The organism is Phenylobacterium terrae (assembly GCF_042681205.1).
Classification (GTDB): domain Bacteria; phylum Pseudomonadota; class Alphaproteobacteria; order Caulobacterales; family Caulobacteraceae; genus Phenylobacterium; species Phenylobacterium terrae.
The window spans coordinates 287501-394723 of sequence record NZ_JBHUEY010000001.1 but is presented as its reverse complement, the minus strand read 5'-3'; the positions used below and the strand labels follow the sequence as shown (position 1 = coordinate 394723).

Here is a 107223-nt window from a genome sequence, read left to right as displayed (position 1 = left end):
GGACTACGAGGCGCTGGCGCAGGCCGACGTCGAGCTGTTCGACTATGTGGACGCGCTCCGCACCGAGGCGGCTCTCGACGCGGGCAGCTTCGACGAGGTGCTGTCCGCCGACCTCACCACGGCCCAGGCGCTGGCCGCGCTGTCGAAGGCGCTCAGCAAGGACGGCCAGTCCCGCGCGGCCTCGGCCGCCGCCAAGATCTCCGCCGCAGCCTCGAAGCTGGGCGATGCGCGGCTTCGCACGCTCCTGGACCTCGGGCCGATCGGCGCGCAGGACAAGCTGGCCTCCGTCAAGGCCACGAGCCTGAACGTCTCGGCGCTCGACCTGGCCCAGGCCCTTCTCACCGCCGCGCAGGGCGGTCGGGCGGTGGAGCTGGACCTTGCCGGCCAGGCGCCTGGCCTGGTCGACCTCGACGTGCGGCTCGCCATCGGCGAGCGGCCGAACCAGTCGCCCTGGCTCGCCGTCGACGGCGAGGGCGGCGTGACCATCCGCACGAGCCAGGCCCGCATCTATCTGGAGGCCAAGGCTCTGGGCCTTCTGGGCGCGATCGGCCTCAAGCCGGTGCGGCTGCCGGTGCTGGTCGAGCTGGCCCCCGGCGAGGCGAAGCTCGGGGCCATCAGCTGTCCGGCCGAGGCGGCGCAGCGGCGCGTCGTCCTCGACGTGCGCCCGGGCGTGGGAGAGCTGGTGGTCGGCGACCTGGACGAATCCAAGCTCGCCGACTTCAAGCAGGAGCTCGAGGTCGGGCCCGCGAGGCTCCTCGACCTGGGCCTCATCCAGGCGCGCGGCTCGGCCCGCGCGAGCATCGGCGGCGAGGCCTGGAAGTCGGTGAGCTTCAACGCCTCGGACATCGCGGCCAGGAAGATCAAGTCGGTTCAGACGAGCGACATCGCCGAGGCCACGATCGGCTCCCTGGTCGCCAACACGCGGGTGACCGCCCAGGTCGGCGCGCTGCCGGCGCCGACGATCGCCGGCTCGGTGCTCTCCGTGCTGGCGCCGCTGGGCGAGCCGCTGGACGCGGTGCTTGGCCGACTCACCGGCCTGCTTGGGGTGCGGCTCGGGGAGGCGGACGTGCGGGTCCACGGCCTGCGCTGCCGCGATGCGGTCCTGGTCGCGTGAGAAACCTTCGGGTGGGCTGCGGCCAATCCGCCGTCGATCTCGACGTCGAGTGGGACGCCGACGCCGAATTCGTGACCTTCAGCCGCCCCGGGCCGCACGGGAGCGGGGGAGCGGCGCGTTTTCGGGCGTCCCCGGGGCGGGGCGCCGCGCGCGTGAACAGCCCCGGCGGCGGCCCCCCTCAGGCCAAGCTTGTCATTGCCCCGACACACGATGCGGCCACCTAAGGGGCCGTCCTTCGGGACGTTTCCTCCCTAAAGCCTTGGCCGCGCCCCTCCGGGCGCGGCCCTTTTTCGATCACGGTTCCGCGAGCGGGGGCCAGCTCTGCAGGAACATCTTGCGAACAGAGAACAAACAAGGTACGCATCGATCATTCGACGCGCGGCGGGACAAGCCATCTTAGCCCCGGTCGGGTTGGCGGAATCGTGGGATAAGGGAGGCTCATCAGGATGAGTCAGTCAGCGTTGAAGCTCGTGGCCAGAGAAGACGGAGATAAGCAGCGCGCCCTGGAGGCGGCCCTGGCGCAGATCGACCGGGCCTTCGGCAAGGGCTCGGTGATGAAGCTGGGCGACAAGGGCAAGGTGGTGGAGATCGAATCGGTCTCGACCGGCTCGCTCGGCCTCGACCTGGCGCTGGGCATCGGCGGCCTGCCCAAGGGCCGGATCGTCGAGGTCTACGGGCCCGAGAGCTCGGGCAAGACGACGCTCGCCCTGCATGTGGTCGCCGAGGTGCAGAAGGCCGGCGGCACCGCCGCCTTCGTCGACGCCGAGCACGCGCTCGACCCCTCCTACGCCCACAAGCTCGGCGTCAACCTGGACGACCTGCTGGTCTCCCAGCCCGACACCGGCGAGCAGGCGCTGGAGATCACCGACACCCTGGTGCGCTCGGGCGCGGTGGACGTGATCGTGATCGACTCGGTCGCGGCGCTGACGCCCAAGGCCGAGATCGAAGGCGAGATGGGCGACAGCCTGCCCGGCCTGCAGGCGCGGCTGATGAGCCAGGCGCTGCGCAAGCTCACCGCCTCCATCTCCAAGGCCGGCACCCTGGTCATCTTCATCAATCAGATCCGGATGAAGATCGGCGTCATGTACGGCAGTCCGGAGACGACGACCGGCGGCAACGCCCTGAAGTTCTACGCCTCGGTGCGCCTCGATATCCGCCGCACCGGCTCGGTGAAGGTGCGCGACGAGATCATCGGCAACAACGTCCGCGTGAAGGTGGTCAAGAACAAGGTCGCCCCGCCGTTCCGCGAGGTCGAGTTCGACATCATGTACGGCGAGGGGATCTCGAAGCTGGGCGAGATCATCGACCTGGGCGTCAAGGCCGGGGTGATCGACAAGTCCGGCTCGTGGTTCTCCTACAATTCCCAGCGGATCGGACAGGGCCGCGACAACGTCCGCGAGTTCCTGAAGAACAACCCGGACATCGCCGCCGATATCGAGCGGGCCGTGCGGGGCAACGCCACCAAGATCGAGGAAGAGCTCCTCGTCGGCGGCCCCGAGGGCGACGAGGACTAGGGGCGCCGGCGAGCGGCGCCGCCGCTCGCCCGCCCTTCCGGGACGAAATCTCCTCCCCGCGGAGATCCCGCCGCAGCTGCATTCCGAAGACCTGCCGGGCGCTACCGCCAACCCCGTCCGGCCGGCTCTCCAAGACCCCGCGCAGCCTGCGGCGGGAAAGGGCGTTCGCCTCCTGCAAGGGCGGACGCCCTTTCTTTTTGGCCGCCAGGCGGCGGTCGGCGGCGGACCGAGGCGGCCCGGCGCCAGATCCGATCCCCGGTTCGGCACGCCAAAGGCCCGGCCGACGGCTACAATCGCCTCGACAGATGCTGAAAGGGCCGCCATGCCCCCCACAAGCAGACGCCTTGTCGCCGGCTGCGCCTTCGCCGCGGCCATGTTGCTCGGCTGGCCTCTGGGCATCTGGCCTCGGTCCGAAGCGGCCCCGGCGGCGTCCAGGACGCAGATCGTGCTCCTCGGGACGGGAACGCCGAGCCCGGATCCGGCGCGGTCCGGTCCGGCGACCGCGATCGTCGTCGATGGAACGCCCTACCTCGTGGACTTCGGTCCCGGAGTCGTCCGACGGGCCGCCGCCGCGGCCGAGAAGGGGGTGAAGGGCCTGTCGGTCGTCAATCTTCGGGTCGTCTTCCTCACCCACCTCCACTCGGACCATACGGCGGGCTACCCGGACCTCATCCTCACGCCGTGGGCGGTGGGCCGGCGGCATCCGCTCGAGGTCTACGGCCCAAAGGGGCTCCAGGCGATGACGGAGCACATCCTCGAGGCTTACCGCGAGGACATCCGGATACGCCTCCGGGACAAGGCGGCGTTGGGGGCGCTGGACCAGCTGGACGGCTACAAGGTGAACGCCCACGAGATCGGGCCCGGCGTCGTCTACAAGGACGAGAAGGTCACGGTGAAGGCGTTCCTGGTCGAACACGGGGACGTGCCGCAGGCGTTCGGATTCCGCTTCGAGACCCCGGACCGCACCATCGTGATCTCTGGCGACGCAGCGCCCAGCCAGAGCGTCGTCGACAATTGCAACGGCTGCGATGTGCTCATCCACGAGGCCTACAGCCTCATGACCTACCGCAATGTCTCGCCTCCCTACCAGTCGTACCGGCGAAGACACCACACCTCCTCGACGGAGCTGGCGGAGATAGCCAAGAGGGCCAGGCCCGGCCTGTTGATCCTCTATCACCGGGCGAACCCGGGCGGCGTGGGTCGTCCCAATCCGGAAGAGGCGTTGTTGCAGGAGATCCGGCGAACCTACGACGGAGCCGTCGTGACGGGCCACGACCTGGACGTGTTCTGACGTCGCAGGCGCGGCCTCCGTCTTCAGGGGACGTCGGGCCGCGCGTGCGCCGCGTACGCGGGCCGGCCCAGGAGCCGCCGGTGGTAGGCTTCCACCGCCGGCAACGGCGGCCGCTCCATCGGCGTGGCGCGCCAGCGATGCACGGAGAGTCCGACCACGACGTCGGCGAGGGTGAAGCGCTCGCCCGCCACGAAGGCGCCGGTCCTGGCCAACCGCGCCTCGAGGATCCCCATCGCCGCGCGCCAGCGCCGCGCGCCGGCGGCGATCTCGTGCGGGTCCGTGTAGGCCGGATCGCGCCGGCCCAGCGCCATGAAGACGTATCGCCAGGCGCCGTTCAGCTCCGTGGCCTGCCAGTCCATCCACATCTCGACGCCCGCCTGGGCCGCCGGCTCGGCGGGCAGCAGGTCGGTGCGCCCGTGCTTGCGGGCGAGATAGCGGCAGATGGTGTTGGACTCCCACAGCACGCCCGCCTCGTCCTCGATCACCGGCACGAGGCCGTTGGGGTTGAGGCGCAGGAACTCCGGCGTGCTCGCCGGCGCCTCCGGGCTCGCCCACTGCGGCTCGTGCGTGAACTCCAGGCCGATCTCGGCGGCCGTCCACAGCACCTTGCGCACGTTGATCGAACTGGGGCGGCCGAGGATGCGGAGCATGGGGGTCCCTGTCATGTCGCGCCAACTAGCGCGTCATCCCGGACGGCCTGCAAGGGGCGGTCGCCGAACCGGCCGGTGAGAGGTTGCGCCCGACGGCCACGACCTGTCACCCGCCCCGGCGCTCCGAACGGTGACAGGCAGCGCCGGGCCGGCGCAACCCGTCACCGCATGCGATGGGCGACCCGCCGCCCCTTTTCCTTTGTCGCGCCGCAGCAAATTTCGTAGAGCAGCCGCGGTTCTTATTCCCTGACGCCGCGGGTGCGCGCCTGCGGCCGAAGGCTTACATAGACGCTTCCATGGCCAGCCTGAACGACATCCGCAGCACCTTCCTCGACTACTTCAAGTCGAAGGACCACCTGATCATCCCCTCGTCGCCCCTGGTGCCGAAGGACGACCCGACGCTGCTGTTCGTCAACGCCGGCATGGTGCCGTTCAAGAACTACTTCACCGGCGCCGAGGCCCCGCCGGCTCCGCGCGCAGCCTCGTCGCAGAAATCGGTGCGCGCCGGCGGCAAGCACAACGACCTGGACAACGTCGGCTACACCGCCCGCCACCACACCTTCTTCGAGATGCTGGGGAATTTCTCCTTCGGCGACTACTTCAAGGAAGGGGCGATCGAGCACGCCTGGGCGCTGCTGACCAAGGAGTTCAAGCTCGACCCGGACCGGCTGCTGGTCACCGTCTACCACACCGACGACGAGGCCCACGGCCTGTGGAAGAAGATCGCCGGCCTGCCGGACGAGCGGATCATCCGCATCGCCACGGCCGACAACTTCTGGTCCATGGGCGACACCGGCCCGTGCGGGCCCTGCTCGGAGATCTTCTACGATCACGGGGCGCACATCGCCGGCGGCCCCCCGGGCAGTCCGGACGAGGATGGCGACCGCTTCGTCGAGATCTGGAACCTCGTCTTCATGCAGTACGAGCAGTTCCTGGACGGCTCGCGCGTGGACCTGCCGCGCCCGTCGATCGACACCGGCATGGGGCTGGAGCGGATCGCCGCGGTCATGCAGGGCGTGCACGACAACTACGATGTCGACCTGTTCCGGGCGCTGATCCAGGCCAGCCGCGAGGCGGTGGGCGGCGCCGGCGGCGGGGCGAACGGGCCCTCGCACCGGGTCATCGCCGACCACCTGCGCTCCACCAGCTTCCTGATCGCCGACGGCGTCAGCCCCTCCAACGAAGGCCGCGGCTATGTGCTGCGCCGGATCATGCGCCGGGCCATGCGCCACGCCCACCTGCTGGGCGCGGAGGAGCCGCTGATGCACCGCCTGGTGCCGGCGCTCGTCGAGCAGATGGGCGCGGCCTATCCCGAGTTGAAGCGGGCCCAGCCCGTGATCGAGGAGACCCTGCGCCAGGAAGAGGAGCGGTTCCGCCGCACCCTCGGCCGTGGCATGGCCCTGCTCGACGAGGCGACGGCCAAGCTGGAGGCGGGCGGCGTCCTCTCCGGCGAGACCGCTTTCAAGCTCTACGACACCTATGGCTTCCCGCTGGACCTGACCCAGGACGCGGTGCGCGCCAAGGGCCTGACCGTCGACCTCGACGGCTTCGAGGCGGCCATGCGCGAACAGCGCGAGCGGGCGCGCGAGGCCTGGACCGGCTCCGGCGCCGTCGCCCAGGCGGCCGAGTGGTTCGCGATCCGCGACCGGCTGGGGCCGACGGTGTTCAGCGGCTACGACCAGATCGAGGACATGGGCGAGCTGCTGGCCCTGGTCGATCAGGGCCAGGAGGTCGACGAGGCGCAGGCCGGCCAGACCGTGCAGGCGATCTTCGACCGCACCCCCTTCTACGCCGAGAGCGGCGGCCAGGCGGGCGACCAGGGCGAGGCCGAATGGCCCGGCGGCCACGGCCGCATCCTCGACGTGCAGAAGCAGGCGGGCGACCTGCACGTCCACGTGCTTCAGGTGCTCGAAGGGGTGCTGAAGCCCGGCGCGCGAGTGCGGCTGGCGGTGGACGCCGAGCGGCGCGCCTCCACGCGCTCCAACCACTCGGCCACCCACCTGCTGCACGCGGCGCTGCGCAACGTCCTCGGCCACCACGTCTCCCAGAAGGGGCAGATGGTCGACGGCGAGCGCATCCGCTTCGACTTCAGCCACGGCCAGCCGCTGACCGCCGAGGAGATCGACCGGATCGAGGCCGAGGTGAACGCGGTGATCCGCCAGAACCTGCCGGCCAAGACCGAGGTGATGGCGCCGGAGGCGGCGATCGAGGCCGGCGCCATGGCCCTGTTCGGCGAGAAGTACGGCGACACCGTCCGCGTGCTGACCCTGGGCCAGGCCCTGGGCGGCGAGGGCGCCTATTCGGTGGAGCTGTGCGGCGGCACGCACGTCTCGCGCACCGGCGACATCGCCCTGTTCAAGATCGTCTCCGAAGGCGGCGTGGCCGCGGGCGTGCGCCGCATCGAGGCGCTGACCGGCGAAGAGGCGCGCCGCTTCCTGCTCGAGCAGGCGGCGGTGGCGCGGGGCCTGGCCGAGCAGTTCAAGGTCCCGGTCTCCGAAGTGGCGGCCCGCGTCGAGGCCCTGGAGGCCCAGCGCCGGCGGCTGGAGAAGGAGCTCGGCGAGGCCAAGCGCCAGCTGGCCATGGGCGGCGGCTCGGGCGGCGGCGGCGGGGCGGTCGAGGAGGTCGGCGGCGTTCAGCTGCTCGCCCGCGTCATGGACGGCGTCGGCGGCAAGGACCTGCGGCCCATCGCCGAGGAGTTCAAGAAGCAGGTCGCCGACGGCGTCATCGCCCTGGTGGGCGTCGCCGACGGCAAGGCGGCGGTGACCGTCGCCCTGACCGGCTCGGCCAAGGACCGGCTCAGCGCCGTCGACCTCGCCAAGGCGGCGGTCCAGGCGATGGGCGGCCAGGGCGCGGGCGGCCGCCCCGACTTCGCCCAGGGCGGCGCCCCCGACGGCTCCAAGGCCGCCGAAGGCGTCGCCGCGGTCAAGGCGGCGCTGGCCGGCTGATCGAGCACGCCTCCTCTCCCGGTTCGCGGGAAAGGAAGGCGCGGCTCAGGAGGCCCGGGCCATCTCGTGCAGGTCCCGGAGCAGGCCCCCGGGGCCGGTCGGCGAACCGGGATCGGCGCCAAGAGCTGTGAGCCAGTTCCACATCGTCACCCTGTGGAACAGGGTGTAGAGCCACAGCGCGCGGTCCGGGTCGCTGTGGTCGATTGGGCCATAGCCTTCCATCAGCGGGACAGAGCTGCGCGGGTCTTCGTGCTTGGAGCAGAACAGCGCTTTGGCCAGATCCATGAGGGCGTCGCCGGCGCGGGCGTTGCCGAAGTCGATCAGGCCGCTCAGGCGCAGCCGGCCCGCCTCCTCGCGCACGAAGAGGAGGTTGCCGGGATGGAAGTCGTCGTGACAGAGGACGGGTCCAGCGCTCTCGGCCATGAGGTCCATTCCACCCTGCAGGATCTGCTCGAGTTCGCGAGCCAGTCCGACGTCGCCGCCGAGGCTGCGGAACTTCCGCAGGGCGCCTTCGATCGCCCCGGCCATGTAGATGGCGTTGGTCGGTTTGGGATCGCTGACGCCCTCGTCGAGGATGTAGCCATAGGCCGGCATCGGGACCCGGTGCACCCGCCTCAGCAGCGCGCCCATCTGGCGATAGGCGTCCTCAAGGTCCGGGGCTGAAAAGTAGCTCCTGAGGTCGGACCCCGCCGTCCAGGTGAAGACCGCATAGACCAGCGGCAGCAGGGTTCGGCTCTCGTCGAAGCGGACGAGCCGCGGCGTAGGCACATCGAGAGCGCCATCCATCCAGCCGGCGACCAGCACCTCCTTCCTGGGCCCCCATTTCGGCGCGTCCGGGTAGACCTTGAGGACCACGGGCGAGGCGTCCTGCAACTCCAGCCGAAAGAGCTCGCTGCCGCCGCCGGTCAGAGGCGTCACGCCGGCGAGCGTAGGGCTGCCTGGAAGGCCGCGAACGATCGCGTCCGCGGCGGCGGCGTCCAGGTCGAAGGAAATACGGTGGCCCATCCCGGTGCGCCCTCAGCCGCCAGTCGGACCCGAGCGAATACCACAGGTCCGTGACCTTCCAGCGGCGATCGGCGGCGACGGCGAACTGGCCGGCGGAGTGAGGCGGCGTGGTCTCGTCCCCCTCCGTCATCGCCGGGCTTGTCCCGGCGACCCAGCCCGGCTCCGGCTCACCAGGATGGCTGGCGGGCATGAAGCCGGCCATGACGGAGGAAGGGGCGCTCAGGCCGGCAGGTCGAACACCAGCAGGCCGGGCTCGCCGAGCGGCAGCTGGGCGGCGACGGCCCCGGCGGGATCGAGGACGGCGGTGGGGCCCCAGGCGATGCGGCCGTCGCGCTCGCCGGTGACGTCGGCGGAGAGGAGCCACAGGCCGGTCTCGCGGCAGCGCGCGCCGCGGGCGCGGTTGTGTTCGTGCTTCCAGATCTCGGCGGCCGCACGCGGCATCATGTTGTTGGCCGGGCAGACGATCAGCGCGGCGCCGGAGTCGGCGACCTTGCGGGCCGCTTCGGGGAAGTTGGTGTCGTAGCAGATGTTGACGCCGAACCTGACGCCGGCGGCCTCGAAGGCGGGACAGTCGTCCCCCGGGGTGAAGGTGCGCTCGCCGCCGAGCAGATGGCTCTTCCGGTAACGGCCGAGGAGCGTCCCGCCGCGAACCACGGCGGCGGTGTTGAAGAGGCGGCCGGCCTCGAGCTCAATCAGGCCGAGGATGACGGTCGGGCCGTCCCTCGGCAGGCGATCGAGCACGGCCTCAAACGCGGATGAGGACAAGTCGAAGGCGCAGCGGCGGGCTGCGCGCTCCTCCGTGAGGTAGCCCTGCAGATAGCCTTCCGGGAAACAGAGCAGCGCGGCGCCGCGCGCCTGCGCCTGCGCGATGGCCGCGGCGGCGTAGGCGAGGGCGCCCTCGACGTCTTCGATGAACTCCGGCGTCTGGGCGGCGGCGATGCGGACCACGGGTCAGCCCGCGGCCGGGGCGAGGCTCGCCTCGTGCTGGGCGCAGATGCGCGGCCACAGGTCCGCGGCCTCCGGCAGATCCAGGCCGAACAGATCCTGGAGCAGGGCCACGTACTGCGCGGCGCTCTCCACCGGCTGCTCCTCGGCCCGGTCCGGCCAGATCCGGCGCAGGGTGCGGTTGCGCAGGAGGACGATGCCGTCGGGCGTGTGCCGCTGGACGATGGCGTGCTGCACGAAGACCGAGGTCGGCGAGGTCTGCAGCTGGGCGCACTTGCCGGCCAGCTCGGCCTCGTCGGCGGGCTCCAGCCGCACGTCGAAGCTGCGCGGGGCGAAGCGGTGGTTGCGCATCCGCCACCAGCCGTCCTCGGTCCGCTCGCGGCCGAACGCGAAGCCGCGCTGATGGTACGGCCCCTCGCCCGGCTGGAAGGGTTCGATCGGCCCGTCGCCGTAGCCCACGTCTGCGAGCCAGGTCTCGTCGAGGTCGACCTTCAGCACCAGATGGCTGGCGTGGTTGGCCGCGCCCAGCGCCTCGCGCATCACCGCGCCGGCCAGCCGCGCCACGGGAAAGCCGATGGCTTCCAGCACGAGGCCGAAGGCGCCGTTCATCTCGTAGCACCAGCCGCCGCGCCGGCGCCGGACGATCTTGTCGAACGCTGCGGCCGGGTCGGTGGTCAGCGGCCGCCCGAGCTGGACATCCAGGTTCTCGTAAGGGACCGCCAGCAGGTGCGCCCGATGCAGGGCCCTGAGGGTGGGAAGGTCCGGCGCGAGCTCGCCCGCGTAGCCGATGCGGGCGAGATAGGCGTCAAGGTCGATGCCGCTCATCGGCCGAGCCTCGCCGTCGACGGCCCATGAGGTCAAGCCGCATCGGCCTTGGCGAAGACGCAGATCTTGTTGCCGGTCGGATCGCGGAAGTAGGCGCCGTAGAAGCTCTTCGAATCCTCCGGCCGCGGGCCGGGCGCGCCTTCGTCCGTCCCCCCGGCCGCCAGGGCCGCGGCGTGGGCGGCGTCCACGGCGGCGATGTCCCGTGCGCGCAGGGCGAGCATGATCCCGTTCCCGGCCCGCGCCGGCTGGCCGTCGAACGGCGGGCAGATGTAGAGGTTCTGGCTCTCGCCCTTCGGGCCGTAGCCGGCCCAGCCGCCTTCGAAGAAGCCGCGCTCGTAGCCGATGGCGCCCAGCACCTTGTCGAAGAAGGGGAGGGCGGCCTCGACGTCGTGGGCGCCCAGGGTCACGTAACCGATCATCGCGTCATCTCCTGTCCGAGGACGAACCTAGCGGCCGGGAGAGAACAAATCAAGAACGCCTTCACGCCAGCAGGTGCGCCGCCAGCGTCAAAGTGAAGGCCGAGATCACCGTGCCGATCGCCACCGCCTGGGCGGCGGGCCGGGCGAAGACGTCGGCCGCACGGGTCTGGATGAAGACGTTCACCGCCGTCGGACAGGCGGCGAGCAGCACCGCGACGGCCAGCAGCTCCGGCGTGGTCCCGGCGGCGGCGAGCGCCAGCCAGACCAGGAGCGGCGCCAGGGCGAGCTTGAGGACCAGCGCGGCGCCCAGCGGCCCGAGTTCGGGCCGTCCCGGCAGCGCGCGCTCGCGGCCGATCAGCCCGCCGAGGGCGACCAGCGCCACCGGACTGGCGGTCGCCGCGACCAGCGCGAGCCCGCCGGCCGCCGTCTCGGGAAGGCGCAGACGCAGCGTCGAGAGCATGAGGCCGATCCCCGCCCCGACGACGGTGGGGTTGAGCAGCACCCGCCGCAGCCCGCGCCAGGCCGGCTCATCGCGGCCGCCCTGCAGCACGGCGACGCCGATCCCCAGCAGCAGGATGAAGTCCACCGCCACGATCGCCGCCGCCGGCGCCCGGGCCTCGGCGCCCAGCACCGAGACCGCCAGTGGCGCGCCGAGGAAGGCGGTGTTGCCCACTGCGGCCACCAGCGGAACGCCCGCCCGAGCTTCCGCCGGCCAGGGGCGCGCCCGTCCCGCCAGGAGCGCCAGCCCCAGCACCGCGCCCATCGCCGCGGCGTAGACGGCCAGCGCCCGCGCCAGGCCGGCGTCCGGCGGCGGGGCCGTTCCCAGCCAGCTGACCAGCAGGGCCGGAAAGCCGATCCAGTAGGTGTAGGCGGACAGCCATCGGCCCACCCGCTCGTCGAGGATTCTCAGCCGCGCCAGCACCGCGCCGGCCGCGATCAGGGCGAAGAAGGGGGCGATGCGGACGGCGAGCTCCATTGACGAACCCATAAGCGTCGGAGCTTGGCCGTGCTAGCGTGGCCGCGGGGGCGGAGACGAGACGATGGACGAGCGTGTCGAGGCCGTGCTGGCCGAGTATCACGAGCGGGCCGCCCGCGAGGCGCAGGACCCCGAGCTGTCCCGCGACGAGCGGCTGCTGCCCGTGGGGCCGGAGGTCGGCCGGTTCCTCAACGGGCTGATCAAGGGCGCGAAGGCGGCGCGCATCCTGGAGATCGGAACCTCGTATGGCTACTCCGGCGTCTGGTTGGCCGAGGCGGCCGCGGCGATCGGCGGCCAGGTGATCTCGCTCGACCTGGCCGACTACAAGCAGGCCTACGCCCGCGAGCGGCTGGAGCGGGCGGGCCTGGCCCAGGTGGTCGAGCACCGCAGCGGCGATGCGCTGGAGCTCATCCCGGCCCTCGAGGGCCACTTCGACTTCGTCCTGCTCGACTGCTGGAAGGACATCTACGTCCCCTGCCTCGACCGCTTCTTCCCCAAGCTCGCCAAGGGCGCGATCGTCGCCGCCGACAACATGCTGCAGCCGGTCTCAGCGCGCGAGGACGCGCTCGCCTACCGCCGGGCGGTCCGGGCCAGGCCCGGCGTCTCCTCGGTGTTGCTGCCCCTCGGCTCCGGGATCGAGCTCAGCCGGCTGGACGACCTCTAGCGACCGCGGCGGTGGACTCCTCCGGCAGGTCCACGTGGGTCAGCTTCCAGGTGAAGAGGCCGCGGCGCTGGAAGGTGAAGGTCACCTCCCGCGCGGGCGCGCCCTTCGGGTGGACCGCGAACCGCACCCGGCGGAAGCCCCAGTAGTCGAGCGCAGGGAAGGGCGGCCGGGCGCCCGGCGCGGGGGGCGCCCCCGGGTCCGCCATGGTCAGGGCGTGCAGGCCCTCGGGCGTCAGGTGGCGGTCCACGGCCGGCGGCGCGGGGCGGATCGGGTCGATGGCCCGCTTCAGCGCCCCGATGGGATCGCGCCAGGGATCGGGCGGCGGGCCGGGCGCGACGGCCTCGGAAAGCTGCGGCTTCAGGCTGGCCCGCACGGCCGGATAGTCCACCAGCTCGGCCAGCGCCTGGGCGTCCTGCGCTGCGGCGGCTTCCCTGAGCGCCCGGAATGCGAACCAGGGCGCGGCCAGGAAGGCCAGGGCGAGGAACGCTGCAACCAGCGCCAGCAGGGTGGAGACGCGCGGCATGGAGTGGAAACGCCGCCCGCGCGACGGCGATGCTTTCCTCCCCCTACCTCCCCCGCGAAGCGGCGGGAGGGGGACCAGTCGCCGAAGAGCGACTGGTGTAGGGGGCGGGCCGCAGGCGCTGTCTTTGGGGCCACCCAGCAACGCAGGAAGCACGGGTCGCAGCGGAGAGGCCGAGCGCGGGGCTCGCCCCCTCCACCCCCCGCTCTTCACCCGGCTTGCGCCGGGTTCGGCGGGCGGTCCCCCTCCCGCCGCTTTCGCGGGGGAGGTAGGAAAAAAGCGGCCTACGCCGGCTGCTTCTGGGACAGCGCCTTGTCGAGGTTGGCCGCGACCTTGTCGAGGAAGCCCTCGGTGGTCAGCCAGCCCTGGGTGTCGCCGACCAGCAGGGCCAGGTCCTTGGTCATCGAGCCGCTTTCGACGGTCGAGACGCAGACCTTCTCCAGGGTCTTGGCGAAGTGGGCGAGCTCCTCGTTGCCGTCCAGCTTGGCCCGGTGCTCCAGGCCCTGGGTCCAGGCGAAGATGGAGGCGATGGAGTTGGTCGAGGTCGACTCGCCGCGCTGGTGCTGGCGGAAGTGGCGGGTGACGGTGCCGTGGGCGGCCTCGGCCTCCATGGTCTTGCCGTCGGGCGTGATCAGCACCGAGGTCATCAGGCCGAGCGAGCCGAAGCCCTGGGCCACCGAGTCCGACTGCACGTCGCCGTCGTAGTTCTTGCAGGCCCAGATGAAGCCGCCCGACCACTTCAGCGAGGCGGCGACCATGTCGTCGATCAGCCGGTGCTCGTAGGTGATGCCCTTTTCCTTAAACTGGGCGGCGTAGTCGCTCTCGTAGATCTCGGCGAAGATGTCCTTGAAGCGCCCGTCGTAGGCCTTGAGGATGGTGTTCTTCGAGGACAGGTAGAGCGGATAGTCCCGCTGCAGGGCGTAGCGGAAGCAGGCGTGGGCGAAGTCCCGGATCGAGTCGTCCAGGTTGTACATCGCCATGGCGACGCCGCCGCCCTTGTAGTCGTAGACCTCGTGCTCGATCGTCTCGCCGTTCTCGCCTTCCCAGGAAATCTTCAGCTTGCCGGGGCCGGGGACGCGGAAGTCGGTGGCGCGGTACTGGTCGCCGAAGGCGTGGCGGCCGATGATGATCGGCTGGGTCCAGCCCGGCACCAGGCGCGGCACGTTCTTGCAGATGATCGGCTCGCGGAAGACGACGCCGCCCAGGATGTTGCGGATCGTCCCGTTGGGGGACTTCCACATCTTCTTCAGGCCGAACTCCTCCACCCGGGCCTCGTCCGGGGTGATGGTGGCGCACTTGACGCCGACGCCGTGCCGCTTGATCGCCTCGGCCGCGTCGATGGTGACCTGATCGTCCGTCGCGTCGCGGTGCTCGATGCCCAGGTCGTAGTAGTCAAGCTGGATATCCAGATAGGGGAAGATCAGCTTGTCCTTGATCCACTTCCAGATGATGCGGGTCATCTCGTCGCCGTCGATGTCTACGACGGGACCTGCGACTTTGATCTTGGCCATAGGCGAGGGGCGCTCCTGGCTTTCGTTTGAGGGGAAATGTCGCCCGCGCGTATAGCGGGCCAAGGCGGGAGGGGGAAGGGCGCCGGCGCAGCTCTCAGCCCGCCTCGTCGATCAGCGCCCGCGTGACCTGCGCCAGCACCGCCTCGCAGTCCGCCAGTTGGGCGCGGCAGCCGCTCATCAGGACGGCGATCGCATAACGCCGTCCATTGGGAAGGGTGGCGATTCCCACGTCGTTCACCACCGGACTCATGCCGAGGTCCGGCCTCGCGGTGCCGGTCTTATGGGCCAGGCTGGCCCCCTCCGGCAGGCCGGCGGCGATCCGGCGGGGCCCGGTGCGGCTCTCGCCCAGGATCTGCATCAGCAGCTGGCTGGAGGGCTTCGACAGCAGCTCGCCCGCCGCCAGCCGGCTCAGGAAGTCGATCATGCCATGGGCGGTGGCCGTGTCGCGCGGGTCGGCCAGGAAGGCCTCGAGCGCCGCCCGCCGTTGCGGCTCCGGCACGGCGGCGATGGGCGCGGCGTCCTTCCATGCCGGCCGGAAGGAGGCCAGGCCCGCGATCTCCATCTGGATCTCGCGTTCGTAGCGGTCGATGCGGATCCCGCGGATCCGCTGGGCGTCCAGCCAGGCCGTGACGGCGCCGGGCCCGCCGATCCGCTTCATCAGCACGTCGGCGGCGGTGTTGTCGGAATCGCGCACCGCCCGGACCAGCAGCTCGCGTACGGTGTAGCTGCGGACCGCGGGCCAGGCCCGGGAGATGGCGCTGAGCTGGGGCGAGAGGTCCTCCTCGCCGATCGTGACCACCTCCTCGAGCGACAGCCGCCCGGCGTCGACCTCGGACAGCACGGCCGCGGCCAGCGGCGCCTTGAAGACGCTCTGCATCGGCATGGGCGTGTCGCCGTAGTGGCTCCAGACCTCGGCGTTCCCCAGGTCCATGAAGGCGACGGTCACCCGCGCCGGCGCGGCCTCTTCGACAATCGCCGTGACCTTGCGGTTCATCGCCTGCATGTCGAAGCGCGGGTCGAGCTCGGTGGTGCGCTGGGGGCCGCATCCGACCAGCGAAACGGCCGCAACGAGACAGGCCAGCAGCAGCGGTCGAAGGGTCAACGGCCTCGCACTCCCTTGCGCGGCCAAGGACCGCAGAGGAAAAGGCCCGCCATGTCCCGCGCGCCCGCCGTGATCCTAGACGCCCCGCAGATGGGGGAGAACATCGGCGCCGTCGCGCGCGTGATGGCCAACTTCGGCCTGGAGGACCTGCGCCTGGTCAATCCGCGCGACGGCTGGCCCCAGGAGCGGGCCTGGGCCGCCGCTTCGGGCGCCCACTGGCCGCTCAACGCCGCTCCGGTGCACGCCTCCGTCGCCGAGGCGATCGGCGACCTGCAGCTGGTGTTCGCCGCCACCGCCCGGCCGCGCGAGCTGGCGCTTCCCGTGCTGACGCCCCGGCAGGCGGCCGCCGAACTCGCCAAGGCGGCGGCGTCGGGAATCGCCACGGGCCTGCTGTTCGGCGGCGAGCGCGCGGGCCTGGAGACGGCAGACATCGCGCTCTGCCAGGCGGTGGTGACCATTCCCATCGACCCCAAGTTCCGCTCCCTCAACCTCGCCCAGGCGGTGGCGATCAACGCCTATGAGTGGCGGCTGACCCAGGACGAGCAGGCGCCGCCGGCCTTCCGGCCCGGTGCGCCGCCGGCCAGCCACGAGGCGCTGATGGGCCTCTACGAGCACCTGGAACGCGAGCTGGAGGCGGGCGGGTTCTTCCATCCGCCGGAAAAGACCGCTTCGATGGTCCAGAACTTGCGGGCGGCCCTGGGCCGCGCGGCCTTCACCGACCAGGAGGTCCGCACCCTGCGCGGCGTCGTGACCGCCCTGGCGCGCGGCCGCGGCAAGGTTCTGGAAAAGCTCGCCCGGCGCGAGAAAGGAGACGAGGCATGAGCCTGAAGGACATGCTGGACAGCCTGCCGATCGCCATCGTGCAGGCCCCGATGGCCGGCTCCTCGCCGCCGCAGATGGCCCAGGCCGTGCGCGAGGCCGGCGGTCTCGGCTTCCTGGCGCTGGCCATGACCCCGCCGGACGAGATCGAGGGCCAGGTGGAGGCCTTCCGCGGCCGTTCGGCCGCCCCCTTCGGCGTCAACCTGCAGATGGCCCCGGAGGTCAGCCCGGACCCGGCCGAGGTGGAGACCGCCATCGCGCGGCTGAAGCCCTGGTACGAGGCGGTGGGCGCCGAGCCGCCGTCGCCGCCCAACCGCTACAGCCTCGACTTCAAGGCCCAGCTCGCCGCGCTCACCCGCGCCGCCCCGCCGGTGGCCTCCTTCACCTTCGGCGTGCTCTCCAGGGCCGAGGTCGCGGCCCTGAAGGAGGCGGGGACCTACGTCGTCGGGACCGCCACCACGGTCGCCGAGGCCCGAGCCTGGGCCGAGGCGGGCGCCGACGGGATCTGGGCCCAGGGCCTGGAGGCCGGCGGCCATCGCGGGACCTTCCTGAAGCCGGTCGAGGAAAGTCTGGTCGGCACGCTGGCGCTGGTCGCCACCATCCGGGCCGCCGTCGACCTGCCGGTGATCGCCGCCGGCGGAATCATGGACGGGCGCGGCGTCGCCGCCGTGCTGGCGCTCGGCGCCTCGGCGGCCGGCATGGGCTCGGCCTTCCTGCTGGCCGAGGAGTCCCTGATGGGGCCGGTCTGGCGCAAGGCGGTGTCCGAGGCCGGCGACGATCCCACCGCCCTGACCCGCGCCTTCACCGGCCGCCACGCCCGCGGGGTCGAGAACCGCTTCATGCGCGAGATGAAGGCGGTGGAGGACGAGGTCCCCGCCTATCCCGTGCAGTACCGCCTCTCCCAGCCGCTGCGCGCCGCCGCCGAGAAGGCGGGCGATCCCGGCGCCATGCCGCTGTGGGCCGGGCAGGGGATCGGCCTCGCCCGCACCGGCGGGGCCGGCGCGCTGGTGAAGCAGTGGTGGAACGAGGCCCGCCAGGCCGCCGCCGAGGTCTCCGCCCGCACCCGCGGCGGGCCGGGCGGGGTTGCGGCCATCGAGACCGATCCCGAGGCCGGCTGTTGACTCCAAGGGCTCCGGCGCCCATAACCCGCCCCTTCACGCCGCCGGGACCCCTCGGCGGCGTCGAAACGCATACGGGTGACGCGAGCGCCGCCGTTGAGATCGCCTTCCCGCTGATGGGGAGGCCGGCCCGCGTCGAGTAGAAGAGACGATCTATGACCAAGCGCCATAGCGCCAAGTACAAGCTCGACCGCCGGATGGGCGAAAACATCTGGGGTCGTCCGAAGTCCCCGATCAACTCCCGCGCCTACGGCCCCGGCCAGCACGGCCAGCGCCGCAAGTCCAAGGTGTCGGACTTCGGCCTGCAGCTGCGCGCCAAGCAGAAGCTGAAGGGCTACTACGGGAACCTGACCGAGAAGCAGTTCAGCCGCATCTACCAGGAGGCCGCCCGCCGCAAGGGCAACACCTCCGAGAACCTGATCGCGCTGCTGGAAAGCCGGCTGGACGCCATCGTCTACCGCGCCAAGTTCGTGCCGACCCCCTTCGCCGCCCGCCAGTTCGTCAACCACGGCCACGTGCTGGTGAACGGCAAGCGGGTGAACATCCCCTCCTACCGGGTTAAGCCGGGCGACGTGGTCACCGTGCGCGAGCGTTCGCGCAACATGGCCCTGGTGCTGGAAGCGCTGCAGTCGTCGGAACGCGAGATCCCCGACTACATCGAGGTGGGCGACAAGGGCATGAGCGCCCGCTTCGTCCGCGCGCCGGAACTGGCCGAAGTGCCGTACCCGGTGAAGATGGAGCCGAACCTGGTCGTCGAGTTCTACGCCTCCTAAGGCGGCGGACCCGATCCGAATTGCCGAAGGCCCGGGAGCGATCCCGGGCCTTTTGCTTTGCGCCTCAGGCGGCGGCGCGGCTCAGCGTCCGCCGCAGCCACAGCGAGGCGGGATCGGCGATGTGGGCGGCGGGATAGAGCAGCCACTGCCGGTCGGGGTCCTGCGGGATGGCCAAGCCCTGGGAACCCAGCCCGAGGGCGCCGACCATGCGGCTGGGCAGGATCGCCACCAGCTTTCGGCGCTGAAGCAGCTGCGCGGCCATCAGGTAGTGCGGCACGGTCACGGCGATGTTCCGCGATAGGCCATGCTCGGCCAGCCACCTGTCCACCGGATCGACAGCGAGGCCCGCCGGCACGACGGCGACATGGTCGAGCTCCAGCACGTCCGGGCCCGCCGGCGCACCCCCGGCGAAGGCCAGCACGTCCACGTCCTCGTTCAGCGGCTCCATCCGCATGCGCGGGTAGAAGCCGGGCTCGGTGGTGATCACGAAGTCCACCTCCGCGTCGGCCGGCCCGCCAGAGAGCCAGGGCCGCAGGTGGAGGCGGCAGCCGGGCGCCTCGGCGGCGAAGATCTCCAGCAGCCTCGGCAGCAGATAGGCCGCGACGACGTCGGGCAGCACGCCGCGGAAAGTGCGCTGCGCGCTCGCCGGGTCGAACGCCTGCGGCGCCAGCAGTTCGGCCGCGGCCGCCAGCAGCTCGGCGAGCGGCGCCTTCAGCGCCTGCGCCCTGGGCGTCAGCTCCATGCGCAGCCCCACCCGGACCAGCAGCGGGTCGCCGAACACCTCCCGAAGGCGGCCCAGGATGCGGCTCATCGCCGGTTGGGACAGGGCCAGCCGTTCGGCCGCCGCGCCGACGCTCCTGGTCTCCAGCAGCGCGTTCAGCGGCGCGAGCAGATCGAGCCGGCCGCGAAGTCGATCAATATCCTGCATGTGATGCTTCCGGAACATGCATTCGGATCATGTTCCCGTGCATGTCACGTTCGGCGCGAAGGAGAAAGCCATGACCGCCGAAGCCAACAAGGAGACGGTGCGCGCCATCTACGCCGCCATGGAGCGCGGGGACCTCAGCGCCTTCCGGGACAGCGTCCATCCGGATTACGTGTGGCGAAAGCCCGCTCTCAGCAGCTGGGCCTGTGAGCTGAAGGGCCAAGAGGCGATCCAGCGGGAGCTGATCCGGCCCCTCTTCGCGCTCTTCGCGTCGCCATACACGGCCCGGGCGATCAACCTGGTCGCCGAGGGCGACCAGGTGGTGGCGGAGGTGCGCGGCGACGTCGCGACCAAGCAGGGGCCGCGATACACCAACCACTACTGCTTCATCTTCCGCTTCCGCGACGGGAGGATCGCCGAGGTGGTCGAGTACAGCGACACCGATCACGAGGAGCGGGTGCTCGGAAGCTATCCCGACGCGGTGGCCGCGTACCGGGCGAAGACGCCGGCTTGACTCATCTCAAAAGTGAGAGAAATTCTCTCTCATGGTCGAGGTGGATGCTATCGAGGATCGGCTGGCGCAGCGTCTGGCCGAGCTGCGCAAGGGCCGGGGCTGGTCGCTGGACGAACTGGCGGGGGTGAGCGGCGTCAGCCGGCCGACGCTCTCGCGGCTCGAGCGGGGGGAGGTGAGCCCGACCGCCCAGGTGCTGGGGCGCCTGGCCGCCGCCTTCGGCATCACCATGTCGCGCCTGCTGGCGGAGGTGGAGGGCCAGGGCGCGGCCCTGGTGCGCGCCGCCGACCAGCCGGTCTGGACCGACCCGGAGACTGGTTTCCGACGCCGGGGCGTTTCGCCGCCCGCGCCGGGCCTGGCCGCCGAGATGATCGAAGGCGAACTGCCGGCGGGCGCGCAGATCCGCTACCCGGCCAGCCCGCGGCCGGGGCTGGAGCACCACCTGTACCTGCTGGCGGGCGGTCTGGAGCTGGAGGTCGAGGGCCAGGCGCACCGGCTGGCGGCGGGGGACGCCTTGCGCTGGCGGCTCTACGGGCCGAGCCGGTTCCTGAGCCTGGGGCCGGGACCGGCCCGCTACGTCCTGGCGCTGGTCTAGACCCCATGCAGATCGAACAACTGACCCCCGAGGCCATGGCCGCCGAGATCGAGGCGCTGGCCGACGTCCTCCATGCCTGCGTCCTGGACGGGGCGAGCATCGGATTCGTGCTGCCGTTCGCGCCCGCAGAGGCCGCCGGCTTCTGGCGAAAGGTGCAGGCGGAGGTCGCAGACGGCGGCACGCGCATCTGCGTCGCGCGCCTGGAGGGCCGCCTCGTCGGCTGCGTCCTCCTCCAGCTCGCCGCCAAGCCCAACCAACGCCACCGGGCCGACATCGCCAAGCTGCTCGTCCACCCGGCCGCGCGCCGCCGCGGCCTGGGCCGGGCGCTGATGCAGGCCGCCGAGGCCTGCGCCCGCCTGGAGGGGCGGACCCTGCTGAACCTCGACACCCGCACCGGAGACCCCTCCGAGGCGCTCTACCGGTCCCTGGGCTTCGAGCTGATGGGGATCGCCCCGGCCTATGCGCGGCATCCTGTCGCCGACGTGCTGGAAGACTGCAGCTTCATGTTCAAGCGCCTCGCCTGAGGGCTTCCAGGGCCGGCGGGCCTGTGGCCAAGTCGACGGATGAACCGCCGATTCCTGCTCGTCGCCGGCCTGCTGCTGCTCGGCGGGTGCGCGACCACGCCGCCGCCGATCGTGGCGCCCGCCGGCGCGCCGTTCCAGGAGCTGGAGCCGCTGCTGGCCGCCCGCGCGGGCGGCGAGGCGCTGACCATCACCGTCGTCTCGAACGGCTGCACCAAGAAGGAGGACTTCGCCTTCTTCCTGGAGCGCCACGGCGAGGCCGTCCGGCTCGCCTTCGGGCGCAAGCGGATCGACGTGTGCAAGGCCGCGCCCAGCCCGGTCGACATCACCTTCACCTTCGCCGAACTCGGCGTCGGCCCCCGCTCGCCGGTGTTCCTGCTCAACCCGCTCGAGGCGCTCTGACCTCTCCCCGCGATGGGGGGGAGAGGTCTTTTTCAGGTGAACAGCTCGACCATCCACGCCGGCACGCGGCGCGGGCGGCGGCTTTCCACGTCCACCAGGCACCAGACGGTGCGGGCCTGGGCGCACATGACGCCGTCCGGTCCGTCGATGCGCACGAAGCGGTCGAAGCGTGGGCCTTCCGCGGCTTCGGCGACCCATGTGCGGGCGGTGGCGGTCTCGCCCAGCAGCAGCTGGCGGCGGTAGTCGACCTCGTGGCGCAGCACGACCCAGGCCCAGGCGCCCTTGGCGTCCTCGGGCGCGCGGGCCTCCCAATGGGCGATCGCCATCTCCTGCGCCCAGCGCAGGTAGACGACGTTGTTCACGTGCCCGTTCTCGTCGATGTCCGACGGCTCGGGCGTGTAGCTGCGGGAAAAGACCTGGCGACCGGATGGCGGCTCGATCGCCCGGCTCACTCGGCGAGGACGCCCTGGTCCTTGAGGGAGCTCTTCAGCTCGCCGGACTGGAACATCTCGCGGACGATGTCGGCGCCGCCGACGAACTCGCCCTTCACGTAGAGCTGCGGGATGGTCGGCCAGTCGGTGAATTCCTTGATCCCCTGGCGCAGTTCCTCGTCCTGCAGCACGTCGACGCCGACGAAGTCGACGCCCAGGTGGTCGAGGATCTGGACGACCACGGCGGAGAAGCCGCAGCGGGGCTGTTCGGGCACGCCCTTCATGAACAGGACCACCGGGTTCTCCTGGACGGTCTTGGCGATGAAGTCCTTGGCGCTGGTGGCGGCGACGGTCTCGGTCATGGCGGATGCGCGCCCTTTCGGCGGTGAGATCTTGCAGGCCCTGAGCTAGGGAGCCGCGGGGCCCGGGTCAAGGCGAGGCGGCGTCGCGGGCTCAGGCGCGCTGGGCCTGGGCGGCCTCGCGCGCGCCGAACCGGGCCATCTCGATCTGGGCGACGACGCCGGTGGGCAGGTCCCGCTCGGCGACGGCGGCCAGGCGCTCGACGGCGGCGGGCGTCAGGGTGTCGATCTGCACCGTGGCGAAGGCCGGCTCGGTCAGGGCGTAGCCGAGGCAGAGCTCCTCGGGCAGCCAGCCGCGGGTGTCGTGCAGGAAGTTGTAGGTCCCGACGCCGGCCAGGGGCTCGGCCGCGCGGCGCAGCAGCCCGGCCGCCTTCTGCTGTTGCTGCACCGGGCGGCACAGCTCGGCGGGGATGGCGTCGTAGGCGATCACCGCCATGTCGGCCTCGGCGGCGTCCTTCACCCGCCGGCGCGTGCGGCCGTCGGAGATGAGGCTGAAGGGGGAGGCGAGGGCGTCGAAGCCGCCCCTGCGCACCGCCTCGTCGGTCGCCGGCCCGTCGCCTCGGATTCCGCTGTGGACCACGAGGCCGGCGCTCTTCAGGTCGCCGAGCAGGGCTTCGGCGTCAGGCGTCAGCGACTGGAGCGCGGCCTCGTCGAACATGACGAGGTCGAAGTATCGGGCCGAAGTGAGGGCCAGGGCCTGGCGGACGGTCTGGCCGAGGGCGCCGGCGTCGAGGGCCCCGCCGCCGGCCTCGCCCCGGATCCGCCAGGTCAGGAACAGCAGGCCGCGGTCGACCGCCTGCAGGGCTTCGCTGACGCCCCGGGCCAGGGTCTCCGAGCCGGAGACCAGCTCGAAACAGTTGATGCCGCACTCCATGGCCCCGAACAGCACGCCCCGCCAGGCCTGCGGCGTCGGCGCGGCCGTGGTCTCGGTGAGGACCAGGCTGACGGCCGAGACGGCCTTTCCCGAGGCGCCGAAGGGGCGGTAGCGCATGTCAGGTCGGAGCCGCGGTCTCGAGGGCGAGCGCATGCAGCTCCCCGCCCATGCGCCCCTTCAGGGCTGCGTAGACCATCTGGTGCTGCTTCACCTTGGGAATCCCGGCGAAGGCCGGCGAGACGATGCGCGCGCGATAGTGGTCGCCGTCGCCGGCCAGGTCGGTGACCTGGATGTCGGCGTCGGGGAAGGCCTCGCGCAGGCAGCTCTGAAGTTCACTCATGGGCATCGGCATCGGCGACGCGCTCCATACGAAGGCCAGTGTTGCGGCCGGAGAGTTAACAATCGCCTCACCATGTGGCCAGGAGTCAGACCTCTCCCCGAGAAGCGGGGAGAGGGTGGGGTGAGGGGGCCCGGAGCGCAGCGCAGGGCCTCCAGCCTTCGCGCGGCTCCGAGGTCGGGACCTCCCTCACCCAACCCTCTCCCTCCGAGAGCGGAGGGAGAGGTCCAGGATCAGTCCACGATCGATGCGTAGATGATGCTCTTCAGCTGGCCGCGGAAGTTGAAGGCGCCCGAGGGCATCAGCTGGGTCATGAAGACCACGGAGAGCTCTTCCTTCGGGTCGACCCAGAAGATGGTCGAGGCCGCGCCGCCCCAGTAGTAGTCGCCGGCCGCGATCGAGCCGGCCTGCACCGGGTCCAGGGTGGAGGCGAAGCCGAGGCCGAAGCCGACGCCCTCGTTGGCCGTCTCTGAGAAGGAGCCGATGGCCATCTCCGTCAGGTCCTTGCCGTCCTTCAGGTGGTTGCGGTGCATCAGCTCGACGGTGCGGGGGCCGAGGATCCGCGCCCCGTCCAGCTCGCCGCCCCGGCGCAGCATCTCGCAGAAGCGCATGTAGTCGGCGCTGGTGCCGGTCAGGCCGCCGCCGCCGGAGAAGAACACCGGCTCCTTCAGGTAGTCGGACTTCGTCGGATCGTCGATCAACTGCAGGCTCTTGTCGGGCGCGCGGCGGTAGCAGGCGGCGAAGCGGTCGGCCTTCTCGGGCGTGACGTGGAAGGCGGTGTCCACCATGCCCAGCGGGCCGAAGATGTTCTCCTGCAGGTATTTGTCGAACCGCTGGCCGGAGATGATCTCCACCAGGGCGCCGCAGACGTCGGTGGAGAGCGAGTACATCCACCGCTCGCCCGGCTGGTAGCGCAGGGGCACGTCACCGAGCTTCTTCACGAAATCCCGCAGCGTCTCGTCACGCCCGCGGCGCACGCCCTTCTCGGCGTAGACCTTGTCCACCGGGTGGCCGGCGTCCGGCGCGCCCAGCGCCACCAGGGCCGAGCCGTAGGTGATGCCGCCGGTGTGGCAGAGCATGTCGCGCATCGAGACCGGCCGCTTCGGCGGCTCGGTGACCATGTCGGCGCCCTGGCCGCTGACCCAGACCTGGTGGTTCTTCCACTCGGGGATGAAGCGGCTCACCGGGTCGTTCAGCTGGAAGTAGCCCTTCTCGTAGAGCTGCATGAGCGCTACGGAGGTGATCGGCTTGGACATCGAATAGATGCGGAAGATGGCATCCTCCGCCATCGGCCGGGACCGCTCGCGGTCCATGTTTCCGAAGGACTTGAAGTAGGCCTGGTGGCCGCGCCGGTTGATGGCGATCTGGCAGCCGGCGATCTTGCCCGGCGCGATGTAGTTGCGCTCGATGTGTTCGTCGATCCGCGTCAGGCGGCCAGCGTCGAGGCCGGTCCATTGCGACTGGGCGTCCATCAAATCCTCCGGAAGTATGGGCTGTGCTTGTTATTGGCTCCATCATGGGCCGGGACAGGGCGCAAAGCCAAGCGAGGAGAGACCATGGACGAGCTGAAGCGACTGGCCGAGGACGTCGGCGCGCGGCTGAAGGAGGCCCGGCAGACGGTGGCGGTGGCCGAAAGCTCCTCCGGCGGCCTGATCTCGGCGGCCCTGCTCGCGGTCCCCGGCGCCTCGGCCTATTACGTGGCCGGGGCGGTGGTCTACACCGGCAAGGCGCGGATGCAGCTGCTCGACCTGCCGCGCGAGGCGGTGGAGGGGATGCGCTCGGCCAGCGAGCCCTACGCCCTGCTGCTGGCGAGAACCGCCCGCGAGCGCCACAACGCGACCTGGGGGATCTCCGAAACCGGCGCCGCCGGCCCCACCGGCAACCGCTACGGCGACGCCTCCGGCCACACCTGCATCGCCATCTCCGGCCCCGTCGAGATGGCCCTCACCATCGAGACCGGCGAGGACGACCGCTGGGCCAACATGCAGGCCTTCGCCGCGGCCGCGCTGGAACTGCTGAAGCGGGGGTTGGAGGGGTGAGTCCGGGGGCCTCACGAACTCCGCTCATCCCGGCGGAGGCCGGGACCCAGAATGGCGGATGCAGACCATCCGTATTTGCGCGTACGCATTTCCAGCCACAGCCAAGGCTGGTAAGTTCTTGTTGTGTTCTACACCTACATCATGGCCAGCCAACGGAACGGAACCCTCTCCACGGGCTCTACCGACAACCTCCCCAAGCGGGTCTATGAGCACAAGGAAGCGGCCCGCCATGGCTTCACTCAGAAGTACGGCGTGACCATGCTCGTGTGGTTCGAAGGCCACGAGACACGCGCGGGCGCCTTCCGCCGCGAGCGGCAGATCAAGGAGTGGCGCAGGAAGTGGAAGCTCCGACTGATCGAGGAGCAGAATCCGACCTGGCGGGATCTGAACGATGACCTGAACAACCTGCTGCCGTTCAGCTGAACGGCCGCAAGGTGGCTGGAGGCTTGCACGTGCGAACCCGCGCAGGCTGAGCCCGCCATTCTGGGTCCCGGCCTCCGCCGGGATGAGCGGGGGTGGGGAGGCTCTGCAGCTACCCCGCCGCCACCGGCGCGTCCATGTAGGCGGGCATCCAGCCTTCGTGGGCGGTGCGGAGGTCGTCGAGGGGGATGTCGAACAGGCCTTCGGCGGCGAGGACGTCGCCGTCGGCGCGGCCCACGATCGTCGCGGGGACGCCAGCGGCGCTCGCGGCGGCGATCAGGGCGTCGGGATCGGCCGTGGCGATCAGGTAGCGGGCCTGGTCTTCGCCGAACAGGTGGCCGTGCGGCGCGTCGGCCGGCGCGGCCAGCCGCACCCCGACGCCGGCCGCCAGGGCCATCTCGGCTGCGGCCAGGGCGAGGCCGCCGTCGGAGAGGTCGTGGACGACGCCGATCCGCTGGGCCTGGATCTCCCCACGGACGAAGTCGCCGTTGCGGCGCTCGACGGCCAGGTCGACCGGCGGCGGGGCGCCGTCCTCGCGGCCCACCACCTCACGCAGGTAGAGGCTGGCCCCCAGCTCGCCACGGGTCTCGCCGATCAGCACCAGCGAATCGCCCGGCTTCAGGCCGGCGAAGTCGGCGCGGCGGTCGTAGTCGGCGATCAGGCCGACGCCGCCGACGGTGGGGGTCGGCGGAATGGCGACGCCGTTGGTCTCGTTGTAGAGGCTGACGTTGCCGCTCACGACGGGGAAGTCGAGCGCCGCGCAGGCCTCGGCCATGCCGTCCGTCGCCCGCACGATCTGGCCCATGATCTCGGGCCGCTCGGGATTGCCGAAGTTCAGGTTGTCGGTGATGGCGATGGGGGTCGCGCCCACCGCGGTCAGGTTGCGCCAGGCTTCGGCGACGGCCTGCTTGCCGCCCTCGAACGGGTCGTTCTGGACGTAGCGGGGGGTGACGTCGGAGGTCACGGCCAGCGCCTTGCGGGTCCCGTGCACCCGCACGATGCCGGCGTCGGCGGCGGTGCCCGAGTCCTCCAGGGTGTCGGCCATCACGTGGCGGTCGTACTGCTCCCAGATCCAGCGCTTGGAGGCCTGGTCCGGGCAGCCGATCATCTTCAGCACGGCCTCGCGCCAGTCGGCCGGCGCCGGGACCTCGGCAGGGCCGAGGCGGGGGTGCTTCGCAGGCTCGGTCCAGGGCCGGTCGTAGAGCGGAGCGTCCTCCGATAGCGGCGCCAGCGGCACGTCGCAGACCACCTCGCCCTTGTGCTTCAGGACGATGTGGCCGGTGTCGGTGGTGCGGCCGATGACGGCGGCGTCCAGGCCCCATTTCTCGAAGATGCGCCGCCCGTCGTCCTCGCGGCCGGGCTTCAGGATGGCCAGCATCCGCTCCTGGCTCTCCGACAGCATCATCTCGTAGGCGCTCATGCCCTCTTCGCGCTGGGGCACGGCGTCGAGGTCGAGCTCGATGCCGACGCTGCCCTTGCCCGCCATCTCGACCGAGGAGGAGGTCAGACCCGCCGCGCCCATGTCCTGGATGGCGGCGACGGCGCCGGAGGCCATCAGCTCGAGGGTGGCTTCGATCAGCAGCTTCTCGGCGAACGGATCGCCGACCTGCACGGTCGGGCGTTTCTCCTCCGAGGCCTCGTCGAACTCGGCGCTGGCCATGGTCGCGCCGTGGATGCCGTCGCGGCCGGTCTTGGAGCCGAAGTAGACCACCGGCAGTCCGGCGGCCGGGGCGGCCGAGTAGAAGATCTTGTCGGCGTCGGCCAGGCCCACGCACATGGCGTTGACCAGGATGTTGCCGTCGTAGCCGCGGTGGAAGTTGGTCTCGCCGGCCACCGTGGGCACGCCCACGCAGTTGCCGTAGCCGCCGATGCCGGCGACCACGCCTGAGACCAGCCGGCGGGTCTTCGGGTGCGACGGATCGCCGAACCGAAGCGCGTTCAGCAGCGCCACCGGCCGCGCGCCCATGGTGAAGACGTCGCGCATGATGCCGCCCACCCCCGTCGCCGCGCCCTGGTAGGGCTCGATGAAGGAGGGGTGGTTGTGGCTCTCCATCTTGAAGACGCAGGCCTGGCCGTCGCCGATGTCGACGACGCCGGCGTTCTCGCCCGGGCCCTGGATGACGCGCGGACCCTTGGTCGGGAACTTGGAGAGGTGCTTGCGCGAGGACTTGTAGGAGCAGTGCTCGGACCACATCACCGAGAAGACCCCGAGCTCGACCAGGTTCGGCTCGCGGTTCAACCGCTTGACGATCAGGTCGTATTCCTCGGGCTTCAGGCCGAACTCGACGGCCGTCTCGGCCATGGGCTTTGTCGGAGCGTTCATGGGCGGGCTTCTAGCGGGTTCCGCGGCGCGCGGGGAGGGGGCGAAATGCGCTTCGAGGGGTGACAGGTAGGGCTTCGCCCAACCAGTCACCAAAGCCGGCCGGTGACTGGTTGGGCCATGCCCTACCTGTCACCCACCACCACCCCTACGCCGCCTTCTTCGCCAGCCGCTCGAGCAGTTCGGCGGCGAACGCCGACAGGGTGTCGTCTCTTGCGCCCATGACGACGATGCGGTCGCCGGGGCGGGCGAGTTCCAGGAGGCGCTCGCCGCAGGCGGCGCGGTCGGGGAAAGCCTCGGCGCGCTTGCCGCGCTCGGCGATGCCGGAGATCACGTCGGCGGTGGAGACGCTGCGGTCAACGGTGCCGCCGTAGTAGACGGGCTCGGGCATCACCAGCACGTCCTCGTCGGTCATCCGGCCGGCGAAGACGTCGATGAACTCCTGCTTCATCAGGCGCAGCGGGCCGAAGCCGTGCGGCTGGAACATCAGCAGCAGACGGCCGTCGAAAGCGTGCAGGGTGTCCAGCGTCGCGGTCAGCTTGTCGGGGTTGTGGGCGAAGTCGTCGATGACGGTGACGCCGCCGCGCGTGCCCACCACGTCCATCCGCCGCCGGATGCCGGTGAACCTGGCGAGCGCCTCGGCGGTCTGCTCCAGCGTCATGCCAAGCGCCAGGCCGACGCCCATCGCCGCCATGGCGTTGTAGACGTTGTGCACGCCCGGGACCTGCAGGGTCAGGCGCGCCATGTCGCCGGTGTGCTGGTCGGCGACGGAGATCTCGATGCCGTCCGGAGCCGGGACCGGCGTGCCGCCGATCAGCCGGGCGGCGGGGTTGGTCAGGCTGTAGGTGATCGACTTGCCCTCGCCCGGCCCGGCGGCCAGGGCGGCGGTCTCCTCGTTGTCGAGGTTCAGCACGGCGACCTGGGACTTCTCGACGAAGGCGCCGAACAGCTCGCGCAGCTCCTCCATCGACTTGTGGTCCAGGGAGACGTTGTTCACCACCGCGATGGTCGGCGTGTAGCGGGCGATGGAGCCGTCGCTCTCGTCCACCTCCGCCGCGAACACCTCGCCCTCGCCGACCACGGCGCTGGCGTAGGGCGTCTCGGGGGTGATGAAGTTCTTCATCTCCGCGCCGTTGACGATGGTCGGCGAAGCCCCGGCCTGGGCCAGCATCCAGCCGATCATGCCGGTGGTGGTGGACTTGCCGCTGGTGCCCGCCACGCCCACCGAGACGGGCGCGTCGTTGAACAGCTGCGACAGCAGCTCGGCCCGCAGCATCAGCGAGGCCCCGACCCGCTTGGCGGCGGCCACGTCGGGCACCGAGTCCTCGATGGCCGCCGAGGCGACCAGCGTCTGGTGCGGCCCGGTCAAGCCCGAGCCGTCCTGCGGGTGCAGGCCGACGCCGCTGCGCTTCAGGAACTCGAACTTGTCGAGGTTGCGGCCCTGGTCGAGGGCCCGGTCGGACCCCTCGACCTCGGCCCCTCGGGCCTTCACGATCAGGGCCAGCGGCGCCATGCCGCTGCCGCCGACGCCGCAGAAGAAATAGGCTCTGTCGCGAGTCATCGGCGGAGGGTATGGGCGCCCTCAGGTGCGTGCAAGCAACGGGAATGCGGCAGATGAGCCATGACTGACCGGGCCTTCCGCATCGGTGTGATGGCGCCTGGCGGGGCGCTGGCGCCCGAGGTCGAGCCCCGCGTCCGGGCGCTGGCGGCCGAGCTCTACGGCGGCCGTGTCGAGCTCGTCTTCCATCCCCAGTGCTTCGAGCGCTGCGGCCACTTCGCCGGCGACGATGCGCGCCGCGCCCAGGCCTTCCTGGAGATCGCCAACGACCCGGCCTTCGACGCCCTGTGGTTCGGCCGCGGCGGCTACGGCTCGAACCGGATCGTCGAAGCGGCGTGCGCGCAGCTTGCGCCCGCCGCCGCCGACAAGGCCTACCTCGGCTATTCCGACGCCGGAACCTTCCTCTCGGCGCTCCACATGAAGGGCTTCCGGAATGTGGCGCATGGGCCGATGCCCGGCGACATCCGCATGGCCGGCGGCGAGGCGGCCGTGGCGCGCGGGCTCGCCTGGCTGGTGGACCGCGCGCCCGAGGCCCTGGAGCCGAGCGTCGGCGCCGAGGGCCCGGCCGCCGCCTTCAACCTCGTCATCCTCGCCCACCTGATCGGCACGCCTCAGGAGCCGGACCTGACCGGCCACGTGCTGATGGTCGAGGAGATCGGCGAATACATGTACCGGATCGACCGGGACCTCTGTCAGGTGACGCAGGCGCCCGGCATGCGGCGCCTCGCCGGCCTGCGCATGGGCCGCTGCGCGGGCGTGCCGGAGAACGACCCCGACTTCGTCCTCACCGAGGAGGAGGTCGCCCGCTACTGGTGCGAGCGCGCCGGCATCCCCTACCTCGGCCGCGCCGACATCGGCCACGATGCGGCGAACAAGGTGGTGCCGTTCGGGGCGGGGTAGCTCGGTCTCCTACCTCCCGCCGCTGCGCGGGGGAGGTAGGAGCTCAGCGCTACGCGCTCGCCAGGGCGCTCTGGAAGAGGATCGCGCCGTCGGCCGAGCCGAGCTCGGGCTCGAAGGCGCGGTCGGGGTGGGGCATCAGGCCGAGCACGTTGCCGGCCGCATTGACGATGCCGGCGATGGCCCTGGCCGAGCCGTTGGGGTTCTCGAGGTAGCGGAACACCACCCGGCCCTCGCCCTCCAGCCGGTCGAGGGTCTCCTCGTCGGCGAAGTAGTTGCCCTCGCCGTTGCCGATGGTCATCGCCACCTCCCGGCGGCCCTGGTAGCCGGCGGTGAAGCGGGTCTGGGCGTTGGTCACCTCCAGGGCGATCGGCTTGCAGACGTACTTCAGCTTCTCGTTGCGCAGCAGCGCGCCGGGCAGAAGGCCGATCTCGGTCAGCACCTGGAAGCCGTTGCAGATGCCCACGGTCGCCACGCCCCGCTCGGCCGCCGCCTTGACCTCCCCCATCACCGGCGACAGCGCCGCCATGGCCCCGCAGCGCAGGTAGTCGCCGTAGGAGAAGCCGCCCGGCAGCACGATCAGGTCGAGCCCCTTCGGCAGCTCGGTCTCGCCGTGCCAGACCATCTCCACCTGCGCGCCTGTGGAGCGCTCGACGGCGACCTTGCAGTCGCGGTCGCAGTTGGACCCGGGGAAGACGATGACGGCGGCTTTCATGGCGCGGGCCCTTAGCATTGTTCGGCCGGGGAGGGGAGGCTCGGGAGGTGGCGCCTCTCGCCGCGGCGATCAACCCCGTGCGGCCTTAGGCGCAGCGGTCCGGCATCGGCAAGGGCGTGTCGGCCGCGCCCGGCGCGGGGAAGGGATAGCGGAAGGTGAAGGCCTCCGGGGTGGGGCCGATCTGCGCCAGCAGCTCTAGCCGCGCCTTGCCTTCGCTCTCCCGGGGCCGGTGTCCCGCGCGGACCCACCACAAGGCCATGTAGACAGGGGTGTCCACGAACCACTCGCGGCGGCGGCGCATGACGTCGCGATGGCCGGAGCGGTAGACGAAGGCGGCCAGCGACTCGAGGTCTTCCCAGACGGAGAGGTTGGCGACCAGCATGGGATCCTCGAAGGCCGGCGGGACCTCCGGCGGCTCGTCCACGGGACGCCAGACGAAGCCGGGCGCGGCCTCCGCCAGGGCGTTGATGCGGCCGAGGTTGGCGACGAACTCCGCCGTTTCAGGCGCGTCGAACGGCGCCTTCAGGCGCGCGATGTTGATCTGCGCGAGATGGTGGCCGGCCATGGCCAGCGAGGCTAACGCGCCCCGCCCAGGCTCGCCACGTCGAACGCCACCGTCAGCCGTTCGCCTTCGTCGAAAGGCAGGGTGCCGTGCCACATGAGGGAGGAGAAGAGGGCGAGGCGCCCGGGCTTGGGCGCGATCAGGCGGACCGGCTCCAGGGAAAGGCCGAGTTCGGCGGGCGGCTGGCCGAAGGCGAGCCAGCCGGCGCGATCCTCCGCGCCCTCGCCGACGCCGGGCGGCAGGACGACGTAGAAGGCCGAGCTGATCCAGCCCTTCTCGTGCACGTGGTTGATGTGGAAGCCCTGCCCGGTCAGGCGCACGGACCAGGCGCCGGTGAAGCGGAAGCGCTCGCGCGGCGGGCCGAGCAGCGGGTGGCGCGGGTCGGGCGGGGGCAGCTGGTCCACGAACCGGCGGACGGCCTCGGAAAGGGCCGCCTTCAGCCGCCCGATGGCCGGGTGGTCGAGCGCGAAGAGGTCGCCTTCTGTCTGGGAGCCGCCGCGCAGGGTCTGGTCCAGCGGATGCGTCCGCGAGCGGTGCAGGCCGCGCAGCGCCTCGGCGGTCTCGGCCAGCTCGGCGGCGGAGAGCGGCAGGTCGTCGGCGCCGATCAGCCGCGGATCGCCCTCCAGCCACTCCCAGCGGGCGTCCCCCGTCAGCCGCCAGGCCAGGCCGAGATAGGGCCAGACGTTGCGCCGGCCCGCCTCCAGCGCCAGCGGCTCGCCGAAACGGGCGGCCGCGTCGGGGCGGCCGGCCTTGAGCAGGAAGCGCAGGTTGACGAGCTGCAGCTCGGGATCGCGCGAGAGGTCGAGACCGCCCAGCGCCGCCTCGGCGCGCTCGAGCTGGCCGGCGTCGACGGCCGCCGCGGCTTCGTAGCGGCCGGCGCTGTCGCCGAGCGCCGGGCGCGCCGCGTCGAGCCGGGCCAGCACCTGGTCCGGCCGGCCCGCCTGCAGCAGGCTGCTGAACCAGGCGGCCCACAGGGCGGCGGGATTGGCGCTGCGGGCCAGGGCCTCGGCGTAGCCGGCGTCGAAGCCGTCCGCCTGGCCCGCCTCGAACCGCATCTTGGCGAGCGCGGCGTGGGCAGAAAGCGCATCCGGCTGGGCCTGGACCAGCGCCTCGAGGGCCGCGATCGCGGCCGGCTCGTCGCCAGCCCGGCGCAGGGCGGCGGCGCGGCCGACGAGGAGGTCCGGCTGGCCCGGCGCGGCGGCCAGCGCCCGGTCCCAGAAGGGCAGCGAGTCGCGGCCGCGGTCGTGCTCCAGGCGCGCGCGGGCGTGCAGCGCGCCGAGCGTTGGGCGCACGGAAAGGCTGCGGTCCAGCGCCTGGGCGGCGGCGTCCGGATCGGCCGCCTCGGCGTGGGCCAGGCCGAGCCCGTGCCAGGCGCCCGGCCGGTCGGGCGCGAGCTCGCAGGCGCGGCGATAGGCGGCGACCGCGGCGTCGGTCTCGCCGGCCTTCAGCGCGACGCGGCCAAGGTTCAGGTGGGCGTCGACCAGGCTCGGCGCGATCTGCAGCGCGCGGCGGAAGGCGGCCAGGGCGGCCCCGGTCTCGCCGAGGGCGTCCAGCACGTTGCCGTAGCTGTTGACGAGGTTGGGATCGCCCGGCGCGGCCTTCAGCGCCGCCTCCAGCCGCTCGCGCGCCAGGTCGGGCCGTCCGAGCCGCATATGGGCCAGGGCCGCCAGCTGCAGGGCGGGCATGAGCGCCGGCTGGCGGGCGACGAGCTCGTCGGCGAGGCGCGCGGCCGTGGTGAAGTCGCCGGCGCGGAAGGCGGCCTGGGCGTGGGCCAGGGCCTGGGCGCTCATCGGTGGGCCCGCAGGCTTTCGATATAGGCGACGAGCTGGCCGTAGGCGGCCTCGTCGCCGAACCGGCAGCCGGTCGTCTGCATCTGTCCGGCCACGGTCCGCTGCATCAGGATCGCCGGATGGGCCGGCGCTTCGGGCAGGGTGACGACGTAGGACGGCGAGCCGCTGCGGTGGTTCAGGAAGCGGTAGGGCTCGCCGGGAGAGGGCGCCTGCACAAGGTCCGGCTGGCCGGCGAGCTCGGCGGCGAGGGCGTCGAAGCCCTTGGCGCAGTCGAGGGCCGCAGGGACCGAGGGCGCGGGGGCCGAGGCCTTCTCATCGGCCCCGCAGGCGGCGAGCAGGACCGCCACGGCCGCGGCGGCCCACGGCCTCACGCCAGCTCGACCCGGTAGCTTTCGATGACGGTGTTGGCCAGCAGCTTGTCGCACATCGCCTTGACCTCGGTCTCGGCGGCGGCGCGGTCCTCGGCCGCCAGGTCGAACTCGATAGTCTTGCCGACCCGCACGTGCTCGACGCCGGTCCAGCCCAGGCCGTGCAGGGCGTGCTCGACGGCCTTGCCCTGCACGTCCAGGACGCCGGGCTTGAGGAAAACGTGGACCTTGGCGCGCACTAGTGGAGGCCTCCTTGGATGACCGTCGGCATCTCCTTCATGATGCCGAGCCGGCGGGCGACTTCGGTGTAGCTCTCGATGACGTTGCCCAGGTCGCGCCTGAACCGGTCCTTGTCGAGCTTCTCGTTGGTGGCGCTGTCCCACAGCCGGCAGCTGTCGGGGCTGATCTCGTCGGCCAGGATCACGCGGGCGAAGTCGCCCTCCCAGATGCGGCCGTACTCGATCTTGAAGTCCACCAGGGTGATGCCGACGGCGCCGAACATGCCGGTGAGGAAGTCGTTCACCCTAAGGGTGAGCGCCATCATGTCGTCGATCTCCTGGGTCGAGGCCCAGTTGAAGGCGGTGATGTGCTCCTCGGCGACCATCGGGTCGTGGAGCTTGTCGTCCTTGTAGTAGAACTCGATGATCGAGCGCGGCAGCGGCTGGCCCTCGGGCAGGCCGAATCGCGTCGACAGGCTGCCGGCGGCGATGTTGCGGCACACCACTTCCAGCGGGATGATCTCCACCTCGCGGATGAGCTGCTCGCGCAGGTTCAGCCGGCGGATGAAGTGGTTCTGGATCCCGATCGAGTTCAACCGGGTCATCACGTATTCGCTGATCCGGTTGTTGATGACACCCTTGCCTTCCAGGACAGCCTTCTTCTTCGCGTCGAACGCGGTGGTGTCGTCCTTGAAGTACTGGATCAGGGTGCCGGGCTCGGGGCCTTCATAGAGGATCTTGGCCTTGCCCTCGTAAATCTTCTTGCGGCGGGTCATCTGTCGCCTTCTCCATGAGCCAGGGCTGCCGGCGGCGGAAAACGAAAAACGCGCGCTGCCCTTCCGAACGCGCGCGGCTCCGACTCGGCCTCTGGCTCTCATGAGGCGAGGGGGAAATTAGCGGAACGCAGTGTGCGGTGCAAACAGAGCCCTGCGGCGCCTTGCGCAGGCTGACGCGTTTCGATTGCGGCCCGCGCCCGCGCGCGATAGGGAGTGTGCCTTCGCGGGGCGTAAGCTTTAGGGATCACATGACCACCTTCAACGATCGTGAACGGGGCTTCGAGGGTAAGTTCGCGCTCGATCAGGAACAGGAATTCAAGGCCTCCGCGCGTCGCAACCGCATGCTGGCCGAATGGGCCGCGGGCCTGATGGGCCTGTCCGGCGACAGCGTGGCCGAGTACTCCAAGGCCGTGGTCCGCTCCGACCTGCAGGAAGCCGGCGACGACGACGTGCTGCGCAAGGTCTTCGAAGACCTGAAGGGCGCCGGCGTCTCGGTCACCGAAGCCGACGTCCGCCGCCGCATGGACGAGCTGATGGCCCAGGCCCGCGAGCAGGTGCGCGCGGGGAAGTAGGGGCTTCAGGCCAACCCTCTCGACAACTAGCGACGTCATCCCGGACGGCCGCAAGGCCGATCCGGGACCCAGATGCTGCGCTCGTGACCTCTGGGTCCCGGCTCTCCAGCCCGCTCAGGCGGGCTTGCGGCCGGGATGACGGTGGGGGCGTGGCGCGAAACCTCCGGCCAGTTTTCCGCTCAGCCCCGCATCTGGCTGTCCAGGTACTTGCGGATGCCCGGGCCGAACGGCGGGCGGAGTTGCTTGAGCGGGCCGATGTCCTTGCGGATCTGGGTGTAGACCGCCTTCCGGTGGCTGAACTCGAGGAAGCCGTCGCGGCCGTGGTAGCTGCCCATGCCGGACGGGCCGACGCCGCCGAACGGCAGCTCCTCCTGGGCGACGTGGAAGACCACGTCGTTGACGGTGACCCCGCCTGAGGTGGTGGCGCCCAGCACCTTTTCCCGCTCGGCGGCGTCGTCGCCGAAGTAGTAGAGCCCCAGCGGGCGCTCCTTGGCGTTCACGTAGGCGATGGCGTCGTCGACGGAGACGTAGCTCTTCACCGGCAGGACCGGGCCGAAGATCTCCTCCTGCATCACCTTCATGTCGTCGGTGGGCTCGAGGATCAGGGTGGGGGCGATCTTGCGGTGCTCCTGCTGGGTCAGGTCCTCGCCGTCGGGCTTCAGCTCGACCACGGTGGCGCCCTTGGCCCGGGCGTCGGCGACATAGTCCTGGATCCGGTCGTAGTGCCGCTGCGCGACGATGGCGGTGTAGTCGGGATTGTCCCGGATGGTCGGGAACATCCTCGCCACCGACTTGCGGGCCGCCTCGACGAAGCCCGCCATGTTCTCGCGCGGCGCCAGCACGTAGTCGGGCGCGAGGCAGATCTGCCCGGCGTTCAGCGTCTTGCCGTTCATGATCCGGGCGGCGGCGACGTCCAGGTCAGCCGATTTGGAGAGGATCACCGGGCTCTTGCCGCCGAGCTCCAGGGTGACGGGCACGAGGTTCTCCGAGGCGGCCCGCATCACGTGCTTGGCGATGGCCGTCCCGCCGGTGAAGATCAGGTGGTCGAACGGCAGGCCGGCGAAGGCCTGGCCGACGTCCGGGCCGCCGGTGATCACCGCGATCTCCTCCTCCGGGAAGGCGGACGCGAACATGGTCTTCAAGAGCTCGGAGGTGGCCGGCGTCAGCTCCGAAGGCTTGATCATCGCCCGGTTGCCCGCCGCCAGCACGCCGGCCAGGGGCGCGAAGGTCAGGTTCACCGGGAAGTTCCAGGGGCTGATCACGCCCACCACGCCCTTGGGCTGGAAGCGCACCTCGGCCTTGGCGCCGAACAGGCCCAGCAGGGCGGGCGTCGTCTTGCGCTTCTCCGGCCGCATCCACCGGCGCAGGTTGTCGCGGGCGTGCTTCAGCGGGCCGATCGAGCCGGCGATGTCGGTGAAGGCGGTGGCCTCCCGCGAGCGCGAGCCGAAGTCGGCGTTCAGCGCCTCCTCGATGGCCTTCCGGTTGTCGATCAGCAGCCCGATGCAGCGCTCGATCCGCGCGATCCGGGTCTCGGCCGACGGCGCGCCCTCGGCGAGCTGCGCCGCCTTCTGGCGCGCCAGCAGAGCGTGCATTGCGGACGTTTCCATGAGGTTTCCTCCTCTTGCCGCAGAACGCTGTGCGCCGACTGCGCCGGTTGGCAAGCCTAACCTCGCGGCAGGGGGTGCAATTCCTTCGATGGTCTGCTAATTAGATGAGCGTCGAAGGAGCGAACGTGGACACGCCCGACTTCCAGACCCTGCTGGCCTTCTTCAAGGCGATGGCCAACGAGAGCCGTCTGCGGATCGTCGGCCTGCTGGCCGAGCGCGAGCGCAGCGTGCAGGAGCTCGCCGAGCTGCTGGACCTGAAGGAGCCGACGGTCTCCCACCATCTGGCGGCGCTGAAGGCGCTGGGGCTGGTGAGCGCGCGCGCCGAGGGAGTCACCCGCTGGCACGCCCTGAGGCCCGAGGCGCTGACGGCGATGAACCGCGCCCTGCTGGAGCCCAAGGCGGTGAGCGCCATGGCCCCGGCCACCGAGAGCTGGGAGGAAAAGGTGCTCGCCGGCTTCGTCGAGCCGGACGGGCGGCTGAAGGTCATTCCCGCCAGCCGCCGCAAGCGCGAGGTGGTGCTGCGCTGGCTCACGGACCAGTTCGAGGAGGGGCGGCGCTACAAGGAGGCCGAGGTCAACGAGATCCTCCAGCGCCGCCACTGGGACAGCGCCACCCTCCGCCGTGAGATGATCGGCCACGGGATGATGGCCCGCGAGGCGGGGGTGTACTGGCGGACATCATGACTGCCGCTCATCTCCGCGCTCCTACCTCCCCCGCGAAGCGGCGGGAGGGGGACCGCCCGCCGAAGCCGGCGAACGCCGGCTGAAGAGCGGGGGGTGGAGGGGGCGGGCCATCTGCTCCGCCTCTCCACCGCGATCTTGTCGCTGGCCAAGGCGCCGCGCCTGCGGCCCGCCCCCTCCACCAGTCGCTCTTCGCTGCGCTCGGCGACTGGTCCCCCTCCCGCCGCTTTGCGGGGGAGGTAGGGTGAACGGGTAGGGAAGGCGCTACTCCGCCGCCTTCGCGACCGCGTCCTTGCCGAACACCCGCTCGAAGATCACGTCGACGTTCTTGAAGTGGTAGCCGAGGTCGAACAGCTCGCCGAGTTCGGCCTCGGAGAGGGTGACCTCGGGGTCGGCCCTCAGGAAGTCCAGGAAGCTGCCTTCCCCGCGCCAGACCTTCATCGCGTTGCGCTGGACGGCGGCGTAGGAGGCCTCGCGGCTGAGGCCCTTCTGGGTCAGCGCCAGCAGCACCCGCTGGGAGTGGACCAGACCGCCGAGCCGGTCGAGGTTCCTGGCCATGTTCTCCGGATAGACCACCAGCCGTTCGATGACGCCGGCCAGCCGGCGCAGGGCGAAGTCCAGGTGGACGGTGGCGTCGGGGGCGATGGCCCGCTCGACGGAGGAGTGGCTGATGTCGCGCTCGTGCCAGAGGGCGACGTTCTCCATCGCCGGCACGACCGCCGAGCGGACCAGGCGGGCCAGGCCCGTCAGGTTCTCGGTCAGGATCGGATTGCGCTTGTGGGGCATGGCCGAGCTGCCCTTCTGGCCCGGATCGAAGGGCTCTTCGGCCTCCAGCACCTCGGTGCGCTGCAGGTGGCGGATCTCGACCGCCAGCCGCTCGATGGAGGAGGCGACGACGGCCAGGGCGGCGAAGTAGGCCGCGTGCCGGTCGCGCGGGATCACCTGGGTCGAGACCGGCTCGACGGCCAGGCCCATCTTCTCGGCGACGTAGGCTTCGACCTGAGGGGCCACGTTGGCGAAGGTGCCGACCGCGCCGGAGATGGCGCAGGTGGCGATCTCGAACTTGGCCATCGCCAGTCGCTCCTTGGCGCGCTGGAACTCTGCGTAGTGGCCGGCGAGCTTGAGGCCGAAGGTGGTGGGCTCGGCGTGGATGCCGTGGCTGCGGCCGACGGTCGGGGTCAGCCGGTGCTCGAAGGCGCGGCGCTTCAGGGCCGCCAGCACCAGGTCAACATCCTCGATCAAGAGGTCCGTGGCCCGCGAGAGCTGGACGGCGAGCGCGGTGTCGTTGACGTCCGAGCTGGTCATCCCCTGGTGCAGGAAGCGGGCCTCGGGCCCGACGAGCTCGGTCACGTGAGTCAGGAAGGCGATGACGTCGTGCTTCACCTCGCGCTCGATGGCGTCGATGCGCTCGACGTCGAAGATGGCGCCGCGGCCCTTCTCCCAGATGACCTGGGCGGCCTCCTTGGGGATGACGCCGAGATCGGCCATCGCGTCGGCCGCGTGGGCCTCGATCTCGAACATGATGGTGAAGCGCGTCTGGGGCGCCCAGATCTCGGCGGCCTCGGGCCGTGCGTAGCGGGGGATCATGCCCCGGCTCATGTGAGCCGGGGCTCTCTAAGTCAACCCCGATGCCAGTCCCGCTGCAGCGTGCGCCAGGCGGCCAGGAACAGGGCCGCGGCGACGAAGAAGCCGGAGAAGCCGATGATGATCGCCCAGCGCAGCCCGACCTCCGAGGCCGAGGCGCAGACGGGGTTGGCGGCGGCGGCCGCCGCGCCGGCCGCGCGGCAGGCGTCGAGCGTCAGGCCGGCCGGCGCCAGCTGGCTGTTGGCGATGGCGTCCGAGATCGCCCCGATCACCGGCGGCCCCGCGCCGTAGCCGATCAGGTTGACGATGAACAGCAGGATGGCCACCGCGGTGGCCCGCATCCTCGGGTGCACCACCCCCTGGGCGATGGCGTACATCGCGCCGAGGTAGAAGTACTGGGTCAGCGTCGCCGCCGCGAGCAGCCCCACCGCCAGCGGCAGCGAAGTCGACATGTAGCCGGCGATGTTCAGCGGCGCGGCGATGAAAAAGCCCAGCGCCGGCAGCCAGGCGATCGCGTTCGGGAAGCGCTTGCCCAGCCGGTCGGCCAGCCAGCCGGAGAAGAAGGTGCCGATGGCCCCGAAGAAGCCGATCAGCAGGCCGGTGATCTGCGAGGCCTGCAGGATGCTCAGCTCGTGGCTGCGCATGAAGAAGGAGTTGGTGAACTGGCCGACGCCGTAGCCGACGAACGAGGCCACCGCCCCGCCCAGCGCCGCGCACCAGAAGCTGGGCTTCTTCAGCAGGGCCGAGAAGCCCTGGGCGAAGCTCGGCGTCTCTCCCGCCGCCGCGGACCTGGGCGGCTCCTTCACGGTCAGCTTCACCAGGATGGCCAGGGCCAGTCCGGGAAGACCCAGCACCAGGAAGGCTTCGCGCCAGCCCATCGCCTCGGCGATGAACCCGCCGCCGATGGCCGCCAGCATCGAGCCCAGCGGCACGCCGAGCGAGTAGATGGAGACCGCCGTCGCCCGCTTGTCCTCAGGGAAGTAGTCGCCGATCACCGACTGGGCGGGCGGCGTGCAGCCGGCCTCGCCGATGGAGACGCCGATCCGGGCCAGCAGCAGGGTGACGTAGCTGTTGGCCATGCCGCACAGCGCCGTCATCCCGCTCCACAGCGCCACGCAGACCGACAGGATGGTCATCCGGTTCTTGCGTTCGGCCAGCCGGGCGATGGGGATGCCCAGCAGCGTGTAGAGGATGGCGAAGGTCGGTCCGCCGAGCAGGCCGAGCTGGGTGTCGGTGAGGTTGAACTCGGCCCGGATCGGCTCCTGGACGATGGAGACCAGCACCCGGTCGATGAAGTTGAAGGTGTAGACCACCACCAGGGCGAACAGCACCCAGGCGCGGTAGGCCTTGGTGCCGTAGCCCTGGAAGGCTCCCGGCGCGGCCGCGGCGTCTGACATGAGAGGCGTTCCCCTTAGATTCGTTGGTGTTCTTCGGGTGCAGCCTAGCCGTAGCGGCGGTCGCTGGAAATGGGGGACGCCGCGGCGACGTCCCCCGCACCCTACGTCAGCTGACGGTGTCCTCGCGGATCGTCCGGCGGGCGATCCAGAAGAAGGCGAAGGCGATCACCCCGAACAGCGTCGAGACGATCAGCGCCCAGCGGACGCCCTCGCCGACGTGCTCGGCGCAGGCCGCGCGGGTCGCCCCGGCGGCGCCCTCGGCCAGCGCGCGGCAGGCGTCGACCGACAGGCCCACTTCGTTCAGGCGGAAGTTGGCGATGCCGTCGGACAGGGCGCCGACCGCCACCGGGCCGAGGCCCAGGCCGATCAGGTTGATGATGAACAGCAGGATCGCCGAGGTGGTGGCCCGCATCTGCGGCGGGACGATGCTCTGGGCGGTGCCGTAGACCGGACCGTACCAGATGGTGCCCAGGAGGCCGTTGATCACCAGGATGCACAGCGCCAGGGCCGCCGAGTCCACCAGCATGGCGCTGACGTAGACCGGGATGGTGATCAGGCTGGCGATGGCCGGCGCCACCATGTAGGCGCGCAGGTCCTTGGCCCCGAACTTGTCGGCCAGCCAGCCGCCGAGCAGCGAGCCGGCGGCGCCCGCCGTGCCGCTCATCAGGCCGAGCGCCAGGCTCAGGAAGCCCAGGGACTGCAGGTTGAAGCCGAGCTGGGCGCCGAAGAAGCTCGCCAGGTTCGCGACCTCCTCGGTGTGGTTGCGCAGGAAGAAGGAGGCCGTGAACGGGGCGTGGCCGTAGCCGATGAAGGCCTTGATGGCCGCCGCGAAGGCGATGAACCAGAAGGTCCGCTTGCCGCCCAGCACCTTCATCGTCTCGCCGAAGCTCGGCTGCGCGGCCTGGGTGCGCTTGAACTCCTCGGAGAGCTGCTTGCGCGGCTCCTTCAGCGTGAAGATGGCCAGCAGCGCGAAGAGGATGCCGGGCACGCCGGCCACGAAGAAGGCCATCCGCCAGCCGTAGGCGTCGGCGATCAGGCCGCCCATGATCAGGCCGAGGAGGCCGCCGAGCGGCGTGCCCATGGCGTAGAAGGCCAGCGCCGAGGCGCGCTTCTCCTTCGGCACATAGTCGGTGATCAGGCTGTGGGCCGGCGGGGTGCAGCCGGCCTCGCCGACGCCGACGCCGATGCGGAACAGCACCAGCTGGACGAAGTTCTGGGCGATGCCGCACAAGGCGGTCATGCCGCTCCACACCGCCACGGCCGTACCGATGATGATCGGCCGGTTCTTGCGCTCGGCCAACCGGGCGATCGGCACGCCCAGGAAGGTGTAGAAGATCGCGAACGCGAGACCGCCCATCAGGCCGATCTGGGTGTCGGTGAGGTTCAGGTCGTTCTTGATCGGCTCGGCCAGGATGTTGACCACCTGCCGATCCAGGAAGTTGATCATGTAGATGGCGAGCAGCAGCCCCATCGCGTACTTGCGGTAGCCCGGCGGCTGGGGCGTGATCCCCGTGTCGGTCGCGGCGGCCGGGGCCCCCGTGGCGGCGCTGCTCATCAACTTCCCTCCCTGGTGCCTGTTTTGCTTTTGTGGCCAGCACTCTAGACGGGCTTCTCGGCCGTTCGGCAAGAGACGAACGCGCGAGATGAAGGGGAGCTGAACACGTGGAACTGGTGATCGGGACGAAGCGGTGGTCCACCTGGTCGATGCGGCCTTGGCTGGCGATCCGGCGGGCGGGCCTGCCGTTCTCCGAAACCCTCGTGGCCCTGCGCCAGGAGGAGAACCGCACGCGGGAGGCGATCCTGCCCCACTCGCCCTCGGGCCTGGTCCCGGCGTTGAAGGACGGCGACGTCACCGTCTGGGATTCCCTGGCCATCTGCGAATACCTGGCCGAGCGGGCGCCGCAGCTCTGGCCGGCCGATCCGGGCGCCCGGGCCCTGGCCCGCAGCGCCGCGGCCGAGATGCACTCGGGCTTCCAGGCGCTCCGCCAGGAGTGCCCGATGGCCCTCGACGAGCCGCCCCGGCGCCGCGAGCTCTCCGAGGCGGCGCAGGCCAACGTGCGCCGCATCGTCGAGCTGTGGCGGGACATGCTCGGCCGCTTCGGCGGGCCGTTCCTGGCCGGCGACTGGTCGATCGCCGACGCCTTCTACACGCCCGTCGCCACCCGATTCCGCACCTACCAGGTGGACCTGCGCGACCTCGGCGATTCCGACGGCGCGGCCGGCGCCTACGCCGACCGGCTGCTCCAGACGCCGGAATACCTGGCGTGGGAGAGGGCTGCGCTGGCGGAGCGTTGAACCCATCTAATTCGAAAGCAAGGCGCGGAGTTTTCCGCCCGCCGGTCAGGGGTACCCATGCGCTCCGGAAGATCCGAGGAGCCCAAGATGCTGACCGCCACACCGATCGAGGATCGCCGCTGGGCCGCGGTGGTCGCCCGCGACCGCGCCGCCGACGGCGAGTTCTTCTATTCCGTGCGCACGACGGGGGTCTATTGCCGCCCCTCCTGCGCGGCCCGCCAGCCGCGGCGCGAGAACGTCGGCTTCCATGAGACCACCGCCGAGGCCGAGGCGGCGGGCTTCCGCCCCTGCCGGCGGTGCCGTCCCAACGAGGCGCCCCTGGCCGAGCGCCACGCCGAAGCCGTGACCGCCGCCTGTCGCATGATCGAGGCCGCCGAGACGCCGCCGACGCTGGCCGGACTGGCCCGAGCGGCGGGCCTCAGCCCCCATCACTTCCATCGCCTGTTCAAGGCCGTCACCGGCGTGACGCCCAGGGCCTACGCGGCCGCCCACCGTGACCGCCGGCTGCGCGAGGAGCTGGCCGCAGATGCGCCCGTCACGGCCGCCATCTACGGGGCCGGGTTCGGCTCCAGCAGCCGGTTCTACGAGCGCGCCGACCAGGTGCTGGGCATGAGCGCAAAGCGGTACCGGCGCGGCGGCGAGACGGCCCAGATCCGCTTCGCCGTCGGCGAGTGCTCGCTGGGCGCGATCCTGGTGGCGGCCACCGACAAGGGCGTCTGCGCCATCCTGCTGGGCGAGGATCCGGACCGGCTGGTGCGCGACCTGCAGGACCGCTTCTCCCGGGCCGAACTGGTCGGCGGCGACGCCGGGTTCGAGGCGCTGGTGGCCCAGGTGGTCGGCCTCGTCGAGCGGCCGGCGGCGCAGGTCGACCTGCCGCTCGACGTGCGCGGCACGGCCTTCCAGCAGCGGGTCTGGCAGGCGCTGCGCCAGATCAAGGCCGGCGAGACCGCCAGCTACGCGGAGATCGCCGCCCGGATCGGCGCGCCGAAGGCGGTCCGGGCCGTCGCCCAGGCCTGCGCGGCCAACAACCTGGCGGTGGCCATCCCCTGCCACCGGGTGGTGCGCACCGACGGCGCCCTCTCCGGCTACGCCTGGGGCGTCGAGCGAAAGCAGGCGCTGCTCGAGCGTGAGGCGGCGGCGTGAGCGCGCTGGCGAGCCTGTCTCCGGCCCCGCTGGCGGACCGCTTCGCCGGCTTCGACTGGGCCGGCGTCGAGAGCGAGGTCGACGCCTTCGGCTGCGCCCGGCTGCCGGGCCTGCTGACGTCGGAGGAATGCGCCGCCCTGGCCGGGCTCTACGACGAGGAGGCCCGCTTCCGCAGCCGAGTGGTGATGAGCCGGCACGGCTTCGGCCGCGGCGAGTACCAGTACTTCGCCTATCCCCTGCCGCCGCCGGTCGAGGCGCTGCGCACCGGCCTCTACCCGCGCCTGGCGCCGGTCGCGAACCGGTGGAACGCGGCGATGGGGCTGCCGGCGGCCTATCCCGAGACGCACGCCGAGTACCTGGCCCGCTGCCGTGCCGCCGGCCAGAGCCGGCCGACGCCGCTGCTGCTGAAGTACGAGACCGGCGACTATAATTGCCTGCACCAGGACCTCTACGGCGAGCACGTCTTCCCGCTGCAGGTCGCCGTGCTGCTCTCGGCGCCCGAGCGCGACTTCACCGGCGGCGAGTTCGTGCTGACCGAGCAGCGCCCGCGCATGCAGTCCAGAGCCGAGGTGGTCCCGCTCGCCCAGGGCGACGGCGTCGTCTTCGCGGTGCACCACCGGCCGGTCGCCGGGACCCGCGGGACCTACCGCGTGAACCTGCGCCACGGCGTCAGCCGCCTGCGCTCGGGCCGCCGCTTCACCCTCGGCGTCATCTTCCACGACGCGGCCTGAGCCAACGCCCACGATTTCAGTGAACCGATCGGCGTTCCCGGACGACTATGGGGGACGAAAGGCGGGGTCATGGGGCGCGAGCCGGACCGCATATTCGACGAGTACCTCGTGGTCCTGGCGCGCACCGGCTCGCGGCCGGCGCTGACCCGGCTCGTCATGCGGTGGTCGCCCCGCCTGCAGGGCTACGCGGCGCGCGTGCTCGGCGATGCCGAGGCGGCGCGCGACGTGGTCCAGGAGACCTGGGCCGCGGTGGTCGCGGGGCTGGGGCGGCTGGAGGATCCGGCGCGCTTCCGGGCCTGGTTGTTCGGGATCGCGACCCGTCGCTGCGCCGATGCGCAGCGGTCGGCGGTGCGGGTCCGCCGGCTGCGGGCGGTGGTCGCGTCGGAAGCGCTGCTCGCCGTCCCGGCGGTCGCGGCGCCCGGCGAGCGGCTCGACCTGGCCGCGGCGATCGCACGCCTGCCGGACGACCAGCGGGCCGCCGTCGCGCTCTTCTACGGCGCGGGCCTCGGCGTCGGCGAGATCGCCGGGGCGCTTGGCGTGGCGCCCGGCACCGTCAAGTCGCGTCTGTTCGCGGCGCGGCGCGCACTCGCAGAGTTCATGGAAGGAGGCTCGTCATGAGCGGATTGGATGCGGCCATCCGGCGGACCTTGTCCGAGGAGGACGCCCGGATGTTCGAACAATTGGACGCCGACGCGGCGCTGCACCAGCAGCTGCTGGAGACGTTCGGCGGCCGGCTGCGGTGGCTGAACGTGGCGGGCTGGGTGGCCGGCTTCGTCCTCACCGGCCTGGTGTTCCTGTTCGGCTGGCGCTTCTGGGTGGCGGCGGACCTGGCCGAGATGCTCCGCTGGGGCGCGGCGGCGGGCCTGGCTGCCATGGGGGTGGCGCTAATCAAGGTCTGGTTCTGGCTGCAGATGCAGAAGAACGCCGTGGTCCGCGAGCTGAAGCGGGTGGAACTGCAGCTGGCGATGCTCGCCGCCCGCTAGGCCGTCTCGCCCGCTTGTCGCCGGTTCCGATCCGTGGCGATTCTGTGCGTTCGGATTGGCGAGAAGGGGAGGGCGCCATGACCTTGGCTGAACAGCCGATTGCGGTCGAGCCGCCCGATGCGGCCGCTTCCGACCACGCCGCGCCGGCCGCCTGCCGCAACTGCGGCGCGCCGCTCGGCGGGAAGTACTGCCAGGACTGCGGCCAGCAGGCGCATCTGCACGGCCGTCTGGTCGATCTGCTCGGCGAGATGTTCGAGGGGGTGGCCCACTTCGACGGCCGGCTCTGGCGGACCCTGCCGCTGCTGGCGTTCCGGCCGGGCGAGCTGTCCCGACGCTGGAAGGCGGGCGAGCGGGCCAGGTTCGTGCCGCCGCTGCACGTCTTCCTGTTCGCCATCTTCCTGGTCTTCACCCTGCCTTACGTGACCGGCTCGTCCTCGGAGCCGCTGACCGCGCAGGACGCGACGGAGGCGCGGGCGCGGGTCGCGTCCGAGGTCGCCGAGCGGTCGGCGCAGGCCAACGTCGTGCTGCCCGCCGAGGGCCAGCAGCTCGAGCTGGGCGAGCTCGAGGGCACGACGATCGGCAAGCTGCTCGAAAAGGGCGTCGGAAAGCTCGATACGCCGGAAGAGCGGGCCTACTTCCGCACCAAATTCATGGCCATGGCCTACAAGCTGGCCTGGGTGCTGGCGCCGCTGTCGATGCTGATCCTCGCGCTGCTGATGGCCTTCAGGCGCGGCTACACCCTCTACGACCACGGCGTGGTGAGCCTCTACGGGCTGGGCTTCTTCGGCCTGATGATCGCCTTGGGGATGCTGCTGCCCGAACCGGTCGGCGGCTGGTACGCCGACCTGCTGCCGATCGTGCTGCCGCTGCACGCCATGGTCCACCTGAAGGGCGCCTACGGCCTCTCGTGGACCGGCGCGTCGCTGCGCAGCGTGGCGCTGGGCGCGCTGAGCCTGGTCGCCTTCGGACTGTTCGTGACCGGGGTGTTCGCCCTCACCGCCTCGCTCTGAGCGGCTATCTGGTCCCGGTCGCGGCGGCCGCGGCCGGCGCGGCCTCGACGGCCGCCTCGGCGCTCTCGCCCTCCTGCACGGCCTCGGACGCCGCCTGGCGCGCGGGCTCGGACTGGACGACGGCTTCGACCGGGGCGCTGACGCGGGACTCGCGGGCGAACTGCTTGGATCCGGACTGGCAGGCGGTCAGCGAGACGGCGGTCAGGACGAGGATTGCGGCGCGCATGGCGGCTCCTTTCGGAGCAGCAACGCGCCGCGGGGCGGGCCGTGCCCTCCCGCTAGTGGGCCGCTTCGCCGGTCTCGATGTAGCGGACGCCGGAATCCTTGCGCGAGAGCAGGGAGAAGACGCTGGCCGGAGTGGTCTTGCCGAGCTGCGGCTGGGCCGCGCGCACCATGGCCGGCAGGGTCTTGCGCAGCTTTCCGGACGCGGCCGGGCTGGTGACCTGCACCATCCAGGTCTGGCGCGCCTTGGAATCCTTGGCGTAGCGGCTGGCGTCGTAGGCGGCGAGCGCCAGGTGGTTCTCGTCCTCTTCGTCGTCGGCCTCGCCGTAGCTGACGAAGATCAGCACGTCGGCCGACTTCGGATCGTCGACGGTGACGAAGCCCGCGCCCTTCAGCGCCCGGGTGACGTGGAGGGCGACTTCCGGGAACGGCGCGCCCTCGGTGTCGCCGTCGGCCGGCAGCACGGCGTGCTTGCGCCCCAGGGCCGCGTCGGCGCCGTCGGCCCGTCCGGCCACCGTCAGGGGCACCGGCGCGTGGCTGGCGCACGCCGACAGGCCGACCAGGACGGCGGCGAACAACAAAGATCTGGACATCGGACGAAGGGCCTCCGCTCCGCCGGAATATGTCATTTCCCCGACGCAGTTGCGACCGAAGGAAGTGCGCTCAAAACGCGCACGCTGTCGTTAGCAACTCATTAAGATGAACGACTAAGCGCAGCATTCCTTCCGGGCCTCGGTTCACCTGTCCGAGTCTGCAATCTAGACTTGGCTGTTGAGGCGAAGTTCGCGCCGCTGCTCGCGCGTCCGCCAGGGGAGAAGAGGCCTATGCCGAGTGTCCGCGCGAACGGGATCGACATCTACTACGAACGAGCCGGGAGCGGGCCGCGGTTGCTGTTCATCTCCGGCACGGGCGGGGACCTGCGCAACAAGCCCAACGTCTTCGACGGGGCGCTGGGCCGCAGCTTCGAGGTGCTGGCCTACGACCAGCGCGGCCTGGGCCGGACCGAAAAGCCGGACGTCCCCTACAGCATGGCCGACTACGCCGACGACGCCGCCGCGCTGATGGACGCCGTCGGCTGGGACCGGGCGCACGTGGTGGGGGTCTCGTTCGGCGGCATGGTCGCCCAGGAGCTGGCGCTGCGCCATCCGGGCAAGGTCGAGCGGCTGGTGCTGGCCTGCACCTCGCCGGGCGGGGCGGGGGGCGCCTCCTTCCCCTTCCACGAGATCGAGCACCTGAAGGGCGAGGCGCGCGCGCGTCACCTGCTGCCGATCTCCGACACCCGCCGGGACGAGGCGTGGGCCAAGGCCCATCCCGAGCTCTACGCCCAGCTGATCGCCCAGACCGCGGCCGACCCGTTCGCGGACGAGCCCGGCCGGGCCATGGGCGCGCACCGTCAGCTCGAGGCGCGGGCCCGGCACGACACCTGGGACCGGCTGCCGGACATCGCCATCCCGACGCTGATCGCGGCCGGCCGCTACGACGGCATCGCCTTGCCGCAGACGCAGGAGAAGATGGCCGGCCGCATTCCGGGCGCGCAGCTGCGCTGGTTCGAAGGCGGCCACCTGTTCATGATCCAGGACCGCGCCGCGGCCCCGGCGATCGCCGCCTTCCTGACCGGAGACGCTTAGGCGGTCTCCAGGCTCATCGGCGGCTGGTGGATGGCGATCAGATCCTCCAGCTCCTCGCGGCGGATGGCGCTGCGCACGTTCAGGCGGACGAGGATGTCGGTGGCCCCGTGCAGCATCCGCGCACGCTCCAGCAGGTCGTGCCAGTTCATCCGGGAGAGGTTGTCGGTCTCGCCCGCGGCGACGATGGAGGGCTTGGCCCCGTCCATCCGCGCCACGACATAGTTGCCGGCGATCGGCCGCAACCGCTCCTGAGGGGTCAGCGGCGAATAGCTGTACTCGGCGCCGGACCGTCCGGCGAATACGATGCGGCGGTTCATGCCCTTCTCCCGTGCACGCCGGGGCCTCGCGACCGAGGTCGGCCCGGCCAAGGCGTCCGGGCCGCGCTTCAGCCCCCGGCGAATCGCCCCGAATTCAACCGCTTACTGCGGAACTGCGCGGAGTGAGCTTGGCAGTTGGGGCGAGTTTGCGGCCAAACGGCGCCGCTGGCGCGACACGCGTGCGGCGCGAAGTCGCGATGCGCAGTCCACCGCAACGATTAACCACGCTTGCCCACCAATCGATTCAGCATTTTCGTCCACCTCTGCCGCCCATCTGGGGTGCGGAGAAAACCGCGTGGCGGCCATCGAGACGTCCAAGACCGGGCCGCAGGGCCTGGGCGCCGGCGCGCGCTGGCTGAAGCGCGCCTGGTCGGACACCCGGGGCGGCACGGCCGTGACCTTCACCCTGATCGGCGCCCTGGTGGTCATTCCCTTCTTGCTGGTCGGCCTCGATTCGTACCTGGCGATGAACCAGACGGCGAAGCTGCAGGACGCCCTCGACGCGGCCACCCTCTACGCCGCGCGCGAGCGGACGATGGACGCCGACAAGATCGACGCCGCCGGCCAGCGCTCGCTGACCGCCAACCTGAAGCTGGTGAAGGCGACCGACACGCGACTGTTGTCGGCCAGCTTCGTGCTGAACGGCGAGACCGTGGTCGGCCAGGCCACGGCCCGGCCCGGCGGCTTCTTCAACTTCTGCCTGGACGCCTGGTGCTTCAAGCCCAAGCAGGTCGGCGCCCGCGCGGTGGTGAACCGCTCGCTCGACAAGCTCGAGATCGCCCTGGTCCTCGACAACACCGGCTCCATGCAGGGGCAGAAGCTGGCGGTGCTGAAGAAGGCCTCCAAGAACCTGATCCAGTACCTGGACGACGTGGGCAAGACGAGCCTCGCGCCCGACCCGATCCGGATCTCCCTGGTGCCGTTCTCGAACACCGTCCGGGCCGTCGACACCGTCAGCCTCAAGAAGTACGTCAGCACGACCCATCGTGGGCCGGACGTGCCGGCCTGGATCGACCCTGAGGCCAGGGCCCACCGCGCCGGCGGGACCAACAAGGACATCTTCTGGGATCCGGCCGCCGATCCGCCGCCCCACGCCAGCGTCGATCGGCTGAAGATCATGAAGACCCTGGACGAGTCCTGGGACGGCTGCATCGAGGCGCGGCGCCAGCCCTTCGACATCCAGGAGACGGTGGACGCCAACAGCCCGTACACGCCCTACTTCTGGCCGGACCAGCCGCTCCACGGCAAGAACGACTACATCAACGATCCGCTCGAGCCCACGCTCACAAGCTCCAGGCAGAAGGTGCGTCGGCTCGGGAAGTACCAGGCCGCCTATCTGAGGAACAACGAGGCCGCCTTCACCCTCGGCCCGGGCTACGGCGACCCGATGAAGCACGGGCCCAACGCCGGCTGCGAGCACGAGCCGGTCGCCCGCCTGACGGCCGACGCCAAGGCGCTCAAGAAGGCCGTGGACGGCATGCGGGCCATGGGCGAGACCAACATCCCCCTGGGGCTGGTCTGGGGCTGGCACGCGCTCTCGCCCGAGGGCCCCTACGGCGACGGCCTGCCCTACGCCACGCCGCACCTGCGCAAGATCGTCGTGCTGATGACCGACGGCAACAACACCTTCGACGGCGCGTGGTACGGCGGCCTCGGCTACCCGTGGCAGGACATCTTGCCGAGCGGCGACGCCACGAGCCTCATGAACGCCCGCCTCGCGGCGCTCTGCACGGCCATGAAGGCCAAGGGGATCGTCCTCTACACGGTGCGCCTGGAGGTGAAGTCCGGCAGCAGCGCCACGCTCAGGAACTGCGCCACCAAGGCGGACATGTTCTACGACGTGCAGGACGCGAAACAGCTCGACGCCGCCTTCCGCGACATCGGCGCCTCCATCGCCGCGATGCGCCTCACCCAGTAGGCGAGCGGCGGCGGCGCGATTCGCCCGTTCGGCGAACTGCGGCGCCGCCGGAAACCAGAGTTCTCCAGCCGACGTTGAGCTTGGCGTTGCAATCGCCAAACGGGCAGGAGACCCCATGCGCAGATCGTTCGCCCCGCTCATCGCGGCCGCTCTGGCCGTTCCGCTCATCGCCTGCCAGTCGGAAGGTCAGAACGGTTCGCCCACCGCCTCCAGCGGAACGTCGGGCTCGGCGTCCGCCAGCGGGACCTCCGGCGGCGCCAGCACCGGAACCTCGACCAACGCCTCCACCGGCGGGACCGGGGGGGTGCAGGTGCCGACCCTGGTGAACGTGAACCTCGAGAATGTGCTGAACGACCTGTCGGTCCAGCTGATGATCGACCGCGCCAACGTGCCCATCAACATCCAGCTGCCGATCAACCTGGCGGCCAACGTCTGCGGCGTGTCGGTCAACGTGCTCGCCGTCTCCACCGGCGGCCAGGCCCAGTGCGAGGCCAAGAGCGCGCCTCAGGAGCTGGCCCAGGTGGTCCAGCAGCAGATGGCCGCCGGCGGCTCGGTGGGCGGCGGCGCCCAGGGCGGCTCGACGGCGGCGACCGGGACGGCCGCCCCGGCCTCGGGCACGGCCTCGGGCGGAGCGTCCGGCAGTCCGACCACGTCCAACACGACCAACAACAGCAACTAGCGGGGCCCCCGCCGGGCCTTCCCCGTCTCGTCATGGCCGGCTTCATGCCGGCCACCCATCCTGACGGGCTCGCGCCCGCAGCAACGGGATGGGTCGCCGGGACAGGCCCGGCGATGACGAGCAGTGCGGGCGAGTTTGCCACTTGCCGCACAATCGCCGCCGGGGGGTGGGACCTGAGCCGCAGGTGAAGCGTCTTTCGGAGGTCGCTATGCGGCGCGTGGTCCTGGCCCTGGCAGTTCTCGGTCTGGCGGCATGTGAGCGTGGCGAGGCGCCGGCGCCCGAGGCGCAGCGGCCCGCCGCGACAGCGCCGCCCGCGCCGGCTGCGGCTGCGCCCGGGGGCCTTGCGCCCGAAGAGCTGTTCTTCGTCGGCCGCTGGGCGGCGGACGCCAAGATGTGCGGCGATCCCTGGATCATCACCGCCCAGGAGCTGAACACCCCCGGCCACGTGGTCTGCAAGTTCGAGCAGGTGAGCCGCACGGCCCAGGGCCTCGAGGCCGCGTCGACCTGCACCGCCGAGGGGCCGCCCGAGCCGCGGCGGCTGCGGTTCGCCTACGCCCAGTCGGCCCGCGCCCTGATGATCGAGGGCGGCCCGTTCAACGACATCGGCCTCGTGCGCTGCGCGGGCGGCGCCTACCCGGCGGCGAACCCGCCCGATCCGGGCGAGTCCGGCGGCCTGCCGGACGATCGTACGCCGATCTCGGAGGCCCCGTTCGCCCCCAACAGCCCGCAGGGCGCCGCCAGCACGCTGGAGCGCTACTTCGGCGAGATCGCCGAACGGGACTACGACGCCGCCTGGAGGCTCTGGGGCGAGGCCCCGGGGCGGCCGGCCGACGCCGAAGCCCTGGCCCGCAGCCTGGACGCCTACGACAGCTACAACGCCCTGATCGGCGCGCCCGGTCCGGCCGAGGGCGCGGCCGGATCGCTCTACGTTCGCGTGCCGGTGCAGGTCTACGGGCGGCTGAAGGACGGCCGCGAGGTCCACCGGCTCGGGTCGGCGACCCTGCGGCGGGTCAACGACGTGCCCGGATCGACCCCCGAGCAGCGGTCCTGGCGCATCCACGAGCTCGCCTTGCAGGCCTCCGCGCCTGGCGGGGCGGGGCGGCAATGAAGCTGGCCCTGTGGATCGCCATCGGCGTCGCCGTGGGCGCGGCCCTCGGTGCGGCGCTCGACAACATCGGGATCGGCGTGGCCATCGGCATCGCGGCGAGCGTCGCGGTCGGCGGGCTGCTCGGCCGGCGGGGCGGCGGATGAACGCCGGCTGAATCGCGCCCTTCGGCGAGCGTTCAGGGCCGATGGCGTTGAATGGCCCCGGACTTCGCTAGAGGGGATCTGCGATGGACGCCGTCATCGACACCCAGGCCGCCGAGCCGCCCGCGACCCGGTCCGCCGAGATCATCTGCCTGGACGACTACCGCCGCGCCCGCGGGCTCCCGCCGGCGCGGCTCCCCGACGAGGACGCTGACCCGTTCCCCTGGGCCTACACGTTCGGCCCGCGGGGCCGGGGCTAGGCGCCGCAACGCCGAACCGGTCGGGGGGTGCGTCGCGCGGCCGCAGCGGCGGACCTGTGCCGGAAAGACATTCTAAATACCTGAAATCCGACAACCGCGCCGCGGACGGGACCCCGTTCGCCTTTCTTCTTTGTTGCGCGAATGTTGGGGCGACGCCTCTGCGTTCTTTGGGGGCAATGGGTGCGGTTCTCTAATCTCTCTATTTCCAGGAAGCTCGTCGCCGCGTTCGGGGTTCTTCTGACGATCAGTGTTTCGTCTTCGGCATTCAGCGTCATCAAGATGCGCGAAGTCGCCGAGGCCACCAAGTGGAACAATCACACCCACGAGGTGCTCGCCGCCGCAGCGTCCGTCGGCGCCTCGATGGTCGATCAGGAGACCGGCGTCCGCGGCTACCTGATCGCCGGGGATCAGCGTTTCCTCGCCCCGTACGAGGCCGGCCGGAAGGCCTATGCCGAGGCCGTGAGCGAACTGAAGACGCTCACCGCCGACAATCCCGAACAGCAGGCGCGCATCGCCAGCCTCGCCGCGGCGGCGAACCGCTGGACCACGGAGATCGCCGAAGTCGAAATCCAGGGCATGCGCGATCCGGCCACCGTCGAGCAGGCCCGGCAGATGGAGGCCTCCAGCGCCGGCAAGGTGCACATGGACGGCATCCGCGCCACGCTCGCGGAGATCCGCAGCGTGGAGGAGCGTCTGCTGGCGGAGCGCTCGCAGGCGCAGGCGGACGATCAGGCGCAGGCCGAGATCACCCTCATGCTCGGGGGGCTCGCCGGCGTTCTCAGCGCCATCGCGATGGCCATTCTCCTGACGCGTGCGATCGCGGGCCCGATCAACGGGCTCAATCGCGCCATGCAGCGCCTGGCCGAAGGCGATCTCAGCGCCGACGCCCCGGGCGCCGAACGCGCCGACGAGATCGGCGCGATGGCGCGAACCGTCCAGACCTTCAAGGACGCCGCCATCGAGAAGCTGCGGCTCGAAGGCATGACCGTCGAACAGGCGAAGGCGGCCGAGGACGAACGCAAGCGCCAGGAAGCCGCCAAGGCCGAGGCCGCGGCCCAGCTGGCGCTGGTGGTCGAACAACTCGCCGACGGGCTTGCGAAGCTCTCGGCCGGCGAGCTCGTCTTCCGCATCCGTCAGCCCTTTGCGGGCGAGTACGAGAAGCTGCGGGGCGACTTCAACGCCGCCATGGAACGGCTTCAGGAAACGATGAAGACCGTCGCCGTCAACGTCGGCGGAATGCGGGCGGGCGCCGGTGAGATCAGCCAGGCCGCGGACGACCTCTCCAAGCGCACCGAGCAGCAGGCGGCCAGCCTGGAGGAGACCGCCGCGGCGCTGGACCAGATTACCGCCACGGTCCGCAAGACCGCCGAGGGCGCCAACCACGCCCGCGACGTCGTCACCGCCGCCAAGGCGGACGCCGAGCGCTCGGGCGAGGTCGTCCGGCAGGCGGTGACCGCCATGGGGGAGATCGAACGCTCCTCCAATCAGATCGGCCAGATCATCGGGGTGATCGACGAGATCGCCTTCCAGACCAACCTGCTGGCGCTCAACGCCGGCGTGGAAGCCGCCCGCGCCGGCGAGGCGGGCCGCGGCTTCGCCGTCGTGGCCTCGGAAGTGCGAGCGCTCGCCCAGCGTTCTGCGGACGCGGCCAAGGAGATCAAGGCGCTCATCTCCACCTCCAGCCAGCAGGTCGGACAGGGCGTGGTCCTCGTCGGCGGGACCGGCGAGGCGCTGACGCGCATCGTCGCCCAGGTCGCCGACATCGCCACCGTGGTGACCGAGATCTCGGTGTCGGCCCAGGAGCAGGCGACCGGCCTGAACCAGGTGAACACGGCCGTGAATCAGATGGACCAGGTCACCCAGCAGAACGCGGCCATGGTGGAGCAGTCCACCGCCGCCAGCCACCGCCTCGCCAAGGAGGCCGAGGAACTGGCCGGCCTGATGCGCCGCTTCGAGGTCGGCGAGGCCGGGCGCGCCCCGCAGGTCCGCCGGGAGGCGCCGCGGTCGGCCGGGTCGCTGAAGACCATCTCCACCCACTCATCCGGCGGAGGCGCCCTGCGCAAGCCGGAGCCCGAGGTCGACGAAGACGGCTGGGAGTCCTTCTGATGCGGCCGCGCGAGGACAGGCACGCGTTCCCGGCGGAACTCGTCTCCATCCGGGTCGGCGGACAGATGTTCGCGCTGGACATCATGACGGTGCGGGAGATCCGCGGCTGGACCAGCTCCACCCCGCTGCCGCACGCGCCCGCCTACGTGCTGGGAATGATCAATCTGCGCGGGGCCGTGCTGCCGGTGCTCGACCTGTCCGGCCGGCTCGGGCTGGCGCCGCGCACGCCCGACGCATCGTCGGTGATCATCGTGGCCGAGCTCGGAGGGCGGGCGGTCGGCCTGGTGGTCGACGCCGTCTGCGACATCATCACCATCACGCCGGACCAGGTGCAGCCGGCGCCGGCCCTGTCCAACAGCATGGAGGTGGACTTCGTGCGCGGCGTCATCACCCTCGGCGATGAGATCGTCACCTTGCTCGACCTGGACATGGCCCTGCCGGAGACGGCGCAGGCCGCCTGAGCCCGCTCAGAGGCTCGCCGCGAACGCCGCCAGGATCAGCGGCCAGCCCTGCGGGCCCTCCATGGCCTCGTGGAAGCTTGCCCAGCCCTCGCCGTGGCGGTTCATCTGGCGGTGGTGGAGCTCGATCCGGGTTCCCGACGCGAGCGGCGTGAAGGCGATGTCGACCTCGCTCATCCGCTCCGGGATCTCGGGCGTGCGGTCGAGGGCGACGCCCCAGCCCAGCACCAGCCGTCGGCCTGGCTCGGCCACCCGCACCGGCCCCCAGGGCAGGCGCTGGCCGGTCCGGTCCAGCTCGAACCATTCTCCGCCCGCGTGCGGCTCGATCCGCCCGTCGGCGAACCCCGCCTCTCCGGCGAAGGTGTAGGCGGGCGGCCACCAGCGTCCGAGCTCCAGGAAGGCCCGGAACGCCGCCTCCGGCGGGACCGGGACCTCCACCTCGGCGCGGACCTCGGCCTCGCGGGTCACAGGAGCCCCAGGGCCTTGAAGCTGGCGACCCCGCCGGCGCCCACCACCAGGTGGTCGTGGATGACGATGCGAAGGCTGCGGCCGGCCTCGACGATCTGGCGGGTCATGTCCACGTCCGCGGAAGAGGGCGAAGGATCGCCCGAAGGATGGTTGTGGACGAGAATGAGGGCGCTGGCCGAGAGTTCCAGCGCCCGGCGCATCACCTCGCGCGGATAGACCGGCGCGTGGTCCACAGTGCCCCGGTTCATGACTTCGTCGGCGATCAGCTGGTTCTTCTTGTCGAGGAACAGCACCCGGAACTGTTCGCGCGGCTCGTGCGCCAGGGCGGTGCGGACGTAGGCCAGCAGCGCCGACCAGGAGGAGATCACCGGCCGCTTGCGCGCCGCCTCGCGGGCGATGCGCAGGCTCGCCTCCTGCACCAGCGTCAGGTCCAGCGCGACGGCCTCGCCGACGCCCGGCACGGTCCGGAGCGCCTCGGGCGAGGCGGCGAACACCGCGGCCAGGCTGCCGAACCTGGCCAGCAGCGCCTTGGCCAGGGGCTTGACGTCGCCCCGCGGGATGGAGCGGAACAGGATCAGCTCCAGGAGTTCGTAGTCGGGCAGGGGATCGAGCCCCGCCCTTGCCCGCTCGCGCAGCCGCTCACGATGGCCCAGGTGGTGCGGCCTGGGCGCGCTCTCGCGTTGCGCCCACAGGTCGGCCTGGGCGACGTCCTGCACTTCGCGGGCGGGCGCGCGGGTCATGGCGACCAATGTTCCGCAAATGTTCCACCCGCGCAAGCGCCAACCGCCGCATTGGGCGATTCCCCTGCGGCGCTGCGTCGCGAAGGTAAACGCCGGCTAACCATACGGCTTCAGCAGAAGATCAAGGTTCCGCGGTTAACCTCAACGTGGGCCGACGAATTCGGCCTGCCGAGGAGTTCGGTGCCTTGTCGAGTTTCGCCAAGCGTTTTTCGCCCATCGAAGAGCCCGCCGCCTGCGACGGCGAGGGCCTGGAGCCGCGCCGGCAGCTGCGGGTGCTGCACGTCGACGACGAGGCGATGAACCTGGTCGTGGTCAAGGAGATCATGTCCGCCTTCGGTCACGGCGCCGACCAGGCCTGGAGCGGGGCCGAGGCGCTCGAGCGGCTGGCCAGGCGGCGCTACGACGTCGTGCTGATGGACATCCACATGCCGCAGATGAGCGGCATCGAGACGGTGGCCCGCCTGCGCGCCCTCGAAGGGCCCAACCAGGAGACGCCGGTGATCGCCCTGACCGCCGACGCGGTCACCCGCAGCCTGCCCGACTACCTCTCGCTTGGCTTCGCCGACTTCGTGACCAAGCCCATCCTGGTCTCGCGCCTTATGGCCGCCGTGAACCGCGCTGTGATGCTGGATGCGGCCCGCCTGTTCCAGGGCGGCGTGGCGGTGGGGTTCTAGGGCGCACGGCCCGCTGCTAGCCTTCCGCCGAACACCTGGGGCGGAACATGACGAAAAGGACCATCGTCGCAGGCTTCGTCGGCCTCGCCGCCGCCGCGCTCGCGCTCGCGGCCGCCGGCGCCGACTGGAGCGACGACGCCGAGTGGGCCGACAGCTACCCCGAATCCCGGGCGATCTGCCGCGATGTGAGGGATCGCACGGTCCCGGCCGCCGACCGGCCGACCGCCGCCGAGGCCGCCCAGCTGAAGGGCTGCGACTCCGAGGCGCTCTACTACGGCATAGGCCGCCCGGCCGATCCGGTCGCGGCGCGGAAGTGCGCTATTCTGGAGTTGGAGGGGACGGCCGCCTCGGACGCCGGCTACTTCGCCGGCCGCACCATCCTGGCCACCGTCTACGCCAACGGTGTCGGCGCGGGGCGCGACACCCGGTTGGCGATACGCCTGGCCTGCCAGGACGAGGACAGCGCTCCCGCCGAGGTCGACGGACGAGTGCGCGACCTGGCAGGCTCGTCGCCCCCTGAGAGCTTCCACTGGTGCGACCACGTCACCAGCGGACGGATGATGGGGGTGTGCGCCGCCCACTTCGCACGCATCGACGGGGCGAAGCGCGAGGCCGAGATCGCCACGCTGACCGCCGCCTGGAGCCCGCCCGAGCGCAAAGCGTTCGCCGCCCTTCGCACGGCCGCGGACGCCTTCATCGCCGCCCGCGCAGAGAATGAGGTGGACATGTCCGGCACAATGCGTGCGGCCCTCTCGCTGGGCGAGGAGGAGCGGCAGCGCGACGCGTTCAAGGCGCTGCTGACGGAGCTCGAGGCCGGAAAGGCGCCGAGCGGCGGCCTCGCGCCCGCAGACGCCGAGCTCAACCGGGTCTATCGGCAGGTGATGAACGCCGGCGAGGACACCCGCCTCGACTGGGGAACCGTGGCGCCGGACGACATCCGCGCCACGCAACGCATCTGGCTGAGGTACCGCGACGCCTGGCTCGCCTTCGCCAAGGTGAAGTATCCGCAGGTTTCCCCCGACGCGCTCGCCGCGCGGCTGACCCAGGAGCGGACGGCGATGCTGAGGGGATTTCTGGAGGAGGCGTCCTGAGAGGGCCCCCGCCCTAGGCGCTCACCACCGGCGGCTTGAAGATCCCTGCCGGCGAGCCCGTGAAGATCTCGATCCCGTCCTCGGTGATCCCGATCGAGTGCTCGCACTGGGCCGAGAGCGACTTGTCCCGCGTCACCGCCGTCCAGCCGTCGGCGAGCAGCTTCACCGGGTGCTTGCCGAGGTTCACCATCGGCTCGATGGTGAAGAACATGCCCGGCCTCAGCAGCTCGCCCGTGCCGGGCTGGCCGAAGTGCAGGATGTTGGGGGCATCGTGGAACACCTTGCCCAGGCCGTGGCCGCAGAAGTCGCGCACCACCGAGCAGCGCATGGATTCCACATAGCTCTGGATCGCATGGCCGATGTCGCCGGTCCGCGCGCCGGGCTTGGCCGCCGCCAGGCCGCGGTCCAGCGCCTCGTAGGTCACGTCGATCAGCCGCTTGGCGCGCGGGGAGACCGCGCCGACGCCGTACATCCGCGAGGTGTCGCCGTGCCAGCCGTCGACGATGACGGTGACGTCGATGTTGACGATGTCGCCTTCGCGCAGGGCCCGGTCGGAGGGGATGCCGTGGCAGACCACGTGGTTCGGCGAGATGCAGACCGTGTGGCCGTAGCCGCGGTAGAACAGACAGGCGGGCAGGGCGCCCTGGTCCAGCACGAACTCGCGCGCCAGCCGGTCGAGCTCGGCGGTGACCGCGCCGGGCTTCACATGCGGGGTCAGCATGTCCAGGCACTCGGCGGCGATCCGCCCGGCCCTGCGCATGCCTTCGAAGGCCTCGGGCCCGTGGATCTTGGGCTGGCCGGTGCGGCTCTCGACCTCGAGGACGCCGGTGTCGTTCATAGGGTTACTCCGCGGCCGCGAGGGCCGGCGCGTCCACCCAGGGGCGGCGCCGCGCGATCTTGATGGCTTCCGGGCCTATGTCGCAATCGTAGCACAGAACCTCAACCCCCGCCCGGGCCGCCGCGGTCAGCCCCGCGGCATATTTCGGGTCGAGGTCGGAGCAGGCGGCGAAGGCGTCGCAGTCCGTCCTCTGGATGACGAACAGCATCACCGCCCGGTTCCCTCTGGCGACCTCGGCCTCCAGCTCCTGCAGATGCTTCAGCGAGCGGGCCGCCACGCAGTCAGGGAACTCGGCCAGCGTGCCCGAGCGGCGCAGGTGGACGTTCTTCACCTCGAGATAGCAGGGCGGGGCGTTGTCGCTTTCCAGCAGGAAGTCGACCCGGCTGGCCGACCCGTACTTCACCTCCCGCCGGATCCGCTCGTAGCCCGCCACCTCGGCGATCGCCCCCTCCGCCAGCGCCTCGGCCACCAGCCGGTTGGGGTGCATGGTGTTGATCCCGACGATCCCGCCGTCGACCTCCACCAGCTCCAGGGTGTGCGCCAGCTTGCGCTTGGGATCGTCCGAGCGCGACAGCCACACCGGCAGCCCGGGCATGTTCAGCCCCAGCATCGCGCCGGGGTTGGGGCAGTGGGCGGTGATCGCCGTTCCGTCCTCCAGCACCACGTCGGCGAAGAAGCGCTTGTAGCGCTGGACGAGGCGGCCGCGGACGAGGGGGGAGGGGAAGTGCATGGAGGTGTTCCTACACGGAATCGTGCCGCTAAGATCATTCGGCAAGTCGCCCAAGGGCGCGACGCTTCGAACGAGGATCGAGTTCGCATGGTCGGCGGATTGGACGTGACCGCGGCCAGCCTCGCATCGCAGCAGTTGGGCGATCCCGACATCGACGAGTTGCTTGCGTTCATGAGCACGTGCTCGGGGTTCTTCGAGCTTGTGAAGGGATATCCGCCGGAACGCGAGGACGCGGCGCAACTGATCCAGGATCGGCCCGAGGGGCTCTCGGCGGCGCGCAAGCTCCTCATCGGACTGCGGCGCGACGGGGGCCTGGTCGGCGTGCTGGAGGTGCTGCAGGGCTATCCCGATCCCAAGACCTGGTATCTCGGCCTTCTCCTGCTCGACCCGAAACTCCGGGGCGGCGGCCTAGGCGCGGCTGTCTACGCGGCCATGCGGCGGTGGGCCGCCGCCCACGGGGCGCGCCGCATCCAGCTGGTCGTGCAGGAGCAGAACCCGTCCGCGCTCGCCTTCTGGCGCGCGATGGGCTTTCGCGAGATCGGCCGAGCCGAGCAGACGCTGAGGACCGGCTCCAACCGCGTGCTGCGAATGGCTCACGACTTCGGCTGACCTGCGCGGCCGCGGACGAGCGGTTGCGGAAACTCCACGGGCGGGGGTAGTCCGAAAGGCAAGGGTCATCCGATTAAGGCGAGGGACGCGGCGATGGGGAGTCCGGGCGGGGGCGGGGCGAGCGCGGCGGTGCTGATCATCGGGGACGAGATCCTCTCCGGCCGCACCCAGGACACCAACCTGCGCGACATCGCCAGATTCCTCGGGGCGCACGGCGTCGACCTGCTGGAGGCCCGCACCGTCCCCGACGTGCTGGAGGAGATCGTGGCGGCGCTGAACGCCCTGCGGGATCGCTACGACTACGTCATCACCACCGGCGGCATCGGCCCGACCCACGACGACATCACCGCCGACGCGGTGGCCGCCGCCTTCGGGGTGGAGCTCTACGAGCACCCGGAGATCATCGGCATGATGGAGGCCCGCTGGGGGCCGGACAACCTGACGGCGGCGCGCCGGCGCATGGCCCGGGTGCCGGTCGGCGGCGAGCTGGTGAAGAACCCGGTCCAGGGCCCGCCCGGCTTCACCATCGGCAACGTCTTCGTCCTGGCCGGCGTGCCGCAGATCATGCGCGGCATGCTGGAAGACGTCGGGCCGCGGCTGAAGGGCGGGGCGGTGGTGGTCTCGCGCACCGTGCGCGTGGAAGGCCAGGGCGAGGGGGTGATCGCCGAGCCGCTGGAGCGGGTGGCCAAGGCCCACCCGGCGATGAGCCTGGGCAGCTACCCCTTCTATGGACCGGAGGGCTTCGGGTCGAACCTGGTGCTGCGGGGGCGCGATCCGGACGAGGTCGGACGGGCCGTTTCCGAGCTGATCGAGGCGCTGCAGGGGGCCGGCGTCGAGAGGCTCGCGGAGGTCGCGACCGCCTGAGCGAAGAGTCGCCTGGCCGACCCGTCGGGAACGTCATTTGCAAGCGGGCCGTTCTGGTAGCTGCACAGAGGAGAGTTTTCCCCATGGCTACCGAACGAGTGACTGATCGTACCGACGGCCTGACCAGCGAGCGCACCGTCGAGCGCAACGAGGGCGGCGGCACGACCTATGTCGAGCGCGGCGGCTCGGGCGTCGGCGGCGTGATCATCGGCATCGCCGTCCTGGCCCTCGTCGCCATCATCGCCTTCTTCCTGCTGAACATGAACCGTCAGGAAGCGGCGGAGACTCAGGCGATCAGCGGCGCGGCCTCCAGCGTGGCCGAAAGCGTCGGCGGCGCGGCCGAGAGCGTCGGCAGTGCGGCCGAGAACGCCGCCCAGTCGGTGAACCCGAACCAGTAGCAACCATGATCGGCGGCCCCGGGGGCGGGGGGCCGCGCGATCCCTCCGCCTCGAAGCTGCGGCGCGGGAGGCCGCGCGCCGGCGAACGCCCAGGCGCGCCTTGCGCGAACCGGCCAATCCGTATGGACGGACCTTGTTCCCCTGTGGCAAGCCGGGACCGTCACGCGGGCGTGGCGGAATTGGTAGACGCAACGGACTTGGGCTTCGGGCCTTGAGTGCGCTGGGGGAAACCCCGGACGTAGAACCGCTCAAACTCGGGGAACCCTGTCAGATGGGAATCCCGAGCCAAGCCTGGGGAGACCGCTCCTCAGGAAGGTGTAGAGACTAGACGGGCGGCGCCTACAGCCTTCGGGCCAGGGCGAAGGGATAGTCCAGACCACGAACGCCGATCGGCGGCGGCGAAAGCCGAAGTGGTACGAAAATCCGTAGGGCCGTAAGGCTCGTGCCGGTTCGACCCCGGCCGCCCGTACCACCACCGCAATGGCCGGACCTCAGTCGGCCGTGGTCCAGCGCCGCCGGACCCGCGCCGGCTGCTCCGCCCGCGAGTCACGGCGGCCATGAATCAGCGCCGCCGCGCCGGTGAGGCCAAGGGCCACCGCCGCAACGCACCATCCGCAATGCTCGCGCGGCGCAACGCCGCAGAAGGCGTCGGCCAGGTGCAGGCCGCGGGCGTGCAGCCAGGCCATCTCCGCCGAGAGCGCGGCGCCCGAGAAGGAGAGGGTGGCGAGCAGGGTCTGCAGCCGCACGGGACGGTCGCGCATCGGGTTGGCCTCCGGAAACGACAGCCATGTGGCCGCGGCCGCAGCGGACCTGCCTTGACGCAGATCAAGGCCCATCGCGACGCGATCGGCCACTCACGGCGTCACCGTTCAATCCAGCTGTGGCGCTATGACCTTGATCGCAGTCAAAGAGGATGGCGCGCCCCTCGGCGCCCTCCTGCTCTACGCCCTGACCGCCCTGGGCACGCTCGGCGCGCTGATGGCCACCGCCTTCAGCGACGACCGCCTGTTCCGGTTGCACGGGTGGGTGTTCGTCGTCGCCGGCCTGATCGCCTCGTCGGTGATGACCGTCGGGCTCAACTCCGGCCGGTTCCGCATCGATCCCTCGCGGTACGAGGACGGCGTGATCCGCGCCGGGGTCATCGCCACCATGTTCTGGGCCGTTGTGGGCCTGAGCGTGGGCGTGTTCGCCGCCGCCCAGCTGTCCTGGCCGGAGTTGCTCTACTTCCCCGAGCACGGCTGGCTGAACTTCGGACGGGTGCGGCCGCTGCACACCTCGGCGGTGATCTTCGCCTTCGGCGGCAACGCCCTGATCGCCACCAGCTTCTACGTGGTCCAGCGCACCAGCAAGGCCCGGCTGGCGGGCGGCGTCGCGCCCTGGTTCGTGTTCTGGGGCTATCAGCTGTTCATCGTCCTGGCGGCCACCGGCTACCTGGCCGGCATTACCCAGTCGCGCGAGTACGCCGAGCCGGAGTGGTACGTGGACCTGTGGCTGACCATCGTCTGGGTCGCCTACCTGCTGGTCTTCCTGGGCACGCTCTGGAAGCGCAAGGAACCCCACATCTACGTGGCCAACTGGTTCTACCTGGCGTTCATCGTCACCGTCGCGCTGCTGCACATCGTCAACAACGCCGCGATGCCGGTGGGTCTGCTGGAGTCCAAGAGCTACTCGGCCTACGCCGGGGTGCAGGATGCGCTGATCCAGTGGTGGTACGGCCACAACGCGGTGGCGTTCTTCCTGACCGTGCCGTTCCTGGCGATGATGTACTACTTCGTGCCCAAGCGCGCGGAGCGGCCGGTCTATTCCTACCGGCTCAGCATCGTCCACTTCTGGTCGCTGATCTTCATCTACATCTGGGCGGGCCCGCACCACCTGCACTTCACGGCGCTGCCGCAGTGGGCCCAGACGCTCGGCATGACCTTCTCGATCATGCTGTGGATGCCCTCGTGGGGCGGCATGATCAACGGGTTCATGACGCTGCAGGGCGCGTGGGACAAGATCCGCACCGACCCGGTGATCCGCATGATGGTCGTGGCCATGGCCTTCTACGGCATGGCGACGTTCGAAGGCCCGCTGATGAGCGTGCGGGCGGTCAACTCGCTCTCCCACTACACCGACTGGACGGTCGGCCACGTGCACTCGGGCGCGCTGGGCTGGAACGGCTTCATCACCTTCGCCTGCGTCTACTGCATGGTCCCCTGGCTCTGGAAGAAGGAGCGGATGTGGTCCACGGCCCTCATCGAGTGGCACTTCTGGATCGCGACCACCGGCATCCTCCTCTACATCTCCTCGATGTGGGTCTCCGGGATCATGGAAGGCCTGATGTGGCGTGAGTACACGCCCCAGGGCTACCTCGCGAACGCCTTCGTCGAGACCGTCGCGGCCAAGCACATCCCCAACATCATCCGCACCCTGGGAGGCGTCATGTTCCTCTCCGGCGCGCTGATCATGGTCTACAACGTGTGGCGTACGATCCGCATGCCGAGCCCGGCCGCCGAGCCGGCCGCCCAGGCCCAGGGTCCCGCCGCCCCCGCGCTCGTCGCGGCCGAGTAAGGGACCTCCCCCATGTGGAAGCATCACGCCAAGTTCGAGCGCAACTCCATCGTGCTCGCCATCGGGATCCTGATCGCCGTCTCCATCGGCGGCCTGATCGAGATCGCCCCGCTGTTCTGGCTGGAGAGCACGATCGAGAAGGTGAAGGGCGTTCGCCCCTACACCCCGCTCGAGCTGGCCGGCCGGGACATCTACATCCGCGAGGGCTGCTACACCTGCCACTCGCAGATGATCCGCCCGCTGCGCGACGAGGTGGAGCGCTACGGCCACTACAGCCTGGCGGCCGAGAGCATGTACGACCACCCGTTCCAGTGGGGCTCCAAGCGCACCGGGCCGGACCTGGCCCGCGTCGGCGGCAAGTATTCGGACAGCTGGCACAAGGACCACCTGATCGACCCGCGCGCGCTGGTGCCGGAGTCGGTGATGCCGCCCTACGCCTTCCTGGCCGACAAGGATCTCGAGTACCGCGACATCGTGGCCAAGCTGACCGCCCAGCAGCGGGTCGGGGTGCCCTACACCGCGGCGATGCTGGAGAACGCCAGGGCCGACCTGGAGACCCAGGCCGATCCTTTCGCCAGCCCCAGGGACCTGAAGGCCCGCTACGGCGACAAAGTGATCCAGCGCGACTTCGACGGCGACCCGAACCGGGTCACCGAAATGGACGCCCTGATCGCCTACCTGCAGATGCTCGGCACGCTGGTCGACTTCAAGACCTACAAGGCCCGGGACGCGGAGAACCTGCGGTGAGCGGCCTCTCCTACGAAACCGTCGCCCAGTTCGCCCAGCAGGGCGGGACGCTCTACTTCGCCGCCGTCTTCCTGGCGGGCGTCGCCTACGCCTTCTGGCCCAGAAAACGCGAAGAATTCCAACGGGCTGCGCGCGCGCCCCTCGAAAAGGACGATGACGACAATGTCGCAGCGTGAGAGCGACGAGGTCACCGGCGTCGAGACCACCGGACACGAGTGGGACGGCATCAAGGAACTCAACAACCCGCTGCCCAGGTGGTGGCTGTGGGTGCTGTGGCTCACCGTCGCCTGGGCCGTCGTCTACTGGGTGCTGATGCCGGCCTGGCCCGGCATCAGCGGCCACACCACCGGCGTGCTCGGCCAGTCCGACCGCGCCGACGTCGCGCGCCAGCTGGCGGCGCTGGAAGAGGTGCGCGGCGAGGGCGCGGTGAGGCTGAAGACCGCCAGCCTGCAGCAGATCGAGCAGGATCCCGAGCTGCAGGCCTACGCCCTGGCCGTCGGCCAGTCGGTGTTCGGCGACAACTGCGCCACCTGCCACGGCGTCGGCGGCACCGGCGCCAAGGGGTATCCCAACCTGCGCGACGACGTGTGGCTGTGGGGCGGGAGCCTGGAAGACATCCACCACACCATCCGCGCCGGCGTGCGCACGGACCAGCCGGACGCGCGCACTTCGCAGATGCCCGCCTTCGGCCGCGACCAGCTGCTGAGCGCGGCGCAGATCGCGGACCTGACGGAGTATGTGGTGGCGCTGTCCGGCCGCAAGGCGGACGCCGCCGCCGCCGGCCGCGCCGCGCCGGTCTTCGCCGAGCAGTGCGCCGCCTGCCACGGCCCGGCCGGCAAGGGCGATGTGTCCAAGGGCGCGCCCGACCTGACCGACGGCGAGTGGCTCTATGGCGACGAGCGCGACGACATCCGCGGCCAGATCGCCAACGGCCGCAACGGCGTCATGCCGACCTGGGAAGCCCGGTTCGACCCGGAGACGCTCAAGGCGCTCGCCGTCTACATCCACGCCAACGCCGGGGGGCAGTAGCCGGCGCCCGTCATGACCGTCGTCATCGACACAGTCTCGCGTAAGACAGGCGAAGCGCCGGCCAGGCGCCCGGTCTCGGCCGCCCAGAAGGCGCGGGACAAGGGCGACCCCGGCGGCGGCCTCTACAAGAAGCGCACCCCGATCTATCCCAAGCTGGTCCACGGCCGGTGGCGGGCGATCAAGTGGGCGCTGCTGATCGCCACGCTGGGGATCTACTACGTCACCCCGTGGATCCGGTGGGAGCGCCCCGGGGACCTGCCGGACCAGGCCGTGCTGGTCGATTTCACCGGCGAGCGCTTCTACTTCTTCTTCATCCAGCTGTGGCCGCAGGAGGTCTATTTCATCACCGGCCTGCTGGTGATGGCGGCGCTGGCGCTGTTCCTGTCCAACGCCCTGTTCGGGCGGCTGTGGTGCGGCTACGCCTGCCCGCAGACGGTCTGGACCGACCTCTACCTCTATGTGGAGCGGCTGTTCGAGGGCGACCGCAACGCCCGCATGCGGCTCGACGCGGCGCCGATGAGCTTGAACAAGCTCTGGCGCAAGAGCGGCAAGCACGCCGTCTGGCTGGCCGTGGCCTTCGCCACCGGCGGCGCCTGGATCTTCTACTTCCACGACGCGCCCACGCTGATCCGGGAGTTCTGGGTCGGGAAGGCGCCGATGACGGCCTACGTCTCCTGCGCGGTCCTGACCTTCACGACCTACGTGCTGGCCGGCCACATGCGCGAGCAGGTCTGCCACTTCATGTGCCCCTGGCCGCGCATCCAGGGCGCGATGCTCGACGACCACTCTTTGCAGGTCACCTACCGCTTCGACCGCGGCGAGCCGCGCGGGGCGCACAAGAAGGGCCAGACCTGGGAGGGCCGCGGCGACTGCGTGGACTGCAACCAGTGCGTCGTGGTCTGTCCGATGGGCATCGACATCCGCAACGGCCCGCAGTTCGAGTGCATCAACTGCGGCCTGTGCATCGACGCCTGCGACGAGATCATGGGCAAGCTCGGCCGTCCGAAGGGCCTGATCGCCTATGACACCGACGCGGCCGTCGCCGCCCGCAGCCGCGGCGAGGCGGCCGTCTACAAGCTGATCCGTCCGCGCACCCTCTACTACGCGGTGGCGCTCCTGCTGGTCTCGGCGGCGATGGCCTGGGGCTTCACCGAGAGGACCAGTCTCGACCTGCACGTGCTGCGCGACCGCAACCCCACCTTCGTGCGCCTGAAGGACGGCTCTGTCCGCGACGGCTACACCCTGAAGATCGCCAATCGCAGCTTCCAGCCGCAGGACGTGGAGATCCGCTTCGAGGGCGTGGCCGGCGCCAGGCTCAAGACGCCCGGCCAGGACGCCGCCGAAGGTCCGCTCACCGCCCGCGTCGAGCCCAACCAGACGCGCGCCGTGCGGCTGTTCGTGATCGCGCCCAAGGAGGCGCTGACCGCCGCCAACATGCCGGCCCGCTTCACCGTCCGCACCGCCCAGGCGACCGCGCAGGCCGAGACCGCCTTCCTCTCCGGAGCCGCCAACCCATGAGCCGCACCGCTTCCAATGCCCCGTTCGTCATCAAGGGCTGGCACGTCCTGGCCGGCGTGGTCGGCTTCTTCGCCGCAATCATCGCCATCGACGCCGTGTTCGTCGTGCAGGCGCTGAAGACCTATCCGGGTGAGGTGTCCGTCACCCCGTACGAGGACGGGCTGGCCTTCAACCGGCGCATCGCCCAGCTGGAAGCCCAGCAGCAGCTCGGCTGGACCGCGGGCGTGGCGGCCGAGCCCGGGGCCGTGCTGGTTCGGTTGCGCGACCGCGAGGGCGCTCCGCTGACCGGCCTGAGCCTCGCCGGCAAGCTGCAGCGGCCGGCGACCGAGAGCGGCGCCCGCGCGCTGGCCTTCACCGAGCGCGCGCCGGGCGACTACGAAGCGTCGGCGGCCGGAGCCGCCGGGGCCTGGGACCTGACGGTGGCCGCCCAGGACGGGCAGGGCGCCCGCTTCGAAGCCGAACGGAGGGTCTCATGGCCCTGACCTACGACCTCGCGCCGGGCGCGGACTTCTCCGCCTTCCTGCGCAAGACCCCCCGCGGCCAGGCCAGCCTCGAGCTGCTGGTCAAGGGCGCCCGCTGCGCCGCCTGCCTCGCCAAGATCGAGACGGCGGTGGCCGGCCTGCCGAACGTCGCCTCGGCGCGGCTGAACCTGACCAGCGGCAAGCTGACGGTGACCTACGAGGGCGCCGGCGATCCGGCCGCGGTGGTGCGGGCCCTGGACGGCCTGGGCTATCCGGCGACCCCGTACGATCCCGGCCAGGCGCAGCTGGCCCACGACGCCGAGGGTCGGCGGCTGACCCTGGCGCTCGCCGTCGCCGGGTTCGGCGCGATGAACGCGATGATGTTCTCGGTGCCGATCTGGGCCGGACTGTTCGGACAGGAGCTGGGGCCTGCGGCCCGCACGATGATGATGTGGGCGTCGGCCATCGTTGGTGCGCCGTGCGCGCTCTACGCCGGCCTGCCGTTCTTCGAGTCCGCCTGGCGCTCGCTGCGGCGGGGGCGGGCCAACATGGACGTGCCGATCTCCATCGGCGTGCTGCTGACGCTGGCCATCAGCTTCGTCGAGACGGTGCTGCGCGGCCGCGACGCCTATTTCGACGCCGCCGTCTCGCTGCTCTTCCTGCTGCTCATCGGCCGCTGGCTGGACCATCGGCTGAGGGCCCGCGCCAAGAGCGCGGCGGCCGACCTCTTGGCCATGCAGGCCCCCGTCGCGGCGGTGCTCGGGGCGGACGGGGTGGAGCGGCGCACGCCGCTGAGCGAGGTGGCGGTCGGCGACCTGCTGATCGTCCGGCCCGGCGAGCGCACGCCGGTGGACGCCGAGGTGATCGAGGGCGCCTCGACCCTCGACAACGCGCTGCTGACCGGCGAGACGCGGCCGGTGGAGACAGGGCCGGGCGCGGTTTGCCGGGCCGGCGCTCTCAACCTGACCGCCCCCATGAAGCTGCGCGCGCTGGCCAGGTCCGAGGACTCGGCCGTGGCGGCGATCGCCCGGCTGGTGGAGGCCGGGGCGCAGACCAAGTCGCTCTACGTCCGCCTCGCGGACAAGGCGGCGGCGGTCTACGTGCCGGTGGTGCACACCCTGGCGGCGGCCACCTTCGCGGGCGGCTGGGCGCTGGGCCTGGGGCCGCGCGAGGCGCTGCTGCGGGCTGTGGCGGTGCTGATCATCACCTGTCCCTGCGCGCTGGGGCTGGCGGTGCCGGCGGTGCAGATCACCGCCTCGGGGCGGCTGTTCCGCAGGGGCGTGCTGGTCAAGTCCGGCGCGGCCCTGGAGCGGCTGGCCGAGATCGACCACGTGGTCCTCGACAAGACCGGCGTGCTCACCGAGGGCCGGCCGCGGCTGCTGGACGCGCCGGCCGCCCTCGTCGCCCAGGCCGCGCCGCTGGCCCGGGCCTCGGCCCACCCGCTGGCCCGGTCGCTGGCGGCGCAGGCCGGGCCCGGCCCGATGGCCGACGGCGTCGTCGAGCACGCGGGGCAGGGGATCGAGGGGCTGATCGGCGGCCGGCGCGCCCGCCTCGGCCGCGCCGCCTTCGTCGGCGTCCAAGGCGGCGGCGCCAGCGAGACGGAGCTGTGGTTCGGCTTCGAGGACGACCTCAAGGTGCGGTTCCGCTTCTCCGACCAGCTGCGGCCTGACGCCGCCGAGGCCGTGGCCGCCCTGAAGCGGCGGGGCCTGAGCGTCGAGATCCTCTCCGGCGACCTGGCCGCGCCCGTGGCGCGCGCGGCGGAGGAGGCCGGCGTCGGCGCCTGGCGGGCGGGCCTCACGCCGCAGGAGAAGGCCAGCGCGGTCGACGCCCTGGCCGCGGGGGGGCGCAAGGTGCTGATGGTCGGCGACGGGCTCAACGATGCGGCTGCGCTGGCCAAGGCGCATGCGGCCATGGCCCCCGGCTCGGCCCTGGAGGCCAGCCAGAACGCCGCCGACCTGGTGTTTTCTGCGGAGGGGCTTGGGGCGATCGTCGAGGCGATCGACGTGGCCCGCTCGGCCCGCGGCCGGGCGCTGGAGAACTTCGGCTTCTCGGCGCTCTACAACCTCGTGGCGGCGCCGGCGGCGATGCTGGGCTTCGTCAACCCCCTGGTCGCGGCCCTGGCCATGTCCGGCTCCTCGCTGGTCGTCACCCTCAACGCCCTGCGCCTGGCGCGGGCCGGGAGGTCCGCATGAACATCTTCTTCCTGCTCGCGCCGTTCTCGCTGGCCCTGGGCCTGGCAGGCCTCGGGGCCTTCTGGTGGACGCTGCGCAGCGGCCAGTACGAGGACCCGGCCGGCGACGCGGCGCGGATCCTCATCGAGGACGGGGACGATCGGCCCGCTTGAGGCGCGCGGGCGCTAAAAGCCGGCCAGCAGGGCCATGCGGACGAGTTCGGAGAGGCTCCCGGCTCCGGTCTTGGTCATCACATTGGCCCGATAGACCTCGACCGTCCGAGGGCTGATCCCCAAGTCGAAGGCGATCACCTTGTTGGGTTTGCCGGCGACGATGCCGCGCAGCACGTCGGTCTCCCTGGGCGAGAGCTGCTCCAGCAGCGTATGGAAGCGTCGCCGCTCCTCGTCTTCTTCCGCCTCCCGGCCGCGGGCGGAGAGCGCCGTGCGGATGGCGGAGAGAAGCGCCTCGTCGTCGAAGGGCTTCTCCAGGAAATCCACGACTCCGGCCTTCATGGCTTCGACCGCCAGCGGCACGTCGCCGTGGCCGGTGATCATGATCACCGGGTGGGGCACGCCGCGCTCCTTGAGGCGCCGCGTCAGCTCCAGGCCGCTCATCTCCGGCATGCGCACGTCGCTGACGATGCATCCGGGCGCGGGATCGCCGGCCGCCAGGAAGTCGACGGCGGACTCGTAGGTCGCCGCCTTCAGGCCGGCGCTGTCGAGCAGGAAGGTGAGGGACTCCCGCATCGCCGGGTCGTCGTCGATCACATGGACAACAGGGTCAGTCACTGTCGCTCAGTTCCTCCAGGCGCGCGGCGCGCAGTGTGAAGTGGAAGTCGGCGCCGCCGTCGCGGTTGGGCTCGACCCAGATGCGGCCGCCGTGGGCCTCGACGATGGTGCGCGAGATGGACAGCCCGACGCCCATGCCCTGGCTCTTGGTGGTGATGAAAGGCTGGAAGAGCTGGTCGGCGATCTGCGGGCTGATCCCTGGGCCGGTGTCGGAGACGATGACCTCGATCATGTCATCCGGCGCCTGGCGGGTGGCGACCCACAGTTCGCGCCGGGGCGTCTCGTGCATCGCGTCGACGGCGTTGCGCATCAGGTTGAGCACCACCTGCTGGATCTGCACCTTGTCGGCCAGCACCAGTTCGGCGCGCCGGTCGAGATCGTAGCGGACGCGGATGCCGTACTCCTTCGCCCCGACCAGGGCCAGGGCGCCGGCCTCCTCGATCAGTTGGGGAAGGCTCTCGATGCGGCGCTCGACCTCGCCGCGGGCGGCGAAGTCGCGCAGGCGGCGAATGATGGTGCCGGCCCGCAGCGCCTGCTCGCCGGCCTGGGTGAGCGCCCCCTTCAGCTTCTCCGGATCGCCCCGCCCGCTGTCGATCAGCCGCACCGAGCCTTTGACGTAGTTGGCGATGGCCGACAGCGGCTGGTTGAGCTCGTGCGCCAGGGCCGAGGCCATCTCGCCCATCGAGGTCAGGCGCGAGACGTGCACCAGTTCGGACTGCAGGTCCTGCAGACGCCGCTCCGCCTCCTGCCGCTCGGACAGGTCACGGACGAAACCGGTGAAGTAGCGCCGCTCCGCCGAGCGCATCTCCCCGACCGCCAGCTCCATGGGGAAGGTGGACCCGTCCTTGCGTTCGCCCACGACCACCCGGCCGATGCCGATGATGCGGCGTTCGCCGGTCGCGAGGTACCGCTGAAGGTAGCCGTCATGCTCCTCCCGATACGGGCTGGGCATCAGCATGCTGACGTTGCGCCCGACGGCTTCCGGCGCCGCCCAGCCGAACAGCCGCTCTGCAGCGGCGCTGAACGACTGCATCAGCCCCTTCTCGTCGATGACGATCATCGCATCGGGGATGGTGTCGAGGATCGACTGGAGATGCGCCTCGCGCTGGCGCAGCTCCCGCAGGGCCTCTTCGCGGCGGGCCACGGTGCGGCGCAGGTATTCGCCCGCCACGCCGGCCCCGAGGCCGATGGCGACGAAGGCGAGGGCGCTGACCTGGTTGGCCGCGTCGGTCAGCAGAGGAGATCCGGTGATGGCGGCGAGCATGGTGAGCGCGAGGCCGCTCGCCAGAAGGGCAGGGCCCAGGCCGCCGACCGCGGCGCTGATGGCGACCGCCGGCACGAACAGCAGGAAGAGGGCTTGGTCCTGCAACTCGGGATCCAGCAGCAGGCGGAGGGCGGCGGTGGCTATCGTCGCGGCGAGGGCGAACGCATAGGCGGCCAGTGGGCGGCGGATCGGCCCTCTCGGACTTGCTGGTCGCTCGAACACGTGACTGGCCGCTCGCCCCCGGTTGGTGAGGCAACCTAGCCAACTCCCGTGCCCGACGCGACGATCCGGTGCGGCGCTGGTCAGGCGGCGAGCCGGGAGAGGGCGTCGTGGTTCCTGACCTGGAAGTGACGACAGCCGGCGAACTCGACGATCCGGCTGGTCTGCAGCTGGGTCAGCATGCGTGAAACGGTCTCGATGGTCAGGCCCAGGTAGTCGGCGATGTCCTGTCGGCTCATCGGCAGATCGACGGCGCCGGATCCGCGGCGCTCGACCATGTCGGCGAGGAAGCTGGCGACCCGCTCGCAGGCCGTCTTGCGGCCGAGCAGCATGAGGTGGCCCTGAGTGCGTTCGAGTTCGCGGCGGGTGGCCTGCCACACCGCCCGCTCCAGGGACTCGTCGTCGGCGAGCCTGCGCAAGGCGGAGCGCTTGAGCACCAGGACCTCGCATTCGCAGAGCGCTTCGGCGGCGTAGCGGCGCTCAGGGCCGGGCTCCAGACCGAAGACCTCGCCGGCGTAGTAGAACTCGCCGATCTGGCGGCGGCCGTCGCTCATCAGGCGGATGGTGCGCACGCCGCCGCGGACGACGGCGTATACGAACTCGGTCCCATCCTCCTGGGCATAGATCTCCTCGTCCTTGGCGAAGGCCATGCGCACACCGTGCCGCATGAGCGCGTCGGCCAGCCCGTCCTGGGCCGGATCACCGAGATCTTCGAACGCATACGCCAGAGACATCTGTCTTGCTCCTCGCCAGCGCCTCAGAGGTACGGCTCGGCTGGGCGAGGCGAAATTCGGGGAATGCGCTTAAGTAGTCGTACGGAGGAGCCGCTGCCGGGGACGAGGAGATCCAGGTTGGACCAAGGGGTCGATCATCGATGCGCCGCTGAGGGCCAGGCGCGGAGCCGGATCGGATGAGTCTCCGCCTGGCCGCCGTCGTCCTGGCCGGTGGGGAAGGCCGGCGGATGGGGGGCAGCAAGCCGCTGCGCGCCTGGCGGGAAGGAACCTTGCTTGAGGAGGCGTTGCGCAAGGCCCGCCGCTTCGCCCCCGACGTCGCCGTCGCGGTGCGTTCCGCGGATCAGGTCGGCTTGGTCGACGCGCCGCTGCTGATCGACCGCGCCGACCTGGCGGGGCCGCTCTCAGGGCTCGCATCGGCTGTCGCCTTCGCCGAGTCGGTCGGCGCCGAGGCGGTCCTGACGGCGCCCTGCGATGCGCCGCTGCTTCCCGAGGACCTGGCCGGGCGGCTCGCCGAAGCGCTGACCGCCGGGCAGGGCGTCGCCATGCCGGTGAGCCATGGCCAGTGGCAGCCGGCCTGCGCCCTCTGGAGATCGACCTTGGCCGCCGCGCTGGCCGACTACGCCGCCCGGGGTGGGCGATCGCTCCGCGGCTTCGCCGAGGAGGCGGGACTGCGGTTGGTCGACTGGGGCGCGCCGGAGCCGGACCCCTTCGCCAGCGCCAATACCCCCGAGGACTTGTATCGACTTAGCCGGACCTAGTTCCGGCTTGATCCAGATCAGGGCCGGGCGTCCGGCGCCAAGGCATTGCGGGGCCATGCCTGCAACCGACCTCCTGACCCCCGTCCGTCCGACCCCCCGACCCACGCCCGAGCTCATCGCCAGGTACGACGGCCGCGCGCCGCGATACACCAGCTATCCGACGGCGGTGCAGTTCACGCCGGACGTGCAGGAAGAGACCTATCGCGGCTGGCTCAAGGCCCTGCCGGCGGACGAGGCGGTCAGCCTCTACGTCCACGTGCCGTTCTGTTCGCGGCTGTGCTGGTACTGCGGCTGCAACACCCGGGCAGTGAACCGGCACGAGCCGATCGGCGAATACGTCCGCTACCTGCTGCGCGAGATCGCCATGCTGGAAGGCGCGCTTCCGGGCCCGCTGCGCGCCAGCGGCCTGCACTTCGGCGGCGGCACGCCCAACATGTTGGCCATCGAGGAGCTGGACGCCATCGTCGCCGAGCTGCGCCGGGTGTTCGGCTTCGAAGAGGGCGCCGAGATCGCCGCCGAGCTGGACCCGGCCAGCCTGACCCGCGACTGGGTGCTGGCCGCCGGCCGCAACGGCCTGAACCGCGCCAGCCTGGGCGTGCAAACCCTGGATCCCCAGGTGCAGGAGGCGGTGAACCGGCGCGAGAGCTACGAGGAGATCGCCGTCTGCGTGGCGGCGCTGCGCGAGATCAGGGTCCGCTCGCTGAACCTCGACCTGATGTACGGCCTGCCCTACCAGACGACGCAGAACGTGCTGGCCACGGTCGACAGGATCCTTACCTTCAAGCCCGAGCGGCTGGCGCTGTTCGGCTACGCCCACGTCCCGTGGATGAAGAGCCACCAGCAGCTGATCGAGGAGCAGGCCCTGCCGGGACCCGCGGAGCGGCTCGACCAGAGCGAGTCGGCCGCCGAGCGGCTGCAGGCCGAGGGTTATGTCCGCATCGGCATCGACCATTTCGCCCTGCCGACCGACGAGCTGGCCATCGCCCACGCCGAGCGCCGGCTGCGGCGCAATTTCCAGGGCTACACCACCGACTCCGCCCGCACCCTGCTGGGCGTCGGGGTCTCGGCCATCGGCTCGCTCCCCCAGGGATTCGTCCAGAACATCGCCCAGGAGGTGGGGTGGCGCGCGGCCGTGGACCAGGGCCGGCTGCCGATCGCCCGGGGCGCGCCGGTGACCGACGAGGACCGGTTCCGCGGCGAGATCATCGAGCGGATGATGTGCGACTTCGCCGTCGACCTGGCGGCGATCTGCGCCCGGCACGGCCGCAAGGTGGCCGAGCTCGCCCCGGCGGTCGACAAGCTGGCCCCGTTCGAGGCGGACGGACTGGTGGCCATCGACGGCGGCAAGATCGCGATCACCGACAAGGGCCGCATCTTGGTCCGCTCGGTCAGCGCCTGCTTCGACGCCTATTTCGCCCCCGAGGCGGTGCGCCACTCCAAGGCGCTCTGAGCGGCGGCGCGCCGCGCTTGACGCCCGTCAGGGCTAAGGGCGGGAACGAGAGGGGCCGGGTGCAAGGCGGCCTCGCCATCCTACTCGAGCGGCGCGTCCGGCGACGGCTCGGCCGAGAGCACGGCCCTGACGCCGGCCAGGCCCTGGGAGTCGAGGCACACGTTCACGGCCGCGACGAGGACCTGGGCGGCGGGCAGGCCGCCTTCGTCCAGGATCAGCCGGATCGTCGGGCTCGGCGCGGTCGCCGGGCCGGGTTCGTAGGCCCACGACGGCGGGCGGGCTCGCCCGTCGGCCAGCCGCAGCTCCTTGAAGAACTCGTCCTTGCAGCGCTGCGCGCGGGCGACATACCTCAGCCTGTCGCCCCGCTGGTCGGGGTGCTGCACGATGGCGACGTGGGCCACGGCCGGCGCCGAAATGGCCGGGGCCGCGCCGAAGAGGGCGGCGAGCGAGGCGGCGGCGGCGAGGGCGATGCGCATAGGGCTTCCTGTCCTTGAAACCGGGCCTCTGCGATCACCGGCGGGCTCATCATTGGACCGCCAAGACCGCCAAGAGGCGCCGATGGTCATCGCACAAATCTCAGCGCTTGCGGCGGTCTTGGCGGTCGAGCGGCTTGCCTTGGACGTGGCCTCGCCGTCGGGCCTCACACCTTGCAGATCGAGGCGCCGCCGTCGGCGTACATCGCCGAGCCGGTGACGAAGCTCGAGCGGTCGGAGGCGAGGAAGAGCGCGGCCTGGGCGATCTCTTCGGGCTCGGCCTGACGCTTCACTGCGTGCAGCGAGCGCACCAGGGCCTGGGCCTCCGGGGTTCCGGCGACGCTGCGCCCCATCGGCGTGTCCACCCCGCCGGAGAGCAGGGCGTTCGCCCGCACCCCTTCGGGTCCGTACTCGACGGCGATGGCGCGCGCGAGCCCCACCAGACCGGCCTTCGCGGCCGCATAGGGGCCAAGGCCCGGGAAGGCGGCGGCATGCCCCACGAAGCTGGACGTGAAGATGATCGAACCGCCGCCGCGCGCCAGCATGGCGGGGATCTGTCGCCGCGCGCCGAGGAAGGCGGCGGTGAGGTTGACGTCGAGGACCTTGCGCCATGTGGCCTCGTCCACCTCGGCGAGCGGGCCGGGGACGCCGACGTCGCCGGCGTTGTTCAGGGCCGCGTCCAGCCCGCCGAACCGCTCCACCGCCGTATCGACCAGAGCCCGGGCGGTGTCGGCCTCGCCGACGTCGCCGGCCACGACGGCGACCGCCCGGCCGGTCGCGTCGATCTCGGCGGCGGCCCGGGCGAGCGGCTCTTTGCGGCGGGCGTTCAGCACCAGGCGCGCGCCCTCGCGCGCGAACAGCTGCGCGGCGGCCAGGCCGATTCCCGAGCTCGCCCCGGTGATGATCACGACCTTGTTCTCGAGCAGTCCCATGTCGTCTCTCCTCAATGTTGGAGAGGCCATGCTGGGAGAGCCGGCGGCCGCAGAAACTCCGCTGCTTGCTGTGCAATGCGCCCGGGCCGTTCCCCTCCGCCTAATGAATAGTTAAGCTTCTCCTGGCGCGGCTGGGGGAATCCCGTCACCTGACCCGGGACGGGATCAAAATCTCGCTCAACTGCGTTTCTGACGTGGTGGCTCAGCTGGTCGGGCGGCTAGCCGGGGAGGCGCGTGGAATGGCCGGAACTTGGCTCAATGCTGAGGCGTGGCGGTGCTGAAGGCGCCGACCATCGTGGCGCCCTGCGCCGTTTTGGGCGGCGCCCGGTTTGCAGCGCAAGCTCCACAGTTTAAGGAACCCGTCACAAACGGCCGAGCGGCGAACCCGAACCGGGGCATTAGAGTTCTGGGCGCCTGCCAACGGCGAAGGAGTGCTTGATGACCGTATCCCGCGTCCCGGCCGGCCTGGAGCCTGCCCCCACCCGGCATGCCAAGCTGGTAGAATGGGTGAGGCGGATCGCCGAACTCACCAAGCCCGACCGGGTGCGCTGGTGCGACGGGTCGGACGAAGAGTGGAACGAGCTGACCGCCGAGCTGGTCAAGGCCGGCACGCTGAAACCGCTCAATCCGGAAAAGCGCCCCAACTCCTTCTACGCCGCCTCCGATCCGCGTGACGTCGCCCGCGTCGAGAGCCGCACCTTCATCTGCTCCGAGAAGCCGGAAGACGCCGGCCCGACCAACAACTGGCTCGATCCCAACGAGATGCGGGCCGACCTGAAGAACCTGTTCGACGGCTGCATGAAGGGCCGGACCATGTATGTGGTCCCCTTCTGCATGGGCCCGCTGGGCTCGAAGATCTCCGCCCTGGGCGTCGAGATCACCGATTCGGCCTACGTCGCCGTGTCGATGAAGATCATGACCCGGATGGGCAAGGCCGCCCTGGACGAGCTCGGCGAGGACGGCTTCTTCGTGCCGGCGGTCCACTCGGTCGGCGCGCCGCTGGAGGCCGGCCAGCAGGACGTTCCCTGGCCCTGCAACGAGATCAAGTACATCGTCCACTTCCCGGAGACCCGGGAGATCTGGAGCTACGGCTCCGGCTACGGCGGCAACGCCCTGCTCGGCAAGAAGTGCTTCGCCCTGCGCATCGCCTCGGTGATGGCCCGGGACGAGGGCTGGCTCGCCGAGCACATGCTGATCCTCAAGCTGACCTCGCCGGAGGGCAAGAGCCACTACGTGGCCGCCGCCTTCCCCAGCGCCTGCGGCAAGACCAACATGGCCATGCTGCAGCCGACGCTGCCGGGCTGGAAGGCCGAGACGATCGGCGACGACATCTGCTGGATGCGGTTCGGGCCCGACGGGCGGCTCTACGCCATCAACCCGGAGGCCGGCTTCTTCGGCGTCGCCCCGGGCACCGGCGAGGAGACCAACAAGAACGCGGTCGCGGCCTTGCACGGCAACTGCATCTTCACCAACGTCGCCCTGACCGACGACGGCGACGTCTGGTGGGAAGGGCTCACCAAGGAGCCGCCGGCCCACCTGACCGACTGGCGCGGCCGCGACTGGACGCCGGAGTCCAAGGAGCCGGCCGCCCACCCGAACGCCCGCTTCACCGTGCCGGCCAGCCAGTGCCCGGTGGTCGCGCCCGAGTGGGAGGATCCCGCCGGCGTGCCGATCTCGGCCATCCTGTTCGGCGGCCGCCGGGCCAGCGCCGTGCCGCTGGTCACCGAGGCCTTCGACTGGGCCCACGGCGTGTTCATGGCCTCCAACGTCGCCTCGGAAGGCACGGCGGCGGCCGAGAACAAGATCGGCGAGCTGCGCCGCGACCCGTTCGCCATGCTGCCGTTCTGCGGCTACAACATGGGCGACTACTTCGGCCACTGGTTGAAGATCGGCGAGCAGGCGGACGTCTCGAAGCTGCCGCGCATCTACTTCGTCAACTGGTTCCGCAAGGACGAGAACGGCAAGTTCGTGTGGCCGGGCTTCGGCGAGAACGTGCGGGTCCTGAAGTGGATCGTCGGCCGCCTGGAAGGCAAGGCCGAGGCGGTCGAGACCCCGATCGGCCGGCTGCCGACCGCCGAGGCGCTGGACCTGTCGGGCCTGAACCTCACGCCGGCCCAGCTGAACCTGCTGCTGACCGTCGATCCGTCCGTCTGGCTGGAAGAGGCCTCGCTGATCCCGCCGGCTTACGAGAAGTTCGGCGAGCGGCTGCCCAAGGCCCTCTGGCGCGAGTACGAGCAGCTGCTGGCCCGCCTGCAGAAGGTGGCCCGCCCGGTGACAGTCGCGGCGGAGTAGGCGGCTAGCGGCCCGCATCCCTTACCTCCCCCGCGAAGCGGCGGGAGGGGGACCAGTCGCCGAAGAGCGACTGGTGGAGGGGGCGGGCCGCAGCCAGTGCGACCCGAACATCTCAGCTGAATCTGTCGTGGGCGCCGTGTGTGGGCTCGCCCCCTCCGCCCCCCGCTCTTCAGCAGGCCCTTGCCGGATTGGGCGGGCGGTCCGCCTCCCGCCGCTTCGCGGTAAGGTAGGAGTTACCGCCCCCAGCGACCGAACAGGGCCTTGATGGAGCGCGGACCTTCGCGCCAGCGCTCGTCCGACGGCTCGGCGATATCGGGGCCCCGCACGCGCTTGCGCCGCCGCTCGTCCTTGGCTTCGGCCGCGGCGTGGCGGGGCGAATGGAAGGCCGGGAAGACTTCGGCCATCGAGCGGGATTCGGGCAGCACGTAGAAGACGCCGCCTTGCCCGGAAAAGGTCGGGCGCACGATCTGCTTGTAGAAGGCCGAGGTCACGTTGATGCAGCCGTAGGTGATCCGGTTGTCGTCCGGCTCTGGCGAGCGCAGCCGCTGCATGCGCCGCTCCTTCGGGTTGGAGGTGACCACCGGGTGCAGCGACACCGCCGTGGCGTAGTCCACCCACAGCACCTTCTTGCGGCCCTTGGCGGGGCCGTAGGCGGCCATGAAGCGTCCGGCCGGGGTGGTGCGCTCCTCCGGCGCGATCTCGTTCAGTTCGCGGTCGCCGATGCCGGGGACCGAATCGTCGCCGAACGCGGCGCCGATCAGGGCGGTCGTCGCGCCGAGCAGCTCGCCTTCCGGGGCGAACACCAGCACCTCGGCCGTCGCCTTGTCGACGATGGCGAACGGAAGGCCGCGGTTGTCGCCGGAAGCGATGATCCAGTCGGCGAGCTGCGCCGCCTGGTGGGAGGCCGGCGCGGCGGCCGGCGCCTCTTCCTTGGACTCGACGGCTGCGGTCGCCAGCGACGGCGCGCCCACCCCGATTACGCCCAGCCAGAACGCTGTGGCCGTCAGCACTGTCTTCATTCAAGTCGCCTGCGGTCTACTGGAATCAGGGGCCAAGCCGAGCCCTGCCGCACGCGCCGAAGACGCCCGCCGACCAGCTCGCCTTGGCCCCCCTATTCTACTGTGAAGGTGTCAGTTCCGGGGCGTCCTCATACGCGCTTGTTCGAGCTGGTCCACCCGGCCGGTCAGCTGATCGATCCGCTGGTTGGCCGACTGGGCGTCGGTCGCGGCCTGCTGCGCGGCGGCGGCGGCGGCGTCGGCCCGGCGCGCAGCGTCTTGCGCCCGTGCGTCCACGGCGTCGACCCGAGCGTTAACCCCGGCGATCTGCTCGTCCACGTATCCGCGGGTGGCGCAGGCGCTGAGGCTCAGCCCGCCCAACACCAGGGCCATCGCGAGGCGGACGCTCGCAGTGCGGTTAGTCGGCATATCCAACATCCTCTTCAGTTTGGGCACGGACGATCTCCCAGCCAGACCCGCATCGACGCCGCGGGAAAACGCATACTCGAGGTCGCCAGGTCTGCACGGCGAGCGGCGAGGCCGCCGCCGCGTAAGCTGGGCTGGCACGTCAACGCTCACGGTTACGGCCATGTTCCGCGTAGAGTTACGTGGCCGACATTTTGTGGCCGATCGGCGCCGGTCCGTGGGCCGCCCGCCCGGATTGGGCAGGCGAGCCGCGGGGGACGATGCGGCGAAGGCGCCTTGATCCGGCGCCGACTTTGCGGCGGCCTGTCCGGCCGCTAGCCGCCGGCGACGACGCGCAGGTTCGGCGGTCCGCCGGCCTTTTCGCCGCGGATCTGCGAGACCAGGTCGAACAGGGCGCGGCGGACCGCGTCCACATCGCCCCGCTCGGCCAGCGCCTCGAGCTCTTCGAGGTGGCCGCGGGTGATCCGCAGGGCCGAGCTGGAGATCACCTCCATCACCTGCGGCGCGCAGGGCACGGAGCGCTCGGTCTCGTCCAGCAGCGCCTCGGTCAGCTTCTCGCCGGGCCGCAGGCCGGTGATCTCGATCTCGATGTCGCGGCCGGGCACGCGGCCGGAGAGCGCGATCATCTGGCGGGCCAGGTCCATGATCCGCACCGGCTCGCCCATCTCCAGCAGGAACAGCCGCGCGTGGCTGGCCTCGCCCTCCGCCGAGGCGGCGGTGGCGTGCAGCACCAGCTGCGAGGCCTCGGGGATGGTCATGAAGAAGCGGGTCATGTCCTGGTGGGTGACGGTGACCGGCCCGCCCCGCTCGATCTGGGACTTGAAGATCGGCACCACAGAGCCGGCCGAGCCCAGCACGTTGCCGAACCGCACGGCGGCGAATCGGGCCCCGTCGTCGCCCTGCTGGGCCTGGATGACCGCCTCGGCCAGGCGCTTGGTCGCGCCCATGACGTTGGTCGGGTCGACCGCCTTGTCGGTGGAGATCAGCACCATCTGGGCGGCCCCGCAGGCGCGCGCCGCCTCGGCCACGTTCCAGGTGCCGATGACGTTGGTCAGCACGCCCTCGCACGGGTGCCGCTCGACCATCGAGACGTGCTTGAGGGCGGCGGCGTGGAAGACGATGTCCGGCTTCTCGGCCATGAAGGCGTCGGCCACCCGCCGGGCGTTGCGCACGTCGCACAGCACCGCGTTGCGGGACAGCTTCGGATAGGTCTCGCCCAGCTCGCGGTCGATCTCGAACAGGCTGGTCTCGGAGACGTCCAGCAGGGTGATGTGCGCGCAGCCGAAGGAGGAGACCTGGCGGCACAGCTCGGCGCCGATGGAGCCGCCGGCGCCGGTGATCAGCACCCGCCGGCCGCGGATCAGGTTGGCGATCGGGCGGCGGTCGAGCTCGATGGGGTCGCGCGCCAGCAGCTCCTCGACGCTGATCTCGCGCATCGGCACGAGGGTGACGCCGTCGTGCTGGCGAAGCTCGATGATCCCGGGCATGCGCAGCAGGCGGATGCCGTCGCTCTTCAGCCGGCCGACCTGGTCGGCGGTGAGGCCCTTCAGACGGGCCGGCTCGTCGAGGAACAGCACCGCGCGCGGATAGCGGTTCCAGCGGCGCAGGTCGGCGAGGGCCGCCTCGAGGTTCTGCAGGCTCTCGATGATGCAGACGCCGCGCACCTGCTGGCCGACGTCGCGCGGATCGGGACCCACGATGCCCACCGGGGTGTAGCTGGAATCGTGCCCGCGGGCGGTGTTGCGCAGGTAGGTCTCGGCCAGCGCCGGCGGGCCGATCAGCAGCAGCGAGGGCCCGCGCGGCGTGCGGTCGGTGATGGTCCGGAGCGGGGCCAGGATGTCGAGCGCGTGCTCGTGCAGGGCGCGCCGCGCGATTCGCACGGCCACCGCGCCGAACATCTGGAACGCCGCCGCCAGCGCCAGGGCCGAGCGGGGCAGGGTGCTCGCCCGGTCGAGGACCCAGACGGCGAGCAGGAAAACGCCGGCGGTGAGCACGGCCGTGCGGGCCAGCACCAGGGCGTCGGGAATCGAGGCGTAGCGCCAGGGCGATAGCTCCCGGCGGAACATGACCGTGAAGCCGCCGGCGATCACCGAGTACAGCAGGGTGTACTGGGCCACGATCAGCACCGGCTCGCCGACGATCCCGAGGTTCGACCAGCGGCCGACGGCGATGGTGTAGGCGACGACGAAGGCGGCCGCGGCGATCGCGACGTCGGCCAGGATTGTCTGCACACGGAAGGCCATTCGAGGCATGAGTCGCTCCGCTGCTTTTCCGGACCTTAGTCGCGGCGCCAAGATCATCAAAACCGTCTGCGGGGTCTCCGCCGGGCCGAGGCGGCGACGCCGTGGCGTCCAGGGCCAATATAGAACCGCCGGACCTTAGAGGCGGTGGTCGCGCCGGCAAAGAGAAAAGCCGCCGCGCAGGGCGCGACGGCTTTCCGAAGTCATTGAACTGTGACGCGATTACAGCGTCAGCTTGAGGCTCGCGACGATGCGCTCTTCCGAGATGTCGCCGAACGGCTCTTCCTGGGTGTCCCAGTAGCGGATGTCGAGGCCGACCTTGTCGGTGATCGCGTAGCCGAGGCCGACGTTCCAGGTCGTGTAGTCGAAGTCGCCGAGGCCGTCGAATTCGACTTCCTGGCGGCCGATGGCGGCCGACAGGGTCGCCTTGTCCGACAGCGGCATGGCGCCGTTGACTTCGTAGTAGAGGCCCTCGTCGGCGGCCGCGCCGGTGAAGTCGGGCGAATAGAACAGGGCCGCGCCGAGGGTGGCCTGGCCGACCGGGACCGAGGCCGCGGCCTTCAGTTCCCAGTAGTTGTAGTCGGCGCCCGACGGCTCATCGATGTAGGCGTAGTAGATCGCCCCGAAGTCCAGCGTGAACGGGCCCGCGGTCGGGCGCACGCCGGCGTAGAAGTCGACTTCGGCGTCGGTGGAGTCGAGGAAATCGACGTTCGAGGCCCAGACGCCCGCGTAGAGCATGCCCGAGGTGACGTCGGCGCCGCCGAACACCTGCACGCCCTCGTCGGTCTGGCTGACGCCGCGGAACACGTAGTCGCTGGCCACGCCGATGTTGAACGAGACGTCGACGGCGGCGTCTTCCTGGGCCAGGGCCGAACCGCCCATGGCGAGGCTGGCCGCTGCGCCGAGCAGCGCAAACTTCAAAGCTTTCATGGATATCCCCTTCTCTCCGGGGCCGGTTTGACTCCGGCCATCACGCCTGCATCGCCTTTGGGAGCCGCCGTCACAACGAGCGGGGGCGACACAGCCCGGCCAAGCTAGGGGATGATCAGTTAATAGGCGTTAAGGGCGCGGGGCGCCCGCTAAATCGGCGCCAAGGCTGTGGCCTGGCGGCAACGGCCGGGCCCCGCGCCCGAGACTCACCGCATCGACATCGGCGCGTAGTTCAGGTGGCTGCCGGCGTCGATCAGCAGGGTCTCGCCAGTCACGTGCCGGGAGTAGGGCGAGGCGAAGAACACCGCCGAGGCGGCGACGTCCTCGGCGGTGGAGGCGACCTTCAGCGGGGTGGCGGCGGCGGAGCGTTCGCGCATCTGCTGCACCCGCTCTTCCGGCAGGGCCTTGCCGAACCAGGGCGTGTCGATGAACCCCGGGCAGATGGCGTTGACGCGGATCTTCGGGGCCAGCGCGCGGGCCAGCGACAGGGTCATGGTGTTGAGCGCGCCCTTCGAGGCCGCATAGGGCACCGACGAGCCGATGCCGACCACGCCGGCGATCGAGGCGGTGTTGACCACCGCGCCCGGCTGCGGCGCGGCCTCCAGCAGCGCGCGGCAGGCCCGCACCATCTGGAAGGCGCCCACCACGTTGACCGAATAGAGCCGCAGGAAATCGTCGGCCGAGACCGCGTCCATGTCGCCGTGGGCCGCGAAGGTGGTGGTCCCGGCGTTGTTGAACAGGGCGTCGATCCGCCCGTAGGGCTCGGCGGCCTGGGCGATCTTGCGGCAGTCGGCGTCGGCGGCGACGTCGCCCTGCACCAGCACCGCCTCGGCGCCGTGCCCGCGGACCAGGCGGGCGGTCTCCTCGGCCTCCTCGGCGCTGCGCGCGTAGTTGACCACCACGGCGCGGGCGCCGCGCGATGCGGTCTCCACGGCGATCGCCCGGCCAAGCCCGGTCGATGCGCCCGTCACCACCACCACGTAGCCGTCGAAGTCCTTGCCCGCCATGCGCCGGGTCCTCCCTTTGGTGTTGTTGCTTGGGTCCGTGATAGCGGCTGGCTGCGCCGCTGTCTCGGTTGCGGGCGCCCGCGCGCCCGCGTAAAGCCCGGGCCATGGAGACCACCGGCCTCACCCAGCTCGGCCAGGACGTGCGTGGCTTTGCGAGCCCCGACGAGGCTGTGCTCGAGAAGGCGCCCAACCCGCAGAAGGGCGTCGTCTACCTCGCCCGCTTCACCGCGCCGGAGTTCACCTCGCTGTGCCCGGTGACCGGCCAGCCGGACTTCGCCCACCTGGTGATCGACTACGCACCGGGCGAGTGGCTGGTGGAGTCCAAGTCGCTGAAGCTCTACCTGGGTTCGTTCCGCAACCACGGCGCCTTCCACGAGGACTGCACGGTCGCGATCGGCCGCCGGATCGTCGAAACCGTCCAGCCGATCTGGCTGCGGATCGGCGGCTACTGGTACCCGCGCGGCGGCATCCCCATCGACGTCTTCTGGCAGAGCGGGCCCCCGCCGGAGGGTCTGTGGATCCCCGACCAGGGCGTGCCGCCCTACCGCGGCCGGGGCTGAAAGGTTAACGCGCCGGCTTCTCCCGTTAGGAATTGCGCGGCGAGAGGCTGGCGGACCGCCGGCGATTGGCCTATAAGTCGTCTGCCCAACTCTCCTCGGGCGTGTCACCTCAGGCCGGGCGGTGCGGAAGCGCCGTCCGGCCGTCGGTTTTTCGGCAGGTCGGCGATCGCGCCGATCAGGTGATAGAACGAGCTGGCCGGCGCCGGCTCGTCGACGAACCGCCCGTCCAGCTGCATGTATTCCCGCCACAGGCCAGGCCTCGCCGGCTCCAGGAACCGGCGGACGGCGAGCGCCGCCTCGGCCTGCTCGTCCGGCGTTCCGAAGAGCGTCGCGGCCCGCAGCCATTCGGTCTGGCCCCACAGCCGCGCGCGCGGCTCCAGGATGGAGAAGTCGTCCTCCAGGGCCTCCACGACGACGCCGCGGACGGCGTCCACGCCTCTGAGGCCGGCCGCGTAGAGCGGCCCGGCGGCGGCCCGGCCCTCGGGCGCGCCGGTGAGCGTGCTCCAGCGGTCCAGCAGATAGGCCCACTCGAACTGGTGGCCGGGCTCGACCCGGCGGCCATCCCCGCCCGGCGCGGGCCGCCAGCCTTCGTCGAACATCTCCCGCAGGAAGCCGCCCTCGGGATCGATGAAACGGGCCAGCGCCAGCCCGGCGATCTCGTCCGCCAGCGCCTGCCAGGGCGCCCCGCCGCCGGCCTCGATCCAGGCCAGGGCCGCCTCGAAGAGGTGCATCTGGGCGTTGGCCTGGAAGGGATGGGCGTAGGTCTCGCGAAAGCCCCCGGCCGGGTGGCGCAGCTGGTCGAGCGCGGCGAGCAGCCGGCCGGCGAGGCCGGGCAGGTCGCGGCGGCCGGGATCGACCTGGTGCACGGCGGCCATGGCCAGCAGGGCGAAGGCCTGCTCGTACAGCCGGGGGGTGTCGTCCAGCACCTCGCCTTCGGCCGACATGATCGCCCGGTAGAGGCCGTCCGGGCGCCGGTAGCGGTCCAGCAGGCAGTCGAGGCCGTGCCAGGCCGCATCGCGCCACTCCCCGTCCCAGGCGAGCCGGCCGGCGGTCGCGTAGACGAAGGCCTGCCGGGCCTGAACGCGCGCCCGGCGCGGCTCGCGCGGGGCGAGGTCCTCAGCCAATGCGTCGAACCAGCCGCCGCGCGCGTGGTCGGCGCCCGCCCGCCACCAGAGCGGCAGGGCGGCCTCGCGCAGCCAGCGGTCCAGCCAGTCGGCGTGCTCGCCGAAGCCGTCGGTCACGGGCGCCAGACGCTCGTCAGGGCGGCCGGGTCGGCCCGTTCGCGCTCCAGCGGCGGCTCGTTGGCGGTGCCCAGCATGACGACGCCGGCGATCCGCTCCTCCGGCGCCAGGCCGAGGATGGCGCGCGCCTCGGCGTCGTAGGAGTACCAGTCGGTGATCCAGTTGGCGCCGTACCCCATCGCCTGGGCCCCGATCAGCAGCAGGGTGCAGACGGCCCCGGCCGAAAGCTGCTGCTCCCACTCCGGGATATCCAGGCCCGGGCGGGCCCGCGAGACGACCACCACCGCCAGCGGCGGGGTCTTGAGCTTGGCGAGCTTGGCGACCGAGCGGGCGTCGCCGCGGCCCTCGGCGAGCGCCTCCAGGCGGGCGGCGGCCTGCGCCTTGGCCTCGCCCTGAAGCACGACGAACCGCCAGGGCGAGAGCTTGCCGTGGTCGGGGACCCGCACGGCGATCCGCAGCAGGGCGTCCAGCTCCGCGGGCGAGGGCGGCGGCTCGGCCAGCGTCACGGCCGAGGCGGAACGGCGGCGGGCCAGGAAGTGCAGCACCTCCGGCGCGGGGGTCTGGGGCACGGGCTCGCCGAAGGCGGGAGGCTCAGGAAGGGGCAGGGGCAAGGGACGTCTCGCAAGGCGACGGCGTTGTGTGGAGGCTCTTATTGGCCCACAAGGCGGGCTCGGCAAGGCTAGATGAGAACATGTCGCAAAAACCTGCCTGGCTCCGGCCCCACGGCTCGCCCTGGAAACGGCTCTCGGAGCGGCCGATCTACGACAACCCCTGGATCAGCGTGACCGAGCACCAGGCGCTGGCCCCCACCGGCAAGCCGGCGACCTACGGCGTGGTCAGCTTCAAGAACTACGCGATGGCCGTCCTGCCGCTGTTCGACGACGGCTCGACCCTGCTGGTCGGCCAGCACCGCTTCGCCCACCGGGACTACAGCTGGGAGATCCCCGAGGGCGGCGGCCCGATCGACCAGGACCCGCTGGAGAGCGCCCGGCGCGAGCTGCGCGAGGAGGCGGGGCTGGAGGCGGCGCAGTGGCTGCCGGTCATGAAGGTTCAACTCTCCAACGCTATCACCGACGAGATCGCGATCGGCTACATCGCGACGGGCCTGACGCCCGTTCCGGCCGATCCCGACGAGACCGAGGAGCTGGCTCTGGCGAGGGTCCCATTCCGCGAGGCGCTGGAGGCGGCGCTCGCCGGCCATCTTCCCGACGTGCTGACGGTGGCGATGCTGCTGCGGGCCTACCATATGGCCAGGGAAAGGGCTTTGCCGGACGCGCTCGCGCGCGCCATGCTAGGATAGGGAGATCGCCCATGGGCCGGGAGGAGCCGATGAGCCAACGCCTGGAAGTGATCGATCCCTCGGCGCCGCCGCCCGTCTGGGCCGCGCTGCGCAACGAGGCGGCCCGCGTGGCCAAGACCGAGGCGGCCCTGGCCAGCCTCCTGCACACCGTGATCCTGTCGCACGAGGACCTGGGCGGCGCCCTGTCCTACCAGCTCGCCCGCAAGCTCGGCGACCAGGAGCTGGGCGCGATGACCATGCGCGAGATCGCCTGCCAGGCCTACGAGGCCGAGCCGCGGCTGGTCGAGATGGCCGAGGCCGACCTCAAGGCGGTGTTCGAGCGCGACCCGGCCTGCAGGGGCTATGTCCAGCCCTTCCTGTTCTTCAAGGGCTTCCTGGCGCTGCAGACCCACCGCATCGCCCACTGGCTGTGGAAGCAGGGCCGCGAGGCCATGGCCTTCCACCTGCAGAGCCGCACCTCCGAACTCTTCCAGGTCGACATCAACCCGGCCGCGCGAATCGGCTCGGGCGTCTTCTTCGACCACGGCACCGGCATCGTCATCGGCGAGACGGCGGTGATCGGGGACGACGTCTCGATGCTGCACGGGGTGACCCTGGGCGGCACAGGCGCCGAGCGCGGCGACCGCCACCCCAAGGTCGGCAACGGCGTGCTGCTGGGCGCCGGCGCCAAGGTGCTGGGCAACATCACCATCGGCGACTACGCCAAGATCGCCTCCGGCTCGGTGGTGCTGAAGCCGGTGCCTCCCGGCTGCACGGCCGCGGGCGTGCCCGCCCGGCTGGTCAACTGCCCGACCTGCGACGAGCCGGCCAAGAGCATGGACCACACGCTCGCCGACGCCGTCTACGACTACGTGATCTGAGGTTTTCCCGGACGCCGCTACCCGCTAGGTTCGCGCCGCAAGCGAGAACCAAGGAGCGCGCAGCCGTGGACGAAAAAGCCATCCGCAAGATCGAGGGCCACCTGCGCGGCACCTTCGCCAATGCGCGCATCAAGCTGCTGCCGCGGCCCAAGCAGAAGGATTCGGCGGAGGTCTACGTGGGCGAGGAGTTCGTCGGCGTCGTCTTCCAGGACGAGGACGAGGACGGGTCCTACATGTTCGAGATGGCCATCCTGGCGGAGGACCTCCCCTAGCGGCCGATCCCGGCGCCGGCGATGAGCGACACCAATCTGCTGGACGTCGGCGACTACGACGATCCGGCCTTCGCGGACGCCAACCGGCTGCTGGGCGAGCAGCAGTTCGCGGCCGTCGTGGAATACGTCCGCGGGCTCGGACCGGCGGCCCGCCCGCCGACCCTGAACGTGGGCGGCGTGGCCGCGGTGGTGCTGCGGGCCCGGCCGCTGGCGGAGAGCTTCTTCCGCCGCGCGCTGGCCGCCGACCCCGGCTTCGCCCAGACCTACAACAACCTCGCCCTGTTCCTGCGGGTCGACGGGCGGCTGGCCGAGGCCGAGCAGGTGTTCCACGCCGGCCTGCGGGTGGCGCCCGACGAGCCGGTGATGCGGATGTCGCTGGCGAACCTGCTGTGGCTGCAGGACCGCCACCTGGAAGCCGAAGCGGCCCTGCGCGAGCTCGTCCGCCGCCACCCCGAGGACGCCGAGGCGCGCTTCAAGCTCGGCGGCCTGCTGCTGACCCTGGGCCGCTTCGAGGAGGGGTGGCCCTTCTACGAGGCGCGGTACGAGCCGACGCGCCCCGGGGCGCCCGAGCCGATCAACTTCGGCTGCCCGCAGTGGCGGGGCGAGCCGCTGGCGGGCCGCAGCATCCTCGTCTGGTACGAGCAGGGCCACGGCGACGAAATCCAGTTCTGCCGCTACGTGCCGCTGCTGAAGGCGATGGGCCCGGCCAAGGTGACGGTGGTCTGCAAGCCCGCGCTGGCGCCGCTGCTGGCCACGCTGGACGGCGTCGACCGCCTGGTGCCGGCCGAAGGCGTGCACGAGATCGAGACCCACGACTATTGGACCTACCTGCTGTCGCTCCCCTACCTGATGGGCACGCGGCTGGAGACCATCCCGGCCCAGGTCCCCTACCTGTCGGCGCTGCCGGAGCGGCGGGAACGCTGGGCGCAGCTGATCCCGAAGGACGGCTTTCGCGTGGGGCTGGCCTGGAAGGGCAATCCCGAGCTCGCCAACGACAAGAACCGCTCCCTGCCGGACCTTTCCGTGCTTCGGCCCCTGTGGGACGTGCCCGGCGTGACCTTCGTCAGCCTGCAGAAGGGCGTCGCGGAGGAGGAGGCGGCCGACCCGCCGGCCGGACAGCCGCTGCTGAACCTCGGCCGCCACTTCCAGGACTTCGGCGACTCGGCGGCGCTGATCGAGGCCCTGGACCTGGTCATCAGCGTCGACACCGCGCCGGCGCACCTGGCCGGCGCGCTCGGCCGGCCGTGCTTCTGCCTGACGCCGGCCGAGGGACTGGATTTCCGCTGGCTGCTGGAGCGCAGCGATTCGCCCTGGTACCCGACGCTGACCCTGTTCCGCCGCCCCCTCGGCGCGACCTGGGATGCTGTGACGCCCAAGGTGGCGGAGGCGCTCGGGGAGGCCGTCCGGCGCTCGGCCCGCGCCCCCGCGTCCTAGGGCGGTGGGCTCAGAGCACGCCCAGCATTTCGGCGACCAGCGGGTGACGGACGATGTCGCGGTCGGCCAGGCGGACGACGGCGATGTTGTCCACCGCCTCGAAGCGGTCGGCGACGGTCGCAAGGCCGCTCATCTCCGGCAGCAGGTCGGACTGGGCCGGATCGCCGGTGACCACCATCGTCGAGTGCCAGCCGAGGCGGGTCAGCAGCATCTTCAGCTGCACGTAGGTGCAGTTCTGGGCCTCGTCGATGACCACGAAGGCGTTGTTCAGCGTCCGCCCGCGCATGAACCCGACCGGGGCGATCTCGATGGCGCCTTCGGCCATCAGCGCCCGCACCCGCTTCATCGACAGGCGGTCGGAGAGGGCGTCGTAGAGCGGCCGCAGGTAGGGGGCGAGCTTGTCCTCCATCTCGCCGGGCAGGAAGCCGATCGATTCGCCGGCCTCGACCGCCGGCCGCGAGAGCACGATGCGGCCGACCCGGCCGGCCTCCAGCGCCTCCACCGCCTTGGCGATGGCCAGGTAGGTCTTGCCGGTGCCGGCCGGGCCCAGCGCCAGGACCAGGTTCTTCTGGTCGATGGCCTTGATCAGGTTCTCCTGGCCCGGGGACTTGGCCTTGATGGTCTTCAGGTAGCCTTGATCCCGCTCGTCGTCGCCGCTCCCCGCCAGGGGCGACCACCCGCGGCTGACCGGCAGGCGGCGAACCTTGCCGTCATCGCCGAACTGGGTGGCGTCCAGGGCTCCGTCGCGCAGCTGTCGCTTCAGGGCACGCTTGGTCATCAAGGCCTCCTTGGGGGGCATGAAAAAAGGGCGAGTCCGACATCGGATCGCCCTTCGACTGGAGTGGATTTGAATCGGCGGCGGAGTCGCGCCGGGGCTGGCCGCCCCAAGCTCGGTGGTGATCCGGGCGGCTCCAGCCGCCCCACTGACACACGCGACACCCGTTACTCCGTTTCGCGGGAGCCCGGACGCCGGACGACGCCCGGTGGGACGCGGCGGGGCTTTCACCCCTCCGAATCGCCCGACTAGAATGATCCTATCGTGCTTTATGAACGGTTAAACGCCGCCGGAAGCTGAATAAAGGAACGGTGACAATGGCTGTCTACAACTTGGGTGATGTTGCTCCTGAGCTTCCGGGCGAAGATGAATACTGGATAGCGCCGAACGCGGCCGTGGTCGGCCAGGTGATTCTCAAGAAGAACGCTTCGGTGTGGTTTGGCGCCACACTTCGCGGCGACAACGACCCCATCGTCGTCGGCGAGAACTCCAACGTGCAGGACAATTCGGTGCTGCACACCGACGCCGGATCGCCGCTGACCATCGGAGCGAACGTGACCGTCGGGCACATGGTGATGATGCACGGCTGCACGATCGGCGACGGCAGCCTGATCGGCATCGGCTCGATCATCCTCAACGGGGCGAAGATCGGGAAGAACTGCCTGATCGGCGCCAACTGCCTGATCACCGAGGGCAAGGAGATCCCCGACAACTCGCTGGTGATGGGCGCGCCTGGCAAGGTGGTGCGCGAACTCTCCCCCGAACAGGCCCAGCGGATGGCCTTCGGCGCCATGGGCTATGTGCGCAACTGGCAGCGATTCAAGAAGGAACTGAAGCCCGTGGCGGGCTAGAGCGCGTTTTTCGCGCCCCCTCCGTCTCGTCGCTTCGCGCCCATCCACCTCCCCCGTCGACTTCGCGTCGGGGGAGGAGCTTATGCACTCAGATCCTCCCCCGCAGCGCAGACTGCGGGGGAGGGGGACCGCCGAAGGCGGTGGAGGGGGCGCTCAGGCGATCACCACCATCTCGAACTCGGCCTTGGCCGTGCCGCAGTCGGGGCAGCACCAGTCGTCGGGGATGTCGGCCCAGCGCGTGCCCGGCGCGAGGCCCTCTTCGGGCGCGCCCTTCTCTTCGTCGTAGATGAAGCCGCAGATGCTGCACTGGTAACGCTTGTAGTCCATCGCGCTCGCCTCCTGGCGCGATGCCAGCCTGTTGAACCCTGTGCGTCAAGCGCGCCTAGACCTCTCCCCCCGCTCGGGGGGGAGAGGTTCAGGACGTTCAGCCGCCGCTCGCCGCCTTCCAGATCAGCTGCACGCCCACGACGATCATCAGCAGATAGATCAGCTGGTAGAAGCGCTCGGCGGCGATGCGGCGGACCAGCCAGACGCCGGCGAAGGTGGAGGCCACGGCCAGCGGCAACAGGGCCGCGGCGGTGAGCAGGTTCTCGGCCGTGAACTGGCCGAGGGCGGCGTAGGCGGGAACCTTGATCCAGTTCACCACGGCGAAGAAGATCGCGGTCGTGCCGATCAGGCTGGCCGGCGGCAGGTTCTTGGGCAGTACCCACATCTGGAACGGCGGGCCGCCGGCATGGGCGATCTGGCTGGTGAACCCGGCGGCGACGCCGAACAGCACCCCCACCGGCGCGGGCGAGTCGGCCGGCGCGGCGACCCGGCCCCCGCGGGAGGCCCACAGCCTCTGGACCGCGAAGAGGATGGAGATGGCGCCCAGCGTGGCGAGGACGGCTGTGGCCGAGACCTCCGCCGCCAGGAGGTAGCCGAGGACGATGCCGATCGCCGCGCCCGGCAGCATCACCGCCAGCACGACCTTGTCCCAGTCCCGCCGGAAGGCCCAGACGCTGACCGCGTCCTGCACGATCAGGATCGGCAGCAGGATGGCGGCGGCCTTCACCGGCGAGAGGGCCATGGCCAGCAGCGGCATCGAGATCGCGCCGACGCCGGCGAACCCGCCCTTGGCCAGGCCCATGAGCGCCACCGCCGGTATCGCCAGGGCGTAGAAGACCGGATCGGTGATCATCCTCCCGCGCTAGCCTGCCTCCACCCGGTTCGGCAATGGCCGCCCGACAATGAGCATTGCAAAAACCGAACGGTCGTGCTTTTCTTCCGGCATGGGAAAAGGCGCGGCCACACGCGAGGCGGTGATCGACGAGGCGCTCCGCCAGGCGGTGGCGCTGGGCCTCGAGGGCATCTCGCTCGGCGGGCTCGCCGAGAGCCTGAAGCTCTCCAAGAGCGGCCTCTTCGCCCATTTCAAGTCCAAGGAGGCGCTGCAGCTCGCCGTGCTGGAGGAGGCCTCCGAGCGCTTCCGCCGGCAGGTGGTGGAGCCGGGCCTGACCGAGCCGCGCGGGGGCCCGCGTCTTCGCGCGCTGTTCGACCGCTGGCTCGACTGGATCGAGGGCGAGCCGTGCATGGGCGGCTGCATCTTCGCGGTCGCCAGCCAGGAGTACGACGACCGGCCGGGCCCCGTTCGGGACCGGCTGGTGGCGGTGCAGAACGACTGGCACGAGCTGCTGGCCCGGGTGGCGACGGACCTGCCGAGGGACGGCAAGGCGCCCGTCGCCTTCGGCCGCCAGGTGGCCTTCGAGCTCGTCGGCCTGGGGCTGTCGTTCCAGCTGCACGGCAAGCTGATGAACCGGCGTGACGCCCGCCAGCGGGCGGAGGAGGCGTTCGATCGGCTGCTGCGCGAGGCCGTCGGTTGAGGTGTTTGTTTTGGCTAGAAAATAGCACGAACGGTCGTGCGTGATGGAGGGTCTGATGAAGCTCTATACGGGTCCGGTGAGCATGTTCGGCGCGAAGGTCCTGATCGCGGCCGCGGAGAAGGGGATCAGGCTGGACGTGGAGATGGTCCCCTACCAGCCGCGCACCTTCACCTACGTCGGCCACCCGGAGGTCGACCGGATCAATCCCAAGCGCCAGGTGCCGGTGCTGATCGACCAGGGCCTGGAGATCTTCGACTCCACCGTGATCTGCGAGTATTTCGAGGACCTGTTCCCCGAGCCGCCGCTCTGGCCCGCCGAGCCGCGCAGCCGCGCCGCCGCCCGCCTCGCCGAACTGAGGGCGGACGAGATCTGGTTCCCCAAACTTCGGCAGCTCGGCCAGTTCGTCCGCGATCCGACCAGCACCGAGGCGGTCGAGGCGCGGGCGCTGGCCATGGACGCCTATCGCGAGATGGACGCCGCGCTGGGCGATCGGACGTGGATGGCCGGCGTGTTCAGTTACGCCGACATCGCCGCCTACACTGCGTTCCTGACCGCGGCCTTCTTCGGCTTGCGCCCCGAGGGTCTGCCCCGGCTCTCCGCCTGGCGGGATCGGATGGAGGCCCGGCCGAGCGCCCGCGCCGCCCGCGACGGGATCCTCAGCTACCTCGCCGAGCAGAACATCCGCCTGCCGGAGCCGGCCTAGGCTTAAGACCTCTCCCCCCGCTCGCGGGGGGAGAGGGTAGGGTGAGGGGGGCTCGCCGCCGCCCCGGCGTCCGCGGGCAAGAGCCTCACCCCCAAACCCATCTGTTCGATCCTGCCGCCGCCTGCAGCGGCGCCCCTCACCCAACCCTCTCCCCGCAAGCGGGGAGAGGTCTCTACGGGACTCAGCTCCGCGCTGTGCTATGCGCCGCTCATGGCGGAAGACTTCGGCGTCCTGGTGGAGCGGGGAATCCAGGCGGCGCATGCGCTGGATTTCCCGACGGCCGAGCGGGCCTACCTCGCGGCGCTGGCGCAGCGGCCGGACAATGCGCCGGTGATCGCGGCCCTCGGCCTGGTGATGCTGGCCCAGGGCCGCTACCGCGAGGGCTTCATGCTCTACGAGGCCCGCAAGGCCTTCGACGGCGACCCCATCGCCGGGGCCGGCATGCCCGAATGGGGCGGCGAGGACCTGGCGGGCCGCAGCCTGCTGGTCTGGCGCGAGCAGGGGCTGGGCGACGAAATCCAGATGGCCCGCTACCTGCCGCGGATCCGCGGCGCGGGCGAGGTGATCCTGGTCTGCTCGCCGCCGCTCGAGCGGCTGTTCGCCGGGCTGGGCGTCACGGTCTTCCCGCTGACCGAGGGCGCGGTGGTCCCGCGCGCCGACCTGCATGTGCGCAATCTCTCGCTGCCCGCGGTGTTCGAGACGACCGTGGAGACCATTCCGCCGGCGCCCTACCTGACCGCCCCCTCGGCCCCGAAGAGCGGCGGCGTCGGCTTCGTCTGGCGCGGCAATCCCGAACATCCCAACGACGCCCGCCGCTCGCTGCCTTCGCCGTCGGTGCTCGACCCGCTGCGGGAGGTCGCCGAACTGGTCGATCTGCAGGAGCCGCGCGGCGACTTCCTCGACACCGCGGCGCGCATCCAGGCGCTGGACCTGGTGATCACCGTCGATACGGCCATGGCGCATCTGGCCGGCGCGCTCGGCGTGCCCTGCTGGGTGATGCTGCCGGCCTACCGGACCGACTGGCGCTGGATGACGGGGCGGGCCGACAGCCCCTGGTACCCCTCGTTGCGGCTCTATCGCCAGCCGAGCCCGGGCGACTGGGACTCGGTCGTGGCCGCGATGGCCCAGGACCTCAAGGCGCTCTAGGCGATCCGCCGCCCGTTCAGCGCCGCGAGCCGCAGGTGGGGCGCCGGCTCGACAGCCGGGCCGGCCGAGAGCATCCGCTCCAGCGCCAGCGTCAGCACCGGCGCGCCCTGCAGGCGGGCGACCAGCGTCAGCGGCTGGACCAGCCCAAGGACCCGGTCCGGCCGGACGTCGTCGCCGGGCAGGGGCGCGAACAGGACCTCGATCGGCAAAGCCGCCCGCTCGGTCAGCGCGTGGGCGTGGACGACCAGGGGCGCGCCGCGGCGGCGGGCGTCCTCCAGCGCGGTGCGCAAGGGGCCGGCGTCCCGCGGGCGCCAGAGGTCCAGGGCGGGGACGCCGCGCAGGTCCTGCGCGAACAGTTCGCGCACCAGCTCGCCGACCAGCCGGAACCCGTAGCTGCCCGGTCCGGCCCGGCCGAGCACGAACACCTGGGGCGCGATGGGAGCGAAGTCGGCCGGATCGATGGGGCCGCGCAGCGGCGCGCCGCGGAAAGCGCGGCTGCGCCAATAGTCTATCAACATCTCTGTATTTGAATGGAACACCGACATGCCTGCGCAGGCTCCGTCCCGCGGCCTTGGCCGGCCGCACGGGCCTTGCAGGAAGTTCTGGACCAGGCGCCGCCTGTCCCGTTTCGGGACAGTCCCGGCGCTCCTTGGAGGGGGCGGTCTGATGAGGATGCGTTCGAGCCTGCTTGGCCTGGCGCTTGGCCTGGCCGTGCTGCTGATCGGCGGCGCCGCGCCAGAGGATGCGCAGGCCCAGTGCTGCGCGCCGCCGCCGCCGCCCTGCTGCGCCCCGCCGCCGCCGTGCTGCCAGCCGCCGCCGCCTCCGCCGCCGCCCCAGCCGCCGTGCTGCGTGCCCGGCCACAACGTCAACATTCCTGGCGTCAACGTCTTCATGGCGCCCCAGGTGATCGTCAACGCCTCGGCCAGCGGCCAGGCGATCGCCGCCGCCGGCGCGCGCGGCCGCGCCGAGTCCACCGTCTTCGTGGGCGGCGGCGGGGCCGGGGGCTTCTTCAGCCCGCCGATGCCCACCGGCGTCATCCAGCTGAACGTCGACGGCGGCAAGCGCATGAAGCGCGTCGCCTACGAGGCCAGCCGCGAGGTCACCAAGAAGATCGTCATCCGCGCCGTCTGCATCGACGACCGCCAGGTGCCGCATCCGGCCTCCCAGCTCAGCCCCGACCGCGACATCGCCGACGGCTACGAGGGCGAGATCTACCGCTGCCTGGCCGGCTCCTACCTGCAGGTCACCTGGGCCGAATGGCTCGACAAGGCCGACTTCGAAGGCGGCAAGACCCTCATCTGCAAGAAGGGCGAGGCCCTGTGGTACGGCGCCGGCGAGATGAAGTGCCGCCCGGCCAGCCGCCAGCGCGACTGCTTCGAGCGCAGCCTGCTGCGCCGCTTCGGGGCCGGCATCAAGGTGCTGACCTGGCGCTACACCGAGACCTACACCGCCTACCGCGAGGAGGAGGAAACCGTCACCTCCACCGCCACCAGCTTCAGCATGGACGGCGGCGTCGGCGGCGTGGTGTACTAGGATCCCGCTCTCCCTCCCCTTCAGGGGAGGGTGGACGCGGGCGCAAGCCCGCGGACGGGTGGGGCAGCGTCGGGCTCCCAGGGGCTCGACCGCCTGGCGAGGTCGCGGCGGGAGACTCCCCCACCGGCCCCTCGCTACGCTCCGGCCCACCCTCCCCTGAAGGGGAGGGAAGGCGCTACTTCCCCTCCGGCCGCACCACGAACTTCCAGGCCTTCTCGGCTGCGAGGAATTCCTTGGCGGCGGCCTGCACGTCCGCGGCCGTGACCCGGCGGGTGGCCTCGATCACCGTGCGCGTGGCCTCCAGCCGGCGCGGGTCGGCCTGGGCGCCGGAGAGTTCGCCCAGCCAGTACTCGTTGGTCAGGCGGGCGCGCTCCAGCCGCTCGATGCGGGGCTGCTTGGCCCGGGCCAGCTCGTCGGCGCTGATCGGCTTTTCGGCCAGGTCCGCGGCGATGCGGGCGACGTCGGCGAAGAAGGCCGGCAGCTTCTCGGGCGGGATCTCGACGCTGGCCGAGATGTAGCCCCAGTCCGGCAGGTTGAAGCTGTGGGCGTAGGCGACGCTCGGCGAATAGGTGGCGCCCTGGGCCTCGCGCAGCTCCTCGATGAGCCGCAGCCGCAGCACCTCGCCCATCACCGAGGTGTTCCGGGCCCGCTGGGGATCGGCGAAGAAGTCGTCGGTGCGCCAGGCGACATAGCCCATCGCCTGGTCGGGCCGGCCCTTGTGGGTGCGGGTCACCGGCTCGGGCGCCGGGGCGGGGAACCCCACCTGCCGCTGGGCCTCGGGCACGGGCGCGGGCTCGGCGGGGCGCGGGGGCAGGGCGCCGAACGTGCGGGCGACCGCCTCGGCGGCGGCCTCGACCGTGATGTCGCCGACCATCACCACCTCGATGGCGCCTTCGGCCAGGGCCGGGGCGACCTGGGCTTTCAGGTCGTCCAGCCGGGCGTCCGCGATCTGCTCGCGGCTCGGGAAGCTCCAGCGCGGGTCGCCGTCGCGCAGCAGGCCGCCCAGGTCGCGGGCGACCACGCCGCCGACGGTGGTCTCGTAGCGGTCGTGGATGGTGGCCATGGCGGTCTTCACGCGCTCGAAGGCCTCCGGCCGCCAGCCGGGTTCGGCCACATAGGCCGCCAGCACCTGCATCTGGGTGTCGAGATGGTCGGGGCGGGTCGAGCCGGTGAAGGCGAAGGCGTCCTCGGCGATGCCGAAGCGGGCGCCGTAGACCTTGTCGGCCAGCACCATCTCCATGTCCTCGGCGCTGATCTTGGCCATCCCGCCTTCGGTGACCGCGTTTCCGGCCCAGGTGTAGCTCGGCCGGTCCTTGGGCAGGGACAGGAGCCCGCGGCCGACGTTGACGCGGACCAGCACCTCGTCGTCGCGGAAGGCGGTCGGCTTCACCGTCAGGCGGACCCCGTTCTCGAACCGGAGGAAGGTCGTCTCCAGGTCGGCGGCCTGGGTGCGCTCGGCCACCTTGCCGGGCGGCCCGAAGCTCGCGTACGGCCAGGCCGTCGCGCCCGCCGCCGGCGGCGGCTCGACCGGCGTCTTGCGGGAAGCCTCGAACGCGGCCAGCAGGGTCGCCTCGCCGCCGTCGATCGGGGTCGGCGAGACGGCGAAGATCAGCGGCCCCTCGCCCCGGAAGGCGTCCTTCATCGCGGCGGAGACCTGGGCGGCGGTCAGCTCCTTCACCGCCGCCTCGAAGATCTCCAGCTCCTGGGCGGGATTGGTGACGACGTGGTCGTCTTCCAGCGAGCCCAGGATGTCGCCGGCCAGGGCGCCGGGCCGGCGGGTCGCCGCGCCGGCGACGGCCGCCTGCATGGCGGCGCGCACCTCGGCGATCTCGCGGTCCAGCTCCTCCTGGCGAACCCCGTGGCGGACGATCCGGCGCTGCTCCTGCTCGACCGCGGCCAGCGCGTCGCGCCAGCGGCCGGGCTTCACGTTGACCGAAACGAGGGTGATCTCGGCCGCGTCGTACTCGTCGCCCTTGTAGGCGCCGGCTCCCAGGAAGGGCGGGTCCGCCGAGCGGCCGATGCGGTTGAAACGCCGGTTGAGCACCGAGAAGCCGAGGCGCTCGGCGACGTCGCGCTTGCGCTTGGCCAGGGTGTCGAAGGCGACGTCCGGCGGGCCGATCCAGGCGATCTGCAGCGACTCCTGCACGCCGGTCTCCACCACCAGCCTGGCCTCCACGCCGCGTTTGGCGATCGGCCCAAGGTCGGGGTCTTCGCCGGCCGGGCCCTGCGCCTGCCAGTCGGAGAAGCGGGCGCGGATCTTGGCCTCCATCTCGGCCACGTCGAAGTCGCCGACGGCGATCAGCACCGTCCGCTCGGGGCGGTAGTAGCGCTGGTAGAAGTCGGCGATGCGGCTCGCCGGCGCGGTCCGCAGCACCTCCGCCTCGCCGATCGGCATCCGCTCGGGCGGCAGCTGGCCGCGCAGGAAGAACTCCAGCCGCTGGCGGTAGACGCGGTAGGCCGGGGTGTCGCGCGAGCGCTCCTCCGACAGCACCACGCCGCGCTCGCGGTCAACCGCCGCCGGTTCGATGAGCAGGTTGCCGACCACCTCGCGCATCAGCATCAGCGAGGTGTCCACCGTCTCGGCGTCGGTGCGGGGCAGGTCGAGGCGGTAGACCGTCTCCTGCAGGCTGGTGGAGGCGTTGGTGTCGGCCCCGAAGGCCAGGCCCAGCCGCTCCAGGATCCGCACCATGTCGCCCTCCGGCACGGCCTTGGAGCCGTTGAAGGCCATGTGCTCGAGGAAGTGGGCCAGGCCCTTCTGGTCGTCGTCCTCCATCAGCGAGCCGGCGTCGATGCGCAGCCTCAGCGCCGCCTGTCCCGGCGGGATGGTCTGGCGGCGGATCGCATAGCGCATGCCGTTCGGCAGGGCGCCGAAGCGGATCTCCGGGTCCGGGGCTATGTCCGATCGCGCCTGCGGCCACTCGCCGGGCGCGAGCTCGACCGGGGCGGCCGGTGCGGCCGTTTCGGAAGCGGGCAGGGTGGCGCACGCCGCAAGCGCCGCCGCCGCCAGCGCCAGCGCGGTGCGCCTGAGCGCGTGGAAGGTAAGGCCTGGGATCTTCACGGGAGCCGCGAACATCGCCGCCCCATGCGGCCAACGCAAGGGCTGCAAATCCTCCCCGCAGGGGGAGGGGGACCGCGAAGCGGTGGAGGGGGTTCAAACGCACAGAGCTTGGGGCGGCGCGCTCGCGGCGTCAGCGCCCGCGAACCCCCTCAGTCGCTTCGCGACAGCTCCCCCTGTGGGGGAGCATCCTCTCTTTACGCGCGCTACTCCTGCGGGCGGGTGACGTAGTAGCTGGCGGTGTTGCCGACGGCGTTGGCGGCGCCGATGGCCGAGCGGGCGGAGCCGGTGACGGTGACCGTACCGGTGGCGGCGACGTCGGCGTCGTTGGTCTGGCGGTTGTTGACGCTCATCCGCCCGTCGCATTCCGAACAGGCGTAGCCGGTGGCGGCGTTGCCCATGGCCATCGCCGAGGCGTGGGCGTCGTAGCCCTCGTGGCCGGTGTAGGCGGCGATCGCCTCGACGCCCCCGGCGATGTTCAGCTGTTCGACGTCGAGCACCACCTCTTCGCCGAGCTGGCCGGCCAGCAGGCTGTTGCCGACCCCGTAGGCGCTCGCGGTCCCGGAGCCGAACTGATAGCCGCTGCTCTCGGCCTGGGCGCGCACATAGGCCTGGTTCTGCTGAAGCGCGGTCATGTCCAGCAGGGCGCCCTCGTTGCCGGCCGAGATGTTGTTGCCCGACGCGGTGGCGCTGGTCTGGGTGACGTAGGCGTTGCCGAAGGCGGTGAACTGGGCGGCCTGGACGAGGCCGGACTCGTTGTTCTGGTCGAGGATCATCCGCTCGGACGAGCCGTAGCCGGCCGCGCTGGTGATGTTGTTGGCCGCCGCAGCCGCCGAGAACATGGCCGTGTTGTCCACGTAGCCCACGACCCCGCCGCCGTCGGCGGAGATGTCGGCGCTGTTGTACTGGCTGGCGCGCACGCCCGAGACCGCCGCGCTGACCGAGAAGCCCTGGCTGTTGCCGAGCGCCTGCACGGACGAGGCGATGTCGCCGGCCTCGGCGTTCTCGCCTTCGTACTGGCCGACCGCGGCGATCGTTCCGCCGCGCGAGACCTGGGTCGTGACCGCCGTCAGCGCGCCGGCGTAGACGGCGGCGTCGCCGAGATTGCCGCTGGCGTTGCTGGAGAGGCTCGTCGAGGCGCCGGAGCTGACCGCCACGTTCGCCGTCACCTGCGAGCCGACCGCCCCGCCGCTCTCCTGGTAGGAGATGACGTCGAGGTCGCCGCCGTCGACGCGGGCGTCAAAGCTGTTGGCCGTCGAGGTGGCGACGCCGACCGTCTGGTCGGTCACCTCCTCGACGTTCAGGATCTGCGACGAGAACAGGTCGCCGAGCTGGATCTGCTCGTTGAGGACCGGACTCTGCGCGTGGCTAGTAGCGGCCGCGAACGGCGCGGTCGCGACCAGCGTGCCAGCGAGAAGGATCTTCGCGGGTGTTCGCATTGTTCGTGTCCAGGTTGTTGTAGGCGGGCACGTAGGCGCCGGTCAGGCCCACGGTGCCGCCGCCCAGCGGGTCGTGCTGGAGGCAGGCCTCGGGGCCCGGCATGCCGTAGAGGTTGGCGGTCATCTCGACGACGGCGCGCTCGACCAGCGCCCGCACGGCCAGCTGCATCGGCTCCAGCGCGCCCGTGCCGGCCGAGACGTCGAAGACGTTGCCGTTCAGGAAGTCGAACCAGCCGACCGCCACTTCGCGGCCGACCACCTGCTTCTGGTAGGAGATGACGTCGACCACCTCCAGCGTGCGGGTGTTGATCAGGCGCAGGTCCAGGCCGATGTTCATCACCATCAGCCGCCCGCGGAAGTTGCCCTTGGGATCCTCGACGTCCACGTCGCCCGCGGCGATGTCGAAGCCCGACGAGCGGATGTTGAAGTTCAGCTCGGTGATGCCGCCGGCGACATAGAAGTCCGAGCCCGGCACCTGGCCGGCCAGGATGCGCCGGTACTCGGCCGGCATCTCCGGCGCGGCGTTCGGCGCATCGGAGATCAGCTTGTTGTTGGCGTACTTGAGCTCGAGTTCGGACACCGAGGTGTCGAACCGCTCCACCAGCGGCATGCCGGCCTTGGCGAAGGCGCTCATCGCCATCAGCGAGGCGCCCTGGGTGATCTTGCGGCCCGAACCGTCCGCCTCGGCCTTGCCGGTGTAGTCGGCGATCCGGCCCACCGCGATGCGCGGGGCGGTCAGCCGGTTGGCCCGGGCGTAGCCGGCCATGCAGACCAGCGCCGACGAGTAGGACGTCGGGTTCGGCGTCACCGTCGAGGAGCCGATCGGCTGGGCGTAGTTGCCGGACGGGCCCGCGACCGGGGTCGCGCAGCCGGCCAGAGCCATGGCCGCGGCGCTGGTCAGCGCCGCGATCTTGAAGAGCCTATTGGCCATCACCGCTCACTCCCCCGTTGAGCTGCGTGGTCGCCGTGACCGGGCCGTTGTTCACCTGGCTCGAGTTCACGATGACGGTGTTGTAGTTGCCTTGCGTGACCACCACGAGATTGTTGCCGATGGCCGTGGCCCCGCCGCCCAGCGCGCCCACGCCGGCGAAGGCGTCGGCCGCGCCGCCGGCGCGCGAGAAGCTGGACTGGTCCTCGCCGGTGAGGATCAGGCCGTCGACGATCACCCGGTTGCCGTTGGCGTCGCGGGTGGTGACGTCCACCGGGCGGTTCTCCTGGCCGGAGTAGCGACCGTAACCGGCGTTGAACTCGGCCGAGTTGGTCGTCATCGACTGCGCCGCAGCGCCCGTTCCGGCCGCCAGGGCGGCGGCGAGAAACGCGGCGCCGGACGCGCGGCGAAGGCGGGCGCCTTTGACTGCGTGCATGAGACCTGCCACCCCCAGAACTTCCACGACGGGGCGCAGGCGCGTTCGCCCTGGCCCCCGATCGTCACCATTTAGAAGCGAAACACTTGGCTATTTGGTTAAGGACGAGAGGGCTGCGACCAATGTTCTTCAGCACTTGCGGTGACCGGCCTTGAACGGCGAGCGCCAGCCCTTCTTCAACGCCCCCTGGCCGCCGCTCCTCGTCACCGGAGTGATCGTCGGCCTCTATGCAATCCAGTCCTTCGCGCCGATCGGGCCGGTCGCCGAGCGCTTCGGCTTCTCGCCCGCAAAGCTCGCGGACGGCGACTGGGCGAGCCTGGTCACGCCGCTGTTCGTGCACGCGGACTGGACGCACGCGCTGGTCAACGCGGCGATGGCCCTGGCCTTCGGGGCGCCGGTCGCGCGCTTCCTGGGGGCCGGCGCGTCCGGCGTGACCGGCTTCTTCCTTCTCTACTTCGCGAGCGGCGTGCTCGCGAACCTCGGCCACGCGGCCGTGCACCCGGGGGAGACCGCCGCGCTGATCGGCGCCTCGGGGGCGGTGTCGGGGTTGATGGGGGCCGCGGCCCGGCTGATCGCCACCCGCGGCGCCCGGCTCGGGGCCCTGAACAGCCCGCCGGTGATCGGCATGAGCCTGGCGCTGATGATCGTGAACCTGCTGATGGCGGTGTTCGGCGCGCCCCTCTCCGGCTCGCCCATCGCCTGGGAGGCCCACCTGTTCGGCTTCGCCGTCGGCCTCTTCGGCATCGGCCTCATCACGCGTCTGTTTGGCCGGAGGGACCGCCTTACCGATTGATTCTTCGGGTCAGGTGAGCGACCCTCGGTATCCAAAGGACAGGAGGGATCGCGCCCATGCTGGTGTCCCAGATCCTCAAGACCAAAGGCGATGCGGTGTTCACCGCCACGCCCAACGAGACCCTCGGCGCCCTGGCCGCGCTGCTGAACGCCCGCAGGGTCGGGGCCTTGGTCGTCTTGGACAACGAACGCGTGGTCGGCATCGTCTCCGAGCGTGACGTGATCCGGGCGGTGGCGGAGGAGGGGGCCGCGGCGCTCTCCAGGCCCGTCGGCGACGTCATGACCAAGGACGTGATCTTCGCCGAGCCGGGCGACCGGGTCGACCAGTTGCTGAGCCGGATGACCGACCGGCGCATCCGCCACCTGCCGGTGTGCAAGGACGACCGGCTGGTGGGCATCATCTCCATCGGCGACCTCGTGAAATCCAAGATCGGCGAGGTCGAGGCCGAGGCGGACGGCCTTCGGGCCTACATCGCCGCCGGCTGAGGAACGAGATCCCCTCCCTCACGGGAGGGCTTTAAGCCCGGCCGCCCGCCGGGGTGGCGGGGAGCTTTTAGTCGGGGCTCCCCGCCCGTCTTATCTTCAGGGCGCCAGACCGAGGTCCTCGTAGATCGCCTCCGCCAGCGCGTTCTGGCGCGCCGAGTGGACCTGATCGTCCGCCACCATGCCGTTCCAGGAACAGGCGAGGACCAGCTGCGCGTCCGGATCGCAGAAGGCGGTGGTGGTGCGAAACCCGGAGTGGCCGAAGGCGCGCGGCGAAGCGTGACGGCCGTAGCCGTAAAGGTGGGGGCGGCCCTCGTGGTGGATCTTCGAATCCAGCGTCAGGCCCAGGCCCCAGTCGATCCTCAGGCCCCAGCTGCGGTCCATCAGCCCGGTGCGGTGGCGGGCGGTCATCGCCGCGACCGTCTGAGGCGAGAGGATGCGCGTCCCGTCCAGTTCGCCGCCCCGGCGCAGCATCTCCAGCAGGCGCGCCAGCTCACGCATCGGCCCGCGCCCGTTGCCGCCCGGCATCACGTGGGTCAGCTGGTGCGGCGCGTCGGGCGCCCAGGAGCCGGGCTTGGGCTCTGCGCCCGTCGTGTCGAAGGTCTCGCCCAGGCGGTCGGCGTAGCGATCGACCTCCTCGGCCGTCATGCCGACGAAGGAGTCCGACATCCCGAGCGGCAGCAGCACCTCCTCGCGCACGACTTGCGGGAAGGGCCGCCCCCGTTTGCGGCGGACGATCTCCGCCAGCAGCAGGAAGACGGCGCTGGTGTGGTAGCCGGCCTTGCGGCCCGGGACCCAGCCGGCGTCCGGTCGGGCGGCGCAGATCAGCGCCACATTCTCTTCGTTGGTGTTCGTGTAGCGCACCGCGAAGAGGGCGTTGTCGACCCCCAGCAGGCCGCAGGTGTGGGTCCACAGGTGGCGCAGGGTCACGCCGCCCTTGCCGTTTTGGGCGAACTCCGGAAGGTGCGCGGCCACCGGATCGTCCAGCCCCACCAGCCCTGCCTCCCAGATCCGCGCGAAGGCGACCGAGCTGACGATCTTGCTGCAGGACAGCCAAGTCATCATCGAGTCCGGGGTCATCGCCTTGCCCGGGGCGGCCAGCCCCAGGGCGAGGTTGGCGACGAGCTCCCCGGCGAGCCTGACGTGCAGCTGGGCGCCCACCTGCAGGCCGGCGGCCATGCCGTCCTCCAGCACCTGGCGGGCCCGGGGCAGGGCGTTGGTCATGTCTCGTCTCCTTGCGGCTCGGCCAGGTCCTCGAGGGCCCCGAACACCGCCGCCGCCTGCGCCCGCAGCGCCGGCTCCAGGCGGTCGAGGTGCTCGGCGACGAGGGCGATCTTGGCGGTCCGGACCGCCTCCACGAGCGCCAGGCCGCGGGCGGTCGGCTCGATGCGGACGCCGCGGCGGTCCTGCGGGTCGGGGCGGCGGCGGATCAGCCCGGCGCGCTCCATGTCGCGCGCCAGCCGGGTCATCGCCGGCCGGCTCACCCGCTCGAACTGGGCGAGCTCGCCCACATTGGCCGGCCCGTGGAAGGCCAGGCTCGCCAGGGCCGAGAACCTGGCCGGCGAGAGCCCGGCCTGCAGGTCGATGTCGCGCAGCCGCCGGCCGAGGTGCTGGACGAAGAGGTAGATCTGCTCGGGCAGGGGAGGGGGAGGGGAGGGGATTGCGGCCATCTTGGCGGGGAGTATAGTTCACACTGTTAATCAAGTGAACGGAGGCGCGCGTGGTCCGGACCGATCGCATCGAAGGCGCCCGTTTCGGGCTGGTGGCCGACACCCACGACAGTTTCATCGACTGGCCGGCCGCGCTGGCCGCGATCGGTCGGGCCCTGGGGCCAGTGGACGGGATCATCCACTGCGGCGACATCTCGACCCGCAAGGCGGTGGCCGACCTTTCGCGCCTGGCGCCCGTCTGGGCCGTGCGCAGCTCTGGCGACGAGGCGGCCGATCCGCCGGCGCTGGTGGATGGGCCGCGGGTGCTCGAGGCGGGGGGCGTGCGGATCGGGGTGGTGTTCAGCCTGTCGGACCCGCCGGTGGGCGCCAAGGTCGATCCGGAGCTGGCGTTCGGCGAGGTCGGGCCGGAGGAGGCCTGCCGGCGGCTGTTCGGCGGCCGCGTGGATGTCTGCGCGTTCGGCGGCAGTCACGTGGCCGCCGTGCTGCAGGAGGCGGGGACGCTGTTCGTCAATCCCGGCAGCCCGACCCTGGCCGACAAACGCTCGGTGGCGGTGCTCAGCCTGGCCGGGGGCGCGCCGGCGGTGGAGGTCGTGCCCGTCGGCTAGCGGCGCCGGCCGCCCTGGCGCAGGTGCGGCGGACCTCTGCGACACCTTTGTGAAAGCGGGCCGTTGACAAGCGGCCGCCGCCGAACCAAATAGCGCCCCGGTTCGGCGACGGACCCCGGCGGCCACGAAGAGATCGCAAAGATCTTGAAAAGGCTTTGAAGGGGGCTTATCTGGCGAACCTCACCGCATTGCTGACGAACTTCTCGGGGTTTCCCGGTAAAACCGCGTCAGTGAT

At 71.1% G+C, this 107223-nt stretch carries 117 protein-coding genes (1 of these 117 running past the window's edge); 60 read left to right on the top strand and 57 right to left on the bottom strand.

Annotation, left to right across the window (positions count from 1 at the left end; translation table 11 throughout):
• The 3 genes from ACFSC0_RS01940 to ACFSC0_RS01930 form a co-directional block, all read left to right on the top strand.
• Positions 1-1114: the 3' portion of a TadG family pilus assembly protein gene (locus tag ACFSC0_RS01940; RefSeq protein WP_377281033.1), read on the top strand. The gene continues 551 nt to the left of window position 1, outside the view; only the last 1114 of its 1665 coding nucleotides appear in the window; the start codon falls outside the window, past its left edge; its stop codon occupies positions 1112-1114.
• 446 nt (positions 1115-1560) lie between these two features.
• Positions 1561-2628 carry a recombinase RecA gene (gene recA, locus ACFSC0_RS01935; protein ID WP_377281034.1) on the top strand — a complete coding sequence of 356 codons (1068 nt, stop codon included), beginning with the start codon at positions 1561-1563 and terminating at the stop codon, positions 2626-2628.
• Positions 2629-3073: 445 nt separating this feature from the next.
• Positions 3074-3919: an MBL fold metallo-hydrolase gene (locus ACFSC0_RS01930; protein ID WP_377281035.1), complete on the top strand. Its 846-nt coding sequence runs from the start codon at positions 3074-3076 to the stop codon at positions 3917-3919.
• Positions 3920-3942: 23 nt separating this feature from the next.
• Here the strand turns inward: ACFSC0_RS01930 and ACFSC0_RS01925 are convergent, their stop codons facing one another.
• Positions 3943-4584 carry a glutathione S-transferase family protein gene (locus ACFSC0_RS01925; RefSeq protein ID WP_377355048.1) on the bottom strand — a complete coding sequence of 214 codons (642 nt, stop codon included), beginning with the start codon at positions 4582-4584 and terminating at the stop codon, positions 3943-3945.
• A 281-nt stretch (positions 4585-4865) separates the two neighbouring features.
• Here ACFSC0_RS01925 and alaS point away from each other — a divergent pair, with 281 nt between their 5' ends.
• Positions 4866-7514, top strand: coding sequence for an alanine--tRNA ligase (alaS, locus tag ACFSC0_RS01920; protein ID WP_377281037.1), 2649 nt, complete (start codon positions 4866-4868; stop codon positions 7512-7514).
• Positions 7515-7559: 45 nt separating this feature from the next.
• On the opposite strand, the gene ACFSC0_RS01915 is transcribed toward alaS, so the two are convergent.
• The 5 genes from ACFSC0_RS01915 to ACFSC0_RS01895 form a co-directional block, all read right to left on the bottom strand.
• On the bottom strand, positions 7560-8519 hold the full coding sequence (locus tag ACFSC0_RS01915; protein ID WP_377281038.1) for a phosphotransferase family protein: 960 nt from the start codon (positions 8517-8519) through the stop codon (positions 7560-7562).
• Positions 8520-8738: 219 nt separating this feature from the next.
• A complete protein-coding gene (locus ACFSC0_RS01910) occupies positions 8739-9467 on the bottom strand; it encodes a carbon-nitrogen hydrolase family protein (protein WP_377281039.1) in 729 nt (242 codons plus the stop codon).
• Between the two features lie 3 nt (positions 9468-9470).
• The gene (locus tag ACFSC0_RS01905) at positions 9471-10325 is read right to left on the bottom strand and encodes an arylamine N-acetyltransferase family protein (RefSeq protein ID WP_377355046.1); all 855 of its coding nucleotides are present in this window, start codon (positions 10323-10325) and stop codon (positions 9471-9473) included.
• Positions 10322-10708 (bottom strand): VOC family protein, encoded by a 387-nt coding sequence (locus ACFSC0_RS01900; RefSeq protein ID WP_377281041.1) that lies wholly within the window; start codon positions 10706-10708, stop codon positions 10322-10324. The genes ACFSC0_RS01905 and ACFSC0_RS01900 overlap by 4 nt, the downstream gene beginning before the upstream one ends.
• Before the next feature lie 61 nt (positions 10709-10769).
• Positions 10770-11684: an AEC family transporter gene (locus tag ACFSC0_RS01895; RefSeq protein WP_377281042.1), complete on the bottom strand. Its 915-nt coding sequence runs from the start codon at positions 11682-11684 to the stop codon at positions 10770-10772.
• A gap of 64 nt (positions 11685-11748) precedes the next feature.
• On the opposite strand from ACFSC0_RS01895, the gene ACFSC0_RS01890 reads away from it, so the two are divergent.
• Positions 11749-12348 (top strand): O-methyltransferase, encoded by a 600-nt coding sequence (locus tag ACFSC0_RS01890; protein ID WP_377281043.1) that lies wholly within the window; start codon positions 11749-11751, stop codon positions 12346-12348.
• Here the strand turns inward: ACFSC0_RS01890 and ACFSC0_RS01885 are convergent.
• From ACFSC0_RS01885 to bla, 3 genes are all read right to left on the bottom strand, one after another.
• A complete protein-coding gene (locus ACFSC0_RS01885; protein WP_377281044.1) occupies positions 12326-12871 on the bottom strand; it encodes a DUF2939 domain-containing protein in 546 nt (181 codons plus the stop codon). The genes ACFSC0_RS01890 and ACFSC0_RS01885 overlap by 23 nt on opposite strands.
• A gap of 281 nt (positions 12872-13152) precedes the next feature.
• Positions 13153-14379 (bottom strand): NADP-dependent isocitrate dehydrogenase, encoded by a 1227-nt coding sequence (locus ACFSC0_RS01880; protein WP_377281045.1) that lies wholly within the window; start codon positions 14377-14379, stop codon positions 13153-13155.
• Positions 14380-14473: 94 nt separating this feature from the next.
• A complete protein-coding gene (gene bla / locus ACFSC0_RS01875; protein ID WP_377281046.1) occupies positions 14474-15481 on the bottom strand; it encodes a class A beta-lactamase in 1008 nt (335 codons plus the stop codon).
• Between the two features lie 51 nt (positions 15482-15532).
• On the opposite strand from bla, the gene ACFSC0_RS01870 reads away from it, so the two are divergent.
• The 3 genes from ACFSC0_RS01870 to rpsD all read left to right on the top strand — a co-directional run bounded on the left by ACFSC0_RS01870 (position 15533) and on the right by rpsD (position 18191).
• Positions 15533-16303: an RNA methyltransferase gene (locus tag ACFSC0_RS01870; RefSeq protein ID WP_377281047.1), complete on the top strand. Its 771-nt coding sequence runs from the start codon at positions 15533-15535 to the stop codon at positions 16301-16303.
• Positions 16300-17421, top strand: a complete 1122-nt coding sequence (locus ACFSC0_RS01865) for an NAD(P)H-dependent flavin oxidoreductase (RefSeq protein ID WP_377281048.1) — start codon at positions 16300-16302, stop codon at positions 17419-17421. Before ACFSC0_RS01870 ends, ACFSC0_RS01865 begins: the two co-directional genes overlap by 4 nt.
• A gap of 152 nt (positions 17422-17573) precedes the next feature.
• Entirely contained in the window at positions 17574-18191 is a 618-nt protein-coding gene (gene rpsD / locus ACFSC0_RS01860) for a 30S ribosomal protein S4 (protein ID WP_377281049.1), read from the top strand.
• Positions 18192-18255: 64 nt separating this feature from the next.
• Here the strand turns inward: rpsD and ACFSC0_RS01855 are convergent, their stop codons facing one another.
• A complete protein-coding gene (locus ACFSC0_RS01855; protein ID WP_377281050.1) occupies positions 18256-19137 on the bottom strand; it encodes a LysR family transcriptional regulator in 882 nt (293 codons plus the stop codon).
• 52 nt (positions 19138-19189) lie between these two features.
• On the opposite strand from ACFSC0_RS01855, the gene ACFSC0_RS01850 reads away from it, so the two are divergent.
• From ACFSC0_RS01850 to ACFSC0_RS01835, 4 genes are read left to right on the top strand one after another with little or no spacing between them, the layout of a single operon-like run.
• Positions 19190-19630, top strand: a complete 441-nt coding sequence (locus ACFSC0_RS01850) for a nuclear transport factor 2 family protein (RefSeq protein ID WP_377281051.1) — start codon at positions 19190-19192, stop codon at positions 19628-19630.
• A 31-nt stretch (positions 19631-19661) separates the two neighbouring features.
• Positions 19662-20222: a helix-turn-helix domain-containing protein gene (locus tag ACFSC0_RS01845; protein WP_377281052.1), complete on the top strand. Its 561-nt coding sequence runs from the start codon at positions 19662-19664 to the stop codon at positions 20220-20222.
• Positions 20223-20227: 5 nt separating this feature from the next.
• The gene (locus ACFSC0_RS01840; RefSeq protein ID WP_377281053.1) at positions 20228-20746 is read left to right on the top strand and encodes a GNAT family N-acetyltransferase; all 519 of its coding nucleotides are present in this window, start codon (positions 20228-20230) and stop codon (positions 20744-20746) included.
• Between the two features lie 39 nt (positions 20747-20785).
• Positions 20786-21145, top strand: coding sequence for a hypothetical protein (locus ACFSC0_RS01835; protein WP_377281054.1), 360 nt, complete (start codon positions 20786-20788; stop codon positions 21143-21145).
• A 32-nt stretch (positions 21146-21177) separates the two neighbouring features.
• Here the strand turns inward: ACFSC0_RS01835 and ACFSC0_RS01830 are convergent, their stop codons facing one another.
• From ACFSC0_RS01830 to ACFSC0_RS01810, 5 genes are all read right to left on the bottom strand, one after another.
• The gene (locus ACFSC0_RS01830; RefSeq protein WP_377281055.1) at positions 21178-21597 is read right to left on the bottom strand and encodes an acyl-CoA thioesterase; all 420 of its coding nucleotides are present in this window, start codon (positions 21595-21597) and stop codon (positions 21178-21180) included.
• Positions 21594-21938: a Grx4 family monothiol glutaredoxin gene (gene grxD, locus ACFSC0_RS01825; protein ID WP_377281056.1), complete on the bottom strand. Its 345-nt coding sequence runs from the start codon at positions 21936-21938 to the stop codon at positions 21594-21596. Before grxD ends, ACFSC0_RS01830 begins: the two co-directional genes overlap by 4 nt.
• Positions 21939-22029: 91 nt before the next feature.
• On the bottom strand, positions 22030-22926 hold the full coding sequence (locus tag ACFSC0_RS01820; RefSeq protein ID WP_377281057.1) for an aldo-keto reductase family protein: 897 nt from the start codon (positions 22924-22926) through the stop codon (positions 22030-22032).
• A gap of 1 nt (position 22927) precedes the next feature.
• Positions 22928-23161, bottom strand: coding sequence for a BolA family protein (locus tag ACFSC0_RS01815; RefSeq protein ID WP_377281058.1), 234 nt, complete (start codon positions 23159-23161; stop codon positions 22928-22930).
• Between the two features lie 218 nt (positions 23162-23379).
• Complete coding sequence (locus tag ACFSC0_RS01810; protein ID WP_377281059.1) at positions 23380-24618, bottom strand: serine hydrolase domain-containing protein; 1239 nt, start codon at positions 24616-24618, stop codon at positions 23380-23382.
• Positions 24619-24702: 84 nt separating this feature from the next.
• On the opposite strand from ACFSC0_RS01810, the gene ACFSC0_RS01805 reads away from it, so the two are divergent.
• Positions 24703-25185: a CinA family protein gene (locus ACFSC0_RS01805; RefSeq protein WP_377281060.1), complete on the top strand. Its 483-nt coding sequence runs from the start codon at positions 24703-24705 to the stop codon at positions 25183-25185.
• A 123-nt stretch (positions 25186-25308) separates the two neighbouring features.
• Complete coding sequence (locus ACFSC0_RS01800; RefSeq protein WP_377281061.1) at positions 25309-25608, top strand: GIY-YIG nuclease family protein; 300 nt, start codon at positions 25309-25311, stop codon at positions 25606-25608.
• Positions 25609-25717: 109 nt separating this feature from the next.
• On the opposite strand, the gene purL is transcribed toward ACFSC0_RS01800, so the two are convergent.
• Together purL and ACFSC0_RS01790 are read right to left on the bottom strand one after the other, a co-directional pair.
• A complete protein-coding gene (gene purL / locus ACFSC0_RS01795; RefSeq protein WP_377281062.1) occupies positions 25718-27928 on the bottom strand; it encodes a phosphoribosylformylglycinamidine synthase subunit PurL in 2211 nt (736 codons plus the stop codon).
• A 145-nt stretch (positions 27929-28073) separates the two neighbouring features.
• Positions 28074-29486 (bottom strand): UDP-N-acetylmuramate--L-alanine ligase, encoded by a 1413-nt coding sequence (locus ACFSC0_RS01790; RefSeq protein WP_377281063.1) that lies wholly within the window; start codon positions 29484-29486, stop codon positions 28074-28076.
• Between the two features lie 60 nt (positions 29487-29546).
• On the opposite strand from ACFSC0_RS01790, the gene ACFSC0_RS01785 reads away from it, so the two are divergent.
• Positions 29547-30383: an LD-carboxypeptidase gene (locus tag ACFSC0_RS01785; protein ID WP_377281064.1), complete on the top strand. Its 837-nt coding sequence runs from the start codon at positions 29547-29549 to the stop codon at positions 30381-30383.
• 49 nt (positions 30384-30432) lie between these two features.
• Here the strand turns inward: ACFSC0_RS01785 and purQ are convergent, their stop codons facing one another.
• From purQ to purC, 6 genes are all read right to left on the bottom strand, one after another.
• Positions 30433-31095, bottom strand: coding sequence for a phosphoribosylformylglycinamidine synthase subunit PurQ (gene purQ, locus ACFSC0_RS01780; protein WP_377281065.1), 663 nt, complete (start codon positions 31093-31095; stop codon positions 30433-30435).
• A gap of 85 nt (positions 31096-31180) precedes the next feature.
• Positions 31181-31660 carry a DUF3291 domain-containing protein gene (locus ACFSC0_RS01775; protein WP_377281066.1) on the bottom strand — a complete coding sequence of 160 codons (480 nt, stop codon included), beginning with the start codon at positions 31658-31660 and terminating at the stop codon, positions 31181-31183.
• Between the two features lie 11 nt (positions 31661-31671).
• On the bottom strand, positions 31672-33447 hold the full coding sequence (locus tag ACFSC0_RS01770) for a 2OG-Fe(II) oxygenase family protein (RefSeq protein ID WP_377281067.1): 1776 nt from the start codon (positions 33445-33447) through the stop codon (positions 31672-31674).
• Entirely contained in the window at positions 33444-33818 is a 375-nt protein-coding gene (locus ACFSC0_RS01765; protein WP_377281068.1) for a hypothetical protein, read from the bottom strand. The genes ACFSC0_RS01770 and ACFSC0_RS01765 overlap by 4 nt, the downstream gene beginning before the upstream one ends.
• On the bottom strand, positions 33815-34054 hold the full coding sequence (purS, locus tag ACFSC0_RS01760) for a phosphoribosylformylglycinamidine synthase subunit PurS (RefSeq protein ID WP_377281069.1): 240 nt from the start codon (positions 34052-34054) through the stop codon (positions 33815-33817). The genes ACFSC0_RS01765 and purS overlap by 4 nt, the downstream gene beginning before the upstream one ends.
• Positions 34054-34809: a phosphoribosylaminoimidazolesuccinocarboxamide synthase gene (gene purC / locus ACFSC0_RS01755; RefSeq protein ID WP_377281070.1), complete on the bottom strand. Its 756-nt coding sequence runs from the start codon at positions 34807-34809 to the stop codon at positions 34054-34056. The genes purS and purC overlap by 1 nt, the downstream gene beginning before the upstream one ends.
• Positions 34810-35057: 248 nt before the next feature.
• Between purC and ACFSC0_RS01750 the strand changes: the two genes are divergently transcribed.
• Positions 35058-35381, top strand: coding sequence for a DUF1476 domain-containing protein (locus ACFSC0_RS01750; RefSeq protein WP_377281071.1), 324 nt, complete (start codon positions 35058-35060; stop codon positions 35379-35381).
• A gap of 179 nt (positions 35382-35560) precedes the next feature.
• Here ACFSC0_RS01750 and ACFSC0_RS01745 read toward each other — a convergent pair whose 3' ends face one another.
• Positions 35561-36988: a coniferyl aldehyde dehydrogenase gene (locus ACFSC0_RS01745; protein ID WP_377281072.1), complete on the bottom strand. Its 1428-nt coding sequence runs from the start codon at positions 36986-36988 to the stop codon at positions 35561-35563.
• Positions 36989-37092: 104 nt separating this feature from the next.
• Here ACFSC0_RS01745 and ACFSC0_RS01740 point away from each other — a divergent pair, with 104 nt between their 5' ends.
• On the top strand, positions 37093-37671 hold the full coding sequence (locus ACFSC0_RS01740) for a DUF2087 domain-containing protein (RefSeq protein ID WP_377281073.1): 579 nt from the start codon (positions 37093-37095) through the stop codon (positions 37669-37671).
• Positions 37672-37932: 261 nt separating this feature from the next.
• On the opposite strand, the gene purB is transcribed toward ACFSC0_RS01740, so the two are convergent.
• From purB to ACFSC0_RS01725, 3 genes are all read right to left on the bottom strand, one after another.
• Positions 37933-39255 carry an adenylosuccinate lyase gene (gene purB / locus ACFSC0_RS01735; RefSeq protein WP_377281074.1) on the bottom strand — a complete coding sequence of 441 codons (1323 nt, stop codon included), beginning with the start codon at positions 39253-39255 and terminating at the stop codon, positions 37933-37935.
• Between the two features lie 32 nt (positions 39256-39287).
• Positions 39288-40649 (bottom strand): spinster family MFS transporter, encoded by a 1362-nt coding sequence (locus tag ACFSC0_RS01730; RefSeq protein ID WP_377281075.1) that lies wholly within the window; start codon positions 40647-40649, stop codon positions 39288-39290.
• Positions 40650-40755: 106 nt separating this feature from the next.
• On the bottom strand, positions 40756-42204 hold the full coding sequence (locus ACFSC0_RS01725) for a spinster family MFS transporter (protein WP_377281076.1): 1449 nt from the start codon (positions 42202-42204) through the stop codon (positions 40756-40758).
• Positions 42205-42311: 107 nt separating this feature from the next.
• On the opposite strand from ACFSC0_RS01725, the gene ACFSC0_RS01720 reads away from it, so the two are divergent.
• The 6 genes from ACFSC0_RS01720 (at position 42312) to ACFSC0_RS01695 (ending at position 46811) form a co-directional block, all read left to right on the top strand.
• Positions 42312-42944, top strand: a complete 633-nt coding sequence (locus ACFSC0_RS01720) for a glutathione S-transferase family protein (RefSeq protein WP_377281077.1) — start codon at positions 42312-42314, stop codon at positions 42942-42944.
• Positions 42945-43031: 87 nt separating this feature from the next.
• Entirely contained in the window at positions 43032-44087 is a 1056-nt protein-coding gene (ada, locus tag ACFSC0_RS01715; RefSeq protein WP_377281078.1) for a bifunctional DNA-binding transcriptional regulator/O6-methylguanine-DNA methyltransferase Ada, read from the top strand.
• Between the two features lie 29 nt (positions 44088-44116).
• On the top strand, positions 44117-44818 hold the full coding sequence (locus tag ACFSC0_RS01710; RefSeq protein WP_377281427.1) for a 2OG-Fe(II) oxygenase: 702 nt from the start codon (positions 44117-44119) through the stop codon (positions 44816-44818).
• Between the two features lie 69 nt (positions 44819-44887).
• Positions 44888-45436 (top strand): RNA polymerase sigma factor, encoded by a 549-nt coding sequence (locus ACFSC0_RS01705; RefSeq protein ID WP_377281079.1) that lies wholly within the window; start codon positions 44888-44890, stop codon positions 45434-45436.
• Positions 45433-45801, top strand: coding sequence for a DUF6768 family protein (locus ACFSC0_RS01700; RefSeq protein WP_377281080.1), 369 nt, complete (start codon positions 45433-45435; stop codon positions 45799-45801). The genes ACFSC0_RS01705 and ACFSC0_RS01700 overlap by 4 nt, the downstream gene beginning before the upstream one ends.
• 77 nt (positions 45802-45878) lie before the next feature.
• Positions 45879-46811 carry a DUF3667 domain-containing protein gene (locus ACFSC0_RS01695; RefSeq protein ID WP_377281081.1) on the top strand — a complete coding sequence of 311 codons (933 nt, stop codon included), beginning with the start codon at positions 45879-45881 and terminating at the stop codon, positions 46809-46811.
• Between the two features lie 4 nt (positions 46812-46815).
• On the opposite strand, the gene ACFSC0_RS01690 is transcribed toward ACFSC0_RS01695, so the two are convergent.
• Together ACFSC0_RS01690 and ACFSC0_RS01685 are read right to left on the bottom strand one after the other, a co-directional pair.
• Positions 46816-47037: a hypothetical protein gene (locus tag ACFSC0_RS01690; RefSeq protein ID WP_377281082.1), complete on the bottom strand. Its 222-nt coding sequence runs from the start codon at positions 47035-47037 to the stop codon at positions 46816-46818.
• Between the two features lie 52 nt (positions 47038-47089).
• A complete protein-coding gene (locus ACFSC0_RS01685) occupies positions 47090-47611 on the bottom strand; it encodes a hypothetical protein (protein ID WP_377281083.1) in 522 nt (173 codons plus the stop codon).
• A 246-nt stretch (positions 47612-47857) separates the two neighbouring features.
• Here ACFSC0_RS01685 and ACFSC0_RS01680 point away from each other — a divergent pair, with 246 nt between their 5' ends.
• Entirely contained in the window at positions 47858-48661 is an 804-nt protein-coding gene (locus tag ACFSC0_RS01680; protein ID WP_377281084.1) for an alpha/beta fold hydrolase, read from the top strand.
• On the opposite strand, the gene ACFSC0_RS01675 is transcribed toward ACFSC0_RS01680, so the two are convergent.
• A complete protein-coding gene (locus tag ACFSC0_RS01675; RefSeq protein ID WP_377281085.1) occupies positions 48658-48978 on the bottom strand; it encodes a hypothetical protein in 321 nt (106 codons plus the stop codon). The genes ACFSC0_RS01680 and ACFSC0_RS01675 overlap by 4 nt on opposite strands.
• Before the next feature lie 295 nt (positions 48979-49273).
• Here ACFSC0_RS01675 and ACFSC0_RS01670 point away from each other — a divergent pair, with 295 nt between their 5' ends.
• The 7 genes from ACFSC0_RS01670 (at position 49274) to ACFSC0_RS01640 (ending at position 55650) form a co-directional block, all read left to right on the top strand.
• Positions 49274-50896: a VWA domain-containing protein gene (locus ACFSC0_RS01670; protein ID WP_377281086.1), complete on the top strand. Its 1623-nt coding sequence runs from the start codon at positions 49274-49276 to the stop codon at positions 50894-50896.
• A 115-nt stretch (positions 50897-51011) separates the two neighbouring features.
• Positions 51012-51575 carry a hypothetical protein gene (locus tag ACFSC0_RS01665; protein WP_377281087.1) on the top strand — a complete coding sequence of 188 codons (564 nt, stop codon included), beginning with the start codon at positions 51012-51014 and terminating at the stop codon, positions 51573-51575.
• A 208-nt stretch (positions 51576-51783) separates the two neighbouring features.
• Positions 51784-52683 (top strand): hypothetical protein, encoded by a 900-nt coding sequence (locus ACFSC0_RS01660; protein ID WP_377281088.1) that lies wholly within the window; start codon positions 51784-51786, stop codon positions 52681-52683.
• The gene (locus tag ACFSC0_RS01655) at positions 52680-52826 is read left to right on the top strand and encodes a glycine zipper domain-containing protein (protein ID WP_377281089.1); all 147 of its coding nucleotides are present in this window, start codon (positions 52680-52682) and stop codon (positions 52824-52826) included. Before ACFSC0_RS01660 ends, ACFSC0_RS01655 begins: the two co-directional genes overlap by 4 nt.
• 83 nt (positions 52827-52909) lie before the next feature.
• Complete coding sequence (locus ACFSC0_RS01650; protein WP_377281090.1) at positions 52910-53083, top strand: hypothetical protein; 174 nt, start codon at positions 52910-52912, stop codon at positions 53081-53083.
• Between the two features lie 279 nt (positions 53084-53362).
• A complete protein-coding gene (locus ACFSC0_RS01645) occupies positions 53363-55189 on the top strand; it encodes a methyl-accepting chemotaxis protein (protein ID WP_377281091.1) in 1827 nt (608 codons plus the stop codon).
• Positions 55189-55650 carry a chemotaxis protein CheW gene (locus ACFSC0_RS01640; RefSeq protein WP_377281092.1) on the top strand — a complete coding sequence of 154 codons (462 nt, stop codon included), beginning with the start codon at positions 55189-55191 and terminating at the stop codon, positions 55648-55650. Before ACFSC0_RS01645 ends, ACFSC0_RS01640 begins: the two co-directional genes overlap by 1 nt.
• A 6-nt stretch (positions 55651-55656) precedes the next feature.
• On the opposite strand, the gene ACFSC0_RS01635 is transcribed toward ACFSC0_RS01640, so the two are convergent.
• Both ACFSC0_RS01635 and radC read right to left on the bottom strand, forming a co-directional pair.
• Positions 55657-56115, bottom strand: a complete 459-nt coding sequence (locus ACFSC0_RS01635) for an SRPBCC domain-containing protein (protein ID WP_377281093.1) — start codon at positions 56113-56115, stop codon at positions 55657-55659.
• The gene (gene radC, locus ACFSC0_RS01630; protein ID WP_377281094.1) at positions 56112-56855 is read right to left on the bottom strand and encodes a RadC family protein; all 744 of its coding nucleotides are present in this window, start codon (positions 56853-56855) and stop codon (positions 56112-56114) included. The genes ACFSC0_RS01635 and radC overlap by 4 nt, the downstream gene beginning before the upstream one ends.
• A 185-nt stretch (positions 56856-57040) precedes the next feature.
• On the opposite strand from radC, the gene ACFSC0_RS01625 reads away from it, so the two are divergent.
• Together ACFSC0_RS01625 and ACFSC0_RS01620 are read left to right on the top strand one after the other, a co-directional pair.
• Positions 57041-57529 (top strand): response regulator, encoded by a 489-nt coding sequence (locus tag ACFSC0_RS01625; RefSeq protein WP_377281095.1) that lies wholly within the window; start codon positions 57041-57043, stop codon positions 57527-57529.
• Between the two features lie 47 nt (positions 57530-57576).
• The gene (locus ACFSC0_RS01620; RefSeq protein ID WP_377281096.1) at positions 57577-58620 is read left to right on the top strand and encodes a lysozyme inhibitor LprI family protein; all 1044 of its coding nucleotides are present in this window, start codon (positions 57577-57579) and stop codon (positions 58618-58620) included.
• Between the two features lie 13 nt (positions 58621-58633).
• On the opposite strand, the gene map is transcribed toward ACFSC0_RS01620, so the two are convergent.
• Together map and sfsA are read right to left on the bottom strand one after the other, a co-directional pair.
• On the bottom strand, positions 58634-59458 hold the full coding sequence (gene map, locus ACFSC0_RS01615; protein WP_377281097.1) for a type I methionyl aminopeptidase: 825 nt from the start codon (positions 59456-59458) through the stop codon (positions 58634-58636).
• 4 nt (positions 59459-59462) lie between these two features.
• Positions 59463-60188 carry a DNA/RNA nuclease SfsA gene (gene sfsA / locus ACFSC0_RS01610; protein WP_377281098.1) on the bottom strand — a complete coding sequence of 242 codons (726 nt, stop codon included), beginning with the start codon at positions 60186-60188 and terminating at the stop codon, positions 59463-59465.
• Positions 60189-60275: 87 nt separating this feature from the next.
• On the opposite strand from sfsA, the gene ACFSC0_RS01605 reads away from it, so the two are divergent.
• The 3 genes from ACFSC0_RS01605 to ACFSC0_RS01595 all read left to right on the top strand — a co-directional run bounded on the left by ACFSC0_RS01605 (position 60276) and on the right by ACFSC0_RS01595 (position 62059).
• Complete coding sequence (locus ACFSC0_RS01605) at positions 60276-60797, top strand: GNAT family N-acetyltransferase (protein WP_377281099.1); 522 nt, start codon at positions 60276-60278, stop codon at positions 60795-60797.
• A 93-nt stretch (positions 60798-60890) separates the two neighbouring features.
• Positions 60891-61661 carry a competence/damage-inducible protein A gene (locus ACFSC0_RS01600; protein ID WP_377281100.1) on the top strand — a complete coding sequence of 257 codons (771 nt, stop codon included), beginning with the start codon at positions 60891-60893 and terminating at the stop codon, positions 61659-61661.
• Positions 61662-61759: 98 nt separating this feature from the next.
• Complete coding sequence (locus ACFSC0_RS01595; protein ID WP_377355042.1) at positions 61760-62059, top strand: hypothetical protein; 300 nt, start codon at positions 61760-61762, stop codon at positions 62057-62059.
• Between the two features lie 491 nt (positions 62060-62550).
• Here the strand turns inward: ACFSC0_RS01595 and ACFSC0_RS01590 are convergent, their stop codons facing one another.
• Positions 62551-62820 carry a hypothetical protein gene (locus ACFSC0_RS01590; protein ID WP_377281102.1) on the bottom strand — a complete coding sequence of 90 codons (270 nt, stop codon included), beginning with the start codon at positions 62818-62820 and terminating at the stop codon, positions 62551-62553.
• 217 nt (positions 62821-63037) lie between these two features.
• On the opposite strand from ACFSC0_RS01590, the gene ccoN reads away from it, so the two are divergent.
• The 8 genes from ccoN to ccoS are packed head-to-tail and all read left to right on the top strand — an operon-like array spanning position 63038 to position 70711.
• Positions 63038-64612 (top strand): cytochrome-c oxidase, cbb3-type subunit I, encoded by a 1575-nt coding sequence (gene ccoN, locus ACFSC0_RS01585; RefSeq protein ID WP_377281428.1) that lies wholly within the window; start codon positions 63038-63040, stop codon positions 64610-64612.
• Positions 64613-64624: 12 nt separating this feature from the next.
• A complete protein-coding gene (gene ccoO / locus ACFSC0_RS01580) occupies positions 64625-65359 on the top strand; it encodes a cytochrome-c oxidase, cbb3-type subunit II (protein WP_377281103.1) in 735 nt (244 codons plus the stop codon).
• The gene (locus ACFSC0_RS01575; protein WP_377281104.1) at positions 65356-65535 is read left to right on the top strand and encodes a cbb3-type cytochrome c oxidase subunit 3; all 180 of its coding nucleotides are present in this window, start codon (positions 65356-65358) and stop codon (positions 65533-65535) included. The genes ccoO and ACFSC0_RS01575 overlap by 4 nt, the downstream gene beginning before the upstream one ends.
• Positions 65522-66388, top strand: a complete 867-nt coding sequence (gene ccoP, locus ACFSC0_RS01570) for a cytochrome-c oxidase, cbb3-type subunit III (RefSeq protein ID WP_377281105.1) — start codon at positions 65522-65524, stop codon at positions 66386-66388. The genes ACFSC0_RS01575 and ccoP overlap by 14 nt, the downstream gene beginning before the upstream one ends.
• 12 nt (positions 66389-66400) lie before the next feature.
• Positions 66401-67906, top strand: coding sequence for a cytochrome c oxidase accessory protein CcoG (gene ccoG, locus ACFSC0_RS01565; RefSeq protein WP_377281106.1), 1506 nt, complete (start codon positions 66401-66403; stop codon positions 67904-67906).
• Complete coding sequence (locus tag ACFSC0_RS01560; RefSeq protein WP_377281107.1) at positions 67903-68388, top strand: FixH family protein; 486 nt, start codon at positions 67903-67905, stop codon at positions 68386-68388. The genes ccoG and ACFSC0_RS01560 overlap by 4 nt, the downstream gene beginning before the upstream one ends.
• Positions 68385-70559 carry a heavy metal translocating P-type ATPase gene (locus ACFSC0_RS01555; RefSeq protein ID WP_377281429.1) on the top strand — a complete coding sequence of 725 codons (2175 nt, stop codon included), beginning with the start codon at positions 68385-68387 and terminating at the stop codon, positions 70557-70559. The genes ACFSC0_RS01560 and ACFSC0_RS01555 overlap by 4 nt, the downstream gene beginning before the upstream one ends.
• The gene (ccoS, locus tag ACFSC0_RS01550) at positions 70556-70711 is read left to right on the top strand and encodes a cbb3-type cytochrome oxidase assembly protein CcoS (protein WP_377281108.1); all 156 of its coding nucleotides are present in this window, start codon (positions 70556-70558) and stop codon (positions 70709-70711) included. Before ACFSC0_RS01555 ends, ccoS begins: the two co-directional genes overlap by 4 nt.
• A 12-nt stretch (positions 70712-70723) precedes the next feature.
• On the opposite strand, the gene fixJ is transcribed toward ccoS, so the two are convergent.
• The 3 genes from fixJ to ACFSC0_RS01535 form a co-directional block, all read right to left on the bottom strand.
• On the bottom strand, positions 70724-71326 hold the full coding sequence (gene fixJ, locus ACFSC0_RS01545) for a response regulator FixJ (protein ID WP_377281109.1): 603 nt from the start codon (positions 71324-71326) through the stop codon (positions 70724-70726).
• Positions 71319-72812: a PAS domain S-box protein gene (locus ACFSC0_RS01540; RefSeq protein WP_377281110.1), complete on the bottom strand. Its 1494-nt coding sequence runs from the start codon at positions 72810-72812 to the stop codon at positions 71319-71321. Before ACFSC0_RS01540 ends, fixJ begins: the two co-directional genes overlap by 8 nt.
• 80 nt (positions 72813-72892) lie before the next feature.
• On the bottom strand, positions 72893-73543 hold the full coding sequence (locus tag ACFSC0_RS01535; RefSeq protein WP_377281111.1) for a helix-turn-helix domain-containing protein: 651 nt from the start codon (positions 73541-73543) through the stop codon (positions 72893-72895).
• Between the two features lie 176 nt (positions 73544-73719).
• Between ACFSC0_RS01535 and mobA the strand changes: the two genes are divergently transcribed.
• Together mobA and hemN are read left to right on the top strand one after the other, a co-directional pair.
• Complete coding sequence (gene mobA, locus ACFSC0_RS01530; protein WP_377281112.1) at positions 73720-74301, top strand: molybdenum cofactor guanylyltransferase; 582 nt, start codon at positions 73720-73722, stop codon at positions 74299-74301.
• Positions 74302-74356: 55 nt separating this feature from the next.
• Positions 74357-75751 carry an oxygen-independent coproporphyrinogen III oxidase gene (gene hemN, locus ACFSC0_RS01525; protein WP_377281113.1) on the top strand — a complete coding sequence of 465 codons (1395 nt, stop codon included), beginning with the start codon at positions 74357-74359 and terminating at the stop codon, positions 75749-75751.
• Between the two features lie 80 nt (positions 75752-75831).
• Here hemN and ACFSC0_RS01520 read toward each other — a convergent pair whose 3' ends face one another.
• Both ACFSC0_RS01520 and ACFSC0_RS01515 read right to left on the bottom strand, forming a co-directional pair.
• A complete protein-coding gene (locus tag ACFSC0_RS01520) occupies positions 75832-76227 on the bottom strand; it encodes a hypothetical protein (protein WP_377281114.1) in 396 nt (131 codons plus the stop codon).
• A gap of 164 nt (positions 76228-76391) precedes the next feature.
• A complete protein-coding gene (locus ACFSC0_RS01515; RefSeq protein WP_377281115.1) occupies positions 76392-77156 on the bottom strand; it encodes an SDR family oxidoreductase in 765 nt (254 codons plus the stop codon).
• Between the two features lie 438 nt (positions 77157-77594).
• On the opposite strand from ACFSC0_RS01515, the gene ACFSC0_RS01510 reads away from it, so the two are divergent.
• Positions 77595-79448: a phosphoenolpyruvate carboxykinase (GTP) gene (locus tag ACFSC0_RS01510; RefSeq protein WP_377281116.1), complete on the top strand. Its 1854-nt coding sequence runs from the start codon at positions 77595-77597 to the stop codon at positions 79446-79448.
• Positions 79449-79681: 233 nt separating this feature from the next.
• On the opposite strand, the gene ACFSC0_RS01505 is transcribed toward ACFSC0_RS01510, so the two are convergent.
• The 5 genes from ACFSC0_RS01505 to ACFSC0_RS01485 form a co-directional block, all read right to left on the bottom strand.
• Positions 79682-80467, bottom strand: coding sequence for a L,D-transpeptidase (locus ACFSC0_RS01505; RefSeq protein ID WP_377281117.1), 786 nt, complete (start codon positions 80465-80467; stop codon positions 79682-79684).
• Positions 80468-80578: 111 nt separating this feature from the next.
• Entirely contained in the window at positions 80579-80836 is a 258-nt protein-coding gene (locus ACFSC0_RS01500; RefSeq protein WP_377355039.1) for a hypothetical protein, read from the bottom strand.
• A gap of 347 nt (positions 80837-81183) precedes the next feature.
• Positions 81184-83112 (bottom strand): polysaccharide biosynthesis protein, encoded by a 1929-nt coding sequence (locus tag ACFSC0_RS01495; RefSeq protein WP_377355037.1) that lies wholly within the window; start codon positions 83110-83112, stop codon positions 81184-81186.
• Positions 83113-83331: 219 nt separating this feature from the next.
• Positions 83332-84039 (bottom strand): TorF family putative porin, encoded by a 708-nt coding sequence (locus ACFSC0_RS01490; protein WP_377281120.1) that lies wholly within the window; start codon positions 84037-84039, stop codon positions 83332-83334.
• 206 nt (positions 84040-84245) lie between these two features.
• Positions 84246-85046: an SDR family NAD(P)-dependent oxidoreductase gene (locus tag ACFSC0_RS01485; RefSeq protein WP_377281121.1), complete on the bottom strand. Its 801-nt coding sequence runs from the start codon at positions 85044-85046 to the stop codon at positions 84246-84248.
• Between the two features lie 104 nt (positions 85047-85150).
• Here ACFSC0_RS01485 and queF point away from each other — a divergent pair, with 104 nt between their 5' ends.
• A complete protein-coding gene (gene queF / locus ACFSC0_RS01480) occupies positions 85151-85606 on the top strand; it encodes a preQ(1) synthase (protein ID WP_377281122.1) in 456 nt (151 codons plus the stop codon).
• Between the two features lie 104 nt (positions 85607-85710).
• Here queF and ACFSC0_RS01475 read toward each other — a convergent pair whose 3' ends face one another.
• Together ACFSC0_RS01475 and ACFSC0_RS01470 are read right to left on the bottom strand one after the other, a co-directional pair.
• A complete protein-coding gene (locus ACFSC0_RS01475; protein ID WP_377281123.1) occupies positions 85711-86847 on the bottom strand; it encodes an AGE family epimerase/isomerase in 1137 nt (378 codons plus the stop codon).
• Positions 86844-87416, bottom strand: coding sequence for a nitroreductase family protein (locus ACFSC0_RS01470; RefSeq protein WP_377281124.1), 573 nt, complete (start codon positions 87414-87416; stop codon positions 86844-86846). Before ACFSC0_RS01470 ends, ACFSC0_RS01475 begins: the two co-directional genes overlap by 4 nt.
• A 122-nt stretch (positions 87417-87538) precedes the next feature.
• On the opposite strand from ACFSC0_RS01470, the gene ACFSC0_RS01465 reads away from it, so the two are divergent.
• The 4 genes from ACFSC0_RS01465 (at position 87539) to ACFSC0_RS01450 (ending at position 90713) form a co-directional block, all read left to right on the top strand.
• Positions 87539-88147 (top strand): NUDIX domain-containing protein, encoded by a 609-nt coding sequence (locus tag ACFSC0_RS01465; RefSeq protein ID WP_377281125.1) that lies wholly within the window; start codon positions 87539-87541, stop codon positions 88145-88147.
• Between the two features lie 29 nt (positions 88148-88176).
• Positions 88177-89007: a serine O-acetyltransferase gene (gene cysE, locus ACFSC0_RS01460; RefSeq protein WP_377281126.1), complete on the top strand. Its 831-nt coding sequence runs from the start codon at positions 88177-88179 to the stop codon at positions 89005-89007.
• A 65-nt stretch (positions 89008-89072) separates the two neighbouring features.
• A complete protein-coding gene (locus tag ACFSC0_RS01455; protein ID WP_377281127.1) occupies positions 89073-89279 on the top strand; it encodes a DUF3126 family protein in 207 nt (68 codons plus the stop codon).
• 21 nt (positions 89280-89300) lie between these two features.
• Entirely contained in the window at positions 89301-90713 is a 1413-nt protein-coding gene (locus tag ACFSC0_RS01450; RefSeq protein ID WP_377281128.1) for a tetratricopeptide repeat protein, read from the top strand.
• Positions 90714-90723: 10 nt separating this feature from the next.
• Here the strand turns inward: ACFSC0_RS01450 and ACFSC0_RS01445 are convergent, their stop codons facing one another.
• Complete coding sequence (locus tag ACFSC0_RS01445; protein WP_377281129.1) at positions 90724-91512, bottom strand: PhoH family protein; 789 nt, start codon at positions 91510-91512, stop codon at positions 90724-90726.
• 293 nt (positions 91513-91805) lie between these two features.
• Here ACFSC0_RS01445 and ACFSC0_RS01440 point away from each other — a divergent pair, with 293 nt between their 5' ends.
• Positions 91806-92339, top strand: coding sequence for a gamma carbonic anhydrase family protein (locus ACFSC0_RS01440; RefSeq protein WP_377281130.1), 534 nt, complete (start codon positions 91806-91808; stop codon positions 92337-92339).
• 153 nt (positions 92340-92492) lie between these two features.
• Here ACFSC0_RS01440 and ACFSC0_RS01435 read toward each other — a convergent pair whose 3' ends face one another.
• Positions 92493-92666: a rubredoxin gene (locus tag ACFSC0_RS01435; protein WP_377281131.1), complete on the bottom strand. Its 174-nt coding sequence runs from the start codon at positions 92664-92666 to the stop codon at positions 92493-92495.
• Between the two features lie 97 nt (positions 92667-92763).
• Positions 92764-93519 carry a sulfite exporter TauE/SafE family protein gene (locus ACFSC0_RS01430; protein WP_377281132.1) on the bottom strand — a complete coding sequence of 252 codons (756 nt, stop codon included), beginning with the start codon at positions 93517-93519 and terminating at the stop codon, positions 92764-92766.
• A 91-nt stretch (positions 93520-93610) separates the two neighbouring features.
• Here ACFSC0_RS01430 and ACFSC0_RS01425 point away from each other — a divergent pair, with 91 nt between their 5' ends.
• From ACFSC0_RS01425 to ACFSC0_RS01415, 3 genes are all read left to right on the top strand, one after another.
• A complete protein-coding gene (locus ACFSC0_RS01425; RefSeq protein WP_377281133.1) occupies positions 93611-94198 on the top strand; it encodes a TetR/AcrR family transcriptional regulator in 588 nt (195 codons plus the stop codon).
• Between the two features lie 55 nt (positions 94199-94253).
• Positions 94254-94901, top strand: a complete 648-nt coding sequence (locus tag ACFSC0_RS01420) for a glutathione S-transferase family protein (RefSeq protein ID WP_377281134.1) — start codon at positions 94254-94256, stop codon at positions 94899-94901.
• 210 nt (positions 94902-95111) lie between these two features.
• Positions 95112-96047 (top strand): tetratricopeptide repeat protein, encoded by a 936-nt coding sequence (locus ACFSC0_RS01415; protein ID WP_377281135.1) that lies wholly within the window; start codon positions 95112-95114, stop codon positions 96045-96047.
• Here ACFSC0_RS01415 and ACFSC0_RS01410 read toward each other — a convergent pair.
• On the bottom strand, positions 96044-96592 hold the full coding sequence (locus ACFSC0_RS01410) for a PAS domain-containing protein (RefSeq protein ID WP_377281136.1): 549 nt from the start codon (positions 96590-96592) through the stop codon (positions 96044-96046). The two genes, ACFSC0_RS01415 and ACFSC0_RS01410, sit on opposite strands and share 4 nt — an antisense overlap.
• A gap of 121 nt (positions 96593-96713) precedes the next feature.
• On the opposite strand from ACFSC0_RS01410, the gene ACFSC0_RS01405 reads away from it, so the two are divergent.
• Positions 96714-97580 carry a hypothetical protein gene (locus tag ACFSC0_RS01405; protein WP_377281137.1) on the top strand — a complete coding sequence of 289 codons (867 nt, stop codon included), beginning with the start codon at positions 96714-96716 and terminating at the stop codon, positions 97578-97580.
• A gap of 175 nt (positions 97581-97755) precedes the next feature.
• Here ACFSC0_RS01405 and ACFSC0_RS01400 read toward each other — a convergent pair whose 3' ends face one another.
• The 4 genes from ACFSC0_RS01400 to hfaA all read right to left on the bottom strand — a co-directional run bounded on the left by ACFSC0_RS01400 (position 97756) and on the right by hfaA (position 103438).
• Complete coding sequence (locus ACFSC0_RS01400; RefSeq protein ID WP_377281138.1) at positions 97756-100677, bottom strand: M16 family metallopeptidase; 2922 nt, start codon at positions 100675-100677, stop codon at positions 97756-97758.
• Between the two features lie 164 nt (positions 100678-100841).
• Positions 100842-102074: a holdfast anchor protein HfaD gene (gene hfaD / locus ACFSC0_RS01395; RefSeq protein ID WP_377281139.1), complete on the bottom strand. Its 1233-nt coding sequence runs from the start codon at positions 102072-102074 to the stop codon at positions 100842-100844.
• Positions 102004-103008, bottom strand: coding sequence for a holdfast anchoring protein HfaB (hfaB, locus tag ACFSC0_RS01390; RefSeq protein WP_452603506.1), 1005 nt, complete (start codon positions 103006-103008; stop codon positions 102004-102006). The genes hfaD and hfaB overlap by 71 nt, the downstream gene beginning before the upstream one ends.
• Positions 102995-103438, bottom strand: a complete 444-nt coding sequence (hfaA, locus tag ACFSC0_RS01385) for a holdfast anchoring protein HfaA (protein ID WP_377281141.1) — start codon at positions 103436-103438, stop codon at positions 102995-102997. Before hfaA ends, hfaB begins: the two co-directional genes overlap by 14 nt.
• Positions 103439-103589: 151 nt before the next feature.
• Here hfaA and ACFSC0_RS01380 point away from each other — a divergent pair, with 151 nt between their 5' ends.
• Positions 103590-104231: a rhomboid family intramembrane serine protease gene (locus ACFSC0_RS01380; protein ID WP_377281142.1), complete on the top strand. Its 642-nt coding sequence runs from the start codon at positions 103590-103592 to the stop codon at positions 104229-104231.
• Between the two features lie 56 nt (positions 104232-104287).
• Complete coding sequence (locus ACFSC0_RS01375; protein ID WP_377281143.1) at positions 104288-104716, top strand: CBS domain-containing protein; 429 nt, start codon at positions 104288-104290, stop codon at positions 104714-104716.
• Between the two features lie 96 nt (positions 104717-104812).
• Here ACFSC0_RS01375 and ACFSC0_RS01370 read toward each other — a convergent pair whose 3' ends face one another.
• Together ACFSC0_RS01370 and ACFSC0_RS01365 are read right to left on the bottom strand one after the other, a co-directional pair.
• On the bottom strand, positions 104813-105937 hold the full coding sequence (locus ACFSC0_RS01370; protein ID WP_377281144.1) for a serine hydrolase domain-containing protein: 1125 nt from the start codon (positions 105935-105937) through the stop codon (positions 104813-104815).
• Complete coding sequence (locus ACFSC0_RS01365; protein WP_377281145.1) at positions 105934-106383, bottom strand: MarR family winged helix-turn-helix transcriptional regulator; 450 nt, start codon at positions 106381-106383, stop codon at positions 105934-105936. The genes ACFSC0_RS01370 and ACFSC0_RS01365 overlap by 4 nt, the downstream gene beginning before the upstream one ends.
• Before the next feature lie 50 nt (positions 106384-106433).
• On the opposite strand from ACFSC0_RS01365, the gene ACFSC0_RS01360 reads away from it, so the two are divergent.
• Complete coding sequence (locus ACFSC0_RS01360) at positions 106434-106988, top strand: metallophosphoesterase family protein (protein ID WP_377281146.1); 555 nt, start codon at positions 106434-106436, stop codon at positions 106986-106988.
• Positions 106989-107223 lie beyond the last annotated feature (235 nt).

Excerpts from the sequence above, each read along its gene's own strand:
- recA (WP_377281034.1), top strand. The coding sequence starts at position 1,561 with ATGAGTCAGTCAGCGTTGAAGCTCGTGGCCAGAGAAGACGGAGATAAG.
- ACFSC0_RS01925 (WP_377355048.1), bottom strand. The coding sequence starts at position 4,584 with ATGACAGGGACCCCCATGCTCCGCATCCTCGGCCGCCCCAGTTCGATC.
- alaS (WP_377281037.1), top strand. The coding sequence starts at position 4,866 with ATGGCCAGCCTGAACGACATCCGCAGCACCTTCCTCGACTACTTCAAG.
- ACFSC0_RS01915 (WP_377281038.1), bottom strand. The coding sequence starts at position 8,519 with ATGGGCCACCGTATTTCCTTCGACCTGGACGCCGCCGCCGCGGACGCG.
- ACFSC0_RS01900 (WP_377281041.1), bottom strand. The coding sequence starts at position 10,708 with ATGATCGGTTACGTGACCCTGGGCGCCCACGACGTCGAGGCCGCCCTC.
- ACFSC0_RS01895 (WP_377281042.1), bottom strand. The coding sequence starts at position 11,684 with ATGGAGCTCGCCGTCCGCATCGCCCCCTTCTTCGCCCTGATCGCGGCC.
- ACFSC0_RS01890 (WP_377281043.1), top strand. The coding sequence starts at position 11,749 with ATGGACGAGCGTGTCGAGGCCGTGCTGGCCGAGTATCACGAGCGGGCC.
- ACFSC0_RS01885 (WP_377281044.1), bottom strand. The coding sequence starts at position 12,871 with ATGCCGCGCGTCTCCACCCTGCTGGCGCTGGTTGCAGCGTTCCTCGCC.
- ACFSC0_RS01880 (WP_377281045.1), bottom strand. The coding sequence starts at position 14,379 with ATGGCCAAGATCAAAGTCGCAGGTCCCGTCGTAGACATCGACGGCGAC.
- ACFSC0_RS01870 (WP_377281047.1), top strand. The coding sequence starts at position 15,533 with ATGTCCCGCGCGCCCGCCGTGATCCTAGACGCCCCGCAGATGGGGGAG.
- ACFSC0_RS01865 (WP_377281048.1), top strand. The coding sequence starts at position 16,300 with ATGAGCCTGAAGGACATGCTGGACAGCCTGCCGATCGCCATCGTGCAG.
- rpsD (WP_377281049.1), top strand. The coding sequence starts at position 17,574 with ATGACCAAGCGCCATAGCGCCAAGTACAAGCTCGACCGCCGGATGGGC.
- ACFSC0_RS01855 (WP_377281050.1), bottom strand. The coding sequence starts at position 19,137 with ATGTTCCGGAAGCATCACATGCAGGATATTGATCGACTTCGCGGCCGG.
- ACFSC0_RS01850 (WP_377281051.1), top strand. The coding sequence starts at position 19,190 with ATGACCGCCGAAGCCAACAAGGAGACGGTGCGCGCCATCTACGCCGCC.
- ACFSC0_RS01845 (WP_377281052.1), top strand. The coding sequence starts at position 19,662 with ATGGTCGAGGTGGATGCTATCGAGGATCGGCTGGCGCAGCGTCTGGCC.
- ACFSC0_RS01840 (WP_377281053.1), top strand. The coding sequence starts at position 20,228 with ATGCAGATCGAACAACTGACCCCCGAGGCCATGGCCGCCGAGATCGAG.
- ACFSC0_RS01835 (WP_377281054.1), top strand. The coding sequence starts at position 20,786 with ATGAACCGCCGATTCCTGCTCGTCGCCGGCCTGCTGCTGCTCGGCGGG.
- grxD (WP_377281056.1), bottom strand. The coding sequence starts at position 21,938 with ATGACCGAGACCGTCGCCGCCACCAGCGCCAAGGACTTCATCGCCAAG.
- ACFSC0_RS01820 (WP_377281057.1), bottom strand. The coding sequence starts at position 22,926 with ATGCGCTACCGCCCCTTCGGCGCCTCGGGAAAGGCCGTCTCGGCCGTC.
- ACFSC0_RS01815 (WP_377281058.1), bottom strand. The coding sequence starts at position 23,161 with ATGCCGATGCCCATGAGTGAACTTCAGAGCTGCCTGCGCGAGGCCTTC.
- ACFSC0_RS01810 (WP_377281059.1), bottom strand. The coding sequence starts at position 24,618 with ATGGACGCCCAGTCGCAATGGACCGGCCTCGACGCTGGCCGCCTGACG.
- ACFSC0_RS01805 (WP_377281060.1), top strand. The coding sequence starts at position 24,703 with ATGGACGAGCTGAAGCGACTGGCCGAGGACGTCGGCGCGCGGCTGAAG.
- purL (WP_377281062.1), bottom strand. The coding sequence starts at position 27,928 with ATGAACGCTCCGACAAAGCCCATGGCCGAGACGGCCGTCGAGTTCGGC.
- ACFSC0_RS01790 (WP_377281063.1), bottom strand. The coding sequence starts at position 29,486 with ATGACTCGCGACAGAGCCTATTTCTTCTGCGGCGTCGGCGGCAGCGGC.
- ACFSC0_RS01785 (WP_377281064.1), top strand. The coding sequence starts at position 29,547 with ATGACTGACCGGGCCTTCCGCATCGGTGTGATGGCGCCTGGCGGGGCG.
- purQ (WP_377281065.1), bottom strand. The coding sequence starts at position 31,095 with ATGAAAGCCGCCGTCATCGTCTTCCCCGGGTCCAACTGCGACCGCGAC.
- ACFSC0_RS01775 (WP_377281066.1), bottom strand. The coding sequence starts at position 31,660 with ATGGCCGGCCACCATCTCGCGCAGATCAACATCGCGCGCCTGAAGGCG.
- ACFSC0_RS01770 (WP_377281067.1), bottom strand. The coding sequence starts at position 33,447 with ATGAGCGCCCAGGCCCTGGCCCACGCCCAGGCCGCCTTCCGCGCCGGC.
- purC (WP_377281070.1), bottom strand. The coding sequence starts at position 34,809 with ATGACCCGCCGCAAGAAGATTTACGAGGGCAAGGCCAAGATCCTCTAT.
- ACFSC0_RS01750 (WP_377281071.1), top strand. The coding sequence starts at position 35,058 with ATGACCACCTTCAACGATCGTGAACGGGGCTTCGAGGGTAAGTTCGCG.
- ACFSC0_RS01745 (WP_377281072.1), bottom strand. The coding sequence starts at position 36,988 with ATGGAAACGTCCGCAATGCACGCTCTGCTGGCGCGCCAGAAGGCGGCG.
- ACFSC0_RS01740 (WP_377281073.1), top strand. The coding sequence starts at position 37,093 with ATGAGCGTCGAAGGAGCGAACGTGGACACGCCCGACTTCCAGACCCTG.
- purB (WP_377281074.1), bottom strand. The coding sequence starts at position 39,255 with ATGATCCCCCGCTACGCACGGCCCGAGGCCGCCGAGATCTGGGCGCCC.
- ACFSC0_RS01730 (WP_377281075.1), bottom strand. The coding sequence starts at position 40,649 with ATGTCAGACGCCGCGGCCGCGCCGGGAGCCTTCCAGGGCTACGGCACC.
- ACFSC0_RS01725 (WP_377281076.1), bottom strand. The coding sequence starts at position 42,204 with ATGAGCAGCGCCGCCACGGGGGCCCCGGCCGCCGCGACCGACACGGGG.
- ada (WP_377281078.1), top strand. The coding sequence starts at position 43,032 with ATGCTGACCGCCACACCGATCGAGGATCGCCGCTGGGCCGCGGTGGTC.
- ACFSC0_RS01705 (WP_377281079.1), top strand. The coding sequence starts at position 44,888 with ATGGGGCGCGAGCCGGACCGCATATTCGACGAGTACCTCGTGGTCCTG.
- ACFSC0_RS01700 (WP_377281080.1), top strand. The coding sequence starts at position 45,433 with ATGAGCGGATTGGATGCGGCCATCCGGCGGACCTTGTCCGAGGAGGAC.
- ACFSC0_RS01695 (WP_377281081.1), top strand. The coding sequence starts at position 45,879 with ATGACCTTGGCTGAACAGCCGATTGCGGTCGAGCCGCCCGATGCGGCC.
- ACFSC0_RS01690 (WP_377281082.1), bottom strand. The coding sequence starts at position 47,037 with ATGCGCGCCGCAATCCTCGTCCTGACCGCCGTCTCGCTGACCGCCTGC.
- ACFSC0_RS01680 (WP_377281084.1), top strand. The coding sequence starts at position 47,858 with ATGCCGAGTGTCCGCGCGAACGGGATCGACATCTACTACGAACGAGCC.
- ACFSC0_RS01675 (WP_377281085.1), bottom strand. The coding sequence starts at position 48,978 with ATGAACCGCCGCATCGTATTCGCCGGACGGTCCGGCGCCGAGTACAGC.
- ACFSC0_RS01665 (WP_377281087.1), top strand. The coding sequence starts at position 51,012 with ATGCGCAGATCGTTCGCCCCGCTCATCGCGGCCGCTCTGGCCGTTCCG.
- ACFSC0_RS01660 (WP_377281088.1), top strand. The coding sequence starts at position 51,784 with ATGCGGCGCGTGGTCCTGGCCCTGGCAGTTCTCGGTCTGGCGGCATGT.
- ACFSC0_RS01655 (WP_377281089.1), top strand. The coding sequence starts at position 52,680 with ATGAAGCTGGCCCTGTGGATCGCCATCGGCGTCGCCGTGGGCGCGGCC.
- ACFSC0_RS01650 (WP_377281090.1), top strand. The coding sequence starts at position 52,910 with ATGGACGCCGTCATCGACACCCAGGCCGCCGAGCCGCCCGCGACCCGG.
- ACFSC0_RS01645 (WP_377281091.1), top strand. The coding sequence starts at position 53,363 with ATGCGCGAAGTCGCCGAGGCCACCAAGTGGAACAATCACACCCACGAG.
- ACFSC0_RS01640 (WP_377281092.1), top strand. The coding sequence starts at position 55,189 with ATGCGGCCGCGCGAGGACAGGCACGCGTTCCCGGCGGAACTCGTCTCC.
- radC (WP_377281094.1), bottom strand. The coding sequence starts at position 56,855 with ATGACCCGCGCGCCCGCCCGCGAAGTGCAGGACGTCGCCCAGGCCGAC.
- ACFSC0_RS01620 (WP_377281096.1), top strand. The coding sequence starts at position 57,577 with ATGACGAAAAGGACCATCGTCGCAGGCTTCGTCGGCCTCGCCGCCGCC.
- map (WP_377281097.1), bottom strand. The coding sequence starts at position 59,458 with ATGAACGACACCGGCGTCCTCGAGGTCGAGAGCCGCACCGGCCAGCCC.
- sfsA (WP_377281098.1), bottom strand. The coding sequence starts at position 60,188 with ATGCACTTCCCCTCCCCCCTCGTCCGCGGCCGCCTCGTCCAGCGCTAC.
- ACFSC0_RS01605 (WP_377281099.1), top strand. The coding sequence starts at position 60,276 with ATGGTCGGCGGATTGGACGTGACCGCGGCCAGCCTCGCATCGCAGCAG.
- ACFSC0_RS01600 (WP_377281100.1), top strand. The coding sequence starts at position 60,891 with ATGGGGAGTCCGGGCGGGGGCGGGGCGAGCGCGGCGGTGCTGATCATC.
- ACFSC0_RS01590 (WP_377281102.1), bottom strand. The coding sequence starts at position 62,820 with ATGCGCGACCGTCCCGTGCGGCTGCAGACCCTGCTCGCCACCCTCTCC.
- ccoN (WP_377281428.1), top strand. The coding sequence starts at position 63,038 with ATGGCCACCGCCTTCAGCGACGACCGCCTGTTCCGGTTGCACGGGTGG.
- ccoO (WP_377281103.1), top strand. The coding sequence starts at position 64,625 with ATGTGGAAGCATCACGCCAAGTTCGAGCGCAACTCCATCGTGCTCGCC.
- ccoP (WP_377281105.1), top strand. The coding sequence starts at position 65,522 with ATGTCGCAGCGTGAGAGCGACGAGGTCACCGGCGTCGAGACCACCGGA.
- ccoG (WP_377281106.1), top strand. The coding sequence starts at position 66,401 with ATGACCGTCGTCATCGACACAGTCTCGCGTAAGACAGGCGAAGCGCCG.
- ACFSC0_RS01560 (WP_377281107.1), top strand. The coding sequence starts at position 67,903 with ATGAGCCGCACCGCTTCCAATGCCCCGTTCGTCATCAAGGGCTGGCAC.
- ccoS (WP_377281108.1), top strand. The coding sequence starts at position 70,556 with ATGAACATCTTCTTCCTGCTCGCGCCGTTCTCGCTGGCCCTGGGCCTG.
- ACFSC0_RS01535 (WP_377281111.1), bottom strand. The coding sequence starts at position 73,543 with ATGTCTCTGGCGTATGCGTTCGAAGATCTCGGTGATCCGGCCCAGGAC.
- mobA (WP_377281112.1), top strand. The coding sequence starts at position 73,720 with ATGAGTCTCCGCCTGGCCGCCGTCGTCCTGGCCGGTGGGGAAGGCCGG.
- hemN (WP_377281113.1), top strand. The coding sequence starts at position 74,357 with ATGCCTGCAACCGACCTCCTGACCCCCGTCCGTCCGACCCCCCGACCC.
- ACFSC0_RS01520 (WP_377281114.1), bottom strand. The coding sequence starts at position 76,227 with ATGCGCATCGCCCTCGCCGCCGCCGCCTCGCTCGCCGCCCTCTTCGGC.
- ACFSC0_RS01515 (WP_377281115.1), bottom strand. The coding sequence starts at position 77,156 with ATGGGACTGCTCGAGAACAAGGTCGTGATCATCACCGGGGCGAGCTCG.
- ACFSC0_RS01510 (WP_377281116.1), top strand. The coding sequence starts at position 77,595 with ATGACCGTATCCCGCGTCCCGGCCGGCCTGGAGCCTGCCCCCACCCGG.
- ACFSC0_RS01505 (WP_377281117.1), bottom strand. The coding sequence starts at position 80,467 with ATGAAGACAGTGCTGACGGCCACAGCGTTCTGGCTGGGCGTAATCGGG.
- ACFSC0_RS01500 (WP_377355039.1), bottom strand. The coding sequence starts at position 80,836 with ATGGCCCTGGTGTTGGGCGGGCTGAGCCTCAGCGCCTGCGCCACCCGC.
- ACFSC0_RS01495 (WP_377355037.1), bottom strand. The coding sequence starts at position 83,112 with ATGGCCTTCCGTGTGCAGACAATCCTGGCCGACGTCGCGATCGCCGCG.
- ACFSC0_RS01490 (WP_377281120.1), bottom strand. The coding sequence starts at position 84,039 with ATGAAAGCTTTGAAGTTTGCGCTGCTCGGCGCAGCGGCCAGCCTCGCC.
- ACFSC0_RS01485 (WP_377281121.1), bottom strand. The coding sequence starts at position 85,046 with ATGGCGGGCAAGGACTTCGACGGCTACGTGGTGGTGGTGACGGGCGCA.
- queF (WP_377281122.1), top strand. The coding sequence starts at position 85,151 with ATGGAGACCACCGGCCTCACCCAGCTCGGCCAGGACGTGCGTGGCTTT.
- ACFSC0_RS01465 (WP_377281125.1), top strand. The coding sequence starts at position 87,539 with ATGTCGCAAAAACCTGCCTGGCTCCGGCCCCACGGCTCGCCCTGGAAA.
- cysE (WP_377281126.1), top strand. The coding sequence starts at position 88,177 with ATGAGCCAACGCCTGGAAGTGATCGATCCCTCGGCGCCGCCGCCCGTC.
- ACFSC0_RS01450 (WP_377281128.1), top strand. The coding sequence starts at position 89,301 with ATGAGCGACACCAATCTGCTGGACGTCGGCGACTACGACGATCCGGCC.
- ACFSC0_RS01445 (WP_377281129.1), bottom strand. The coding sequence starts at position 91,512 with ATGCCCCCCAAGGAGGCCTTGATGACCAAGCGTGCCCTGAAGCGACAG.
- ACFSC0_RS01440 (WP_377281130.1), top strand. The coding sequence starts at position 91,806 with ATGGCTGTCTACAACTTGGGTGATGTTGCTCCTGAGCTTCCGGGCGAA.
- ACFSC0_RS01435 (WP_377281131.1), bottom strand. The coding sequence starts at position 92,666 with ATGGACTACAAGCGTTACCAGTGCAGCATCTGCGGCTTCATCTACGAC.
- ACFSC0_RS01430 (WP_377281132.1), bottom strand. The coding sequence starts at position 93,519 with ATGATCACCGATCCGGTCTTCTACGCCCTGGCGATACCGGCGGTGGCG.
- ACFSC0_RS01425 (WP_377281133.1), top strand. The coding sequence starts at position 93,611 with ATGGGAAAAGGCGCGGCCACACGCGAGGCGGTGATCGACGAGGCGCTC.
- ACFSC0_RS01420 (WP_377281134.1), top strand. The coding sequence starts at position 94,254 with ATGAAGCTCTATACGGGTCCGGTGAGCATGTTCGGCGCGAAGGTCCTG.
- ACFSC0_RS01415 (WP_377281135.1), top strand. The coding sequence starts at position 95,112 with ATGGCGGAAGACTTCGGCGTCCTGGTGGAGCGGGGAATCCAGGCGGCG.
- ACFSC0_RS01410 (WP_377281136.1), bottom strand. The coding sequence starts at position 96,592 with ATGTCGGTGTTCCATTCAAATACAGAGATGTTGATAGACTATTGGCGC.
- ACFSC0_RS01405 (WP_377281137.1), top strand. The coding sequence starts at position 96,714 with ATGAGGATGCGTTCGAGCCTGCTTGGCCTGGCGCTTGGCCTGGCCGTG.
- hfaD (WP_377281139.1), bottom strand. The coding sequence starts at position 102,074 with ATGCGAACACCCGCGAAGATCCTTCTCGCTGGCACGCTGGTCGCGACC.
- hfaA (WP_377281141.1), bottom strand. The coding sequence starts at position 103,438 with ATGCACGCAGTCAAAGGCGCCCGCCTTCGCCGCGCGTCCGGCGCCGCG.
- ACFSC0_RS01375 (WP_377281143.1), top strand. The coding sequence starts at position 104,288 with ATGCTGGTGTCCCAGATCCTCAAGACCAAAGGCGATGCGGTGTTCACC.
- ACFSC0_RS01370 (WP_377281144.1), bottom strand. The coding sequence starts at position 105,937 with ATGACCAACGCCCTGCCCCGGGCCCGCCAGGTGCTGGAGGACGGCATG.
- ACFSC0_RS01365 (WP_377281145.1), bottom strand. The coding sequence starts at position 106,383 with ATGGCCGCAATCCCCTCCCCTCCCCCTCCCCTGCCCGAGCAGATCTAC.